Here is a 115,343-nt window from a genome sequence, read left to right as displayed (position 1 = left end):
CATCGATCCCGGCGCGAACTCCAGGCCCGGGTACGCCGTCATGTCGACGTCCTTGGCCACCTCGAAACGGTGAGGTTCGGCGCACGCGACCTCGGCCAGGTCCTGACGGTCGGTCTCGGGGTCGTCCGTCGGCGTCCACTGCAGGCACGTGCCGGGGTCTGCCGAACCGAACGACTTGGCCGAGACCGGCCCGCTCGTCGCGGGGCCTGCTTCGGAATGTGTCGAAATCTTTTCGGGCTGGCTGAAACCGTCGGAGACGAAGAGTGTGACGGCCGCCGCAGCAACCGCGCCGACGGCAACGAGCGCGAGTCCGCGACGCGCGACGTGCGCGGTCACTGTGCGCTGTTCGCGCTTGCTGGGCTCGCTGGGGGACATCGCCTCCATCATGCCCGAGTATCTTTTCGTTCTATGACGGGACCGACGGATGATGCCGATGCAATGGCCGAACTTGCGGGCAAGTTGTTCACGATGGCGCGGACGGGTGACACGGCTGCGCTGACGGAGTACCTGGATGCAGGTGTGCCGGTGGATCTGAACAACGAGTCCGGTGACACTCTCGTGATGCTCGCCGCCTACCACGGGCACGCGGCGACGGTCTCTGCCCTGGTTGCGAAGGGTGCTGATGTGAACAGGGCCAACGACAAAGGTCAGACCCCGCTCGCCGGTGCGGTCTTCAAAGGTGAGGACGATGTCGTGAAAGCACTCGTCGACGGAGGAGCCGACCCGCACGGTGGGCACCCGTCGGCCATCGACGCGGCACGCATGTTCGGACGCGAAGACTACCTGGGGTTGCTCGGCACGTAAGGTTTGTCTCCGTGATCGACCTCAAGTTCCTCCGCGAGAACCCCGACGTTGTCCGTGCCTCGCAGCGCACCCGAGGCGAAGACCCCGGTCTTGTCGACGTGCTGCTCGAGGCCGATTCCTCTCGTCGTGCCGCTGTGTTGGCCGGCGATCAGCTCCGCGCCGAGCAGAAGGCGCTCGGCAAGAGGGTCGGCAAGGCGTCTCCCGACGAGCGGCCTGCGCTACTGGCCGGTGCGTCCGAGCTCGCTGCGAGCGTCAAGGCTGCCGAGGTCGCACAGAACGAGGCCGACGCTGCACTCGACGCCGCACAGCGCGCGATCTCCAACATCGTTCAGGAGGGCGCACCCGCGGGCGGCGAGGACGACTTCGTGCTGCTGGAGACCGTCGGCGAGATTCCGACGTTCGACTTCGAGCCGAAGGATCACCTCGAGCTCGGCGAGTCGCTGAATCTGATCGACATGGAACGCGGCGCGAAGGTGTCGGGTTCGCGGTTCTACTTCATGACCGGGTACGGCGCGCTGCTCCAGCAGGGAATGCTGCAACTCGCTGCGCAGAAGGCCGTGAAGAACGGGTTCACGATGATGATCCCGCCTGTGCTCGTGCGACCGGAGATCATGGCGGGCACCGGGTTCCTCGGTGCACACGCCGACGAGATCTACCGGCTCGAAGCCGACGATCTCTACCTCGTCGGAACGTCGGAGGTTGCTCTCGCCGGATATCACTCGGGCGAGATCATCGATCTGTCCGACGGTCCCAAGCGCTACGCCGGCTGGTCGTCGTGCTTCCGCCGTGAAGCAGGGAGCTACGGCAAGGACACGCGCGGCATCATTCGTGTGCATCAGTTCGACAAGATCGAGATGTTCTCCTACATCAAGCCCGAGGACGCTGCGGCAGAGCACCAGAAGCTGCTCGAATTCGAACGCGAAATGCTTGCGGCAGTGGAACTTCCGTATCGCATCATCGACGTCGCAGGTGGAGATCTCGGATCCTCGGCTGCGCGAAAGTTCGACTGCGAGGCCTGGGTTCCGACGCAGAACGCTTACCGCGAGCTGACGTCGACGTCGAACTGCACAACCTTCCAGGCCCGACGCCTCGGCGTTCGCTACCGCGACGAGAACAACAAGCCGCAGATCGCCGCGACGCTCAACGGCACCCTCGCCACGACTCGATGGATCGTCGCCATCCTCGAGAACCATCAGCAGGCAGACGGCACCGTCCGGGTGCCCGAGGCCCTGGTCCCGTTCGTCGGGACGGATGTTCTGCGCTGACGCGCCCGTGCGTGCGTAATGACACTGGAAGGTAATTACGCACGCACGACCCTGGGTCAAGGCTCGTGAGCGCGTAGTTACGTCGGGCCGTAACTACGCACGCACGGGCGGAGCCGCTAAATCGTCGGCTTGACGTCGTCCGCCCAGGCGATGCGCTTGGGATCCCCGTGGCACTCGACGATGGCGGCGTGATCGCTGTCGAAGTAGTCCCACGCCCAGGTCAGGAATGCGTCGACCCGGCTGTGGGCGCCGCTGAGCAGAGCGGCGTGGACACCGAGCCACGCGGCGAAGGCCAGGGGCCCCTCGACCTGGTGGCGGTGTGCGCCGACCTCGGCGACAGCGGCGCCGCGGCCGATCATGGCCATGATGCCTTTGTCCTTGTAGACGAACGTCTTGCGGGGCTTGCCGGCGATGGTGAGCAGAATGTTGCGTGCGGTCCACCCACCAGCCTGTTGGGCGACGGAACCCAACTGGGGTAGCGCCTTTCCGTCGGCACCCGGGATGTTCGCGACGTCGCCGACGGCATAGACCGTGTCGTGCTTCGGAACGGTCAGGTCGGCAAGGACGTCGATCCTGCCGCCGCGTCCGGGGTCGACTCCTCCGGTGGATGCGATGGGTGACGCGGATTCGCCACCCGCCCAGATCACCGTCTTCGAGGCGATGCGAGAGCCGTCGCTCAGCAGAACACCGTCGGCGTCGACAGCTTTGACGCCGACACCGAGCCGAACCTTCGCACCGTGGTCGATGAGCTTGTCGTGGGCGTACTTGTGCGAGCGGTCGCTGTACGGGGCGAGAAGAGCGGGACCGTGATTGATCAGCCACGCCTCACCACGCCCTCCGGGATGATCCATCTTGCGCAGCGCAGTGAACAGTTCGGCAAATGCACCGGCGGTCTCGACGCCAGTGGGGCCGCCGCCGACGATGACGACGTCCAGGGGATCGTGTTCCCCGCCCAGGAGGTCGCTGACGTGGTGGCGCAGCGTCTCGGCGTCGGCGACGGAGTAGAGCGGGAAGGAGAATTCCTCGGCGCCCGGCGTTCCGAAAAAGTTCGCGGTCGCACCTGCTGCAAGAACGAGGTAGTCGCCGGAGATGCGTTCGCCGTCCGCCAGTAGGGAACGGTTGTCGAAATCGAGGTCGGTGATCTCGGCCTTCACCACTCGCACCGATTTCATGTTCTCGAATATCGACGCCAGGGGCCGTGCGATGTCCGCGGCGGGCAGTTGCGCCGTCGCAACCTGGTACAGAAGCGGCTGGAACTGGTGGTAATCGTTGCGGTCCACGAGCGTGACGTCGACGCCCTTCTTGCCCAGCTCGTGTGCGCATGCAATTCCAGCCAGGCCTGCACCGGCCACCACCACGTGTGTCATGGGTTCCACAGTAGTTCCGCCCGGACCGCCCGGGCGGGTTTACGCTCTGCGGATGGTGCGTCTGCGGTCGTGGCTGCTCGAGGACAACACCGACGAGCCTTCCCGCCATCTGGGTCCGTATCGCAAGCCGACCAAGACCGAACACACCCACCCATGGTGGAAGGTGATGTGTCTGACGGGGGTCGACTACTTCTCGACGCTCGGATATCAGCCAGGCATCGCCGCTCTTGCCGCGGGCACGTTGGCGCCGCTGGCAACCGTCGTACTGATTCTGTTGACGCTGTTCGGCGCACTTCCGGTGTATCGACGCGTCGCGAGGGAAAGTCCCACCGGTGAGGGCTCGATCGCGATGCTCGAGAAATTGCTGCCCAAGTGGGGCGGCAAGATACTGGTGTTGGTCCTTCTCGGATTCGCTGCGACGGATTTTCTCATCACCATGACGCTCTCGGCGGCTGACGCGTCGGCGCATGTCGTCCAAAATCCCTTCGCTCCAACCGGTCTGGACAGTGCACAGGTCATCATCACTCTCGTGTTGCTCGCTCTGCTCACGGCGGTCTTCCTCAAAGGGTTCACCGAGGCCATCGGCATAGCGGTCGTCCTCGTCGGCATTTTCTTGGCATTGAACCTCGTGGTGGTGTTCGCCGGGTTCTGGGAAATAGCGAAGCAACCCTCGCTCCTGTCGGACTGGCAGCACGCCATGACAGCCCAACACGGAAACCCACTGATGATGATCGCTGTCGCACTCATCGTGTTCCCCAAACTCGCGCTTGGGCTCTCCGGCTTCGAAACCGGCGTCGCCGTCATGCCACAGATCGACGGGGGAGACGACGAAGAGAAGGCACTTCCGAACCAGATCCGGGACGCGAAACGCCTGATCACCACCGCTGCCCTCATCATGAGCGGTTTCCTGCTGACGTCGAGCGTCATCACTACCGTCCTCATCCCGCAGGAGGAGTTCCAGAACGGCGGACAGGCGAACGGACGTGCGCTGTCGTATCTCGCGCACGAGTACCTCGGCGAGGTGTTCGGCACGGCGTACGACGTCAGTACCATCGCAATTCTGTGGTTCGCCGGGGCATCGGCGATGGCAGGCTTGCTGAACCTCGTGCCTCGCTACCTGCCGAAGTACGGCATGGCGCCGGAATGGGCTCGCGCGGTTCGACCTCTCGTACTTGTGTTTTCGGCGATCGCCGTCGCCGTGACCATCTACTTCGAGGCCAGCGTGGATGCCCAGAGTTCCGCGTATGCGACGGGTGTTCTCGTGCTCATCACCTCTGCCTCCGTCGCGGTGGCGATCTCCGCTGCCCGGCATGGCCAACGCATGCAGATGTGGTCGTTCTCGGTGATCGCCGTCATCTTCGTCTACACCACCGTCACCAACGTCTTCGAGCGTCCTGACGGTGTCAAGGTTGCGTCGTTCTTCATCCTCGTGATCCTGACGGTGTCGTTCTGGTCGAGGGTGACCCGGTCGTTCGAATTACGTTCCGATTCGGTCGAATTCGACGAGGAGGCGTTGGCGTTCATCACCGAGGCGGCGGCGGGCGGGAGCATTCAGCTCGTCTGCCACGACTCTCGGCACCTCGAACCCGAGGAATACGCTGCCAAGGAAGCGCAACAGCGCAAAGACAGTCGTATTCCGAGCGATGTGCCGATCTTGTTCCTGGAGGCCAACATCAAGGACGCATCCGACTTCTCGACGGATCTCGTCGTGCACGGCCGCCGACGAGGTGACTACCGCATTCTGTGGGTGGACGCGGTCGCTGTTCCGAACTCGATCGCCGCGGTTCTCTTGCACATTCGCGACACCACCGAGGTGAACCCGGACGTGTATTTCGAATGGTCCGAGGGCAACCCGATCGTGAATCTATTGCGCTTCTTGTTCATCGGTGCGGGCGAGGTCGCTCCGGTGACACGGGAGGTGTTGCGGCGGGCCGAACCGGACAGGGCGCGTAGGCCGAACGTGCATGTGGGGTAGCGCCTACATCCCCACAACGAAACCCACGACCAGCACACCTGTGCCGCCGATTTCGGCGACCGCAAGAGTCCACATGAACGCATGGGTGCCGTGCACCGGGTTCTCGAACTGGTTGTCCGTGTCCTTCAGAAACCCATGCACCATGTAACTGACGATGGCGGCGACGAAGAAGAACGTGACGACGAGTCCCGCGATCAGGTTCACGGCCGTCGGGAAGCCGGAGAACTCCGCGAGGGCAGCCAGTACAAGCGTCGCGAACGAATACATCAGTGCCGCACGGTGCGCAATGTCGACGTACGGATGCGCCAGAGCCGTAGCCGAGGTCGCCATCTGCTGAAATTTCCACACTCCGAGCGCAAGAGCCCACAGCAGAATCAGCCCGGACAGCAGAAGCAGAACCTTGGCGTCGAGACCCAGTGTCATCACGCACCTCCCCGCCGCCATCGTAGGGGGGCGCATGCTCTGTGCCCTTCGCGCCCGTGCGTGAATAGTGACCGCCGGGCGTCATTACGCACGCACGAGCGGCGAAGCCGCGTCAAGCACGGGCGGCGAAGCCGCGTGTGAGTCAGGCCACGTCGCCGATGCAATAGCCGTTCGCTGCGGGGGTGAGTGTGAACACTTGGTTCTGCTCGAACCCCGAGACGTTGGTGACGTCCGCATACACGGTCTTGTAGACGCCGTTGGTGAAGGCGACGTACACGCTGTCGGGGTTGTACGACGCCGACCCGGTGAGTCGACCGGGATTATTGGCCAGCGGCGGAACCGTCGGGACGCCGGTGCCCTGGGGATCCCAGATTGCCCGGTTGTCGCACACGAGCGGGTAGTCGCCTTCGAGATCGTCGGGGTTGACGGGTGCTCCGGTGAATCGGCCGAGATACCGCTCGACGGCGTAGGTTGCGTCGATGTCGGAGTACACCGGCTCGGTCCCGGTCGGGTAGACGCGGGGGCAGGCGTATCCCGACGCGATCTCGCTGCGCTTGACCGACACCGTCGACACCGGTCCGGTCCAGGTCACCGTGTACTGTCCGTCGACGCCCGGCTGCGCGGCGGCGTCGAGAACGGCGGCGACGTCGCCGTACTGCAGCGGAATCTCGGTCGGTGGGACTGTCCAGCACGTGGCTGCCACTGCCGGAACGCCACCCGACTCGAGGTCCGTCAGGAACGCCCGCAGCGCAGACGCCGCCGCAGGGTTGCCGGGGACGTCGCCGACGCTGGGACCGGGCGCAGGCGCGGCGGTAGTGCTTGTCGGGACCTCACTAGTCGGAAGCGCCGCCGCGGTCGTGCTCTGCGTGGTGCTCGTTGCCTTCGGATTATCCGTGGGGATGCCTTGTTGCCCGTCTCCCTCGCACCCGGTGAGCGCCAGGACTGCCCCCAGCAGCCCGACACCGGTGAAAGCGATTCTGCGAAGCGAACTCATGTTCAGATGACCTTCCCCACTACGTCTTCTCCCCGAGCGCCCTTTAACGACTACGCTAGCCGACTGTGGAACCCGTCTATCGATCTGTCATCGGCATCGCCCGTGTGGTGTTCGCGGCTCAAGGCCTGAATTTCGAGGTCGAGGGTGAGAGGAACATCCCTGCCAGCGGGGGCGCGGTCATCGCCGTCAACCACACTGGCTACCTGGACTTCACCTACGCGGGACTACCGCCGCGCACGGTGAAGCGATACATCCGCTTCATGGCGAAGAAGGAAGTGTTCGACAACAAGATTTCGGGGCCCATCATGCGGTCGCTGAAGCACATCCCGGTCGACCGCGGAGCCGGTGCCGAGTCGTACAAGGCGGCTGTCGAGGACTTGCGCAAGGGCGAGCTCGTCGGGGTCTACCCGGAGGCCACCATCAGCCGTAGCTTCGAGATCAAGGAATTCAAGTCGGGCGCAGCGCGCATGGCAATCGAAGCGGGTGTCCCTGTCATCCCCATGGTCATCTGGGGTGCACAGCGTGTGTGGACCAAGGGCTTCCCGAAGAGGTTGGGACGCACCAAGACTCCGATTCGAATCGCTGTGGGAGCCCCGATCGATCCTGTCGGCCCTCCGAACGAGCTGACCGACACGCTGCACTCCACCATGAAGGAGATGCTGCTGAAATTGCAGGACGGCTACCCACACGAGAAGGGCGCGTACTGGGTGCCCGCTCGGCTCGGTGGCAGCGCTCCGACGCTCGAAGAGGCCGACAAACTCGACTCCGCAGACGTAGCAGCGAGAACTGCGGCGCGCGAGGCGAAGAAGAACTCCTCTACGTAAAGCGCTTGCGTATGCGGCGACAATTCAACGGTGAACGAGAAGAAGCACCCCGGCATCGTCATCAGGTCCTATCGGATGAACGACGACGGCACCAGGACCGAAGTCCCCTTGCCGCCGGTTCCGTCGGGGCCGGTGCCGCCCCGGACCGGTGAGCACGTGCAGGGGACCGTCGAGGTGTGGCACGCAGAAGAAGGCTGGGGTGTGATCGCATCGGCGAAGACCCCTGGCGGCTGCTGGATCCACATCTCGGATGTCGTCGGCTCCGGGTTCAAGCAGTTGACCGTCGGGCAGAACGTCGACCTCGAGTTCGAGGACCTTGCCGCGAAATATCCTGGCGGCAACCAGGACGGGTACCGATACCGAGCGATCTCGGCCAAGGGGTTCTAGGTAACAGGGCTCTAGCTGGTCGACGCGTGCCACACCAAGGCAGCGGCGAGAGCTCCGATGCCGTTGAGCGACCAGTGCAGAGCGATCGGGGCGATCAGACTTCCGCTTCGACGTCGAAGCCAGGTGAACACCACACCCGCTGCCGCGGTAGCGATGACAGCGCCGACGATCCCGACGATCTGGCCGAACAGGCCTCCGCCGAGGAAGTTGCTGAAGCCGGTGTTGTTCGCCGTGAGTCCGAGCGACGACGCGATATGCCACAGACCGAACAGCAGCGACCCGGCCGCGAACACACCGCGTGCGCCGTAGATGCGCCCTAGAGTGCCGTGCAGAACGCCACGAAACGCGAGCTCCTCGGGTATGACGGTCTGCAGCGGAATGACGATCATCGACGCCACCAGCGCGGCCGAGATGGTCGCGTACCGGTCGGCCATGAAGAACGGCCGGGTGACCGGTAGCAGTGCGCCGATCGCGACAACGGTGACGACCAGGCCCACCGCGGCCAGCGCGTAGACCGAGCCGGTTTTCCATTGTTTCGGCGACAAGCCCAGTTCGGCCCAGCCGAGCCCGCGCCGACGCGTCAGGGCAACCAGAACGACGGCGGCGATCGGAACTGTCGCAATGCTGGCCCACACGGTCGTGAAATGCGCGATGAGGTTGGTGATCACCAGGACCGACACCACCACGGCGACATCGAGGTACGCATGGAAACCGCGCCGGCGCTCGGCCCTCGCGGCCTCCTTGGTCATGAGCATCCCGCCGACTATACGGGCGAAAACTGAGAGAGCGAGTGCAGATCGGATGGACGAAACAGTCGTTCACCGCATTCGTCGAGGTAGCGCTGATCTGTCGTGCGGGCACTGCCCAGCAGGTTCGTCACTAGTGTCGCCAAGCTGTTCATGGGTTTCTCCTCGCTCGTGGTCACTCCTGTAAGAGCACCGAGCGGGGCGATCGGTAACAACTTTTCAGGCCGGAATCCCGGGGGTCGCGGGCGACGACGTGGTGGTGGTCGTGGTCGGCCGATCCGGCGGGGAGGTCGTCTTCGTGGTCGTGGTCGTGGTCGTGGTCTCCGTGGTGACCACGGGTGTCGTCGTCTCCGGCAATTCCGTCGTGGGGACGACAGCAGTGGTCGTGATCGGCGCGGGTGTGACAATCGCCCGCGCCGGGGTGCGGATGGGGACCGGGGCGGTAGGCGTCGCTTCGACCTGGTTGGGCTCGGCCGTCGGCGGTGCGACGGGCGGCAACACCGCAGGCCGAGTGGTCGTGGGTGCGGTGGTCGGCGGCTCGTTCCCGATCTCGAACTGAGCCGGGACAGGCGGTGTGTTCGCCGCCGGTTCCAGCGCAAGGAACCCCGCGCCAGCGCCGATGACCAACAGCGCGCCCGCAGCCCCGGCCCACAGCACCTTTCGAGGCCGACGACCCGACGCCGGGAACCCGTCCCGATCGAGCGGTTCGATACGACTGCTCAATGCAACGAGTTCGACGCCTTCGCGGGCGTCGCCGAGGGTCAGATCCCGCAGCCACACAGGAGCGATTGCGAGCGGGAACAGGCCGAGCAGAACAGCGGCACGGAATTTCCGATCCTTGACGCCACTGCAGACCTCGCATCGATCCATGTGCCGACCGATGCGCTTGCGCCACAGCGGGGTGAACTCACCGTCCCAGGACGCCAACACCTCGTCGAGACCGGCGCACGAGTTGCCGCGTTCCTGGGCGACCAGCAGTACCGACAGTGATCGTTCGAGCTGCGTTCGTGCCCTCGACGTCAGGGTGCTCGCCTGATTCATGCTCACACCCAGGACCGCGGCGACCTGCGCATTGTCCAGATCATGGCGAATGCTCAGTTCGAGAACCTCACGGTCCTTCGGGCTCAGCCCGGCAGCAGCAGCGGCGACCAACGCTCGGACGTCGCGTTCTTCCACCGTCGTGTCGGTCGCGTCCGGCGCCTCGATCTCGAAGCTGTCGTCCAGCGGAACGCTGCGCTTCTGGACACGGAGATGACGGAGGCATTCGGACCGGACGATGGCGTACAACCACGGCCGAAAGCGATCGGGATCGCGGAGTTGCGTGATCCGCTGGGATGCGATGAGTACAGCGTCGTGCACCACGTCAGCGGCAGCGTCGGAGTCGCGCAACATCCCGCTCGCGTAGGTGTAGAGGTGCTGGGCGTAGCGGTCGTATGCCTCGCCGAGGGCGGAGAGATCGCCTGCGACCAGTGCGGCGACGATCAGGCCGTCTTCCGAACCGGAGCTGCCGCGTGCGTGCGAGCCCGCCATCTGTCCTCACCTCCGTCTTCGGCTGACGGCAGTCTAAGCGGCGGCGGAGAAAAAGTTGTTACAGATTCCGATCCCGGCGACTCCTACTTTCGAACGCGGCAATCGGCCGCCATCGAAAAGGACATACTTGAAATGAACCCCACCAAGAGCACGGTCGTCTGCTGTGGTTTCGCGTTGTTCCTCCTCGCAGGCTGTAGCTCCACCGCACAGGACTCGGCCGATGCGGCATCGTCATCGGTCGCCTCGGCCGCGAGCGTGGCGGCCTCGTCGGCGAATCAGGCGGCCGAGCAGGCAAGAACCGCGATCGAGGACGTGAACGAATCCGTCACACAGCTCCAGCCGGATCTGGGCGGGAACCTCGGGATCGACGTCGAGGTCGGCGACTGCATTCTCGCGTCGGGAACTCTCGACGACGCTGCCGCGATGCCTGCGCCGTGCGGCAGCGCCGCGTCGAACTACCGGGTGATCGGCAAGGCGCCGACCAACGCCGAATGCGTCTCCGACGCCGACAGTTACTACTACGAGGAGTTGATGATCGGCGGCGAACAGGGCGCGCTGTGCCTCGATGTGGACTGGGTCATCGGGGAGTGCATGGACATCAGCGGCGATGTGGCGCAGCGGGTTCCGTGCGACGGAGGTGTCGCCCCTCGCGAGAAGGCTATCGAGATCATCGAAGATACTGCCGACGCCGACTCCTGCCCCGAAGGGGGCTACGCGCACCCGGAGCGTCGGTTCACGGTGTGTACGGAAACGTTGACGAGCTGAGATTTCGCGATGGACGCTCCGCGCCAGTGGCACGAAAGAGTGCCCTCCACGGCACTTAACCGCACCACTGGGGCGGAGCGCTGGAATCGACTGCACGGAGCGCCCACTTCGATTGTCACAGCGCTAGGGCACAATGACCGGTGATGCCTGCTACCAGCCGTACCCAGCCCCGACTCGTCGCCAGTGATGTGGACGGCACCCTGCTCGACGAGCACGAGAGGGTCAGCGAACGCACGCGCCGCGCGGTTCTCGCCCTGGTGAACGACGGCACGCCGTTCGTTCTGTCCACCGGGCGCCCGCCGCGGTGGATCTCTCCGGTGGTCGAGGGTCTCGGGTTCGCGCCGATGTGCGTGTGCGCCAACGGTGCCGTCATCTACGACAGCGGCACCGACAAAATTCTCGACGCGAAAACGTTGACGAGCGACACGTTGCACTGGCTGGCCGACATCGCTTACCGAGCGCTACCGGGCTGCGGTCTGGCGGCCGAGCGAGTGGGAGCCAGCGCACACGATGCGGCGACCCCGCAGTTCGTCAGCTCGCCCGGCTACGAACATGCCTGGCTCAACCCGGACAACACCGAGGTGTCGCAGGACGAGGTCCTCGACGTGCCCGCCGTCAAACTGCTGATCCGGCTTTCCAGCGCATCGAGCGGCGACATGGTGGCTGCGTTGGCGCCGTTGATAGGCGACCGAGCGGATTTGACGTTCTCCACCGACAACGGCCTGATCGAACTGTCGGCGCCGGGGGTCACCAAGGCGTCGGGACTCGCGATCGTGGCGGAACGGTTGAACATCGCCGCTTCTGACATCGTCGCATTCGGAGACATGCCCAACGACGTCCCGATGTTGACGATGGCAGGGCTCGGCGTCGCGATGGGCAATGCACACCCCGCAGCCATAGCCGCAGCGAACGAAGTGACGACGTCCAACGCCGACGACGGAGTCGCGAGGGTTCTCGAACGCTGGTGGTGAAGGCCCGTCGAACACAAGAGAAAGCCCCGGACGCTTCCAAGCGTGCCGGGGCTTTCTGCAGTGGTGCTTACGGAACCGGAACCGGAGCGGCCTCGGGTGCCGGTACCGCCTCGGGTGCCGGTACCGCCTCGGGTGCCGGTGCAACATCGGGAGCCGGTGCAGACTCGATGGGTGCTGAGGCCGGGTTCTGCAGTTCCTGCTCGTAGGTGTCGTTGTAGGTCTTGATGACCGTCGTGACGATGCCGGTGAGCTCGTTGAAGATCAGCGAACCGTTCTCGAAATCGGTACGCAGACCTTCGGGGACGCGGTATTCGTCGGTGGTGGGTAGGCCGAGTTCGCCGTCTTCGCCGCCGAGTGCCAGGAACTGCTCGAAGATCTTGCCGATCACCGCAACTGCCTGTCCGGCAAGGGAAGTGAAGATCGAGCCGTTCGCGAACTGAGCGGCTTCGCCTCCACCCTTGACCTGAACGAGGCCACTGACGGGTGTACCGAGTGTTCCGGCTTCACCGCCGGTTGCCATCCACTTCTGGGCGACCGGGTTGGAGCTGGCCAGTCGAACGAGTTCGTCGACGAGTCCCGGAATGTTCTCTCCGAGAGTGCCGCTCGCATCCGAGGTGGGCACGGATGAATCCGTGGTGCTGTCGGTCGGTGTCGGTGCGGTTTCGACGCTGCCGCCGCCACCGAGGTTGGCCGCCGCGATGTCGCGGATCTCGTCCATCTTGGCGTAGGCGCCGTCACCCGGGCATGCGGTGTTACCGACGTCGCGGTGGGCGAAGATGACAGGTAGGTCGACGTCCTGTCCCTTGCCGACGAACGTGAAGTCGGTGCCCTCGGACGTCATGGTCGTCTCGCCGTGCGGATCGAGACCTGCTTTGCCCAAACGCCATCCGAGGAACTTGCCGACCGACTCGAGGGTGTCCTCCGACGGTGACTCGCTCGAGTAGTCGCCCATCATCGCGATGCCCATGGTGTTCTCGTTGAAGCCACCTGCGTGTGCACCTTGAACGGCCCGGTCCAATCCGCCTGCGCGGCCTTCGAAGATCTGGCCGTACTTGTCGACGAGAACGTTGTAGCCGACATCGCACCAGCCGAGCGTCTGCGCGTGGTACGCGTAGATCGCGCGAACGATCTCAGCCGACTCGCTCTTGGAGTACTCGTTGCTGCCTGCGGTGTGGTGAACCGTTGCGCCGCCGAGGAAATCGTCGTACGTCGGGGTCGCGCAGCGAATGGACTCGTCGGCACCCCACTGTGCGCGTGAGATGACCTTGGGTCCGGCGTCGCCCGCAACCGGAGTCGCGATGTCGGCGAGCGCAGAGTCGGCGGGGGAGCTACCGGGCTGGATCAGCACGGCGCTGATATCGGCCAAGGCGTCCGCAGCGGGTGTCTCCTGCTGGCGCAGCGGCTTCGAGACCGAGGCAGGCGTGTAACCGAGTTCCGGTGCGGGAGCGGCTGGCTCAGGGGCAGGGGCTACTTCGGGAACCACCGCGGGGGCGGGTGTTCCTGCACGCGGAGTCAGCAGCAGCTGAACGGCTTTGGTGGCGCCGACGAAGATGGGCTCGGTGCCCTTCTTGTCCGGCGACGGAGCAGCGTCGCTCGCACCGGTGTCGATGGGTTCCGTTGCGATCCACGGCCCCCAGGATCCGTCGTCGAGCTGACGGCGGACCTGTGCGACGGCACCGTCGAGCGCGGTCGAGGTGAGGGCGACCATGCTGAACGGATCGTCCTGCTTCAGTTCCTTGACGACGGCTCCGAGCGGTGCGCCCGGGTCGTCGCCGGCGGACGGTGCCGCTGGGACCGCGGGTGCCGCTACGTTGTTGCGCCCCAACTCGGGGACGGGCGCCTGGGCCGAGGGGCTCGTCGGAGAGGGAACCGTCACGCCAGGGATCTCGGGGATCTGGATGGGCGGGATGGTGATGTTGTCCGGAAGTGGCAGGTACTTCAGATCGGACAGGCGGAGGTCCGGCAACGGCAGACCCGTCAGTTCCGCGAGTGGAATGACGATGTCCGGTGCTGCGCTCAGCGCTGTTTCGACGATCTTGGTCGGCACTGTCACAGGGGTGGTCTCGTTGGCCGATCGAACATCGGTCGACGCGGAGTCGCCGGAGATGCTGTAGACCGCCACGGGACTCGCGACGGCCAGCAAGGCGACAGCGCCGAGAACGATCGACGGCTTCGTTCGACGGTGCAAGGCGGTACTCCCTGGTTGTAGGTGCGAGGCCGGCCGGTGAACTGCGTGGCCGCCCCGCGAAGCATCCTGCGACTGTTCGACGCGAATTGCTTCCGTGCAGAGCTATGTGTCGGTGAGTTGTGATGCTCTTGTTACTCGTGTGACTGTTGTGACAAAGTTTCTGTCACATGAGTAACACCAACCTCATCCGGCACAAGGCTAAACCTTAGCTTGAGAGTTAGCCAGGGCGAGGATTGACCGGCCCACGGCGCGTCGGGGGCGGGTTGGGAGTGGAGCGAAGCGGAATGACCCGGGGGTGGGAGTGGAGCGAAGCGGAATGACCCGGGGCGGGAGTAGGGCTGGTTCGGGCGTGTGTAACTAGGCTCGACTCTCGTGACTGTTCACTTCATCGGTGCGGGCCCAGGCGCGTCGGACCTTCTGACGGTGCGAGCCGTCAACCATCTACGCGCCAGCCTTGTCTGTGTTTACGCGGGTACCTACATCGACGACGCAGTTCTGGCCTACTGCCCCGAGGGCGCGCGGAAGGTCGACACCGCGAAGCTGGACCTCGATGCCATCACCGCAGAACTCGTCGACGCTCATCGGCGCGGCGAGGACGTCGCGCGGTTGTGCTCGGGTGACCCATCTCTCTACTCGGCCCTGGCCGAGCAGTCGGCGCGACTCGACGAGGCAGGTGTGCCGTGGGACGTCACGCCGGGAGTGCCGGCGTATGCCGCCGCGGCCGCCGAGTTGCGCGTCGAACTGACGGTTCCCGCCGTGGCCCAGTCGGTGGTCCTGACGCGCACCCAGGCCCGCTCCACCGCGATGCCCGACGCCGAGGCCCTGGGCAACTTCGCAGCCACCGGATCGACTTTGGTGCTGCATCTCGCCATCACTCGCATCCGAGTGCTTGCCGAGGAGCTGACGGGTCATTACGGAGCCTCGTGCCCGGCGGCGGTGGTGTTCCATGCCAGCAAACCCGATCAACTGGTCCTGACGGGCACCCTCGCCGATATTGCAGGCCAGGTAGAGGCAGCGGGTCTGAGGCAGGCTGCGGTCATCCTCGTCGGGCCCGCGGTCGGCCGTGCTTCCGGCGCTGAATCTCATCTGTACGACGCGAACCGGACTCGCTCGTGAGAATCCACCTCGTCGGTGTCGGGGGAGGGCATCCCGACCAGATCACCATCCAGGCCGTCGAGAAGCTCCGGGCCGTCGATGTGTTCCTTGTCGCCGACAAGGGCGATGGCGTCGGCGACCTTGCCCAGGCGCGCGAGGAGATTCTGCGCAGGCATGTGCCGGGCGACCCGACGGTGATCGCGGTGCCCGATCCGGCGCGCGACCGGGCGCCGAAGGACTACGGCACCGCTGTGTTGGACTGGCACGACGCGAGGGCGCGCGCCTACGAGAAGGTTCTGCTGAGCCTCGAGCCCGACACGACCGTCGGATTCCTGGTGTGGGGTGATCCGGCGCTCTACGACAGCACCATCCGCGTCGTGGAGCGTGTGCGGGATTTCGGCACCCTCGACGTCGACTTCGACGTCACACCCGGCATCAGCAGTGTGTCGATGCTCGCCGCGTCGCATCGGATCGTGCTCAATCGGATCGGCGGACCGATCGTGATCACGACGGGACGAGCACTTCTGGACGATGTCGCGGCCGGCGCCGACAACATCGTGGTGATGCTCGACGGCAATCTGACGTGCCGTGAGCTCGCCGGGACAGGATCCTGGAGCATCTATTGGGGCGCCAACCTGGGAACGGCCGATGAACAGTTGGTGTCGGGTCCGCTGGACGAGTGCATGGACGAGATCGAGCGGGTGCGCGCACAGCTCAAGGCCGCGCACGGCTGGGTGATGGATACATATGTCCTCCGGACCCGTGCGTGAGTAGTTCCGTCGGGCGGTAACTACGCACGCACGGGGGGCGAAGCCCCGTCGGTCGGATACCCTGGTTGCCCGTGACTGCTGTAAGCCCTGAGCCCACCTCTTCCGACGCCTCCTCGACCGGCCGATACGACCTCATCGTCGTCGGATCTGGGTTCTTCGGCCTGACCGTGGCGGAGCGTTCGGCGTCCCAGCTGGGTAAGCGCGTCCTCGTACTCGACCGCCGCCATCACCTGGGCGGTAACGCGTACTCCGAGGCCGAGCCGGAGACCGGCATCGAGATCCACAAGTACGGCGCCCACCTGTTCCATACGTCGAACAAGCGGGTCTGGGACTACGTCAACCAGTTCACCGACTTCACGAGCTACCAGCACCGCGTCTACGCGATGCACAAGGGCCAGTCGTACCAGTTCCCGATGGGGCTCGGCCTGATCTCGCAGTTCTTCGGTAAGTACTACTCGCCGGCCGAGGCACGCGCGCTGATCGAAGAGCAGTCGAGCGAGTTCGACTCCAAGGACGCGCAGAACCTCGAGGAGAAGGCGATCTCGCTGATCGGGCGCCCGCTCTACGAGGCGTTCATCCGCGATTACACCGCTAAGCAGTGGCAGACCGATCCGAAGAACCTGCCCGCGGGCAACATCACGCGGCTGCCGGTGCGGTACACCTTCGACAACCGATACTTCAACGACGACTACGAGGGACTGCCGGTCGACGGTTACACCGCGTGGCTCGAGAACATGGCATCGAGCGACCTCATCGAGGTTCGTCTGAACACCGACTGGTTCGACGTGCGCGACGAGCTCATCGCCGAAAGCCCGGACGCACCGATCGTCTACACCGGTCCGCTCGACGCCTACTTCGACTACTCCGATGGTGAACTCGGCTGGCGCACACTCGATTTCGAGACCGAGGTGCTGCAGACGGGTGACTTCCAGGGCACGCCGGTGATGAACTACAACGACGGCGACGTCGGCTACACCCGGATCCACGAGTTTCGTCACTTCCATCCCGAGCGTGAGTACCCGGCCGACAAGACGGTCATCATGCGTGAGTTCTCGCGCTTCGCCGAGAGCGGCGACGAGCCGTACTACCCGATCAACACCCCCGACGATCGGAAGAAGCTCGAGGCGTACCGCGACCGTGCGAAGGCCGAAACCGCCTCCAAGAACGTATTGTTCGGCGGGCGCCTGGGTACCTACCAGTACTTGGACATGCACATGGCCATTGCCAGCGCGTTGAACCTCTACGACAACACGCTCGCACCACATTTCGAGTCCGGCGCTTCGCTGGCGGGGGACAAATGACAGCCAAACATCTTCTCGACGACGGGGTGGCCGACGTGGCACCCGTGCTCGGAAAATCACTGCTGCAGCGCATTCTTCTTCCGCGCTCCGGCGAGCCGCTCGACGTGCGGACGCTGTACCTCGAAGAAGCGAAAACCAATGCCCGACGGGCACACTCGGTCTCACGTACGTCGGTTACCGTCGGCGCCGAGTCCGAGGTGTCGTTCTGCACGTACTTCAATGCGTTCCCGGCGAGCTACTGGCGCCGCTACAGCATTCTGAAGTCCGTGGTGCTGCGCGTCGAGGTGTCCGGACACTGCCGCATTGACGTCTACCGATCCAAGGCCGACGCGTCACGCATTCACGTCGAGGGTCGCGAAGTCGTGGACAGCGACGCGGCGCAGGAGTTCGAGATCGATCTGGGACCGTTCGAGGACGGTGGCTGGATCTGGTTCGACATCACCTCCGATTCAGAGGTGGTGCTGGAGAGCGCAGGCTGGTACGCGCCGATCGAGGCCCCTGGTGAGGCGACGGTGGCCGTCGGAATCCCGACGTTCAACCGCCCGACCGATGCCGTGAAAGCGCTTGTGGCCCTTGGCTCCGATCCGCTCGTACTCGACGTGATCAAGGCCGTCATCATGCCCGATCAGGGCACCCGGAAGGCCAAGGACGAGCCTGGATTCGAAGCGGCCGCAGCAGGCCTCGGCGGCAGGCTCGCGATCCACGATCAGGCCAACCTCGGTGGTTCCGGTGGGTACAGCCGCATCATGTACGAGGCGCTGAAGAACACCGACTGCCAGCACATTCTGTTCATGGACGACGACATCGAGATCGAACCGGATTCGATTCTTCGTGCGCTCGCCATGTCCCGTTTCGCGAAGGTCCCGACTCTTGTCGGCGGCCAGATGCTCAACCTGCAGGCGCGCAGCCACCTGCACGTCATGGGCGAAGTGATCAATCGCGCCAACTTCATGTGGACCGGCGCGCAGAACGTCGAGTACGACCACGACTTCTCCGAGTATCCGCTGCGCTCGTCCAAGCTGCTGCACCGACGCATCGACGTCGACTACAACGGTTGGTGGATGTGCATGATCCCGCGCGTCGTCGCCGAAGAACTCGGCCAGCCGTTGCCCCTGTTCATCAAGTGGGACGATTCCGAATACGGTTTGCGTGCAAAGGAAGCCGGCTACCCGACGGTCACCCTGCCCGGTGCTGCGATCTGGCATATGGCATGGAGCGACAAGGACGACGCCATCGACTGGCAGGCGTACTTCCACCTGCGCAACAGACTTGTGGTCGCCGCGTTGCACATGCCGGGCAACGGCCGCGGACTCGTGCTCGACACCGTCAAGGCAACCGTCAAACACCTTCTGTGCCTGGAGTATTCGACGGTCGCCATCCAGAACAAGGCGATTCGCGACTTCCTCGCAGGGCCCGAGCACATCCTCGAGATCCTGCCGACCTCGCTCGGTGAGGTGCACGCACTGCGCAAGACCTACCCCGATGCCGTCGTCGTCGGATCTTCGACGGAACTTCCTCTCGCCTCGGGTGAGGAAGTGGGAGCCGTCGGCGAGCCGGTGAACCCGCTGTCGAAGATCAAGCGTCTCGCGAAGGGTCTGATTCACAACGTCAAGCCCGCGCACGATCGCCACCACGAGCGCCCGCAGCTCAACGTTCCGACGCTCGACGCGCGCTGGTTCCTGCTGTCGCAGGTCGACGGCGTCACCGTCACCACCGCCGACGGCCGAGGCGTCGTATATCGGCAGCGCGACCGGGACAAGGCTGCAGCTCTGCTCAAGGAAGCACTTGCGCTCCGAGCCGAACTGTCGCGTCGATTCCCCGAACTCAAGGGTCGCTACCGCGACGCCGTCCCTCACCTCACCAGTAAGGAAACCTGGGAACGTGTCTTTCGTTACGAGGCGTAAGGGCCAGAGTCAGGCCGGAACCGAGGTACGCATCCTCGAGCAGGTTCAGTCGACTGTCGGTGCCGCGCCAGGCGCCATCTCTGTGGCCCGCGGGATGTCGCATTTCGGCGAGCACGCTCTCGGCTGGGTGGCGATCGCCGGTGTCGGAGCCGCACTCGATGCGCCCCGTCGTCGCCAGTGGGCCGGAGTGGCCGTCGGCGCGCTGGGTTCGCATGCAGCGTCGATCGTCATCAAGCGGGTGGTCCGCCGTCCTCGGCCGAACGACCCGTCGGTGAGGATCAACGTCTCGACCCCGAGCAAGCTGAGCTTCCCCTCCTCGCATGCCACCTCCACGACGGCAGCCGCCGTTCTGCTCGGTCGCCTCACAGGGCTACCCTTGCCTGCGGTCCTGGTACCTCCGATGCTGCTGTCGCGGCTTGTACTCGGTGTGCACTATCCGACCGACGTACTTGCAGGATCAGCGCTCGGCGCTTTGTCCGCAGCCGCTGTTCTGAAGTTCGAAGGAGACAAATGAGCGAGGAAGCCACCCCCGTAGGAGCACCACCGAAGAACCTGCTCGACGGTGTGATCAAGGCGCTTCGCCCACGTCAGTGGGTCAAGAACGTTCTCGTTCTCGCGGCTCCCCTCGCGGCCGGTTCGGTCACACAGGGCAACGTCCTGCTCTCGGTCGCGCTGGCATTCGTCGTGTTCTGCTTCGCCGCATCCGGCGTCTACCTGGTCAACGACGCGATGGACGTCGACGCCGACCGCGCGCATCCCACCAAGCGTTTCCGCCCGATCGCGGCGGGTGTTTTGCCGGTCAAGCTGGCCTACGCAATGGCTGTCGTCTGCCTGGGGCTGGCGATCGGACTGTCGTTCTTCGCGAACTGGAAGCTCGCGCTGGTCATCGGTGTCTACATTGCTATCCAGTTGGCGTACTGCTTCGGTCTGAAACACCAGGCTGTATTGGACATCTGCATCGTCTCGTCAGGGTTCCTGCTCCGCGCCATCGCGGGTGGCGTCGCGGCGTCGATCCCGCTGTCGCAGTGGTTCCTGTTGATCATGGCGTTCGGCTCGCTGTTCATGGCCGCGGGCAAGCGTTACGCCGAGCTCCAGCTGGCCGAGCGGACCGGTGCCAAGATCCGTAAGTCGCTCGAGAACTACACCACGACGTACCTTCGTTTCGTCTGGACGCTCTCCGCGACCGCCGTCGTGATTTGCTATGGCCTGTGGGCTTTCCAACAAGACGCCGAAACCGACTCGAACTGGTTCGCCATCTCGATGATTCCGTTCACGATCGCGATCCTGCGCTACGCAGTGGACGTCGACGGCGGAGAAGCCGGTGAGCCCGAAGAGATCGCCCTCGGCGACAGGGTGCTGCAGGTGCTCGCCCTCGTGTGGATCGGAGTAGTCGGTGTCGCTGTCTACGTCGCCGGCTGACACTCACCGACAGGCCTCGCGCGGAAGCCTGATCTCCAAGACGGTCTTCGGCGTCGGTGTCGTCGTCACGTCGTTGTTGTTCCTGGCCGGGGCGTGGGAACGACGCTGGATCGCCGACGACGGACTGATCGTCCTGCGCACCGTCCGCAATCTTCTCGCGGGCAACGGGCCGGTGTTCAACGCAGGCGAACGCGTCGAAACCAACACCAGCACCATCTGGACCTACCTCGTCTATGCAGGCAGCTGGCTCAGCGAGGCGCGTCTCGAATACGTCGTGCTCACCATCGCGCTCGTCCTCTCGACCGCTGCCATCGCCATCGCCATGTGGGGCACGTATGCGCTCCGCGCAGGTGAGCGGGTAGTGACCGCCGGGGGTAACTACCCACGCACAGGCGGCGCAGCCGCATTTTTACCGGCCGGGGTGTTGGTCTATATCGCGGTCCCGCCGGCCAGGGATTTCGCCACGTCCGGCCTCGAGACCTGCTTGGTGATCTTCTGGATCGCGACGCTGTGGCTGCTGATGGTCCGCTGGGCCACCAGGGATGTCCGGACTCCGGCTGTGCTGTTCCTGGCGTTCTGGGCTGGGCTCGGACCGCTCGTACGACCCGAGCTCGTCATCATGTCGGGTCTTGCCCTGCTGCTGATCTTTCTTGCGCCTCAGTCGTGGACGAGTCGATTCCTGGTGTTCGCCTTCGCGGGTGCCACTCCGGTGCTCTATCAGATTTGGCGCATGGGCTACTACGGCCTGCCGTACCCCAACACCGCGGTTTCCAAGGATGCGGGCGGCGCCAAGTGGTCGCAGGGGTTCGATTACCTGTGGAACCTGCTGGGCCCGTACATGCTGCTTCTTCCGCTCGTCCTGCTGCTGATCGCAGGAATCGCGACGACGCTCGGCCGCGCGCGGCCGACCCTGCCCCGGTCGGTCGGTGACGCGCAAAGGGCGCTTCGCACCCCGACGGCAGTCGTCGTGTTCGTCCTCGTCGGCGGCGTTCTGTCGCTGATCTACTCCATCCGCGTCGGCGGCGATTTCATGCACGGTCGAACGCTGCTCCCTGCGCTGTTCACGTTGCTTCTGCCCGTTGCCGTGCTGCCGTTGTCCCTCCCGACGAGACGATCCGACGCACGCGAGATCGCGGTGTTCGCCATCGGGGGTCTCGTGTGGGTGACGACGGTCGTGTGGGCCTTCTTCGCGGCGAACACCACCGGAATGCCCCAGGGCTCGATCGTCGGGCGTTCGGGAATCGTCGACGAGCGCGCGTTCTACTCGCTCAACACCGGTCACGCGCATCCGATCCTCGCGTCCGACTACCTGGACTATCCGCGGATGCGTCCGATGGTCGAGGCGATCGAGAACACTCCTGACGGCGGGCTGCTGTTGCCGAGTTCGCAGTTCACCTACTGGGATGTCGTTCCGCCGCCTCTACCGATCCCGCCCGGTGGTTTCGGTCACACCGTCTACTTCCTCAACCTCGGCATGACGAGCATGAACGTCGGCCTCGACGTGCGTGTCATCGACCAGATGGGTCTGGCGTACCCGCTGGCCTCGCATACCGAGCGGTTGGAGAACGGCCGAATCGGGCACGACAAGAACCTGTATCCCGACTGGGTGGTGGCCGATCTCGGTGTGGTCGGCGAGCATCCTTTCCTGCCGTGGTACATGGACGAGGACTGGGTCACCGAGGCGCGCGCGGCGCTGACGTGCGCAGACACCCAGGAGTTGCTTGCTTCTTACCGCGCGCCGCTGACGAAGGATCTGTTCGTCAGGAACATCAAGAGGTCGCTGTTCTACGCCGGATACCGGTTCGATCGAGTGCCCGAGTACGAGTTACAAAGGTGTGATCTCGAGCCCCCGATACTGAAGGGCGACAATTAGGAAAGAGTTGCACCGATATCGTTCTGTCGCCAAGATGGAATATCTCTTTTTTGTAACGGAAGTCGCCTTGCGGCCGATGTATGCGAAAGATGTGTGTGACTGCTCTGGCTTTCGAGGCCGGATTCATGCCGCGTAAACGGGTGTTCCGCAGGTTCTGCGGGTCACCGACAATGTCGAGAGGTCGAATGCATGCTGGGTAGAACGAACAAGGGTGCCGGGGGGCGCCTCCGCCGGATAGTCGTATCTCTGGTGATGGCTTTGGCACTACCGCTCGGTCTGGCAGCTGTGGGAACGACCGCGACGGCCAACGCCGCGTTCGATCCGGGCGCCCGGGATTTCTGGACCGATTCGAGCATGGGCCCGATCAAGAGCCGTGTCTGGCGAGCTGCGGACGGCAACACGAACCGCGTCGTCTACCTTCTCGACGGTCTCCGCGCCACCAGCGACATCTCGGGCTGGGAGCACGAGACGGACGCCGGCGCGTACCTGGCGTCGTGGAACATCAACGTCGTTCAGCCGGTCGGCGGACAGTCCAGCTTCTACTCGGACTGGTACGCACCGTCGAACTTCAACGGTCAGAAGTCCACGTACAAGTGGGAAACGTTCATCACCGAGAACCTGCGCTACAACCTGCAGAACCAGCTGGGCTTCAACCCGAACCGTAACGGCGTCGTAGGCATCTCCATGGGCGGCAGTGCTGCTCTGACGCTCGCTGCCTACCACCCCGATCAGTTCTCGTACGCCGGATCGCTTTCGGGATACCTGAACATCTCGGCGCCCGGCATGCGTGAAGCGATGCGTCTGGCACTCCTGGATTCGGGCCGCTACAACATCGACGCCATGTGGGGACCCCCGTGGGATCCGGCGTGGTTGCGCAACGACCCCTTCGTCTTCGCCCCGCGCCTGCGCGACAACGGCACACGCGTGTGGGTCTTCGCGGGTAGCGGCTTGCCCGGTGGGCTCGACCGTCCGCGCAGCTTCATCGACTACTACAACACCGCCAACGGCATGGGCCTGGAAGCGATCGCACTGGCCAACAGCCGTGCGTTCCAGATCCGCATGGCCAGCATCGGTGCGAACAATGTCACATACGCGTTCCCGGCCGTCGGAACCCATCAGTGGGGTTACTGGCAGGAGCAGGCGCACATCATGGCGCCGGACCTGAGCGCCAATATCGGCTGAGAAACCGGCCAACCCCCGCTTGTCACCCCTAATTTGTGAAAGATCACTGGTTTCACGGGGTGGTCAGCGGGGGTTTCGCAGGATAGTGTCACAGTCTGATATCGGTCGCTAAGCGGGCGTGAGATGTAGATCACGGTTTTGCTTACTGGTTGATCGGTGGAATAGCCTCATTTCTGCGCGCCCGCGGTCGAGTTACTCACTCGGCGGCGGGCGTCGTACAACTTCATACCCGTACTACGGCCCGACGGGGCCGAGCACAGCCCTGTTGGAATGCCGGGGGCCGCAGATCGCGGAGACCGCAGAAGACGAGAGAGAGCAAGATTTCATGCGATTTGCCGGCCTCATGAGCAAGCCGAGATTGTCCGGGCGGTGGCGTCAGCGACTCCTCGGCGTCGGCGCAGCAGCCCTCGTAATTCCCATCGCTGCAGGTGTGGTCGGATCCGCGGTAGCGGTGGCGGCCCCGAGCGCGATCGTGCACAAGGCTCCCTCCGGTGGACGCGAGGACCTGTGGGTTCCGTCCGAGATGGGCCCGATCAAGGTCCAGGTCCAGTGGGCTGCCCGCGGCGGCAACGCTGCTCTCTACCTGCTCGACGGCCTCCGTGCTCGCGACGACCGCAACGCGTGGACGTTCGAGACCAATGCGCAGGATCAGTTCGCCGGCGACAACGTCACGCTCGTCATGCCGGTCGGCGGACAGGCTAGCTTCTACAGCGACTGGTACGCCGCGTCGAACCTGAACGGCCAGGAAGTCACCTACAAGTGGGAGACATTCCTGACCCAGGATCTGCCCGCATTCCTCGAGGGCTACGGCGTCTCACGTTCCAACAACGCAGTGCTCGGCATCTCAATGGGCGGCAGCGCTGCCCTGACGCTCGCCGCGTACCACCGCGACCAGTTCAAGTTCGCCGGTTCGTTCTCCGGATACCTGAACATCTCGGCTCCCGGTATGCGTGAGGCCATCCGCGTCGCAATGCTGTCGCAGTCCTGGTTCAACGTCGACTCCATGTGGGGACCCCCGTGGAGCCCGGCATGGTTGCGCAACGACCCGTTCGTCTTCGCACCCGAACTGCGCGGACTGTCGCTGTACGTGTCCTCGGCATCCGGCCTGCCCGGTCAGTACGACAAGCCTCGTGCGCCGATCGACTTCTACAACACGGCCAACGGAATGGCTCTCGAGGCTCTGGCGCTTGCCAACAGCCGCGCATTCCAGGTTCGCTTGGCGACTCTCGGAATCCCCGCGACGTTCAGCTTCCCGAGCAACGGAACGCACAGCTGGGCATACTGGTCCGCTGAGCTGTTCAAGGCTCGCGGTCAGATCCTCGAAGCTCTGAACGCCTGATTTTCAGTTCCACCACAGATGCCGTCCTGCCAGTGCAGGGCGGCATCTGTGCGTTGAGCGACCGATGTCGAAGATTAACAATTGCACCATCCGTCACAGCGAGCCTCTGTCGATCCGGCAGCCTCTCCGTGTAGAAAGACATCTACGACAGGTCTGCGTTCAGTGCGGCTGGCCGCCGCCCGAACGCAGTAGAAGAAGGAGAGTCACCATCATGCGCACTGGGCCCCAACGGTTCGGCCGACGTTCCAAGGCTGGAGCGGTCGCCCGGCGTACGGTGACCGCAGCGGTTCTCACGGCAGCACTCGTCTCGCCGTTCTCAGCTGTAGGCATCGCTCAGGCAGCACCCGTGGCTGTCACCGCACCTGCTCAGACGCAGGCCCCTTCGGCGGCGACGGTGACAAGCGTCGATTGGCTCTCCGATCGCAGAGTTGCGTTGTGGATCGAGTCTCCGTCGATGGGCACCCCCATTCAGGTGCAGATGTTGCTGGCTCGTGACTGGAACATCAACCCGCAAGCCGTCTTCCCCTCTGTCTGGATGCTCGACGGACTCCGCGCGACGGATCTCGAAAACGGCTGGACGGCCGAGACCGACGCCGAGTCGTACTTCGCCGACAAGAACGTCAACGTAATCCTGCCCGTCGGAGGCCAGTCGAGCTTCTACTCCGACTGGGTCGACCAAGACAACGGCAAGAACTACCAGTGGGAGACGTTCCTGACGAAGGAACTGCCGCCCATCCTGGAAACAAGTTGGCGTACCAACCAGACCCGCGGCGTCGTCGGCTTGTCCATGGGCGGAACTGCCGCGATGTTCCTCGCCGCGCGAAACGAAGGCTTCTTCAAGTTCGCCGCGTCGTTGTCCGGCATGTTGACCACCACGACGCTCGGCATGCCGCAGGCAATTCAGTACGCGATGGCCGACGCGGGCGGATTCAACTCGAAGGCCATGTGGGGCGCTCCCACCAACGACCTGTGGGCTCAGCACGACCCGTACCTGCTCGCCGAGAAGCTGAAAGGGATCAGCCTCTACGTCTCGAGCGGCAACGGCGTGGCCGGACCCTACGATCCACCGTCGGGCATCCCTGGCGTCAGCTCCAACTACGCGGGTATGGGTCTCGAGATTCTCTCGCGCCTCACCTCGCAGACGTTCGCCACCAAGCTCAACAAGCTCGGCATCCCCGCGCAGGTGGTCTACCGACCGTCCGGCCTGCACACCTGGGAGTACTGGCAGTTCGAGCTCAAGCAGTTGTGGCCGCAGCTCGCAGGGGCGATCGGAGTCGAGGCCGACAAGCCGTCGTGCAGCGTGGCCGGAGCGATCGGCAACGCATCGGGCGCCAACTCCTGGCTCGGTGACTGCCTGACCGCCGAATACAACGTCGCTGGCGGACGAGCACAGGACTTCCGCTTCGGTCGCGTCTTCTTCTCGCCCGACACCGGGGCGCAGGTGGTCGCAGGCGCGATCGGTGGCAACTACCAGGGTTCGGGTGGGCCCGAAGGTCCGCTCGGCTTCCCGAAGACCGGCGAGTTCGGCACCCCTGACGGCCGTGGACGTGCCAACGCGTTCCAGAACGGAATGGTCTACTTCACGTCCCAGACCGGAGCGCACGCGGTTCGCGGAGCGATTCTCGACGAGTGGGCTCGCCAGGGCTACGAAGGTGGCCCGCTGGGATACCCGGTTCTCGACGAGGTGCCGACGCCGTCCAAGCCAGGAGCCGTGCAGGGCTTCGAGATCGGTGCGATGTACTTCAGCCCCGACCTGGGAACGCATTCGGTTCAGGGCCAGATCCTCGGCAAGTACGGCCAGCTCGGTTGGGAGAACGGTGCACTCGGCTTCCCGAAGACCAGCGAGCTGGGCCCGATCCGGGACGGTGGGCGGTTCAACGAGTTCGAGGGCGGCAACATCTACTGGAGCCCGCTGACCGGTGCCTGGTCCATCCGCAACGGTGAGATCTTCGAGGCGTGGAAGAGCGTCGGCTACGAAGGCGGTCGTCTCGGCTACATCACGAGCGATCAGTTCGACATGGATGGCGGCGGGATTCAGCAGAACTTCCAGTTCGGCATCATCACCGTCAAGGACGGCAAAGTCACCATCGCTCCCTGACGCTACTGCCAGAGGCCCTCGGACGGTTCCCCTCAGACTGTTCTCAGAGGGCCTCTGTACCGTCAGCCGTTGAACTCGACGCCGAAGGACTGGATTGATCATGCGAACATCCCTCGCCCGCACGCTGTCTCTCGCTGTACTCAGCGTCGCAGCCGGTGGCCTTCTGGTTGCCTGTGGCAGCGACGACTCGACGGCAACCGGATCGCCGTCGACCACATCGACCACCACATCCGCCGAGAGCACCACCTCCGCGGCCGAGGAGACCACCACGTCGAGCGCGGCTCCGACGACGAGCCCGGGTGACGCGGCAACTGCTCCTCCCGAGCAGCCGCAGCCCGTCCCGGAGGGATTCCCCGGCCCGACGGAGACGCCGATCGACGACCGAGGGCAGGCGTTCCTCGACGCGTTGGAGAAGGACGGCGTCACTGTGGCCGGCAACGGTGAGATCGCGCTGTCCACAGCGTCGTACATCTGCTCGGCGCAGTCCCAGGGCGTCTCGGCCGACGAGATCTCGACGTTTGTGACGGCCAATGTCGGGGTCGAATCGAGTGCATCCGGCACCCAGATGTCAGCAGAGCAAGCCGGTGAGACCGCGCAGATCTACATCACCGCGGCCCAGAACACCCTCTGCAAGGCCTGACGGTCCCCGCCATGGCCAATCGAACCAAGCGTAAGAAGCGACTGCTTCCGAAGTTGCTCGCGGTGGTGGTCCTTCTCGGGCTGATCATCGTCGCGCTGTGGTATTTCCTGGCGGGCAGACTGCCCACCGAGCCTGGATCACCGCTGCCCCAGCCGGGACCCGACGAGCCGCAGTCGCAGCCCGCCGATTGCGCAGACGTTGCCGTGATCGCGATCCCCGGTACATGGGAGTCGGCAACCGGTGACGACCCGTACAACCCGACGGCCAACCCGGCGTCGTTGATGCTCAACGTGACTCGGCCACTGCAGGAGCAGTTCGATCCAGCTCGGGCCAGTGTCTACACCGTCCCGTACGTGGCTCAGTTCTCCAATCCCATTGCGCTTCCCCCGGACGGCCAGCAGTCGTACAACAACAGTCGATCCGAAGGTGCCGCGGCGGCGAGGGCCGAACTGTCTCGCGTTGCGGATCGCTGCCCGCTGACGAGCTACATTCTTGCCGGCTTTTCCCAGGGTGCGGTCATCGCGGGCGACATCGCATCCGAGATCGGCGCGGGCAACGGGCCCGTCGCTGCCGACAAGGTGCTCGGGGTGACGCTGATCGCCGACGGTCGTCGCGACGGCACGTCCGGTGTCGACATCGGTCCTCCTGTCGACGGGGTGGGTGCCGAGGTCGCACTCGGGGGCCTCGATTTTCCCGGAATCACGATGACGGGACCGAGGCCGGGCGGATTCGGCGAGCTCGACGACAAGGTCAATCAGATCTGTGCCGCAGGCGACCTGATCTGTGCGGCGCCGTCAGAAGGCTTGTCGCTGCGGAACATTCCGCAAAGCATCGGCATCCTCGTCGGGGCTGCGGGTAATCCGGTCCACGCGTCGTACAACACGTTCGTCGTCGACGATGCAGGGACGACGTCGACCATGTGGACTGCGGGTTGGGCCGCAGGGCTCATCGAGTCCGCACCGGAGATTCCGCACTCTTAAGAGACACCGAGTTCTCACAAGGTCGGGTCGGGGCCTCTGGGGAATCGGCACAAAGGTGGTCTCGGGTAACCCCGCGAAGTGTATTCCCACGTCGAGAGCAGATAGAGTGGCGCCTTGGACCAGCGCGCCGTCGGCGTTCTCAGTCGTAGCCATACTTGCATCGAGGAGACCTATACATGTGTTCCGCCCAGGCCCCTGACCTGCCTGCCGAAGGGCACGTCGCGGCGCTGCGTAAGTTCCGCTTCGCCGCAGGCGGAGAGGGCAACGCGGAGGAAGGCGGGGCGCGGAAGTTCGTCAAGCTGGCCCAGCTGGCCGAGGAACTCGGGTACGACAGCTTCATGATTCCCGATCACCTGGGTAATCAGGTCGGGCCCATCGCTGCACTCGGCGCACTTGCCGTCGCCACGGACAAGATCCGACTCGGCACCGCGGTGCTCGCCAACGGCTTCCGTCATCCGGCAATCCTGGCGAAGGATGCTGCGACAATCGACGTTCTCTCGGGAGGGCGTCTCGAACTGGGTCTCGGCGCGGGCTGGATGCGCGATGAGTACGACAAGGCAGGAATCGAGTACGACCGTCCCGGCATCCGCATCGAAAAGCTCGAAGAGAGTCTCGAGATCCTCGATACGCTGCTTCGCGGCAAGGAATGCAACTTCCAGGGCAAGCACTTCACCATCACCGGTCTGAAGGGAAGCCCGCGCCCACGTCAGGGCCCGCGACCGCCGATCTGCGTCGGAGGCGGTGGACCTCGCATGCTCGCGCTTGCCGCCAAGTACGCGGACATCATTTCCGTCGTGCCGAGCACCACCAAAGAGGGAAAGCTTCAGCTGTCCGGAATGACCCTGGACAAGACGCTGGAGCGCGTCGAACTCATCCGCAAAGCTGCGGGCGATCGTTTCGACGACATCGAGCTCAACTGGGCCATCACCACCATCGTCGTCACCGACGACCGTGAGCAGATGGCCGAGATGGCACTGGCTGCACTCGACAACGGCTACCCGCCCAATGTCGACGTCGACGTGAAACTCAGTGTGGAGGACATTCTGACGTCTCCATACCTGGCATTCGGGACATACGAGGAGATTGCGGACCAGATCCGTAACGTTCGCGCGAAAACGACGATGTCCTATGTCGGGGTTTTCCCCACACAGATGGAGGCGTTCGCTCCCGTCATCGCCTTGTTGAAAGGCGAGTGACGGCGGACGTGTCGCCATTGTGTTTCTGCCGCGACGGTAGAGCATGGTGGTGGAGTGAGAAGCCAAATTCGATAGCTACAAAAACGTAATATTGACGCTGTTCGGCGCGAGAAGTGAGGCCGGGCCGCAGACCGTTCGGTCCGGAGCGCCAGCTTTGAAATGATCGGTCGCAGCGGATACCGTCGGAGGAGAAACGAACACAATGAGCCACACATTCGATGAGTACATCGATGAAAACGGCCACATCACCATCGCTGAAGGCAAAACGCTGGTGCGCCACGTCGAGGTGAACGTCGCAGAGAATGCGGACACGCTGGCGTACCGATTCATGGACTACTCGCGTGAGCGCGACGGCGAAGCCCACGAGCTGACATGGGCAGAGTTCGGAACCCGCCTCCGCGCGGTTGCCGCTCGCCTGCAGCAGGTCACCAAGCCAGGCGACCGGGTGGCGATCCTCGCCCCGCAGGGACTCGACTACGTCGTCGCGTTCTTCGGTGCCATCTATGCCGGCACCATCGCTGTTCCGCTGTTCGATCCCGACGAGCCGGGCCACACCGACCGTTTGCATGCCGTCCTCGGCGACTGCAAGCCGACGGCCATCCTCACCGCGACCAACTCCGCAGCAGGTGTTCGAGCTTTCTTCCGTGCCCTCCCGGCCAAGGAACGTCCGCGTGTCATCGCCGTCGACGCCATCCCCGACAGTGTCGGCGAGACCTGGGTCGAGCACGAAGCCAACCTGGACGACATTGCATACCTGCAGTACACGTCGGGTTCGACGCGCACCCCCGCCGGTGTAGAGATCACGCACCGCGCAGTCGGCGTCAACGCACTGCAGATGGTCGACAGCATGGAGATCACGCACGACTCCCGCGGCGTGACCTGGCTCCCGATGTTCCACGACATGGGTCTGCTGACGGTCATCCTGCCCGCGCTGGGCGGCAAGTACATCACCATCATGAGCCCGCGCGCATTCGTGCAGCGGCCGTGGCGCTGGATCAAGGAACTCGCCGCAGTGTCCGACGGTGCAGGCACCTTCGCCGCAGCGCCGAACTTCGCGTTCGAGCACGCAGCTCAGCGTGGTCTGCCCAAGAACGGCGAGAAGCTCGATCTCTCCAACGTCATCGGGTTGATCAACGGAAGCGAGCCGGTCACGACCACGTCGATGAAGAAGTTCAACGACGCGTTCGGCCCCTACGGTCTGCCCAAGTCGGCAATCAAACCGTCCTACGGCATGGCCGAGGCCACGTTGTTCGTCTCCACCACCAAGCACGTCGACGAGGCCAAGGTCGTCTACGTCGACCGGACCGAGCTGAACGCAGGCAGGTTCGTCGTCGTGGACAAGGACGCCGTCGGCGCGATCCCTCAGGTCTCGACCGGCACGGTCGCCCGTAGCCAGTGGGCGACGATCGTCGACTCCGAGTCGGCCACCGAGGCAGAAGACGATCACGTCGGTGAGATCTGGTTGCACGGAGAGAACATCGGCCAGGGTTACTGGGGCCGCGAGCTCGAGAGCACCGAAACGTTCCACAACAAGCTGGTCAGCCGCATTCCGTCGGGATCGCACGCCGAAGGTGCGCCGGAGGGCGGCAACTGGATGCGCACCGGCGACTTCGGGGTCTACCACGACGGCGAGCTCTACATCACCGGTCGCGTGAAGGACCTCGTGATCGTCGACGGCCGAAACCACTACCCGCAGGATCTCGAATTCTCGGCGCAGGAGTCGAGCAAGGCACTGCGTCCGGGTTTCGTGGCAGCATTCGCAGTTCCTCTCAATCAGCTCCCCGACGTCGTCTTCGAGTTCAGCGGATCCGGCTTGTCCAAGGATCCCGAGGACAGTGCAGAACAGCTGGTCATCGTCGCCGAACGCGCTCCGGGTGCGGGTAAAGCCGAGCCGCAGCCCATCGCCGACGACGTCCGCACCGCCATTTCGGCGCGTCACGGCGTAACGGTTCGCGACGTGCTTCTGGTCCCCGCCGGCTCCATCCCGCGTACGTCGAGCGGCAAGATCGCCCGTCGCGCATGCAAGGCCGCCTACATCGAGGGCACCCTGCGCGGCGGCTACCAGCAGCAGGCCTTCCCCGACGCGGAACTGCCCGACTGATTTCGTCGGCGTCCCGTTTCCTTCGACACGTAACTTGGTGAGTGATGGCTGAACAAGAGACAGACAAAATCCAGCGTGCCGATGGTGGGGACTTGACTGTCGCTCAGCTTCGCGAGTGGCTGCGAAACTGGGTGGCGGAGGCGACCAACCAGTCGCCTGCTCTCATCTCCGACGATCGGCCGATGGAAGAGTTCGGACTCTCCTCTCGCGATGCTGTCGCGCTCAGCGGTGAGATCGAGGAACTCGTCGGCGTGACGCTGACGGCTACCGTCGTTTACCAGCACCCGACGATTGCCTCGCTGGCAAAGATCATCATCGAGGGTGAACCGGAGGAGCCCGCGGGCACCGTCGACGACTCGTTCTATACCAAGGGCTTGGCGCCGGGGGAGTCGCACGATATCGCGATCGTCGGCGTCTCCACACGGTTCCCCGGTGCGGGAACGACTCCCGAAGAGATGTGGGCACTGCTCAGCGAGGGTCGCGACGGCATCACCGATCTGCCCGAGGGTCGCTGGGAGGAGTTCACCTCCGATCCCGCCATCAAGGCAGCGGTCGACGCCACGGTCACCAAGGGCGGCTACCTCGACGACGTCAAGACCTTCGACGCCGAATTCTTCGCGATGTCGCCCAACGAGGTCGTCAATGTCGATCCGCAGCAGCGATTGGCCCTCGAACTCACGTGGGAAGCGCTCGAGCACGCACGCATTCCGGCTAGCTCGGTCAAGGGATCGCAGGTCGGTGTCTTCATCGGCAGCTCGTCCAACGACTATCAGCTTCTTGCCGTCAGCGATCCCAACGCGCACCCGTACGCGCTGACCGGAACGTCGACGGCCATCGTCGCGAACCGCGTCTCGTACTTCTACGACTTCCGTGGCCCGTCGATTGCGGTGGACACCGCATGCTCGTCATCGCTGGTCGCAGTGCACCAGGCAGTTCGAAGCCTGCGCACCGGTGAATCCGACCTCGCCGTCGCCGGTGGGGTCAACATGCTGCTTGCACCGCCGATCACCGTCGGTTTCGGCCAGACCGGTGTACTCGCGCCCGACGGCAAGATCAAGGCGTTCTCTTCCGACGCCAACGGCATGATCCGTTCCGAGGGCGGCGGCCTCGTCGTGCTCAAACGCCTCGAAGACGCCAAGCGTGACGGCGACAACATTCTCGCTGTCGTCGCCGGATCTGCCGTCAACCAGGACGGTCGCTCCAACGGACTCCTAGCCCCGAGCCCGGACGCTCAGGCCGACGCGCTGCGATTCGCGTACCGCGACGCAGGTATCGCGCCGTCCGGAGTCGACTACATCGAGGCTCACGGCACCGGAACCATCCTCGGTGACCCCATCGAGGCAGATGCGCTCGGACGTGTCGTCGGACGTGGCCGCGACGCGGACAAGCCAGCTCTGCTCGGTTCCGCCAAGACCAACTTCGGCCACCTCGAATCGGCCGCTGGCGCAGCAGGTTTGATCAAGGTAGTTCTCGCGATGCAGGCGAACCGCCTGCCCGCGTCGCTCAACTACGTCGGGCCGAACCCGTACATCGACTTCGAGAAAGCGCACCTTCAGGTCATCCCGGAAGGCGCCGAGTGGCCGCGGTACACCGGCAAGGCAGTCGCGGGCATCTCCGGCTTCGGCTTCGGCGGAACCAACGCGCACGTGGTCGTTCGTGAGTACGTTGCCGACGAAGGTGTCGAGGGTTTCGATCCAGCGGCAGTTGATCCGGACGCTGCTCTGGTGGAGGGTGTTTCACCGCTATCGGAGATCGAGACCACGGATCCTGTTGCCGAGGCCGAAGAGATTCTCGCAGGAGCGGAGCCTGCGGAGCGACCAGGCTTGGAGCAGGAAGCTGCCGCGGCTGTGGAAACGGTTGTGCTTGCGGTGTCCGCTGCATTGCCGTCGCGACGCAAGCGAGCTGCATCCGATCTCGCCGACTGGCTCGAAACCGAAGAGGGCAGCACGACGCCTCTCGCCGACGTCGGTCGTGCGCTGGCCAAGCGCAATCACGGTCGTTCGCGCGCAGTGGTTCTCGCGACGACGCGCGCAGAAGCCATCACCGGGCTGCGTGCCATTGCTGCGGGCAAGCCGGGCCATGGCGTCTTCTCCGCCGACTCGCCTGCGTCCAATGGTGCGGTGTGGGTGTTCTCGGGCTTCGGTAGCCAGCACCGGAAGATGGCGTCGACTCTTTACCGCACCAACAAGATCTTCGCCGCGGCTGTTGACGAGGTCGACGAGCTGCTGATCGACGAGGCCGGATACTCCATCAAGGAGATCATCCTCGACGACTCGCAGACGTACGAGTTCGAGAACTCGCAGGTCGGAATCTTCGTCATCCAGGTCGCTTTGGCGGCAACGCTTCGCGCTCACGGCGCCGAGCCGGCAGCTGTCATCGGGCACTCGATGGGTGAGGTCGCCGCCGCGTACGTGGCCGGGGGACTCAACCTCGAAGACGCAGTTCGGATCATCTACGCTCGCTCGCGTCTGCTGGCCGAGGGCCAGGACGGGCTCGGTGCCGCATCGCAGGGTGCAATGGCATTGGTGGAGTACACCGCCGACGAAGTCACCGCACTGACCGATCAATTCCCGGACGTAGAGCCGTGTGTCTACGCGGCACCCACCCACACCACCGTCGGAGGCCCACGCGCGCAGGTCGAGGAACTCGTCAAGGTCGCCGAGGCCGCCGAGAAGATGGCGCGTCTGCTCGACGTGAAGGGTGCCGGCCACACATCCGCAGTCGATCCGCTGCTGGGCGAGCTCGCAGCCGAACTTGCGGGAATCGAGCCTGGCACATTGACGGCGGGCGTCTACTCCTCCGTCGACTTGGAAGCGCACTACCGCGTCGGACACGAGCCGATCCACGGCGTCGACTACTGGACCAAGGGCATGCGGCACCCGGTCAACTTCACCCAGGCCGTCAACGTCGCTGTGGGAGACGGCCATACGACGTTCGTCGAGCTTGCGCCGAACCCGGTCGCGCTGATGTCCGTGGCCGCGACGGCATGGGCCGCAGGTGTTGCAGATTCGACGCTGATTCCCACGTTGAAGCGCAAGGAAGACGAGTCCGAGACGTTCCTGGCCGCACTGGCCCAGCTCTACGTTCACGGTCACGCGCTCGATCTCACGACGTTGTTCGACGAGGGTGGCTACGCGTCGATTCCGCGAACGGCGTACCTGCGCAAGGAATTCTGGCTGAAGACGCGCGTCAACTCCAGCGGCAACGGCCGGATCCCCGGTTCCCGGGTAGCGTTGCCCGACGGTCGGCACGTGTGGGAGGTCCAGGCCTCGGCGGTGGATTCTCTCGATGCATTGGTGAGTTCGGCTGCAGCGCAGGTGTTCTCGGGCGTCGAACTCGGGGCGTCGGTGACGCACGCCGCTGTTCCGGCGGCAGGTTCGCTGGTGACGACGCTGACCTCGCACCTCGGGGGAGCGTCCGTTCAGGTTCACTCGCATGCCGGATCGTCGTTCACGTTGCTGCACGAGGCGATTGTCACCTCGGGTGAGGCGTTGCCGGAACCTGTTGTGGCACAGGTAGAGCCGCCGAGTCCTTTTGTGGAAGAGCTTCCCGAGGTCGTCGAAGATTTCGGTGACCGCTGGGATCCCAACGGAAACCAGAAGCTCGAAGACCGGTTGGCGATCATCGTCGCGGAGTCCATGGGTTACGCGCCCGAGGATCTTCCGCCGGAGATTCCCCTCATCGAACTCGGACTCGATTCGCTGAGCGCGGTGCGCATCAAGAACCGCGTCGAGTACGAATTCGACATTCCCACAGTGCAATTGCAGGCCGTCCGCGACGCCAACCTCCTCGAGGTCGAGAAGTACCTGCGTTACGCGTTGGAGAACCGCGAGGAGGTCGCGGCTCTCGCCGAGAAGCAGGCTGCGGAGAAGGAAGCCGAGAAGGCCGCCTCGGCTGGCGGCGAGGCTCGCTCCGATGCACTGGATGCAGCCGTCGCCTCTCCTGAAGTCACCACTCCCAGTGCCGAATACCAGCCGGCACCGGAAGCGGTCGCAGCTCCCTCTGTAACGGACGTGGGCAATCGTGAGGCATTCGCCGATGCAGCCGGCTCCGATGTGCCGCCGCGTGACGCGGCCGAGCGGCTGACCTTCGCGACCTGGGCCGTCGTGACGAAGGAGTCCGCGAAGGGCATCTTCAACACTCTGCCCATCCTCGACGACGAGACAGCGGAGAAGCTCGCTGCTCGCCTCACGGAGCGGGCAGGCGGCGAAGTCAGCTTCGACGATGTTCTGGACTCCGAGACCATCGAGCAGCTTGCCGAGAAGGTGCGCCCGCACCTCGAAGACGGCGAAATCGACGGTCTTGTGCGCAATTTGCGTCCGCGGCCCGAAGGGTCCACAGCGACGCCGATATTCGTCTTCCATCCCGCTGGCGGATCCACCGTCGCCTACGAGCCGCTTCTTCGTAAGCTGCCCGCGGGAACGCCGATGTACGGGCTGGAGCGCGTGGAAGGACCGATCGATGTGCGTGCGGCGGAGTACGTTCCGCTGATCCGCGAGATCCAGCCGGAGGGGCCCTATGTGTTCGCCGGTTGGTCGCTCGGCGGTGTGCTTGCCTACGCGGTAGCGCGTCAGTTCGAAGAGCTGGGCATCGAGGTCGCCTTCGTCGGTCTACTCGACACGGTCATGCCGGGCGAGCCGATCCCCGATACCAAGGACGAGGTGCGCAGGCGTTGGGAGCGTTACGCGGACTTCGCCAAGAAGACGTACAACGTCGACTACCCGATTCCGTACGACAAGCTCGTCGACGCCGATGACGATGGACAGATTCGGATCATCACCGACCTCGTCAAGCTCAGCGGAGCCAAGATTCCCGGCGGCATCATCGAGCACCAGCGCACGTCGTGGCTGGACAATCGGGCGATCCAGACCGCCCAGCTGAAGGAGTACGGCGGCCATGTGACGCTGTACATGGCGGACAAGTATCACGACGACGCTATTGCGCTCGAGCCCGCACACGGCACCCGCGAGCCGCACGGTGGTTGGGGTCCGGTTGTGAAGGATCTCGAGATCGTGCAAATCGGAGGCGACCATCTCGCTATCGTCGACGAGCCGTACATTGGACGTGTTGCGGCACATATGACGAAAAAGCTCGACGAGATCGAGTCGCTGAGAACCGGAGCGTAAATTTTGACTGGTACTACCGCCGAAAAGTTGGCCGACCTGCGGGCCAACCTCGAACTTGCCAGGGAACCGGCAGGTGAGATCGGCGTCGCCAAGCGCGCCAAGAAGGGCATTCCGAGCGCACGCCAACGCATCGACATGCTGCTCGATCCGGGTAGCTTCATCGAGATCGGTGCGTTGGTGAAAGCTCCCAACGATCCGACTGCGCTGTACTCGGACGGCGTGGTGACCGGCCACGGCACTGTGGACGGGCGTCCGGTCGCGGTGTTCTCGCATGATCAGACTGTCTTCGGCGGAACCGTCGGTGAGATGTTCGGTCGCAAGGTCGCAGGCCTGATGGATTTCGCGATCAAGGTCGGCTGCCCGGTCATCGGCATCAACGATTCCGGTGGTGCGCGTGTCCAGGACGCGGTGACGTCGCTCGCCTGGTACGCCGAGCTCGGACGCCGGCATGAGCCGCTGTCGGGGTTCTGTCCGCAGATTTCGGTGATTCTGGGTAAGTGCGCCGGCGGTGCTGTCTACGCACCGATCAACACCGACATCGTGGTCGCCACCGAAGAGGCGTACATGTTCGTCACCGGGCCGGACATCATCAAGTCCGTCACCGGAGAGGACGTCAGCCTCGACGAACTCGGCAGCGCACGCAAGCAGGCCGAGTACGGCAACGTGCACCACGTCGCAGTCGACGAGAAGGCAGCGTTCGACTGGGTTCGAAACTACTTGAGCTACATGCCGTCGAGCTGCCAGGAGGATCCTCCGGTAGTCAACCCGGGCCTTGAGCCCGAGATAACCGAGTCGGATCTGTTGCTGGACAAGGTCATGCCCGACGCCGACAACGCCGGTTACGACATGCACGAGATCATTCTGCGACTGTTCGACGACGGTGAATTCCTCGAACTGTCCACCGGCATTGCCCCCAACGTCATCACCGGGCTGACCCGTGTCGACGGCAAGTCCGTCGGGGTCGTCGCGAATCAGCCGATGTTCCTGTCGGGCGCACTCGACGCCGACAGCGCCGATAAGGCTGCTCGCTTCATCCGCATCTGCGACGCGTTCAACATTCCGTTGGTGTTCCTCGTCGACACTCCAGGCTTCCTCCCCGGCGTCGATCAGGAGAAGGTCGGCGTGATCAAGCGCGGTGGCCGATTCCTGTTCTCGTACATCGAGGCTTCGGTGCCCAAGGTCACCGTCGTCGTCCGCAAGGCTTACGGTGGCGGCTACGCGGTCATGGGTTGCAAGCAGCTCGGTGCAGACATCAACTTCGCCTGGCCCACAGCACGTATCGCCGTCATGGGCGCCGAAGGTGCCGTCAACATCATCGGCCGCAAGCAAATGGCAGCGGCGGGCGACAACGCCCCCGCGGTTCGTCAGCAACTCATCAACTTCTACAACGAGCACGTCGCAACCCCCTGGGTCGCCGCCGAGCGCGGATACATCGACGCGGTCATCGAGCCGTCGAGCACTCGCCTCGAACTCCGCAAGGCGCTGAAGTTGCTGAAGGACAAAGAGGTCTTCAAGAACCCTCGGAAGCATCACCTGTTTCCGATTTAGCAGGCCCTTAATCGCTTGAATGGTCCATTCATACGGTCAGATGGTGTGTGGGTGACATTCAAGCGGTGGGCGGTTGGTTCGGCGATCGCTTGAATGGTCCTTTCATACGGTCAGATGGCTTGTGGGTGACATTCAAGCGGACCCGAGATGCAAGTTCGGCCGCGGGCGAGCGAGCGCACGTTCGTATCCGGCCGTCAAGTCCGCTATCACGCCCGTCGGATCGTCACGGATCTGCGACGGTAGGTGCGAGATCATTATTGCTCCGGCCTTTTCCATGGCCGCTCTCTTTGCCATGGTCGCGGCGTGATCGGCGGGGCTCAGGTGGTGCGCCAACGAATCGATCTGCCATCCAAGCCCGACGACGTCGATCCACCCGTCGGGAATGCAGATAAGCTCCCCGTCAGGGTCGTATACGGGTACGTTGTGGACCATCTTCGGCAGATCCGTTGTTGCATAAAGCTTCTGGGCCTGAGCTTCTGCGACGGAGTGGGCGTCGTCGGCGAGATCGCGCAGAGCCAAGCGTGCGACGGCCCCGTACTGCCTCGGACCTTCTGCGAATTCGCGTACGAGTTCGTCGAGATCGACGGATCCGCGCTGAATCGCCTGGGCGAAGAGGTGGATGCACTTGCTGGTCGTGTGCATCGACCGCGCGGCGTCTGCGAGTGCGCGGGGCAAAGGTGCCACCCGCAACTGCCCCCTCGTTTGAGCTTCCGGCATACGCGTAGTCCGCTCGACGCGAACGAATGAGGTAGATGTTCGACGCAAGGTCGACGGAACAAGGATGTGCACGTCACTCCCGACCCGGTCGAAGCCGTGTCGATGGACTGCGGCGCCACCCGTCAGAACACTCTGCTCGCCTCCGTACAGAAGAGCCGCCGTCTGTTGCTGCAACGCGGACGGACTGCCGTTCTGGAGTAATACGATTCCCGGAAGTATTCGACGCCACTTGCCGTCGTCGGCGGTCCGGGCCGTGATGGATCCGTCCGAAACGCCGCACTGGCGCAATGCCTGACGAGTGATCACTCCGTTCACCGAGGCACCATCCAGTATCTCTCGCTCGGTTGCCCATGCACCACGTTTCATGAGGGCACAGTGCCATGCTCAGGACACACGGAGATCCGTCCGACCAGCGACAACCTCATGCCTGTGGATGAACGCGTGCGATGTGGACAAGTCCCGAAATGGTGGCGCCTCGCGTCGAGACGTGTCGGTGCCGAATGCTATCGGCTGAGTCGCCCACTGGGTGACTGCGCAACTCGGTGACTGGGTGACTGGGTACGCCCGACGATCCGACCGCCGACCGCCGACCGCCGACCGCCGACCGCTTGAATGTCACCTACACGCCATCTGTCCGTATGGATGGACCATTCAAGCGATCACCGAACCGACCGCTTGAATGTCACCTACACGCCATCTGTCCGTATGGATGGACCATTCAAGCGATCACCGAACCGACCGCCGACCGCCTGAATGTCACCTACACGCCATCTGTCCGTATGAATGGACCATTCAAGCGATCAGGCGTGCACGTCTCGGCTATCCAGAACTCTGCTCGACACGAGAACTGCAGCGACCGTGAGGATTGCGGACGAGGCCAAGACTGATACTGCTGATCCAGTGGTGAACGCGCCGCTGTCACCGAAGGTACCCGTCGCGAGTTGTGTTGCGCGCGAGGCCAACGCGTAGGGGAGGACGAAGATCGCTCCGCCCATTTCGGCAGTGAGCAAGAAGACCGATAGCCCAGCTCCCACGAGTGCGACGGCGATCGGTACCGCGAACGACCGGATCACCATCGACAATCCGGACTGCAGTGCAGCGAGCGGAATCGACGACGTGACGATCAGAGCACTCGCCGTCCACAACGGCCCAGGGAGGGTTCCGCTCAACCCGAACACCACCTTGCCCGTCACTATCACCGCAACGAGCATTACGACGTGCATCGACGCCGCGACTAATGCGACGACGGAGGTCTTCGCGACCACGATTCGCGCGGAGGGTACGGGCCCGCCCATCAACGCGTTCCAGTTGCCACTGCGGTGCTCGGCTTTCCACGCCAAAGACGCGAGAATTGCCACGCCGAGCGCAAGCGGGAAAAGACCGTAGAACACCACCGTCCGCAACCATAGTGTGTACCAGCCGTTCTGGAGCTCCTCGCCGGAGAGGACGGTGTTGAACGTTCCTACCCCGACGATCGATATCGGTAGGAGGAACACGACGAGCAGGCTTTGCGACCGCCTGAGTTTGATCATCTCTGCCGCAATCGAATTCATGCCAGGATCTCCTGTCGGTCGAATCGAGCGGTCGCGAGCGAGAACACTGCGGCTCCGACGACTCCCAGGGCGAGGATGCTCACGTACGACGGAGTCAGGGTGACTACATGCTCGCCCTGGTAATCGGCGGCCGACGCGAGCGAGTAGTAGCCCCAGGGGGTGAGGTGCGCGAGAAGAGACGGAAATCCGGACGCGCAGATCGCAACAACGGTGCCCAGTATGCCGAGTCCCATTGCGACGAGCTGATTGTCCACCCGCACCGAAACAACGAGGTGCACGGCGAGGACCACAAGGTTGGTGGTCACCACCGCTGCGGTGTATCCGAACCACAACCCAGCCGGGAATGGTTCCGCGATGCTGAGAAGGGCGCCCAGGATCACTGCAGCGATACTCGCCGCGACAGTGGAGAGGGCGACGACGAATCCACTCGACACGAGTTTCGCGCGAATCAGGAGGCCGGTCTCGATGCCGGTCGTCCGGTTGAGCAACCATCCGTTGCCCTGGTGCTCCATTTCGATTGTCCGGCTTGCAATCACCGCGATGAGGAGCGGCGAGACGATGGGGAATGCGAGTGAAAGGCTTGCCAGTGGGAGCGCCCAGGACACGGCCGTCGAGTCGCTCTCCACCGCAGTGGACATTGCGCCGACGAAAGTGAGGCCGAAGATTGCGGCGATCATCAGCGCTGCGATCAGCCCGATATGCAGACGGCGCAGCTTGGCAAACTCGTTGCGTACGACGTTCACAATTGGCCCCCGCTCGTCAGACTCATGAATATGTCTTCGAGTGACTGTTCGTCGCGTCGGACTCCGTAGACACCGACTCCGGCGCCGACGAGCTCTTCCACCACTCGGGCTGTACTTCGGTCGTCGAGTCCAGAGAGCCGCAGCGTCCCGTCCTCGGTATGCGTCGAAACCTTGTTGTTCAGTACAGAGTTGGCACGTTCTGAATCGATCGTGTCGATCAGAAGATCCGGCGTCGAAGCCGCGAACAGCTGATCGCGAGTGCCTTGGAAGATCAAGCGACCCTGGCTGAGAATGCCGAGGACGTTCGCCGTCTTGTCGATCTCACCGAGGAGGTGCGACGACACCATGACGGTCACACCGCGTTCGGCAAGATGCTTCAGCAGAGTTCGGATCTCCTCGATTCCAGCAGGATCCAGACCGTTGGTCGGTTCATCGAGTACGAGAAGTCGAGGTTCGCGCGCAAGTGCGATGGCGATTCCCAGGCGCTGCTTCATGCCCAGTGAATAGTTCTTGACCTTCTTGTTCAACTGGTCCTGGAGACGAACGGTCGACACTGCGCGCTGAATCTGATCGCCGCGGAGTCCGAGCGAACGTTGCACGATCCGAAGATTTTCTGCTCCGGTGAGGTGGCTGTACCCGGGAGGCGACTCGATCAGGGAACCGATATGCGCGAGCAATTCCCGTCGTGAGGAGGTGTCCATCGGACGGCCGAAGACTTCCACTGCACCGGACGTCGGTCGGACCAGAGAAAGCAGCATCTTCATCGTCGTCGATTTGCCCGACCCGTTGGGACCGAGGAAGCCGTAGACGCAGCCCTCCGGAATGGCAAGGTTCACGCCGTCGACGACGGTACGGCTGTCGTATCGCTTGACGAGGCTGTGGGTTCTGACGATGTCCATGGCCCCGACTTTTCCGCGGATCTACGGCAGAATCATCCGTCCAGAGAACCACTCGGATGTACTACTCGAGAATGACTCTGCGATCCCGACTGGCCGACCGCTTGAATGTCACCCACACGCCATCTGTCCGTATGAATGGACCATTCAAGCGATCACGGCCCGAGCGAGCCGACCGCTTGAATGTCACCCACACGCCATCTGTCCGTATGAATGGACCATTCAAGCGATCACGGGCACCTACTTGTCGAACACCCGCAGGTTCCCCGGCGTCCAGAAGCCGGATCTGGTGACCTCGGACGTTTCGATGGTCGCCGGTACTGCCTCGGGGTAGTACTGCTCGTACCGTTCGAGCGAGCCCCAGTCGCGGGCCCAGTCGAGGTTCAGGTACGTCGGAACCGTGACGGGCTTGGCGAGGAGTTCGCTCCACCCGAGGGGTCCGCCGTTGTCGCCGGCCTGCCAGGTGTCGGTGGAGCTGACAGCAAGCGGGCGGTCGGGGAGGATGCGGTATCCGGGTACTTCGGCGACGCCATACCGGTGGTCGAACGGTCGCTGGCACGGGAACTGCAGTCCGACAGCCCAGTCCAGCAGTACGGGCTGTTCGGTGCCGATCATGTCGTTCAGCTTCTCGAGCTGTGGGACGCGCGGGGGTGTGAACGCGAACCACTGGTCACCGGTGAGGTTGGGGTCGTTTGCGACTATGCGGACGGCATCGGCGTCGTCGGGCAGGTCCGCGATGGGGATGCGGAGGTTGCGCCACGACGGCGCAGGCCCGATGTCGCGAGGCAAGTACGTGCCCTTGACGTCGACGGTTCCGTTGGGCTGGCGTGTCCCGTACTCGACGAGGAGGGACTGGCCGTAGGTCAGCGCGCCGGTGTCGTCGTAGGACAGGATGCGACCGGCGGCGGAGACCACGATGAGTGGTGCGTCGTCGGATCGTTCGGGGAGCGAATACCAGCTCGATGTCGCCGACGCCGGTTCCTGGATACCGGGTTGGTAGGAACCGAGGACCGGGGTGGTGGCGGGGTCGAGCCCGAAGGGAAGGGCTGCGGTGGAACCGTTGACGCCTTGTGCGCCGATGCCGCCTCCGGTACCGGAACTCTGGCCTTCCTCGAAAGCGGGTCCGACGCTTTGCTGGTCCGTATTCCCTTGGCCTGGTTTGACTTCGACGGCGTCCGCGCTGAGGTCGGTGGGGATGCCGTTGGGAGTGAAGTTCGACGGGCTTTCGCCACCGAGCGGGCCGGTCTCGGGGTCGAACTCCGCCGGAATCGGGTTCAGGATTCCTGAGTTCGGATTCGACTCCACCAGAACGTCATTCGCAAGACCGCATGAGTTGCCGGTCAGCGACTGGATATTGGACCGAGCCAGCGAGTAGGCCGGATACTGCGAGACGGCGCCCTTGACGAGCGAGAGGATCTCGAACAGCACCATCAAGCCGGCGATGACGGTCAGCGGTGCGGCCGCAAATTTCTTTATCCGCCTGCCTCGTTCGGTACCAGCGCGAGGTTGCGGCGGCGCGTAGCCCTCACGCAGATACTGCCAGCCGGCCAATGCCAGAGCCGCGGCAAAGAGGATGAGGAAGACGGTGTTCGACTGATTGCCGCTCAAGGACACCGTCTTGTCGAACCACGGCACGCCGTAGCTCGAGACGTACCAGTAGCCGTTGATGCCCGAGAAGGCCAGTGCCAGAACGAACATCAGGCCGGCAAGGAATACCGTGCGATTGCGTCGCGATCGCAGTGCGCTGGCTGAAATCGCCACTGCTGTCAGCGCTGCCAAGCTGCCGGCGATACCCGCGTAAGACCCGAAGTGGTGAGTCCACTTGGTGGGGTTGAACATCATGAAGAAGATGGTTCCGAACACGACACCGATCAGACGCCACGCCGGTCCGTTCGAGATGCCGGGGACGCGCCTGCGGCGAAGCAGAATGAACAGCGTCGAGAACAGGCAGAGCAGCATCACGAGGAACGCGAAACGACGTGCGACGGAACCGTCGACAGTTTGGACGAAGAGGTAGTAGTAGCGCAGGAAGTCCTGGTACCACGCCTCGCTCGGCCCGATAGCGGTTCGAACACGTGTCGATTCGATGACCGTCGCAAAGGTCTGGTCGGCGAAGACAACGACCAGCACCAAGAATCCTGCGGCGGCGAGCGGTGCGAGAAGTGCGAGCGTTCCCACCTGGCGGTGGCGTCGTACGACGATGCGGGCCATCGGCCTCGCCCCGGCCAACAGCGCGGCCACACACATCAGACCCGTGGGAGCCGACGCAAGGGTGAAGGCACCGATCAGGAATGCCGACGCGGCGGGGAGGAGTCTGCCTGTCGCAATCGCTCGCTCGATCGAGCACCACGTCAGCAGCGCGCCGAGGGCGACGATGGGTTCCGGCCGCAACCCGTTGTTGTAGGGCAGCCAGAACGCGAGGAACACCAGACCGCCGGTCCACAGCGCCACGTTCGACTTGCGCACTGCGCGTCCGAGACGGGGGACGACCTCGCGGCTGATGACCATCCAGCACAGAACGCCTGCGATCAGCGCGGGCAGTCTCATCCATGGACTGGCAGTGGACACCTTGGCGAAGACGGCGAGTACGTCGTAATACCAGCCGAAGGGCGCTTCGGGGACTCCGAACCAGCGGAAGTAGTTGGCCATGTAGCCGGAGTGTTCGGCTGCTCGGGCCATTGTCAGGAGGTAGCCGTCGTCCGAGGTGTTCGCGCCGACGAAATGCCAGCCGATCAGAGCGCCGACGACCGTGATGTCGACCCCGGTGAATTTCCACCAGTGCGACGGGAAGAAGCGGCGGTGGCCGCGGCCGTCGATGCCGTCGAGACGCCCCAGCGCACCCATAGCGATGATGGTGCACACGACCGCCAGGATCATGGCGAGCAGCTTGAGGATGGTCGGGCTGGACGAGAAACGTGAGTCGACGTCGATCGTCGCGGACAGTCCGGCAGGGGCCGAGCCCTCGAGGTCGGTGAAGAGGCCGACGATCTGCGGCCGAAGGTCACCGTCGAGACGCCCGGCCCGCGGGTTGCCCTGCTCGTCGTTCAGTCCGACGAATTCGGCGGAGGTGTAGTCGATGTTCGAGGTGATCTCGATGGAGCTGCATCCCTGCACATCCACGCGCGGTGCGGAGGCAACGACGACGTTGCGGTCCAGAACGTCGACCGACGCTTCGCTGACGCGCACGAACAAGCTGTTCAGCGCGGCGCCCTCGCCCTGGGACGGCGCGGTCGCGAGGAGAAGTCCCCCTTGCGGAGGCAGCTGCGCCACGGCGCTGCAGGGGATCGTCGCCGAGAAGTCGATGGGTGCCTGTGAAACCAGCGGCGCGTCGATGTCCTGGATCGTCCCCGATTCGGGCCAGGAGATGGTCGACGTCGTCTGCACGACGGGCAGGAACGGCGTCAGGATCGCCAGGAAGGCGCCCAGAAGGCCGGTGATGATGGCGATCAAGCGTGTCGTACGCACCTGAGATCGCAGATCCACTGTGGAACCCTTCGGCGACGGAGCGGAGGGCACGGCGGATGAATCTGTCACGGCGTCGGGCACGGTTGTCGATGTTATGCGAGCGTGATCGAAACACCGCATTTGCATCGCCCGGAAACCGGGATGAAGCCCGTTTCATCCCGGTCGGTCTCCTCCGGCCTTTGCCCCTATCCCACCCTGATGGGGCCCTCCGTCTCCCATCCGCTGCGAGTAACCGTTCCGACGGTCAGCTCGGCGGGCGTCGCCGACGGATCGAGTGGGATGAATTTCTCGAGCGAACCCCAGTCGCGATCCAAGTCGTTGCGTAGGTAAGTCGGCAGGACCTCTGCCGACAGGACGAGCTGCTGCCACCCGAGGGGACCGCCGCCGAACGCATCCATCACCGGACTGTGTGCGGCTGCGCCACTGCGGTCCGGAAGGATTCGGTACTCGGGTAGTTCGGCGACGCCGTCCTTGTGGTCGAACGGACGCTGGCACGGGAAGCCGAGTGCGACGGTCCAGTCGAGCATCACCGGGACGTCGGGTCCGATGACGTCGACGAGTGGGGTCGTGCGTGGGATACGCGGCGGCGTCACCGCGAGCCACTGGTCGGGCGCGATGTCGGAATCCGTTGCGACCAGCCTGATGCGGTCGACTCCGCTGGGAATGTCGGCCAGCGGGACACGTAGGTTGCGCCACGACGGCTGAGGTCCGATATCGATCGGAGTGATCCGTCCCAGAACCTCGTCGCCAGCTGCGTACTCCACTTCGAGCGGCTCGCCCGACGCGACGATGCCGTCGGAGTCCACCGACCGGATACGGCCGGCTGCGCTGATGGCGAGGAAGTCTCCGTCAGGATCCGCTGGTAGTGAGAACCACTGGGTGGTGAGTGTGGCGGGTTCCGACGTGTCGGCGCCGTAGCTACCGAGGACAGGGGTGCGCGACGGGTCGAGCCCGAACGGGAGTGCGACCGAGCTTCCGTTGATGCCCGTCGCCTCTGTCGTGCCGCCTTCGGTGCCCGACGATCCAGCCGACGTCGGTGACTGCTGTTCGGAGTCCGACTCCTCGGTGGACCCGCGGGTGCTCTCCTGCGAGACGTCCTCGGCGTCGGCGGTGAGGTCGTTGGCAATACCGTCCGGCGCGAAGCCGACAGTGTCGGGCCCGGCGAGAGAATCCGCGACCGAGGAGTCGATCGGTGTCAGCATCGTGGCGTTCGGATCTTGCTCGACAAGGACGTCGTTCGCCTGCGAACACGTGTTTCCGGCCAGTGCGTTCAGGTTCGAGCGAGCCACCGAGTACGCGGGGTATTGCGCGACGGCGCCCTTGACGAACGACGCCAGCTCGAACAGCACGACGAACGCTGCCATGACCGTCAGGGCCGACACACCGAAGCGCGCAGATTTGACGGAGGTTCGGTACGGCGCGCGGAGATGCTGCCATCCGGCGTACAGCAGAGCGAGGACGGTGAGCCCGAGGAAGATCGTCGAGAAGCCCTTGCCGAGGATCATCGGAGGCTTGTCGAACCATGGAACCCCGTAGGCCGAGACGTACCACCAGCCGTTGGATCCGGTGAACGCGAGCGCGGTCAGGAACAGCACCGCTGCCGTGAAGAGTGTGCGGTTGCGGGCGTTGTCCCGCGTGGCCGACGCGACGGCGATCGCGGCAACGGCTGCCAGTGACGCGGCCAGGCCCACGTAGACGCCGAAGTGGTGTGTCCACTTGGTCGGGGTGAACATCATCAGGGCGAGGGCACCGATCACGATGCCGACGATGCGTCGCGACGGCCCGACCGCGACCCCGGGAATGCGGCCGCCCCGGCGCAGCATCACGACGATCGTGACGATCACACAGAGCAGCATCGCGAACACTGCGAAGCGGCGGGCAAGGGAACCGTCGGGAGTGATCTCCATGAGCGAATCCCACCGGGCTCGCTCGTTGAACCAGGCGACGTTGGGGCCGACAGCAGCGCGTGCGCGCGTCGCTTCCAACACCGTGGACAGAGTTTGATCAGCGAACACCGCGGCGACGATTACTACCCCCGACGCGAGGATGGGCAGCGTTACCGGAAGCCATCCGACAAGGCGAGCACGCGCGATGAGAACTCGGACGAGCGGTCTACCACCCGCGAGCAGCGCCGCTACGCAAATGAGACCGGTAGGCCCAGCAGCCAGTGAGAACGCCGCGATGAGCACCGCGATCGCAGCCGGGAGCAGCCGTCCCGTCGCGATGGCTCGTTCGATCGAGCACCAGGTAAGAAGTGCACCCAGCGCGATGACGGGCTCGGGGCGCAGACCGTTGTCGTAGGGGAGCCAGAACGCGAGGAACACCAACCCCGCAGTCCAGATCGCCACCTTGTCCGAACGCACCGCGCGTCCGAGACGGGGAATCACCTCGCGGCTGATCACCGCCCAACAGAGCAGACCGGCGATCAATGCAGGCAATCGCATCCACGGACTGGCCGTCGAGATCTTCGCGAATGCCGCGAGCATGTCGTAGTACGGCATCCCGAACGGTGCTTCGGGGACGCCGAACCAGCGGTAGTAGTTGGCCATGTAACCCGCGTGTTCGGACACGCGAGCCATGGTGAGGAGGTATCCGTCGTCGGATGTGTTGGCGCCGATGAAGTGCCACACGACCAGAACACCGACAACGACCCCGTCGACGACGGTGACGCGCAACCAATGGGACGGGAAGAACCGGCGTCCGCGCCTGCCGTCGAACATATCGAGGCGGTGCAGGGCGACGAGCGACATGATCGTGAAGATCACTGCAGCGGCCATCGCGAGTTTCTTGAGGATCGTCGGGGTCGACGAGAAACGAGAATCGATCTGGACGTCGACGCTCAGACCGGCGGGAGCAGATCCCTGCAGTTCGCTGAAGACGCCGACGGTCTGAGGGCGGAAGTCGCCGTCGATCGCACCTTCGACGTCGGTGCCGGGCGCCGACGCAGTGGTGCCGGTGTCCGTGGAGCTGATCTCCACCGAGGTGCAGGACGCCAACTCTGCGTTGCTCAATGACAGCAGGAGGCGTTCGCGCAGCACCGCCTGGAGGCCGCCGTCGGTACGGGTGACCACGAGGCCGACGCCCTGCGCGTCAGGGGCGCCGGGCGCGGTGGTGGACAGGATCAGAGTGTCCGGCGCCGCATCTGCGATCGCGGCGCACGGGATCGATGCGTTCAACGACAGAGGGGAGTACGAGATGAGCGGCGCTTCGACCGACGTCAGTGAGCCGTTCTGCGGCCAACTGATCGACGCCGAGTCCTGGGTGACCGGCAGCAGCGGCGTCAGGATGGCAGCAAGCACGGCGATCACGCCGGAAACGACGGCGACGACTCCTGCCGAGATGCGTGACGCGGGTTTTCCGGAAGACGGTTTCGGTGCGGTGGCTGCGGCGGTGGACACGCTTGTCGATGCTAGGGGATGCGGCTGTGGTGCGGCTTCGCCGCCCGTGCGCGAAAAAGCACCGCGGGACGTTACTACGCGCTCACGATCGATGACCTGCTCGTGCGTGGGTAGTTACGTCGGGCAGTCACTACCCACGCACAGGGGGACTAGCGCACATCCCAAATCCACACTCCGTCGTGATACTCGGCCCCGAAGCCGAGCAAGCGATCGACAGTGCTTCTCAACGCCACGGTGCTACGACCGGGTTGGAGGACGACGACGTCGGCGCCCCAGAATTCTAGGTCCGCTCGGGCGTCGGCTTGTTGCTGCTGGGTGATGTCGGGGACCGTGCCGGAATTGCGCACGGACCCGAGCAACAGCGCTGTCGGCCGGTCGACCGCGCCGTACTTGGCCTTCTTCTCCACCGTGTCACTCGGGCCGACGAAGTAGCCGCCCGCCAGAGGAAAGCCCATGCCCGCGTCGATCTGCCAGCCCAGCGGCCGCGCATCCTCCGGACGCGGCAACGGCACGGTGACGACGGATCCGTCGTCGACGTAGTTCTTCCACTCGCCGCTGGAGAAGAACTGCGGTGTCGGCGTCCGCTCGACGGTCTGCAGCGGCGTCGGAAGCAGCGGGACGAGCGCCAATGCCAGCGCGATCGACCAGGCCGCTGGAATCGGACGCAGACCGTTCTTGAAGGCCTTGTCGGTCGCCAGCACCAGGAGCAGGGCCAGGGCGGGTACCGCAGCGAGCGCGAACCGGGTCTCGAGTACGGACTCGACGAGTGGTTTGTCGGCGATCCATTCCCACGGAAGCTCGAATTCGGTGTCGCTCTTGCCGATGATCAGAACGGACCCGAGCGACACGACGCCGACGGCTACCGCTGTCGCCGCTGCAGCTCGCGCGCTTGCAACCCGCCACAACCACACCGCCGCGACGAGACCGAGCACGAGCAGCGGCCATCCGAAGTAGGCGTTTTCCTCCGTGGCGTTGATGCGCACGTTCTGGCCGGGCGTGAACACGCCGCCGATGGATTGCGTCGGAAACTGCGTGAGAGCTTTGGCGTCGTTCCCCATGGCTCCGTGCTCGAGGAACGAGTAGCTCTGCGGTCCGAAGAACTGCCAGTACAGCGGAAATGCGACGAGTACGAGCGCCAGGACGGCTGCGAGCGGAAGGCTCTTCCAAGAGTTCTTGACGGCTGGCCAGAGTCGCCGCGGCGCACCGATGTAGTAGACGACCGCGAATATCCCGAACGCGATGGCGAAGATGAGCAGCGGTTCCTCGCCGAGCATGATCTGCAGAGCGACCACGAGACCGAGTGCGACGGTCTTCCTGACGGTCGGGCCAGTGTTCGCGATGGAGACGACCAGAGCGACGATGACCGGAAGCAGGAACAGCACGACGAAGTTCGGGTGACCGTTGGCGTGCGAGATCATCCCTGGTGCGAAGCCGCACAGGGCACCTCCGAGAGCGGATGCTCCGCGCGAGGCTCCGACCGTGCGCGAGAAGAGCCAGTACCAGGCGTAGGCGGTGCCGGCGAGACCGAGTGTCAACGCGATTGCCCAGGTGACGGTTGGTCCGAACAACAGTGTGATCGGCGCAAGCGGAATCGAGAGGCCGAACATAGCGGTGTTCGCCATCAGGTTCACACCGAGCGGAAAGTTCTGCAGGTCGCTGAGTAACGGGTTCTCGAGATGGAACACCGAGTGTGCGGCGTCGGCGAAGAACCATTCCCACATGGCCTGGTCCTGGCCACTGTTGTAGAGGTAGCCGCTCCCGAGGTTCCGCCACTGCCCCTGTAGGACGAACAGGGCGACGAGGGTGAAGGCCGAGGCTGCCGATGCGTCGGCTCGGTTGACCGTGCGTACGCGTGTGGCGAGCGCCCCAATTTTCGACGATGGGGCCGTCCCCGGCTGTTCGAGAACAGTCTGGTCGGTGGTAATCATCGGGTTGAACGTTACGTGAACGTTATGTGATTTGCCTATGTGGTGCGCGTGACCAGGGCAAACGGACCGATATCGGTGACCTTGAACCTAGGATCCTCGAACAACGCCTCGTCGAAGGTGACGGTGTAGCGGCGTACGTTCGGATCGTTCGGGTAGACGTCCTCGGCCAATCTCAGGGTGTATCCGTCGGTACCGCGGCGGAACAAGAAGGCATCGGGTGCGGGCCACTCGCTGCTGTCGAGCGCTTCGACCAACTCGTCGGGGGTCTCGGCGGTCGTCCACTCTTCGATGGCCGCCGCGCGCCGGTCGAACTGTGCAAGCGGGTTTGCGTAGTGCGAGGTCAAACCCTGGAACCCGAAGTACGGGTAATAACTGAGAAACGACGTGTCAGCAGTGAGCACGATCGTCTCGTCGCGAGGTCTTCCGAGTTGCTCGGTGATCGCTCGGTCGACGTCGCCGTAGTAGGAGACAGCACTGGGTGGGCGCTTGTCGGCGCGTACCCCGTCCCCGTCGGTGTCCGAGTATGCGACGGTGATCTCCGTCTGCAGCACCTGCGGAATGTTCTGAGCGAACGCCAGTGCACCGACGGTGGCTACTACGACTGCCGCGATCTTGAACCTGGCGGGCTCGTTTATCGCCTGATAGATCGCTCGGCTGCCCTCGACGAACCCGAAAACCCCTGCAGCGCCCAATAATACGATCAACACCGCTTCGAGCCTGAAGCTCAGCAGGGTGGTGCCCGCAGCGGCAGCCGCCATGGACAGCAGGGTCCACAGATATACGGCGACGACGCCTATCCCGAGTGCCTGCGCTCGCCTCGACGTCGCTCCTCGCACCGCGAGCCACAGCGTGCCCACCATGCACAGCGCACCGAGCAGCGAGAACTCGAGCATCGGGAACGGCAGTTCGGCTCCCGATTCGGGCAGGTAATGCAGTGCAGTCCCCGACGTCGACGGGGTGCCTGCAAGCGCATCGATCAGGTAGGGAAACCAGACGGTTAGTGCGATGAGACCCGAGATCGCAGCAATAGCGACGAGCCTGAGTGCAATGGGAATCGCTGCGCGCCAAGTCTTTTCGCTGCGAACCGCAAGGAATACCGATACGACGGCCATGAGAGTGATCGCGAACGCTGCCATGCCCAGATAGAGGGTGTAGAACGTCGCAGCAAGTCCGAGGAACAGGCCGGTTCCGATGACCGCGCCCCAGCCCCAGGTTCCGACTCCGGACCGGTGGTCGGCCGGAGCCCCTGATCGCTCGGCGGCCGGAGCCCCTGATCGCTTGAATGGCCCATTCATACGATCAGATGGCTTCGATGGTCCATCGACGCGGTCGGCGGCCGGAGCCCCTGATCGCTCGAATGGTCTATTCATACGATCTGTCAGCGTGGAGGGACCATTCAAGCGAACGTGGGGCCGACTCAGCGCACCCCACGCGAGCAGGAATGCCGGCGCGATGAGCAGTGCGATGACGGCGCTGTAGGCCTCGGGGGACGCGTAGGCGACGACCAAAGCGGTGGTGACGGCGCTGACGGCAACGGCGAGGTCGGTACGAACCAACTGCTTCCAGAGTGTGAACGCCACGACGGCAGTGACGGCCAGGAACCCGATTGCGAAGGGCTTGAACACTTCCCAGCCGTCCATGCCGAGCAGGTTCCCGACGCGTCCGCCGATCCAGAACCACCCTGCTGGGTAGAACGGCGGGATATCCGCGTACGTCATGTCACGCAGTGCAGCCGAGTCGGTCAGGCGCGTCAGGTATTCGGTGCGGAACTCCTGGTCCACCGAAATACCGAACAGGTACAGCTTTGTCGCGGCCAACGGCATGCCGAGGGTGACTGTGACGAAGCCCGACAACCCTGCCCACGACAGTACTTTCGCGAGCCACTCGTACACGCCGCGTCGGTACAGGACGATGGCAACGGCAAGTGCCGCTGCGCAGACGACCTGGCCGAGTGACGTCAGCGCACGAGTGACGTTCGACGAGTTGAACGCCGGCCAGTCGACGAGCGAGAAGGCGTACAGGCCGACAGTCGCAACGATCGCGGCGACGAGTGCGGCTAGTACGCCATCGGCGGCCGTGCCGAGCGCCCGTTTCATCTAGATAGGGAGTTTGCGGAAGATCGGACGCGGGACGTGCCGCAGCGCGATCATCACGAAACGGAACGGGCCGGGAGCCCAGACCAGATCCTTGCCCTTCTGCGACGCGGCCACCGCCAGCTTGGCGATGTCTTCCTTGTCGACAGTCAGTGGGGCTTCCTTGACGTGCGCGCTGAACTTGGTGCGCACCATGCCGGGACGGATCACCGTGACGCGGGGGCCGAACTCGCGCAACGCTTCTCCGAGACCGAGGTAGAAGCCGTCGAGACCCGCCTTGGTGGATCCGTAGACGAAATTGCTGCGACGCACGCGTTCGCCTGCCACCGAGGACATGACGATGATGCGGCCGTAGGCCTGCGCCTTCATCTTCTGGCCCAGCAGAACGCCGACCGAGACGGAGGCGGTGTAGTTGATGTTCGCGGTCAGGACAGCTCGACGCTGGTCCTGCCACAGCTCTTCGGCGTCGAAGTCCACGGCGAACGCCACGATCGCGACGTCGACGTCACCCTTGGACCAGGCGTCGTCGATGACCTTTGCGTGCGAGGCGGTGTCGAGTGCGTCGAAATCGATGACGTCGACGGACTTCGCGCCCTTGGCGGTCAGCTGCGCGACGGCGCTGTCACGAAGGGGATCGTTCGGCAACGCGGCGAGGATGACGCGTGCCGGGGACTTCGACAGGTACTCCTCGGTGATGGCGAGACCGATCTCGCTCGTACCACCGAGAACGAGAATCGTCTGGGGGTTCCCGACGGCATCTATCGTCACAACAGTTCCAACCTTCTGGCCATATCGGAGGCGAAAACGCCTGTGGGGTCGACGGATCGGCGGACCTTGATCCACTCGTCGATCCGCGGGTACATCGAGTGGAAGGTCTCGGCAGTGGTGCGCGAGTCCTTCGCGGTGTACAGGCGTCCGCCGAATTCGAGGACGCGCTTGTCGAGCTCACGCACCATCTCGTTGAGGCCTGCCTTGATGGGGAAGTCCATCGCAACGTTCCAGCCGGCCATCGGAAAGCTCAGTGGCGCTTTGTTTCCGGGACCGAACAGCTTGAACACGTTGAGCGCAGAGTACTGCCCCGAACGCTGAATGAAGCGGATGATGTCCTTGAACTCTTCGAGAGCTTCGGTCGGAACCAGGAACTGGTACTGAAGGAAACCCTTGGGCCCGTAGCCGCGATTCCATTCACCGACGAGGTCGAGGGGGTGGTAGAACTGCGTCAGGTTCTGCACCTTGCCGGTGTAATTCCCGCCCATGCGGTAGTAGGCCTCGCCGATCATGCTCATCGAGAGCTTGTTCAGGCCACTGATCGGGAAGATGTCCGGCACGGTCAACAGCTGCGGGGCGTCGAACTTCAGCGGATCCTTCTGCAGTTTCGCAGGAAGCTCGTCGAACTTCGCCAGCGAGCCACGGGTAATGGTGGCCCGGCCGAGCTTGGGCGGGCCGCTCATGACGTCGAACCACGCGCTCGAGTACGTGTAGTTGTCCTCGGTGCCGTCCTGATGCGCCGCGACGGTCTCGTCGAGCGATTCGGTGCGGATGCCATCGTTGATGAAGTAGGCCGACTCGGTCGGCGTCATCTCGATGGTGGCCCGCAGAATGATGCCGGTCAGACCGTTGCCGCCGACCGTTGCCCAGAACAGCTTGGCATTCTTGCCCGACGGAGTCAGGTGCCGGATCTGGCCGTCGGCGGTGAGCAGTTCCATCGACCGGATGTGGTTGCCGAAGCTTCCGGCGCTGTGATGGTTCTTACCGTGGATGTCGCATCCGATAGCACCGCCGATGGTGACCTGACGCGTACCCGGCAGCACCGGAACCCACAGTCCGAACGGAAGAGCAGCCCGCATCAACTGGTCCAGGCTGACGCCGCCGTCCAGATCGACGATGCGTGTTCCCGCGTCGATGCTGTAGATGCGGTTGAGTGCCGTCATATCGATGACGAGGCCGCCGGAGTTCTGCGCGTTGTCTCCGTACGAGCGTCCCAGTCCGCGCGCGATGACTCCGCGCTGCAGGTAGGACGGCTTGCTGTCGTTCTGCTCGGCGACCTGCTTCACCGCGTTCGCAATGAGCTCGGGATCGGAGGTCGAGAGCACCTCACCCGTCGAAGGCGCGGTGCGCCCGAAACCGGAGATCGTGCGGGTCTGCGTGGGTAGCGGCGCAGTGTTCCGTGCCTGTGGTTCCAGGGGGAAGAGTGCGTCGTCGGCTGTCGTGGACATCGGTCTAGAGGGTACCCGCTCCCTACGACGGCTAGTCTCAGTGATCGTGTCCACCCCCTCGCACGACGACCGGCCGAACGACGACTGGTCAGCCGAAGACTCGGAGTTGCAGCACCACGTCCCGTTGCCCGTCGAATTGCCACTGACGGAGAACATCGCCGACGAGGCCATGGACCTGAAGACGCAGATCATCCGCTTCTTGGCGACGGGTGTGCTGTCTGCCATCGTCGACCAGGGCGTGAACCTGCTCCTGCACTTCGTCTTCGGTGTGGGTGTGACGTTGGCCAAGGCTATCGGCTTCGTCCTGGGAACCACGACGGCCTACCTCATCAACCGTCGCTGGACGTTCAATGCCGCACCTTCCAGGGCCCGCTTCTTTGCCGTCGTCGCTTTGTATGCCGTGACCTTTGCTGTCCAGGTCGGTATCTACACGTGGCTCTACCAGGCCTTTCCTGACGGTTTCTGGTTCGCCAACCTTTCCTTCGTCGTCGCTCAGGGCACCGCGACGGTCATCAACTTCGTCGTCCAGCGCGCGGTGATCTTCAAAATTCGCTGACGCACGGGTTCCAGTCGTTCGCACGGGTTACAACCAGTGCGAGTGCCTGGAACCTGCGCGGTTGTTGGTCCGAGCTCGCCCGATGGTGACCGAATGAGCCGTTCGGTCACCCGTTCAGCCCTGGTACCTCGGCAAATATCCGGCGTCGATGGCCTCGGCGAGTGAGGGAGCGGCCTTGTCCTTGTCGGAGAGTTGGTACTCCAACGCTGACCCGTCGCGGGCGAGGGTGGGCCAGTCGATTGCCAGGTCCGGATCCAACGGGTTCAAATCGCGGTCCAGCGACGGGGTGTACTCGATCGAGCACAGATACATCACCGTCGAACCGTCCTCCAACGACAAAATCGCATGCCCGAGCCCTGCCGGCAGAAACACCGCACGCCGGTCGACGTCGTCGATGAGCACACTGTCCCACTGCCCGAACGTCGGCGACCCCACCCGCAGATCGACGATCACATCCACGAACGCACCCTTGACGCAGGTGACGTATTTCGCCTGACCCGGCGGGGTATCGGTGAAATGGATACCGCGGAGCACTCCAGCAGCGGAGACCGAACAGTTCGCCTGCGCAAGCTCCAACGGCGCACCCACCGCACCTTCGAACGCGGACGATTTGAACCATTCGAAGAACACACCACGATCGTCACCGAACTGGCGTGGGGTGTACTCGAACGCACCGGAGATCTTCAGTTCACGAAAACTCATGTCACTTCCCCTCGCCACGAGATCGAGCAGGTACTGCCCGTACCCGGATTTGACGAGTTTCTCCGCACGCACCCGCAGTTCGTCGTCGCTGATGAACCCGCGTCGCCACGACACCTCCTCGGGCGCGCCGATCTTCAATCCCTGACGCTGTTCGATGGTGCGCACGTAGTTCGAGGCATCGAGCAGCGAATCGAACGTGCCCGTATCGAGCCACGCCGTGCCACGCGGGAGCACTTCGACCGCCAGGCGGCCTGCCTCGAGGTAGTGCCGGTTGACGTCGGTGATCTCGTACTCCCCACGCGCCGACGGCTGCAGGTCGCGGGCGATGGCCAGGACGTCGTTGTCGTAGAAATACAAGCCCGGGACGGAGAAGTTGGACTTGGGGACCGCTGGTTTCTCCTCCAAGGAGATGGCCTTGCCGGCAGCGTCGAATTCGATGACACCGTACGCGGTGGGGTCTTTGACCTCGTACGCGAAGACGGCGCCGCCGTCGATGTCGCCGAACCGGCCGAGTTGTGAACCCAGTCCTGGGCCGTAGAAAATGTTGTCGCCCAGTACCAGCGCTGCGCTGTCGGTGCCGACATGGTCGGCGCCGAGGACGAAGGCTTGGGCGAGACCGTTCGGCTCGTGCTGGACCTTGTAGGTCAGGTCGATGCCGAACTGGGAGCCGTCGCCGAGCAGGCGCTGGAACTGCTCGAGGTCCTGCGGGGTGGTGATGACGAGGATGTCGCGGATGTTCGCCAGGATCAGCGTCGAGAGTGGGTAGTAGATCATCGGTTTGTCGTAGACCGGCACGAGCTGCTTGCTGATGCCCTGGGTGATCGGATGAAGACGCGAGCCGGTTCCGCCCGCCAGAATGATTCCCCGCATACCGGGGAGTCTCCCAGATCCTGCTGGTGGGCGCGCGTTCACTGCCACGGGATGCGGTACGGCTCGTCGTCCGAGGGAAGCGGCCAGTGGCGCGGCCAGATGACCATCGGATCTGCGCGCATGTCCGATACCTCGGGCGGAAGCGGTTGCGCGTCGACCTCGATTCGGTCCCAGCTGCTGTCTCCCGTCGCTACCGATATGGCAAACGACCGAAGCTCCGGCGACGCGTACTTCGAACCGGCCAGTCGTCGGAGGAGTTCGACGGTGACGGTGGTCTTTTCGCGCGGCGCCCCGATGACTGTGTTTTCCGCACGACGCCTCGATGCTTCCAGTCGTGCGATTGCGTCCAGGGCGCGGCTGTGCGCGGGAGTGTCTTTCGGGTCGATCACGCGTCCTCCCAAGGTTTCGTTCCCTCGCCGACGGTGAAACGCCTCTCCGGCGTCTCCAACAACGGGACGATGTTCGCGGTCTTCGCAGTGTCGACGCCGACCTTCCCCATGTCGAGATAGTTGTTGAACGGTGCGAGATAGCGGTCGACGGTACGGCCGACCTGGCCTTCTGGATCGGCAATGGCATCGAGAAATTGGCCGAACAGATCGATGACCTCTTCGATCTGCCGAACCAGATCCATCGTGAGGTCCCTTGTCTTCCAGATGATTTCGACAATGGTCGCCGCCTGCCACGCAGTCCCGAGAACGGGGACCTTCTTGAGTACAACCTTCATAGCTGATCGACCGGATCCAAGATCGACTTCTGCTTCGAGCATCTCGGCAAGCTTGCGGACGACGGTTTGCACGCCCAGTTTGATCTTCTCTGCTATCGCCTCCGCGAGGGCATGAATTGTCCGTCCGCACGGGCCTTCCCAGAACATTGCTGCACTCTGCCGACGGGAGTACTCCTCGAAGGACTGCGCCGCCAGGCCATCCCAATGCGGCGCGACACGACCGACGCCGTATTCCAGTGATTCTGCCGCTGCCTCCATTGCGCTTCCGGCGATGTCGAATGCCTCTCCAAGACGGCGAATTTCGTTCCAGTTGCCGCTCAGTGGAGCAACGACCTCAGTCAACGGACTCCAATCTGTCAACTCGAAGATCGTCGTATCCACCTCACCGAGCCACCCCGCTGCTTCGTCGATGGCCTCGCAGATGTCGTCGATCGCGGGATTCGGCGGTGGATAGTCGATTCCCGATGGCGATCCGTAGTCGACGGTGTCGACGTACTCCCCGACGTTGCCGATCGCTGCCTGACTGGACGACCCGGGTTTCGCCAACGGCATAGGCAGTAGGTCGGTGTGAGCGTTCAGAGCGTCGTAGTTCCTCTTCTCCAGATCGTCGTACAACCAGGCAGCCTTCTTCAGCTCGTCGCCGATGTAACTGCAGTTCGAAGCCAGGTGCATGTGACGAGATCGCGTGTATTCCTGGTACGAAGCGATGAACGGCGCGAGCCGTTGCAGAATTTGGCCCGGGATGGTGTCACTGAGCCCGGCATGGTCGCCGATGTAGCGATGAATTGCCAGTGTTTCCTGACCGATCCGATCTACGAGTTGTCCCAAGCCTGCGATTTCGACAGAGTCCGCTCTCAGCAGTTCGTCGCCCACGTCATTCTCCTGGTGTGTGATCGCTGGGTCGGATAGTCGAAATGATCGAATCAGCTAGTGAGTGGTCAAGTGCGCCCTCGATGTTCTGGTCCAGTTCGACCATGAAGACGGCAACGGCCGCGGTGGCATATCCAGCTGTTGCAACGACATCGAATATGGCCTGCGTCGGATCGCAGTCATGTCGGCGATGAATGTTGTCTGCGCGGACTGTGTAGCGAACCGCAGGCTTGTCGTCGATCGAGAATTCGATCGGTGGCGAGTAGGTGAGTGCCGGTGTCGAAGCCCCCTGCGAATCACCGAAGATGATTTCGGCCCCGCGAGCCGCCTCCAGCGCGGCGGTGTGAATGTCGACCCCGTTTCGTCCGGTCATCCCGGTGTCTGCAAGCGTCGAGCCGTCTGTTTCGGGGCAGTGGCCGTAGCCGTAGTCCCCAATGGCGCCGTATGTCACGGACTTGTCGCCTGTCGTCCAGCGGACAACTCCTGTCGAGGAATTGCGCCAGTCTGCCGGAACGTCGTACGTCAATCCGAACTTCGTCGCAATGGGTTGGGGCTGTCCGTCGGGGACCTCGATTTTCGGCGGAGGCCGTTCCATGGACGGAAAGCCCGACGGCAAGGTTGGTGGCGTGGTCGCAACAGCGGTGTCAGAAGCGGCAGGCGGCACCGCCACCGCCGGCACTCCCTCGTACCGCTCCGGCACCGTGGGTGCGATTTTCGGTATTCCCCACAGCACGAAGTTGAATACGATCAAGCTGGCTGCGAGCAACAACAGTCTTTTTCCGAGCCCCATCCGACACTCCCCCCGAAGTCGCCGGAACGGTAACACGGTCGCCCGACACGATCGGCCCGAAAGTGGGCGCACCGGTATGGTCATCGTCATGAAACTGCTCGTGACCGGGGGTGCCGGGTTCATCGGCGCGAACTTCGTCCATCTGACTGTCGCCCAGCGCCCCGACGTCGAGGTCACGGTGCTGGACAAGCTGACCTACGCCGGAAACCGGGCGTCTCTCGGGAGCGTCGAAGACAAGATCGAGTTCGTCGAAGGCGACGTCGCCGACAAAGACGTTGTCGAATCACTCGTCGCACAGTCGGATCTCGTCGTCCACTTCGCCGCCGAATCGCACAACGACAACTCACTGGCCGACCCGTGGCCGTTCCTGCACACCAATGTCGTCGGCACGACGACTCTGTTGCAGGCAGTCCGCCAGCACGACGTGCGCTACCACCACATCTCCACCGACGAGGTCTACGGCGACCTGGAGCTCGACGATCCAGCCAGGTTCACCGAGAACACTCCGTACAACCCGTCGAGCCCGTATTCCTCCACGAAGGCGTCGAGCGACCTGCTGGTCCGAGCGTGGGCACGCAGCTTCGGTGTCCGGGCGACGATCTCCAACTGCTCCAACAACTACGGCCCCTTCCAGCACGTGGAGAAGTTCATCCCACGCCAGATCACCAACATCCTCTCCGGTCTGCGTCCCAAGCTGTACGGCGAAGGCAAGAACGTTCGCGACTGGATCCACGTCGACGACCACAACAGCGCCGTCTGGACCATCATCGACAAAGGTGTTCTCGGCGAGACCTACCTCATCGGCGCCGATGGTGAGAAGAACAACCTTGAGGTCCTCGAAACGATCCTCGAGGAGACCGGGCAGACTGCTGACGCATTCGATTTCGTCACCGATCGCCCCGGACACGACCTCCGCTATGCCATCGACTCCACAAAACTGCGCACCGAACTCGGGTGGACGCCGACGTATCAGGACTTCAGCAGCGGACTGAAAGCAACCATCGACTGGTACCGAGAGAACGAGCAGTGGTGGCGACCGCAAAAGGATGCCACCGAAAGTGGTTACGCGCGAACGGAATCGGTCGTCGAAGTGTGATGAAGCAGCCGGTCGAGAACGGCGCGACCGAGAGCGATTCGACCGCCCGAGTCTCGGGACGGATCGCTGTGCATGTGCTGTGGATCGTCGCGCTCAGCGCCACGCTGGTACTGGGCGTCGAACGGTTCGGATTCAATCCCACCGACCAAGGGTTCGTGCTGGCCCAGAGCTGGCGAATCCTGAACGGTGAGATCCCGCATCTCGACGTCATTTCTGCGCGGCCCTTGGGTTCCGCGTATCTCCACACGCTGGATGTCTTGCTTCCTGGGCCGATGTATCTGGTGTCGGTCGCCATCGCGACCCTGCAGATGGTCGTCATGACCGTTGTCCTTGCTGCGTGGATCGCCGATCGGCCTGTGACGCAGTGGACTGCAGCGCGGACGATGCTCGTTGCGGCGGCCGCGCTCGTCAACATCCATTTGTTTCCGCTCAACCCCTGGCACACCATCGACGGACTGTTCCTTGTCGTATGTGGTTGGTGGGCATTGGATCTCGGTTTGCGCACCGATCGCACCGTCGTGTACCGCTTCGGTCTTCTTCTTCTCGGGTTCGCCTCGATTACGAAACAGTCGTTCGTTCCTGCGGTGATCGTGGGCCTTGTCGTCCTGTGCGTCCATCCCGCCGTCCGCAATGGTGTGCGCCCGGTTCGTCTGGCGATCGACATCGGAGTTCTTGCTGCATTTCCTCTGGTCTATCTCGCAGGGGTATCTGCCGCAGGCGGATTCGGCGACATGTATTCCCAATTGACCGGCGGCGTCGCCGCGACCGGTCGTCGCTTGATCGAGCCGGGAGTCTCGACGTCCGTCGTCGCCGTAGTGGCGGTGTTCGCAGTGGTGACCATCGCGATTGCGCTTGTGCCCAGTGCTCTTCGGCGGAGTTGGGCTTCGCGGATACTTCTGTGCGCTGCAGCGGCTCTGCTGGTTCTGGTAGTGGCGGAGGGCCGACTGGAGCGGGCAGGGACCTGGGGTGTTGTCCTGTTCTGGATGCTCGCCTGCAGCGTCGTCGTCGACGCCGTCGTACGCAGATCCATGCCGTGGCGCACCATGGGCTTGTTGCTGCTGGCGTGGATGGCCAGTTTGTCCTGGGGCTACGATTCGCCGACCTTGCTCGGCGGCAGCATGGCATTGGCAACCGTCGAACTGGTGTCGAGACACACGACGAGCCCGGAAGGCACTTGGTTTCGACGAGCTGCCGCGCCCTGTTCCGCGCTTGTCGTCTTGGTCAGTGCTGCAGGATTTCTCGTCGTAGAACAGGCGCGTAGCCCTTACCGCGATCGCCCTCGGAGTGAACTGGTCGCTGGACTGGGTGCCGCAATTCCCGAGATGCGTGGGATCGAATCGACGCCGAGCACCCTTGCCTACCTCGACCAGATGCGTACGTGCGTGCAGGACTACCCGGCCGACAATGTCGCTGTTCTGCCCGACAATTCGTTCGTCTATCCCGTTCTGAAAGCTCGCAATCCGTTCCCGATGGATTGGCTGCTGCCGCTCGAATTGATAGCCGACTCACGCGAGCGAATTGCTGAGGAATCCGATCGACTCCAGCAGAACGGCTCGTATCTCGTGCTGTTCGCGACGGTGACGCCGGAGCAGTTGGCAGAGGCACAACCTGTGCCTGATGCCGTGCCGACAACGGCGCCGATAGCGGACCCGACCGGTGTGCTGAACGATATTCGTTCTCGACTACGAGGTCAGGCAGTTGCGTGCGGCAGTTTCGTCGGCGTGTGGGCGCCTGCTGCAGTCACATCTTGACCGGATGCGCTACCCGTGAGTGCTCGTGGACGAGGGCATTGCGCAGAACGCGCGAACCCGACAACGCTGCAACGACACCGGCGAGGACCTCGCACAGGGTGAACACGAGCCGTGATGCGAGGGCAAGACCGAGCGCCACGCCCGCGTCCATGAAGGGAGACAGTGCCGCGACGATCACTGCTTCACGGACACCGATTCCGGAGGGCACGACGACGACGAGTACGCCCGCACACATTCCGAGCGCGAGCGCACCGACGCATTGGACCAGGCCGCCGAAGTGAAAACCGGCAGTGCTCGACGCCAGGATCCACAGGTGAATTCCGTACAGAACCCAGCTCGCCCCGCACCAACCCAGCGCCAAGCCGATCTTGCGCACGGTAAGGGGAGCATTCAGCGGTGGGCGACGCAGTATCTTCAGCGCGAGGTTCACCAAATGCGTCAGAACCGGGGGATATGCGCACACCAGTGCTATCGGCACCAGAACGATGACCGCGACGGCCGCAACCGTACTGACCTGAAACAGCGCAGGTAGTCCCAGAAGCCCGACGACGAGTGCCGACGTGGTGCTGAGGCCGACCGTCACGAGCACGGCCGTGAAACCGGCTGCGCGCGACACGCCCGCTCGGCGGACCAGCTCGGTCTGAAGGACGAATGCCCAGACACTCCCCGGCAAGTATTTTCCCAGCTGGCCGACCAGGTAGCAGCGGGCGGCGTCGAACGCCGGGATCGGCTGTTCCAACGCGCCGAGGGCATGTTGCCAGGCCCTCACGGCAGCGCCCATGCCGAGGAAGACGAACACCGACGACAAGATGAGTGTCCACCAACTCAGTCGGTCGATCGTCTCGCGTACCTCGGACCATTGCGATTTCACCGCGAAGACGATCGCGACCACGATGGCCAGAGTGACGAGAACCCTCGCGACGGCGCCCAACAGAGCACGGCCACTGCGTCGGGGAACTACATCACCGGGTGCCGGCCCAGGTGTGGGGCTTACCGGGTCACCCTCCCGCGAAGACGTCATGATCCTCCGACGATAGCAACAGGCGAGCTCGTGGCCCGCCAGACGCGTAGGACTAGTGCAACAACGGTTTGGTCACCAGCGCCGACCACCAGGTGTACGCGTCGGCGGTATCGGTACTCAATCGGTCGAGCTGGGGCAGCGTCCCGCTCGAGTACGCAGCGGTCACGAGGGAAATGTCGGCTTCGGAGTATCCCTTCCGAGACATCCCCACCGAGTTGGCGCCGTGCATCACGGCGGGATTGCCGACGACGGTGGCAAAGGGCGGAATGTCTTTGGTTGCGATGCCGCCCATACCGACCATCGCGCCCGAGCCCATGACTCGCCGCTGATGGATCGTGCTGTTCATGCCCATGTTGCAGCCGTCGCCGAGAGTCACGTGGCCACCGAACGTGACGGCAGGCGCGGCAACTGTGTGATGCCCCAGTTGGCAGTCGTGGCCGACGGAAATTCGATTCATGATGAACGAGTCAGCGCCGATCGTCGTGGTCCGCTCGCTGCCCTTGTGCACGGCTGTGAGCTCGCGGATCGTCGTACGCGGTCCGATTTCGACTCCGAATCCGTCGCTGACATCGGCATACGAGGAGAAATGGGGATGTCCGTTGATCTCTGGAGGAGCTCCGAGGACGGTGTGCGCACCGATCCAGCAGTCGTCGCCGATGTCGAGTGGGCCGGTGAGCACCGCATAGGGCCCGACCGTGACGCGGTCTCCGATTCGGACGCCGTCTCCGACCACCGCCGTCGAGTGAATTCGACAATCGTTGCCCACGGAACTCGCTGACACCAGGACGGTCCTTCCGGTCGATCGGATGCCCTCGCAGGGGCAATCGAAGCAAAATCAAAACAGTACTCGTGGGCCACGCCGGGGGTCAGTGAGCCGCGCGTTCGATAGTGTCCACGTGTGATCTTCCGAATCGGCCGCTGCTCGGTCGCGAATGTCGTATTCCAAGGGGACCCGAAGTGATTTCTATTTCCAGCATCTCGTTCGGCGAGGATGTCGAGCGTGAGGTGCTCGACACTCTGCGGTCGGGAATCGTTGCTCAGGGTCCCAAGGTCAAGCGTTTGGAGGACGGCTTCGCCGAGTTGGTCGGCGCGCGTCATGCGGTGGCTGTCAACAACGGCACCACTGCGCTCGTCGCGGCGTTGCAGGTTCACGATCTCGGTCCCGGCGACGAGGTACTCACCACTCCCTTCACGTTCGTGGCGACGCTCAACGCAATCCTGGAATCGGGAGCGACCGCCCGATTCGCCGATATCGACGAGTCGGACTTCAACGTCAGTGCCGACGCGGCGGCCGAGAGAATCAACGATCGAACCAAAGTGCTCATGCCTGTTCACCTCTACGGCCAAGCCGCAGACCTGGGTGCACTGATGCCGGTCGCGAGTCGGCACGGCCTCGCGGTGGTGGAGGATGCGGCTCAGGCGCACGGCGCGACGTTCGACGGTAAAGGAGTGGGAACGTTCGGTACCGGGTGCTTCTCCTTCTACGCAACCAAGAACCTGACCACGGCCGAAGGTGGAATGATCACCACGGACGACGATGCGGTCGCCGACCGTCTGCGAGTTCTTCGTAACCAGGGGATGCGTGCGCGGTACGTCTACGAGGTCGTGGGCCACAACTACCGCATGACCGACCTACAGGCGAGTCTCGCTCTGCCGCAACTGAATACCTATCTGCAGCAAGTGGAACAACGTCGTAGGAACGCAGATCTGCTGCTGACCGGGCTGAAGGACGTCGCCGGATTGACTCTCCCGAGCCAACTTCCGGGGCGCGGTCATGTGTGGCACCAGTTCACGGTTCTCGTCGACGACGACGCGCCCGTCGACCGTGATGAACTCGCCGAACGACTGTCGCAGAACGACATCGGCAGCGGCGTCTACTACCCGAAGACGGTGTACGACTACGACTGCTACCGCGACCATCCCAGAGTGATGATCGAGGACACTCCGGTGGCGACGTCGGTGGCTGCCCGCTGCCTCAGCATTCCGGTGCACGCACGCCTGTCCGCATCCGACATCGACCAGATCGTCGACACGGTTCGAAACATCATGGGGGCTTGACCGATGTCAGCTACTTCCGGCCCGCGCATAGCCCTCGTCGGGTCCGGCCAGATGGGATCGTTGCACGCACGTGTCATTGCCCAGTCGGCGGCGTGCGAACTTGCACTCCTCGTCGAGCCACGCGCTGAGCAAGGTCGTGCTGTTGCAGAGCGATTCGGGACGGCATGGGCGGCGGACTTCGACGATTTGAAGGACATCGATGCCGTCGTCGTCGCGGCTGCCACGCCTGCCCACTACGACATCGCCGGTCGAGTGCTGGATCTCGGTAAGCCGGTGTTGGTCGAGAAGCCTCTGGCTGCGACGTACGAGCAGAGCGTCGATCTTGTCGACCGCGCATCCCGTACGGGTGTTCCGTTGATGTGTGGGTTGCTGGAGCGATACAACCCGGCGGTCCGAACGGCGCGCGAGTTCGCGGGTGACGTGTGGCAGGTCAACGGAATTCGGCACTCGCCGTTCGTATCTCGCATCGCGACGGGTGTGGCGACGGATCTGTTGATTCACGACGTCGATCTTGCGATCGGTTTCGTCGGTGCCGAGCCGGTTCGAGTTCGCGGCGAGTTCGGATACTTCAACTCGGCTTCGCGAGCGAACGAGGCGGAGGACTGTGCGGATGCTGTTCTACGATTCGATTCCGGTGCGGTCGCGACGATCTCGGCGAGCCGGGTCAGTCAGCGCAAGATTCGGCAGTTGTCGCTGCTCGAAGCAGATCGCCTGATCGAGATCGACCTGCTGCGTCGTGACATCACGATCTATCGTCACATCGCCGACGATATGCCCGCAGACCGCGACGGGTACCAGCAGCAGACGGTCATCGAAATCCCGACCATCCGTTACAGCGAGGAGCCGCTCTCGGCGCAGCTGAACCAGTTCCTGTCTCTGATAGCAGGCACCGGCGATGTCGACTCCGAACGCCGGCGGATACTGCCGTCGCACCGCGCGGTTCACGAGGCAACACTGTCGGCTCGGTCCTGAACTACTTGCGAGAGAACTTCTTTCGTCGTCGATCGACGGCGGTGGCCACACCGGTCAAGAGTGCCACGAGCGCTGCGAGTCCGAAGGCTGCGATGGACAACCGCTGACGCGGGGGTGCGAAGCTGATCGTCAGTTCGTGGTCGCCGGGCGGCACGTTCACCCGCAGGAGGCCGTGCCAACCGGAATCGGCCTGTGTGGCAGTGCCGTCGATCGTTGCGCTGTAGCCCGGCCATGCGAGGCGCGCGAACGTGATCTCACCGCCGTCACCCGACACGTCGACGGTCTCCGACCGAGGGCCGATCTCACCGTCGGATACCGCGACGCCGGGGGTGACGAACGAAACCGTGCCGGGAAGAGTGCTCGGCGTGGTTCGCGTCAGGACCGTGCGCACGTCGTCACGATCGCTCACTTGCCATCCCTGCGGTGCGGGCGCGCTGGCGGCGGCCGGCACAAGCGCATGTTGGACCACGAGCGTGTCGACCCGCAGGTAGTCGACCAGCGGAACGGGGATGTCTTCGGTAACCGGTTGCCACAGGGAGTCGTACAGCTCCGGGCATACTCCGCCTCGGTAGTCCATGCACAGCGCGTTCTGGAACTCGGTGAAACCGATGCCGGTGTAGGAGTTGATGCTCGAATCCACTGTAGACGCGAAGATTTCGTTCCCGAAGAGTATGCGTCCGTCCGTCACGTCGGACGCCTCGGTGTACTCCAGCTCTGCCAGTTGCAGAACGGTGCCCGGGTACTCCTCGGCACGCTCGGACAACCGGGTGGTGCTCGACGGGTCTTGGCGGGAATCGTCGTCGACGTCGTGGCCGAGGGAGACCACCTGAAGAATCATCACGGCGACGGTGCCGATCGTCAGTCCTGTCACGAGCCCCGCCATGTTCCACCGGCGCCACGCCATGAACGACACGGTGCCGGCAAGGAGCACGACGAGAACGGCGAGTGCATGCCGCCCGGCCAGGGCCGGAGACGACGAGAATGCCATGTAGAACCCGAAGGCGACGGTCGCGGCCGAGATGAGGAGGCGGCGTCGTACATGGTCTTTGGCCAACCCGAGGGACATCACGAGCGTGAGCGCGACGAACGCTCCGAGATACAGATACTCGATCAGCCGAATGGGCCACCGGAACATTCCGACGTTCGACGGGCCGAAGGTCAGTAGGAAGAACACCCCGGTCACGACGGCGAGACTGACGAGGCGGGTGCCGTACCGTCGACGAAATGCGTTGGAAGCGAATATCTCTCGTACCCGGCCCCAGCGTAGAAACGGAAGAAGCGGGAGTACGAACCAAGCCAGGTAGATCGAGGGAAGGATCTCGATGGGCCCGTCGAACGTCATGATGACCGGCAAATAAGTCGGACTGCTCGATCCCGCCAGGGCACCCAGTTGCGGTTGTAGAAACGTGTCGTTGCTGATGCCGCTGTTGCCGGCTCGTGTCGTCACATCGACGCTGAGAAACAGTGGAAGGTAGGTGACGAGCGCGGCTGTGCCCGCGCATGCCCCCGTCACGATCAACACGGCCAGGCGACGGAATGCTCGGCCGATTAGGAGTTCGAGACCCAGGCCCGCGAGGACGATCACGGCTCCCAACGCTGCGTACGGATTACCCATGCTGATCGTGAGCGCACCGATGAGAAACGTGACAAACGGATTGGTACGGCCCTTGGACAGCTTGAGCGCCGACCACCAGAACAGAGTCACCCACGCCACGGCCATCATTCCGGACGGCCATCCGCCTGCTTCGTAGAAGAGCGTGAACCCGCCGAAGGGCAGGGTGAGTCCGGCCAGGAGTGCAGGACCGCGATGAGCCCCGTACTCCCTGCTCAGGAGGTACGTTGCAACGCCGAACAGCGCGAGGAACTCCACCATGACTACGAACGCGGCCGTCGAGAGGTTCTCGAAGTACGACGTCAGAACGTAGTTTGAGAGGTTGACCGGGTTGTAGAGGCCGTACGCGGCTTCACCTGCGTAGTTTCCGCCGGTCCACGCGTCGGGATTCATTGCGAGCCATTGACCGGATCGCAGTTCGGATCCGATTCGATGCCACGAGGGTACGAAGGATTCGAGCATGTCGCCCGAGTAGTAGAACCGGTTGTTCACCAGCCGGGGGACGGTCGCGACGGCCGCGACCGTCAGGGCCAGCACGATCGCAATCGTCCACTCGGGTAGACGCTCCACGCGCGTTCTGCCCAGAGGGCGCGTCCTCACAGGTGTTGCCACGGGGCACGAGCCTACGAGATGGACGAACGCCCGAGGGATACGATGCCCTACAGAGAACGCTGGGAAGGCGAGTGCATTCGAGATGTCAGGTACCACCGGAACGATCGATTTGTCCGTCGTCATACCCGCACACAACTCCAGCGCCGTCATCGAGAACACCGCCGAACGCCTCGTGGACCGGCTGGCGGGCAGCCGCGCCGAGATCATCGTCGTAGAGAACGGTTCGACCGACGACACGTTCGAGCTGTGCACGGCCATCGCGCGGCGCTGGGCGGGCAACGATGTGTCGTTCACGGTTCTGCAGAGCGACAAGGGTCTGGGCAACGCGCTTCGGGTGGGTACTGAAGCGAGCCGAGGCGCGCACGTGCTGCTCACCGCCGACGACTTGCCGTTCGGCTTCGACGATCTCGACGGAGCGAACAAGCTCGCGTCGAAGAACGGCGGGACGCTGCCGACGGTGGTGATCGGGTCGAAGGCTCATCGTCAGTCCTCGGTCGAGCGCGGCGCGCTGCGGGGCGTGCTCACGTGGGGATTCGCGTCTCTCCGAAGAGCAGTACTTGGGATGCGCACCGGTGATCCGCAAGGGACCGTTCTGGTCGACGGCGACCTGATCAGAGACCTGGCTGCCGACCTCGTCGAGCCCGGATTCCTCTTCACCACCGAGCTCGTCTATCTCGTCGAGCAGCGGGACATCCGGCCGCAGGAAGTGCCGGTACGGCTCAGTGACGATCACGCAAGCCACGGGACGCGCATATCGAGGGCCGATGTCGTGTCCATGGGACTCGGACTGTTTCGCATCCGCAAACGACATCAGGGCGCCACTCGTCGCGTCGCCGAGCCGACACGGGTCCAGGGCCGACGCGCGGTGTGACCGGAGTGAGCCGGCGGTGTTGTTACTCTGCGAACTGTGTCGACTCCGCGTCGACACGTCCGTTTCGCCCTCGGAAATGCGGAAAGTTGTAGGAGCACTATGAACAAGCCTGCGTCGGTTGCGCCAGTGGACGGCAGCACCGCTGCTGTCCGTAGCGCCCTGACCGAGCACGAGAGTTCTGCGCGTCTCGTGGTGCAACGGGGGCTCTTCGCTGGTCCTACTGCGCTGGTCAAGGACGACTTGTACGCGACGATAGCCAAGGGACGGGCGCATCGCGAGCGGTTCTCGGTTCACCTCGAAAAGGGTGCGACAATCGACACCGACACCTACTTCGGACGCTTTGCGGCCAGCTACTACCAGCGCTGGACCACCGTGACCGAAGTTCGGTTGCAGTTCGGCCACGAGAGCGAAGGCAAGACATCGGTGCTTCTGCGAGCATCCGATTCGGCGGGCAACGCGCGCACCTTGAGCACCGTCGTTCTGGACGGGACAGGATCGGCTTCGTTGACCGCGACGCTCGACACGTTCGTCGACGGCGGTGCGCTGTGGGCCGAGTTCACAGCTGTCGACGGGTCGCTGACCGTCCGCGATCTCGAATGGACCGTGCCGGCGCCGCCGGTCATCCGACCTGCCGCCATCGCCATCTGCACCTTCAACCGGGCAGACGATTGCGCTGCAACCGTCGCGGCCATCGCTGGTGACGACGGCATGGTGGCCGGTATCGACGCGGTGTACGTGGTCGACCAGGGAACCGACCATGTGTCGGACCGCGCACTCTTCACCGAGGTTGCCGATCGCCTCGGCGACAAGTTGGTCTACATCAGACAACCGAACCTGGGCGGTGCCGGCGGGTTCACCCGCGGCATGTACGAGGTCTCGGCCATCAACGAGCACGCGAATCTGATCTTGATGGACGACGACATCCTGTGCGAGCCCGAGTCCGTGCTCCGAATGAATGCGTTCGCCAACGTCACCGTCGAACCGACTCTTGTCGGTGCACAGATGCTGTATCTGATGAATCCCGAGCACCTACACGTCAGTGCCGAGGAAGCCGACCTGACCAAGCTCAAGGCCGGCCGGTGGTCTGCCGGGTCCAAGCACGACTCCGACCTCACGAAGAAGAAGAAGCAACAGAACAAGCGGGTCGACGCCGGATACAACGCGTGGTGGTCCTGCTTGATCCCGGCGGAGGTGGTCGCGCAGATCGGACTGCCGCTGCCGATGTTCTTCCAGTGGGACGACATCGAGTACGGCATTCGCGCGCGTGCCAACGGGTTCGTCACCGTCACCCTTCCCAACGCCGGCGTGTGGCACGCCGACTTCCATTGGAAGGATCGCGACGACTGGGCCAAATACTTCAGTATCCGCAACTCGCTGATCGTGGCTGCGCTGCACAGTGACTTCGACCCCAAGCCGTTGAGCAAGCTCCTGGCCCGTGAGATTTCGCAGTATCTGGTGTCGATGCAGTACGGATTGGCGTACACCATGATTCGCGGGATCGAAGACTTCCTCGAGGGGCCGGAGATCCTCGAGGACGGCGGAATGGCAGTGCTGAAGTCCATCAGAAGCGAACGTGCAAGGTTCCCCGAAACGATCAAGCATCCCGCGTCGGACATGCCGGGTATCAGGTCCTCCGAACTGGTGACGCGTCATGCCGGGTTCGAGCCGAAGAAGGACCGCATCGACCTCGTTCTCGGCAAACGTGCTGCCTTCCAGTGGCTCGGTCGCACCATCCCCGGAATCGCCAGCATCCCGGCGGCAGAGGCGCACTGGTGGCACGTGTCGCTCTTCGATCACGCTGTCGTCACCGATGCGTCGCAGTCCGGCGTCAGGATCCGCAAGCGCGACAAGGACACCGCAGCGGAACTGACGGCCCGATCGGCGAAGCTGCTCAAGCGATTCAGGCAGCAGGCGCCCGAGGTGCAAGCGCAGTTCCGAGCAGCAGTTCCTCAGTTGACGAGCCGGGAGAACTGGGCTCGTCTCTACAGCTAGGCGCCTTCGCCGCCAGTGGCACGGTTAAGTGCCCTGACGGGCGCTTAACCGTGCCACTGCGCGATCAGCTCTACAGCGTCGGCGCCTTACGAATCCGGACCACGACCTGCTCGTTGTCCGCGGTGTACCCGAGGTAGTCGAACTCCGTCCCGGTGCGACCGACGAACTCGGTCCACGCTCGGTACTCGTGGTTGCGCCAGCCGGGGAAGTTGAAGTACTCGTCGAACACGATCACCGTACCGACGGCCAGACGGTCTGCGACGAGATCGAGTACCGTCACCGTCGACGAGTACAGGTCGGCGTCGAGGTGCAGGAATGCGAGCGTCTCCTTGTGACTCTTCAGAAACTCCGGTAGCGACTCCTCGAACATCCCTGGCACGATCTCCGCACCGGGGACCTTGGGCAGACTCTCCTGCTCGAACAAACCTTTCGGGAAGCCCGTTCGCCACGTTTCGGGCAGACCAGAGAACACGTCGAATCCGGCGACGACGGTGACATCGGGCTTCGACGCCGACTCCTCCGCGATGATCTCGAGCGTGGTGCCGCTGGCGACTCCGAACTCCAGTGCCATCCCTGCAACGGAGATCTCGCCGAGCGCGAACCGCAGCGTCGCGTGCGGGCGCAGGAACGTCGGTGCCTTCGGCATGACCTCCTCGGCGAATTCTGCGCTCTGCGCCGCGGCTTCCACGTCGGATGCGTACGGAATGTCGCGCCGCATGCGCATTTCGAGGCCGCGGATGAAGGCGTGCAGGTCGTCGATCTCGCGTCGTTGTCGTTCGAGGATTTCGAGCAGTTTCGCTTGCTGGTCACCGGTCTGCTCGGCCAACTGAGCCGTTTGCTTGTCCAGAACCTCACCGATTGCGCGCTGCAACTTCTCGCGCGCCGAGTGCCGAATCCGATCCGTCAGCTTCCGCGGTTCCGTCATGCGCACACGGTAGCCGAGGACGGTGGGGCGCGTCCTAACTGGTCTGCGGGGTTACCGCCGGAAATGCTCCCGACGGCCGAGCTTGCGGAGACGAAGCCATTCGGCCAAGCCCTTGGGATTGTGAGTGGTCACAAGGAAGAACCAGCCGAAGCGAATCCACTCCTGCGGTAAAAGCTTTCGCATTCCTGGCTGCGACATCAGGTATCCGCGGTTGCGGTAAGTGAAGTACCGCTTGGTCGGGTCGTCGGGATACTGCGTGTGCATGCGGCCCCCGAGGATCGGCTTGAACTCCTCGGCGCCGTTCGGGTGCACGTAGGCGGCCGTCAGGCAGGTGCCGAATTTCAGACCGGATCGCTGCAATCGACGGTGCACTTCCACTTCGTCGCCGCGCACGAAGAGCCGCAGATCCGGAACGCCCACAGCGTCGATCGTCGACGCCTTGAACAGGGCGCCGTTGAACAACGACGCAATTCCTTCGAGTAGGTCGTCGTCGGGATTCCGAGGATCGATCAGCTCGGATCGCAGCCTCCGCCATTCGACGCCCCGCCGCAGTGGGAATGCGAGCCGGTCCGGATCCTCGATGTCGCAGACGACGGGGGACACCTCGTCGAGGCCGTGTTTGAGGGCGCACGCATACAAGGTCGCCAACACCTCGGGACCCTCGGGACGACCGTCGTCGTCGGCGAGAAAAACCCAGTCCGCACCGAGCGAGAGTGCGTAGAGGATGCCGAGAGCGAAACCGCCTGCGCCGCCCAGGTTGTGATGTGACCCAAGGTAAGTCGTCGGGATGTCAGCGGACTCGACGAGCGCGCGGACCTCGTCCTCGTGAGCATTGTCGACGACGACCAGGTGGTCCAGCGGGCGTGATTGATGCGTGATGACGTCGAGTGACTGGGCAAGGAGTTCACGACGCTTGTGCGTCACGATGACCCCGATTATCTTCTCAGCCATTTCGATCATCCCTGGGTCGTTCCGCAGGCTCCACTCCCGCTTCGTCGCGCTCTAACTCTTTGAGGATCGTCGCCACGTGGTCGCCGGCGTCGTCACCCTCGTATGCCCGCACCACGTCCTCGATGCCGCCTTCCTGACGGATCTGGCCGTGGTCGATCCACATCGCGCGATCGCACAGCTGCGCGAGGAACTCGTTGGAGTGGCTGGCGAAGACCAGGATTCCGGACCGCTGCACCAGCGCCTGCAGGCGAATGCGCGCCTTCTTCATGAATTCCGCGTCGACGGCACCGATGCCCTCGTCGAGCAGCAGGATCTCGGGATCGATGCTGGTGACGACGCCCATCGCGACGCGCACGCGCATACCCGTCGAATACGTCCGGAGGGGCATGTCGAGGTAGTCGCCGAGTTCGGTGAAGTCGGCGATCTCGTCCATCTTCGCGAGCATCTGCTTGCGTGTCTGGCCCAGGAACAGGCCGCGGATGATGATGTTCTCGTAACCCGAGATCTCGGGGTCCATTCCGACGCCCAGGTCGAACACCGGCGCGACGCGTCCGCGGACGGAGGCAGTTCCACGCGTTGGCTCGTAGATGCCGGACAGCAGGCGTAGGAGTGTCGACTTGCCCGCGCCGTTGTGCCCGACGAGGCCGATACGGTCGCCCTCCTTGAGATTCATCGTGATGTTCTTGAGGGCCTCGACGACGACGACGTCGGAGCTGTTCCGGTCGATGGCGCCGCCGGCTTTGCCGAGGAAAGCCTTCTTCAAGGAGCGCGTCTTGGCGTCGAAGATCGGGAAGTCGACGCAGGCGTCGAGGGTGGTGATGCCGACTGACATGAGATGAGCCCCTAAACCCAGTAGGGCACGCGTGCCCGGTACTTCTTGAGCGCGACGATTGTCAGCGCCCATCCGACGACCGTGCAGCCGATGACGATGTACCAGTGGTAGAGCTGTTGCGGTTCACCGATCATCGGTGCGCGCACGATGTCGAGGTAGTGGAAGAGCGGGTTGATCTCGACGAGCCGTGCCCGCTTGGCAGCCTCGCCGCCCTGGTTGATCAGGCCCTGAGTGGTCCACACGATCGGTGTCATGAAGAACAGCAACGTCACCATCGACTGCAGAATCGGTGCGATGTCGCGGTAGCGGGTGGCGACGATGCCGAACAGCAACGCGACCCATACGGCGTTGACCACCAGTAGTGCGAACGCGGGGATCGCGGCAAGATCCGTCCATCCGAACGACGGCCGGAAGATCGCGATGATGACGACGTAGACGATCAGGTTGTGTCCGAACAGCAGCACTTGGCGCCACACCAGCCGATATACGTGCACCGACAGCGCGGAGGGCAACTGCTTGATCAGTCCCTCGTTGGCGACGAACACGTCCCCGCCCTCGAGGATCGCGGCGTTGATGAAGTTCCAGATGATGAGGCCGACCGCGACGTGCGGCAGAAACTCCGTGAGGTTCACGTCCAGCAGAACCGAATACAGCAGACCCATGGCCGTGGCTTGCACAGCGGTGGCGATGGTGATCCAGAACGGGCCGATGACCGAGCGTCGGTACCGCTGCTTGATGTCCTGCCAGCCGAGATGCAACCACAGCTCGCGCTGCCGGAAACCGGTCGTCAGGTCACCGAATGCGCGCTTGTAGGTCTGCGAGTCGGAAACGGGAACGGTCACACGCTCTCCTGCTTCGTTCTCGGGATTCTTTGCTGGGGCGGACACGACGGTCGACCTTACCCGCACACCTCCGACCTCTACAGGTACTGCCCGGTGCCGCTACCGCCGGTGTGGCCCGCACCACCGGGATTGATGGAGACGCCGGGAGGCAACGCGCCCTGGCGCATCTGTTCGAGCTGGGCCCGCGCAGCCATCTGCTGTGCGAACAAAGCCGTCTGAATTCCGTGGAACACGCCTTCGAGCCACCCGACCAGCTGAGCCTGCGCGATACGCAGCTCTGCGTCCGACGGAATCGTGTCGTCGCCGAACGGGAGTGCAAGACGTTCGAGCTCTTCGCGGAGCTCGGGGGCGAGCCCCTGTTCGAGTTCACGGATCGAGGACTGATGGATGTTCTTCAGGCGCGTCCTGCTTGCGTCGTCGAGCGGTGCCGCGCGAACTTCCTCCAGCAACTGCTTGATCATCGTGCCGATACGCATGACCTTTGCCGGTTGCTCGACCATGTCCGAAAGAGGAGTTTCGCTTGTTTCGGCGGCCTCGGAACCTGCTGCACGAGCTGCCGCGGCGGTTGCTTCCTCACGGCTCAGTGCGAGAGGCTGTCCATTCGGGCCGATCACGACGACGTGGTCACCTGCTTCGGGGTTCGACTGCGAGTCCGTCATACCGCCATCCTTGCGCGTCCGGCGGAATTGCGCGACGAGCGGGGCCGTTTATTCTGGTCTGTGGGCTGAGTGCGGAGGGAAGTCAAGCGTGCGAGTGAGCAGGGCGGTCGAGACAAATAAGGGATGTGGAACACACGCTCACGAAATCGACGCTTAGAGTGTCCGGCATGGGGTATGACGTCGCGCGGGTCAGAGGGTCGATTCCCTCGTTGGGCGACGGCTGGATCCATCTCGATCCGCAGAACGGGATGCAGATCCCCGATCGTGTGTCGACCGCAGTGTCGACAGCGTTTCGCGGAAGTGCGCCAACTCACACGTCAGGCCATATGTCCTCGCGTCGAAGTGCGGGCCTCCTCGATGCAGCCCGGCAAGCCATCGCGGACCTGGTAGGAGGCGATCCCGCCGGCGTGGTTCTCGGTCCCGACCGGGCGACGCTACTCGCGTGGTTGGCCGAGTCCATGTCGTCACGGCTGGGGCTTGGTACGGGCCTCGTGCTCTCGCGGCTCGACGAGGAGGCCAACGTCGCGCCGTGGCTTCGCATCGCCAACCGCTACGGCGCACAGGTGCGGTGGGCCGAAGTCGAGATCGACACGTGCGAACTACCCAGCTGGCAGTTCGAAGAGCTCATCACCAGTACGACGCGCCTCGTCGCGATGACGGCTGCATCCCCGATCGTCGGCTCCGCTCCCAATGTTCGGGTTGCGGCGGACCGCGTGCACGCAGTCGGGGGCCTCATCGTCGTCGACGCCGCGGGTGCTGCTCCATACGCGCACGTCGACATCGAGGAACTGGGTGCGGACATCGTGGCCGTCCAGTCCTCGGCGTGGGGCGGTCCGCAGGTGGGTGCGCTCGTATTCCGCGATCCAGCTCTGCTCGATCGGATCCCGTCGATGTCGCTCAATCCGCTGGCGAAGGGGACCGAGCGGCTCGAGGTTGCGGGCCATCAGTACGCGTTGCTCGCGGGGGTCGTGGCCTCGGTCGACTACTTGGCCAATCTCGACGACGCTGCCACCGGCACGCGGCGTGAGCGCCTTCAGCTCTCGATCGGTTCGCTGCAGGACTACCACGACCGATTGTTCGACTACCTCCTGCGCTCGCTGGGCAAGCTCGATCACGTCATGGTTCTCGGCGACGCCCCGAGCCGGATCCCGACCCTGAGCTTCACCGTCGCGGACACCTCGGCCGAGAAGGTCGCCGAACATCTCGCGCAGAACCGAATCGGGACGGTCAGCGGAATCCACAGCGGCAGCAGGCTTCTCGACGCATTGGGCGTCAACGACGAGGGCGGCGCCGTCACCATCGGACTTGCCCCGTACACCACTCGGCACGAGATCGATCAGCTCGTCAAGAGCCTCGCCAAGCTCGCCTAGTGGCACGAATAAGTGCTCTGTGGGGCACTTATCCATGCCACTAGGAAATCCGCAGAATCACCTTCCCGATGGCATCGGCGTCCAGTAGTCGATGTGCTTCTGCCGCTTCGGTGATCGGCAGCTCGGCGTGAATGATCGGGGCGACGACGCCCTCCTCGATCATCGGCCATAGTCGCTTCGTCATGTCCGCGACGATGTCGGCCTTGCTCGACGGACCGGTTTCGGGTCGGCCGCGCAGACCGGCGGCGTGGATGGTGCCGCGCTTGCCGAGAAGTGCGCCGAAGTTCAGTTCACCCTTCACCCCGCCCTGCATCCCGATGGTGATGAGTGTGCCGTCCATCGCAAGCGCGTTCACATTGCGTTCCAGGTACTTTGCGCCCATGTTGTCGAGAATCAGATCAGCGCCATCGGGGAGTTCCTCTACGAAATCCTGTTCCTTGTAGTTGATCAGGATGTCGGCGCCGAGGGACGCGCAGAAGTCGAGCTTGGCTGTGGACCCTGCCGTGACTGCGACGGTGGCGCCCATAGCTTTGGCGACTTGAATTGCGTGCGTGCCGATTCCGCTGCCGCCTCCGTGCAGCAGAACGGTGTGGCCCGAACGAAGGCCGCCGTACATCACCAGGTTCGACCACACCGTCGACGCCACTTCTGGAAGAGCAGCTGCCGCATGGAGATCCAATCCGCGAGGCACCGGAAACAGCTGGGTCGACGGCACGGCGACCTGCTCCGCGTAGCCGCCCCCGGCCAGAAGTGCGCATACCCGGTCGCCGACCCTCCAGCCGTGTACCCCGTCGCCCAGCTCCGAGATGATGCCCGAACATTCGAGACCCAAGGTCTCGCTGGCCCCTGGCGGCGGGGGATAGAACCCCTGACGCTGCATCAGGTCGGCTCGGTTGACTCCGGCTGCAGCGACGTCGACGATCACCTGGCCCTGCGCGGGACGCAGATCGGGTACCTCCGTCCACTGCATCACCTCGGGCGGTCCGAACTCGGTCAGCGTGATTGCGTGCATGCATCGAGCGTATGCGCCTTCGGCGCCCGTGCGCGCGTAGTTACGTCCGAGTGTCACTACCCACGCACGAAGACCAACCTGCTCGTGCGCGCGTAGTTACGTCCCTGTGTCATTACGCGCGCACGGGCGCAAAGCGCCTACACATCCCAGAGGTTGATTCCGAAGTCCCCGGCGTGCTCGTCGATCTGCGCGAGCTCGTCGGCGCTGAATTCCAGATTCTGCAAGGCGCCGATGTTGTTCTCCAGCTGACGAACGCTCGACGCCCCGATCAGCACCGACGTGACCCGAGGGTCGCGCAGGGCCCAGCTCAGCGCCAACTGGGCCAGCGACTGCCCGCGCGCCGAGGCAATGTTGTTCAGCGCGCGAAGGTGGCCGACATGCTCGTCGGTGAACCAATCGGGGTTCAGGGATTTGCCCTGCGTCGCGCGGGAGCCGTCGGGAATGCCGTCCAGGTATTTGTCGGTCAGCATTCCCTGGGCGAGGGGTGAGAACGCGATCGCACCGGCGCCTACCTTCTCGAGTGTGTCCAGGAGTCCCTCTTCGATCCAACGGTTGACCATCGAATAGCTGGGTTGGTGAATCAGCAGTGGGACGCCGGCAGCCTTCAGGAGGTCGGCCATTTTCGCCGTATTGCCGGGCGTGTAAGAGCTGATTCCGACGTGCAGAGCCTTGCCTTGCTGAACCGCGCTGATCAGTGCACCCGCGGTCTCCTCGAGAGGGGTGTCGTGATCTGGCCGGTGGCTGTAGAAGATGTCGACGTAGTTCAGGCCCATGCGGTCCAGCGACTGATCGAGCGACGACAGCAGGTACTTCCGCGTCCCACCGAAGCCGTACGGACCAGGCCACATGTCCCAGCCCGCCTTGCTCGAGATGATCAGTTCGTCGCGGTATCCGGCGAAGTCCTCGCGGAGTATGCGCCCGAAGTTCTTCTCGGCGCTCCCGTAGGGCGGACCGTAGTTGTTGGCGAGGTCGAAGTGAGTGATTCCCAGGTCGAAAGCACGCCGCAGCACCTCGCGCTGGGTAGCGAGCGGTACATCGTCGCCGAAGTTGTGCCACAGGCCGAGCGAGATGGCGGGCAATTGAAGTCCGCTCGTACCGACGCGTCGGTAGACCATCGACTCGTAGCGATCGCCAGCTGCAACGTACGGGGGATCAATATGTGGTTCGCGCATGCACGCAAGCCTATTGAAGACCCCCGAAATCGGACACCGAACGGGAGCGGAGCCCGCGGAGTGACCTCCAAGAACGGTGTGAGCTACTCATCGGTAGCAACCTTGCCTAATATGGTCGGGTGACGGCCGAAAGATCCTTTGGTCCAGGGGGGGACCCGCAGTGGCTCGATACTGCGGAAATGAGAGCGTGGCGCGCCTATGTCGACGGCGGCCAACGATTGATGGGGGTACTCAACAAGGATCTGCAGGATGCGCACAATCTGACGATGGCCGAATATCGAATCCTGGTGATGCTGTCGGAATCGTCCGACGGATCGCTGCGGATGAGCGATCTCGCCGACGGCGTCCTGTCGTCTCGCAGTCGCCTGACGCACCAGATTCGGCGGATGGAATCCGACGGAATGGTAGAGCGAAATACCTGCGTCGACGACGGTAGGGGCGTCCTCGCCGTTATCACGACCGAGGGCAAGCGCAGGTTGGAGGAGGCAGCGCCGACCCACGTGAGTAGTGTGCGTGCGCATCTTGTCGACCTCTTGACGGAGCGTGAACTATCGACTCTCGGGGACATCTTCGAGAAGGTCGACGCTGCGATGGGGAGCACGATCGACAAGGGGTGATTGGCTCCTGAGCGCGGCGAGCGTTTAGGATCGTCTTCGTCAGTAGACGATGGAAGCGTGGCAGAGCGGCCCAATGCACTCGCCTTGAAAGCGAGAGACGTGTAAAAGCGTCCGGGGGTTCAAATCCCTCCGCTTCCGCAGAATGTTCGTTGTTCGAATCCGGTCCGCCCGCAAGGGTGGGCCGGTTCCGTTTGTCCGGTCGAAGCTCAGTAGGGCCGCACTCGGATGCACTCTTGGTTCAGCATCGACGAGCGGGTGGTCGCTGCGGATTCTGCGTGCCGGGGAGTTCGACGAATCCGCGCGAAGGGCGGATCGGTTTGCCCTGTGCCATCATCTGCCTCATGTTGTACGAACATCGAGGTGCAAGTCCGTCTGTATCCGAGAATGCATGGGTGGCCCCAACTGCTGTGCTGATTGGTGATGTGATCGTCGGTGCTGGTTCCCGGGTTCTGCACGGGGCCGTTCTCACCGCAGAAGACGGACAGGTCAGCATCGGCAAGGATGTCGTCGTGATGGAGAACGCCGTGATCAAAGGCCGCGCAGGCCATTCCGTTACTATTGGTGACAGCGTCCTGATCGGCCCACACGCTCATGTCAATGGCACCAGCGTCGGGCGCGAGTCGTTCATCGCGACCGGTGCGTCGACGTTTCCGGGTTCAGTGGTCGAGGCGGGGTGTGAACTGCGGATAAATGCCGTCTTGCAGGTCAATTCGCGGCTCGCCGCTGGATCGGTCGTGCCAATTTCTTGGGTCGCGGTCGGTGACCCCGCGCAACTCTTCTCACCGGACCGGCATGACGACATCTGGGCAATTCAAAAGACGCTGAATTTCACTGGAACGGTATACGGCACTGCGACCGGTGTGGGGATGGATGGGATCATGGAGAAGCAGTCGCGGTTTTACGGGACACACGTTGCCGACGTCGAAATTCCTGACGGACCGACCGCATCTTAGTCTCGCGGATGCCTGTTGCCAGTGGATGCCGTGTCTTGCGATTGCCGATCTCTGGTTTGCTGGCTCGACGAATGTCCAATTCATGCAGGCACTTCGGTCCGGCGCTGTACGAGCAATGCAGGGACCATCACCGCTACCGCGACAGCTGCCATCGCCGCCCCGATCCATAGTGGCGCGCGGAGCCCGAAGGCCGCGGTGCCTATGCCGCCCAGCGCGGATCCGATCACGATGCCAAGGGTGATCATCGACGTGTGCACGGTATTGACCAGTGCACCGGTCCCTCCGACCCGCTGCACCCTGGTGACCATCGCTGGATTCATGGTGACGCCCACGAACCCGATCCCGAGCATCGCGGGCACAGCAATCCACGCGGATTGTGCACCAGAAGCGAACAGGGCGAGAAACATCGCAGCCATGGCGGTGCCGGCCACGAGCACGATCATCGTGTGACTGATCGCAAGTCTGCCGACCACGGCGTTCCCTGCAACGGTGGTGACGCCGTAGGCGACCAACAGCAGCGGTACGACGCCGAGGTCGATGCCGGTTTCGGTGTTCAGGATCGGTGTGAAGTACGAGAAGCCAGCGAAGGTGGCGCCGATGATCAGTGTCGATGTCGCCAGCACAAGCCAGAGGTGCGGGCTTCGCAACGCGAGTGCTTCGTTTCGTAGATTCGGGGCGTCAGCGGTCGGTGCGAGGTCGGGCATTGTGGCGGCAGTGGCTCCTGCGGCGGCGAGAGTGAGTGCCCCGATCGCGACAAACGCTGCGCGCCAACCGAAGTGTCCACCGGTCCAGGTTGCCATCGGCAGTCCGAGAGTCGTTCCCAACGCGAGCCCTTGCAGTACTGCGGCAGTAGCACGGCCGCGTAGCTCGGGCGAAACAGCGTTTCCGGCCGCGGTGACGGCTATGCCGAAGAACGCGCCCGACGCCGCCCCGGTGACGATGCGGGCGAGCAGCAGGATCGAGTACGAAGGTGTCAGTGCTGCAACGATATTGCCGACGAAGAACACTGCGAACAACGCCAACAGTGCACGCCTATGGGAGAAGCGTAGTAGAGCGCTCGCCAGCAGTGGTCCTCCGATCGCCATCGACAACGCGAACACACTCACGAGGTAGCCGATCTGTTCGACCCCGGTTCCGAGCGAGTGGGCGAGCTGCGGCATCAGGCCACTGACCGTGAATTCGCTTGTGACCATGGCGAATATCCCAGCGGCGAGCACGTGAACGACCTTGGGCATCGGTTCACCTTTCTAATGTATTTAAGAGTCCAAAACTAGGCCAAATCGACACCCCAACGACTGAACCGCGATTAGGCGAAGAGCGACCTGATGCCGTCGTGTCCGACGCGTCGGAGAAGTTCTGGACTCGCGCCTGCCTGCGAGCTCACTCGAATGCCGGAGATGACGGTGACGATCAGCCAGGCCACATCCTCGGCCGACACCGAATCGTCGATCGACCTGTCGATGTGTCCTTCCTGAATCGCGCCGACGAGTGAATCCAGGCGAGCGCGCAGGTCGCGGTCGAGAGTTTCGGCAATTCGTGGATCGCGGTGTCGATGGTCGGGCGTCATCAAGGTGTTGACGGTCATGCAGCCCGCGGCGTGCGCGGCGTGGGCCTCCTCGTCGACAACGGCGTCGATGAGCATTCGAATGCGGTGTGCAGCAGTGGTATTGGATGCCTGCAACATTGCCTCCTGGCGCGCGCGCGTCACAGAGGTGTAATGCTCCAGTGCTCGTACAAACAGTTCATCCTTGGACACGAACGTGTTGTACAGGCTGCTACGGCCCAATCCCGATGCACTGCAGAGCTGTTCGGTAGACGTGTCCGCGAACCCGTTGACTCGGAACAGCTTCGCTGACGCAGCAAGAACTGCATCCTCGTCGAACTGCCGTGGTCTGGCCATGGATGTGACCATAGCAGATTAATGGAATCGAGAGTACAAAACTACAGTTCGAGAGTTCTCGAGCTGGTGAAACGGCGTGCCAGCCCCGAGATCGGGTCGTCGAACTCGAGTTCCGAAGCCAGCAGCCGAAGCGGGGAGGTGAAGTCGTCGACCGCCCGGTTCGTCGGGTGCGGATAGAGGTCGTCGCCGATGATCGGAAGCCCAAGGGAATTCATGTGCAGGCGGAGCTGGTGGGTTCGCCCTGTAGTCGGGCTCAGGCGGTAGCGGCCCAGGCCATTTCGGCTTTCGACCAGTTCCACGAGCGTCTCGGCGTTCGGCTCACCGTCGACCTCGCGTGCGGCAAAGTCGTACTTGTCCTTGATGATTCGGCTCACGATGGTGCGGGGGAACTCCAGCTCGGGATTCACGCCCGCAACCGCGTCGTACACCTTGCGCACTTTGCGATCCTGGAACAGGGTTTGGTAGGCGCCCCGCGCCCGAGGGTCGACGACGAACAACACGAGGCCAGCGGTTACGCGGTCCAGGCGATGCGCGGGAACGAGGTCCGGCAAGTCGAGCTCCAGACGCAACTTCACCAGTGCGGTCTGCAGAATGTGACCACCCCGCGGAATGGTCGGCAGAAAATGGGGTTTGTCGACCACGAGCAGAGTGTCGTCGCGGTAGACGATCGGAATGTCGAACGGAACCTCCGTCTCGGCGGGGAGATCGCGGTGGAACCACACGGCCTCGCCTCGCACGTACGGGGCGTCGATGTCGAGCGGACCGTGCATGTCGACGATCTCGCGGGAACTGAACATCTCGTCGATCCTCGACGGCGCGATCCTGGGCTCGGTGTCGACCAGGAACTCCCTGATGGTCGCCCACGAACCGTCCTCGGGCATACGAATCCGAGCCGGATCCAGTCCATGCCTCTTCGGCAACGGGGGTTGCTGCCGTCGTCTCACGTGCCGAGCCTATCCGCCGGCTAAATTTGTACTTATGCAGGTGAGAAGCAGCGTTTCACCTGCATAAGTACAACTTCAATGGTTACTCGCAGCCCACGCCGTCGTTGTCGCGGTCCAGGTGCGGTCCGAATCCGTAGTCACCGCGGCGAACTGGCGCAGCACCTGCGTCACGCGCCTCGGTGCAGTTCTTGTACTGGAACGCACTCGGTGCGGGGCGGGCGCAGCCAGCCTGGGGCTGGTGCTGGGGCGGCGGTGCAGGGGCAACGAAGGCTGGAGGCGGGGGAGGCAGGATCGGGCAGAACTGGGACGATCCGGAGTTGCAGAGGAAGTCCGTGATCGGGTCGGCGGTTGCGACGGCAGGCATGGTGGCCATGGCGGCTGCGAGGACGAATCCTCCGAGGCCGGCGCGAACCAGGGTCTTGCGGATCATGTGGTGCTCCTGAAAAAGAGGGGGTAGTGGTCTGATCTTGAGCCGAGGTTGTTGAACAGTCAATCGAAGTCATTTGCGTGAATGAACAGGTTTGGAACCTCAGCGCCGGGCGTATACGAACGTATGAGCGAAAACGAGCAGGTCAACCAGAATCCGGAGAAGGATCCCGAGAATTGGGTCACCGGAGACGAGCCCATCACCGGTCCTCAGGAGAGCTATCTCAACACCTTGGCCCAGGAAGCCGGCGAGGAAGTTCCCAGCGACCTCACCAAGGCACAGGCGTCGGAGATGATCGACAAGTTGCAGGGAGAGACCGGTCGCGGATAACCATCCGCAACGGGTGACGACGGGTCCGGGCGTCGAGTTCCACAATCGCTTCATGGCGCCCGTACTCGACCGACAGCCCCCACGGCTGGGCGACTGAGTGCTCAGAAAAGAGGCGTGGGGCTTCGTAATCGGTTCGGTGCTGTTTGCTCTTGCGGCGGTTCCGGGATATGCCAGGTGGGTCGGCGTCGATGCCGACAATCTCACTTACTTCATCGGCTCCATGTTCTTCACTGGCGCCGGTTACGCAGCGCTGCGATTGAGTGGCCGCCCTGCACCGAACCAGGAATCGGACAAAGTTGAGATCTACGACTGGTGGGCGGCTGCGGTCCAGTTCGTAGGAACGCTGTGTTTCAACGTGAGCACGGGGATTGCGATGGTCAGCGGGTTGACCTCCGTCGAGGCCGATAAGTGGATCTGGCGGCCCGACGTCTTCGGTTCCGCAGCGTTCCTCGTCGCAAGCGCACTCGCCGTTGTGGCAACGACCGAAACCGACAAATTGTGGGATCCCCGCGCACGTGACTGGCGAAGTACGTGGACGAACATGGTCGGCTCGATTGCATTCGCAGTATCGGCGGTCGGAGCCTTCGTGCACCCCGCGACCGGGCAACTCGCGAACGCCGCGCTGGCCAATCTGGGGACTTTCGTCGGCGCGTTGTGTTTCTTGATTGCGGCCCTGCTCATGCAGCCTTTGGGACGCGTCATAAACAATCGTCAGTAGTTTTGTACGGGCCGCTTTACGTCTACTGTGAGCGGAGGCACAGCTCACGGCGGGCCTACCTACTCGTGGGTTAGGTTGGAACGTAAGTTGTTCGTGTTGCGTCGTGAAGCGACGCGACGGGGGAGGATGGATCTGTAATGCACCGTCGTGTTCTGGCAGCGCTGGGAACCAGCATTGCGCTGTCGATCGTGGGAACAGGTGTGGTGTCTGCTCAGCCGCTCCCCGGTACCGGCAGCTCCGCTGGCGCCGATGCGCCGCCGTTTGCGCAAGCGTCTCCGTCCAAGATCGCGCGGATCGATCATGTCGACATGCTCACGGATCGCCGTGCTGCTGTCTTCGTCGATTCGCCTGCGATGAACAAGATCGTTCAGGTGCAGATTCTGCTACCGGCCGCGCAGGCCGTGTCGAGGCCGACGCTGTACATGCTGGACGGTGTCAGTGCGGGCAAGGAATCGGACTACCTCGAGAGCACCTGGACGCAGAAGACCGACATCGTCGACTTCTTCTCCGACAAGAACGTCAATGTGGTTCTGCCCGTTGGTGGTTCGAGCAGCTACTACACAGACTGGAACGTCCCCGACCCGATACTCGGCGTCAACATGTGGGAGACGTTTCTGACCTCCGAGCTGCCACCGCTGATCGACGCCAGGTTCTCCGGCAACGGCACGAACGCCATTTCCGGTGTGTCGATGGGTGCTCAGGCCGCAATGGATCTGATCACTCGCCATCCGGATCTGTACACGGGCGTCGCGGGACTGAGTGGCTGCTACGACAATTCGCAACCGAACCTCAAGGACGCTGTGCGCGCTACCGTCGCCATGAACGGTGGCAACGCTACCAACATGTGGGGCGAGAACGCCGACCCTCGGTGGGTTGCGCATGATCCGTCGCGCAACGCAGAAGCTCTCCGGGGCAAGGACGTATATGTCTCTGTCGGAACCGGATTGCCCGGACCGTACGAGCTCGGCCCCGGTGGGTCAGGTCTGCAGGACGCAGCCCAAGGTGGACCGCTCGAAGCAGCTGCGCTCTACTGCACCACCCTGTTCGACACCAAGCTTCGCTCGCTCGACATCGACGCCACGTTCATCTACCGGCCCTACGGCATCCACCAGTGGCCGTACTGGCAGGACGATCTGCGGGAGTCCTGGCCGACCCTGCAGCGTGCGCTGAACCTCTAGACGCCAGCGGCAGTAACGGCGTACTTCAAAAACGCGTCGTTCTCGTGCGGGTCACCGATGGTGATCCGCACGCCGTCGTTTCCGTACGCGCGCAGCAGGACTCCGGCTTCGGCTGCGCCCTCTGCGTAAGCGCCGGATTGATCGCCGAGCGGCAAGAATACGAAGTTCGAGTCGGAATGCGCTACGTCGTAACCCAATTCGATCAAGGTGTCACGCACCCGTTCGCGTTCGGCGACGAGAGCGTCGGTACGCGCAAGCAGTTCGTCCTTCGCGTGCAAGGATGCCAAGGCAGCCTGCTGGGCAACGGAGTTCACGGCGAACGCGATGCGCACTTTTCCGAGGGCTGTGATGATCGACGGATCGCCGACGGCATATCCCACCCGCAGCCCGGCGAGTCCGTACGCCTTTGAGAACGTTCGTAGGACCACGACGTTACGACGCCCACGCGCCAGCTCCACGCCGTCGGTGTACTCGCCCTCCGGGTTTTCGCGGGCGTATTCGAAGTAGGCCTCGTCGAGGACCACGAGCACGTTCTCGGGGACTGCGTCGAGGAACTTCTCGAGCGCGGACCGGCGAACGACGGTTCCGCTTGGATTGTTGGGGTTGCATACGAACACGACGCGGGTGCGGTCGGTGATGGCTGCGAGCATCGCGTCGAGGTCGTGAACGTGGTTCTCGTCGAGAGGCACCTCGACAGGCGTCGCACCGGCGACGCGCGCGATGATCGGGTAGGCCTCGAACGAGCGCCATGCGAACAGGACCTCGTCGCCGGGGCTGCAGGTAATCTGCACGACCTCCTGGCACAGTGCCACCGAACCGTTACCCGCCGCGACGTTCTCGGGTGCGACCTTCAACTGTGACGCGATTTCGGCGACGAGTTCGGTAGCGCCGATGTCGGGGTAACGGTTGACGCTCCCCACGGCTTCGGCGATCTTCTCGCGAACGCTCGGCAACGGTCCCTGGGTGGTTTCGTTGCTGGCCAGCTTGATCGCTCCGGGAAAGTTTCGACCGGGGATGTAGGCGGGGATGGCGTCGAGATCGGTGCGGATGCGAGCAGTCACGGATCACATTATGCGCTCGGGCTACATGTGGGATTTCTGTGCGTCCTCCGGTATCGATGCGGGGGGAGCTCTCGAGCACTATTTTGGAAGGCATGTCGGGAATCTTCACGGACGTAGCTGTGCTCCGAATCGACGTCGACCCGGGTGTGGTCGAGGACGACACCGAGCAACCGCCTGCTGTGCAGCAGAAGGTACCGCTCACCGCGGTCTCGCCCGAGGGCAACGTGCGGGGCGGAATCGTCGTGCTGCACGAGTCGCGTGAAATACCGGCGTCGTTGCTGGCCTTGCTGCGTGCGTTGGCGCAGGAGGGGTGGCTGGCGGTCGCGCCCGATCTGTTTCATCGCGACGCCGATACCGATGGTGACGAGGTGTTCGGCGACAACCTATTCGCCGACTTCGACGCCACCTTCGATTGGCTCACGTCCCGAGGCGTGTTACCGGACTGCGTCGGGGTCGTCGGGTTCGACGACGCCGGGACCGCCGCGCTGATCGTCGCCACCAACCGTCCCATCGGGGCCGCCGTCAGCGTCGCCGCCGCCGGGATTCTCGAGCCGTTGAACGACGATGCCGTCGCGCTGATCGAGGCCGCGCCGTCTCTGCAGGCGCCTTGGTTGGGTCTGTACGGCGAAGACGACCCTCGGACCCCACCCGAGCACATCGAAGGGCTCCGCGAGGCAGCCACGCGGGCGTCCGTCGCGACGAACGTCGTCAGCTACAGCGGGCTGAGTCACCGAGCCGATGCGCCGCCCGTGCCCGGTAGCGCGGAAGACAACGACCCGGCGTCCGCGGCACTCGTCGAGGCGCAAACGAGGATCTTCGACTGGTTCGATTCGTTCCTCAGGTGAACGGCTGGTTGACCAGGCGTTTTGCGTTGATGGCGTCCGTGTGGGTAATCTCTTTCCTCGGCGGTCCGAGAGGGCCGGCAGCCTAGGAGGCGTGCCAGAGCGGCCGAATGGGAGTCACTGCTAATGACTTGACCCTTCACCGGGTCCGGAGGTTCAAATCCTCTCGCCTCCGCCACGGTCGGTAGAGTTTTACCGGCCAGCTAGACCAACTGAATACACGCGCCCGTAGCTCAACGGATAGAGCACTTGACTACGGATCAAGAGGTTAGGGGTTCGAATCCCTTCGGGCGCACAGAAGATAGCCCCTGAGCTGCGGGTTTGCGCGCTTAGGGGCTATTTTTAGTTCACTTCAACATTGTGGTCAACACAACCGCGTCTGTGGAATCGGAAAGTGTCGAATGTTTCAGACATCCTTGGTCGGACGGATCGCTCGTCGTAGACGTCGCAGAACGATTCGGTGTCAGTCGTCAAACTGTCACAGCGTGGCGCAAGCGGTACGAGGCCACGGGACTGGACGGTCTCGTCGACGCGTCGAGACGACCACACTTGAGTCCGGCACGAATCGATCCGAACGTCGAAGCGCTCATCTGCGAGATACGTCGCCATCGTCGTCGGTGGGTGGACGCCCTATCGTCTACGAACTCACTCTCGAGATTGGCAACAGAGCGCCGTCCCGATCAACGGTCTACCGAGCACTTTCGCGCAACGGTTTCATCAATCCACAAGAGCAATTGGCGCGTCCCCAGTAAACGGGCCATCTTGTTTAGGGTCTTGTTACCCATGAGTTGGGCGGGTAGGACGGGAAAACACGGCTGGACGGAAACGGCCCTCTACCGAGGACATCGTGCGCAAGCTGCGCCGTGCCGATTAACATACTGCTGCAGGCAAAGCGAAGGAGGAGATCGCGGCGGAGCTCGAAGCATCGGCGGCGACCTTGTACAACTTGCGACGCCAGTACGGCTGGATGGACACCGACGCGGCGAAGGCACTGGCCTGCAAAGCAGTTGGGCTTGCTCGCTCCACCTACTCACGAACACCGATCGCCGAGACACCCGCCGACCCTGATGCGGCACTGAAGCGACGCTGCGCACGTATACAGGCTTGCATCCACTGCATGGCTTCCGTCGCCACTGGGCGCACCTGAGGCGCGACAAGGGCATGACGGTGAACCCAAAGAAGGTGAATCGACTCCGGAAGGAGGAGCGCCTGCAAGTCCGGATCTCTCTCTCCCCCGGGCAAACGCGCCGGTGTCAGCTCGTGCCCGCTGATCGAAGCCGATGCACTGAGGGTGTTGTGGGCTATGGATTTTCAGCTCGACTCGACCGTCGAGGGGAAGGCAATTGAGATTGCATCGATGATCGACAAACACCCCCGGGAGTCACTGCTGAACACCGTCGAGCGATCGATCACCGCACAGCGGTTAACCGACGAGCTCGACAACACGTTCGCGCTGTGGGGTGGTCCGCCGTAGGTGTTGCGGATGGACAATGGTCCCGAGTTTATTTCACATGTGCTGCAACAGTTCTGCCGTGGCCGTATCGGCATTTCATACATCCCGCCGGGTACGCCGTGGAACAACGGCCACATCGAGTCCTCTAACAACCGCCTACGGAAGGAGTGCCTGAACCGCAACCACTAGACGAGCCTGCTCGAAGCCCGCGTGGTGATCGAGGACTTCAATTCGCAAGACCCGGCGTTGGTTGCAACCTCCGGTGCGCGATGTAAGCGCCAGGCGATCCTCGTTCAGGCGTTTTCGCTGCGGGTTGTGTTGCGTCGTGGCAGCATCGCTGCGTAGGTCGGGACGCCCGCACACCCTTGGAGCCTGCCATGCTTAAGACCGTCACCGCTGTATTTGCGGCAGTAGCAATACTCACGTGCTTCGCTACTGCCGCTGTATCCAACGCCGCACCAGGTGACGTCAGATACGTGCCATCTACTGCCGGTGACACGATCACGAGCACCTTCACCAATAGGTCCGCGCAACCAATTCGTTGTTTCTTCAGCATCTATGCTCGCCCGTATGTAGATGGCGGCGACAACGGGGACTACGGGGTGTTGGGAGGGGGATTTACCGGGGTTATGACTGCGGGCACCGTCGCTGCAAGAACAGTGGACGACATACCTGACGGCGATGTGTGGATCGAGTGGTCTTGCGTCACGGAAGTCAGAGAAGAGCCGATCCTTGAAATGTGGGGTACTCCTGCGTCATTAGGAGGAGACGCAACTGTCCCTACAGTGACATTGACCGTGGATTCGACACGCGTACCGGACCCGGTCTGCTCAGGCTCCGCGTGTCTTCCTACCGGGTCGTTTGGGCTATAACCCCCTTGCTCGCAGCCAGCGGTGGAACAGTGCCGCGGACATCTCTGCAGGCGTCGTTATTGCCGGCATCAAGCACTTGTCACTCACTTAGCGCGCCGCCAAGATGACGACGTCGACGGCCGACTTCGACGTCTACGGCCTAAACCACGTGCTGCAAACCGTGCAACTGACGTGTAAGGATTCGGGACATGTTTGACACAACGTCACCAGGACATAGCTGACAGTCCACCAGAGAAGGTGATCTTGATGCGATGCCGTCACCTCATTTACCTGAGTCCGATGCCGCCATCACCGCCCGCGTCGCTGTCGAGGTGCGATTACGTCCCGTCATCGAGGTCCGCGACGGTGCACCTATCGTCGATGTCGCCGAACGACTAGGCGTTTGCCGGCAAACGGTTGCAGCGTGGCGCACACGGTACGAGAGCTCGGGCCTCGACGGCCTAGTCGACATCTCACGACGACCCCATTGGAGCCCGAACCGCATCACGCCCGCGGTCGAAGCGTCCATCTTTGAGATGCGGCGGCAACACCGCCGGTGGGGAGCATGCCGCATCGCGCACGAACTGCGTACCGAGCTCGGCGAGAGCGCCCCGTCCCGCACAACCGTCCACCGAGCCCTCACCCGAAACGGACTGATCAATCCTTAAGAGCAGCAACACAAACGGATCTACAAGCGGTGGGAACGCGAAGCGCCGATGCACCTGTGGCAACTCGGCTTGGTGGGCGGGATCTTCCTGGTCGGCGGCCGCGAATGCAAGATCCTCACCGGGATCGACGACCACTCCCGATTCATCGTCGTCGCCGCAGTGCTCGAGAAGCATTCCGGTGTAGTCGTCTGCGCAGCGTTCGTCGCCGTGATGCAGAGATGGGGCGTTCCCTTCGAAGTCCTCACCGACAACGGTAAACAGTTCACCGGCAAATTCGCCCGCCCGCTGCCTGTCGAGGTGCTCTTCGAACGCACCTGCCGCGAGCACGGTATCAGCGCGCGCCTGACGAAACGACGATCACCGACGACCACGGGCAAGATCGAACGATTCCACCGAACGCTACGACGCGAGCTGCTCGACGAAGTAGGGCCCTTCGCCAGCATCGAGGCAGCCCAGCTCGCCCTCGACGAATGGGTGCACAGCTACAACACCGAGCGCCCCCATCAGTCCCTGGACATGGCCACACCGGTGACGCTGTTGTGCACCCGAGAGGACGCGGCACCACCCCGCCCCTGCCACTACGTTCCCTGCGGCTGAGGAATCGACTGCTGTTGAACAGGATTCAGGTTATATATCGCCAAGTGAGGGTCACGAGATCGAACTGCGCATACCGCCGTCGGGGGTCGTCGACCTGGTCGGTGCACAGCAAGTCTGGATCGGGAAGGGTTTCGCAGGACGCACAGTGACCCTGTGGGCCGACCTCACCACCGTCCACGCGGTCGTCGATGGCGAGGTCGTCACCACCGCAGTGTCCCGGCTGACGACCGCGGACCTCGACCGGTTGACGATGCGAGGCGCACGGACCGAATAGCCGGCACCGGCCCTGCCCGCAGTCGACCCGAGCCCCTCGACGGGCGCCGTGGTAGCGATCGAAGTCGACCGAACCGCCACCGCGACGGACTGGTCACACTGCTCGGTCATCATCTTGCACTCGGACCGGTCACCGCCGGAACCCGCGTCACGCTCAGAATCGAAGGTGGTCTGATCCACGCAGTTGCCGGCAACCACGTGATCAAGACCCTGCCGAATCCATTGAACAGCAAAGACAACGGCCGACTCACCCGTGTGCGCCAAGCAACCACACAGCTGCAACCACCACCACCGTCAGGCCCCCAACGCGTGCACCGGCGCGTCCCGACGGACGGTGTCGTCATGGTCGCCGGGCAGCGACATCGTGTCGGACGCACACATGCAGGAACCATCGTCACCGTGGTCGTCGAAGGTCACCACTTCCGGGTCCTCGACGGCACCGCCGAACTCTCACTCCACACCCGGACTATAACGAAACCCATCCGAAACTTTAACGCTCACCGCCCTCGGGAGCGTTAACCATGTCGCGGTGACGTTGTGTCACAGGTGTCCCGAGACCACACACGTCATCCGTGAAGAAGTGCCGACGCAGTTGGCTGGCAACCCTGCATATCAAAACTGGTCGTATTGCTTTGCGCTCCGCTGCTGGCACAGGCGCACCGCCGTCAGGATCCCCTCACGGCGCCGCGGCTTGACGTAAGACCGCCCTAATCGGCCGATGCGGCCGACGACTTCACACAACCGACTCAGACGGCGGGACTCGCGCGGGCTTCCGGACAGCCACGGTGATTCGTCTCGCGCTCAGTCCGCCAAATCAAGACCGACCGTTAACGACCGAGCTAGCACGGATTAGTTCACTTGCGGTCGGGGTTTGTACAACATGGGGGAGGAGCCGGTTCGCGATCGCTCCATTCGACTTGGGTCGTGTTGGGAGTAGGCCGACGACAGCACCGACAGACGAGGGGCCACGGAGCGAGGTGAGCGGAGTGTCGGTTACCCACGCTTCGCGCTTTGGAGTACTTCGTACGAAGTCGAGCGACGATCCGCCAGCAGGTTGTTGATCTGTGAGCGGATCGACGCTCGCGAACCTCAATTTGGCTTGGTAGATCGATATCAATCATGAGGTCTTGATAAACCGTGACACTCCTCGGGCACTGTCTGCTCTGAGGTCAGTGTGATCCTAGTCAGAGACGCCACTTTTATGGACATCGCGCTTTCTGATGAGTGCCGCGGCGATGGACGCGGAGACAAGCGCAAACAGAGCACAGACGAGGGCTGCGCTCTCGATAGATTCAACGAGGGGCGTTAAAGAACTGTCTGTTCCACAGGAGCTGTAAAGGTCCCCACCCCGAGGTCGCAGCCTCAGTGAGTCGGGTGCACTCTTTCGACAGAAGCATCGGGATTCGAATCGCTGATCCTGGCGCCAACTTGCTCGTGAAAGAAAGCACCAATCGCGGCAATCCCGATCGCTTGGCCAACCTGTTGGAAGGTCTCATCGATCGCCGACGTCGATCCTGCAGCCTCTGGCCGATCAAGGCGGGGCCCACCGCGAACAGAATGGCACCACCCATGCCCAGGACAAACCGGGCGCCAACGAGCATTGGGGTGCTGACTGCGAGCCAGCATGCCACCGACGCACTGCCAAAAACGAGCAGACCCAGAATGAAGACCAGTCGTCGACCCCGCCGGTCGGCCAGGGTCTCACCAGCCAGCAGGAAGGCGGCGAGCCCGAGCGCATAGCCATCGAGCACCCACTGTAAGTCCGCAAATGAAGTGTCTAAGTCCCCACGAGTATCAGCAAGCGCGCCGTTCACGACCGTGAGGTCGGGAAGAAGCAGGAAGGTCGAGACCGCGACGGCAGTCAGGGTCCATGCCGGACGTACGCCCTGCACGACAGAGTGGTTGGTGTCAAACACAGATCCACACTCTTTCATTGACTACCGTGAGATCTCAATCCCCAATCGTAGGAACTAAGCAAACTTTGATGAGCTCAGGGAGAAAGGACGAGGACGTTTACGGAGACACCGCACCCGCTACGGGGAGCCTGGCCCGCCTCTCCAAATTGATGTCGGTCGCGTCCCGGGGTCAATTAGTTCAAAACACAACCACGTCGAAAGAATGGTTCAAAACGCAACCACGTCGAGAGAATGGTTCAAAACGCAACCACGTCACGACATCTCTACCCGGCCATTAGGGAGGCAAACGCGCCGTCACCTCTAATGCTGGTCGATCAAATGAATCTGCCGACAGTTCAGATGGACTAGGTCGGGAAGAAGCACGCTGGCTTCAGTTCGAAAACCCGCTGGTGAGGACAACATTCAGCGCCAACGACCGAACCGGGTCACGCGACCCCGGTAAGCACCTAGCCAAATCGTTAAACATAAAATCATTGCAAGACCCGTCGGTCTCATTTACGATAGCTTCATGCTGGCTAACCTCGATAGGTGGGATCCTTTTAGCGGGGCTGAACCCACCAGCCGCGGTTCGACGGCCGAACGCCAAGTGTTTATTGAAAATGCAAGGAACCTCAATACGGAGGTGCGCGAATCTGTCAGTCGTGCAATCCGATCTGTGTTGCCGCGGCCCTTCACAAGAATGGCTGAGGCTGCCTTCACGTGGATGTCGGGCTGTCCGCATGAAGGACAACAGCCTCTATATCGGCGAACCAAGGTGTTGTGCACCATCGAAGCCTTCGTCGGCTTTGCCCTCGCGGTGGCATTGGGTTATGCGTTCGTAGAGTGGGGACTCTGGTACCTGCTACCGATCTCATGGATTCTCGTGGTCGGACGAATGTGGGCACTGTTCAACATCTTTCACCATGCCACTCACAAGACTCTTTTCGAATCCGAACGACTTAACCGAACATTAGCTTTCGCATCATCGCTGGTAATGTTTGCATCGTCGCTTGACTCATACCGAGACGAGCACATTCGCAGCCACCACACCCGGGCCATGTGCACTTACCAAGACCAAGAAGCGCCCTTCATGCCCCTAGGTTTCCGGCCGGGCTTGACCAGCCACTACTACCGATGGCGACTCATATGGCTGATCGCAACGCCCTGGACTTACCTCCAGTACACGCGATACAGGCTGTGGGATTGGCAGCGTTCCGAACCGATCGCCCGTCAACTGGCAGTCTGGACCTTCGCGGTTGCCTTGATCGCATTGGCAGCGCTCACAGGGGCACTCCTCGACTTCGCGCTCGCCTACGTTGTTCCAGTGTTTCTGATCTTCAACGTCACCGGCCTCCTCGGAAGCTTCAGTGAGCACCACTGGGGAACACTCCTCAATGAGGCGCCGCGCCGAAGACTTGTATTACTACAACAAAGTCGATTTCTGCTGGACGAGGCACCCTCACTCGACAATGGCCGAATCCGAAATACGCGTTCCGTCGCCATCTGGTTTCTTCGCGCCGCTTTTTACCACCTCCTGGTTCGAATAGCAGTTCTTCCCGGTGACTCAATCAACCACGACCATCACCACCGGCACCCCAGGACCGAGAACTGGCCCGAAAGTACGTACGAGCGGTTCGAGCACCTAATGCACGGCTGCAAGGGCTTCGAAGAGTATCCACACACGCACGCGTGGTCACTCGGAGAAGCCATCAGCCGGGTCTTTGCCCGAATGGAAGCCGCACCTTACGACGTAACGCAGCCCGAACCAACGGGTGAAGAGAGGATCTTCCGAACGATCTATTGCATGACCTTCAAACGCTCGTTGGTCATCACAGCAAGCTGACACCACCGCGAACATGGACACATCCGACCCGATCGTGTCCAGCGACATTGATAGCTCGGGGGAAAAACATGGCTCGAACGCTAGTAAAGCTTGTGCAACAAGGCGTATGGGACATGCCACTAGAGTCCATGCCCCTCGCAATCGGCTACATCAAAGCGGCAATGGACGCACACCCGGTACTCGGCGACGCATGCGATACCGAAATCGTGAACCTTCGCGGAGGAATGACGATTGGGGACACCATAGCTGAGGTGTTTCGAGACGGGATCCCCGATGTACTCGCCATCTCCGTATTCGGGTGGAGCTTCCGTTCTGCGCTACTGCTTTCGGAAACCTTCAAGCAGCTTAATAGTTCAGGGCTGGTCGTACTGGGAGGAACGCACGTTGCCAATCAGGCTAAGCGCGTGTTCCGGCTGAGCGACGACATCGATGTGATTGCGAACGGTGAGGGTGAACTCGTCTTCCCTGAACTGCTCGAGGCATGGATCGAGAACAAGTTTCCCCTACCATCCGGCGAAGCTATCCGTGGTATTTCGTACAGACTTCCAGACGGGGGTATCAAGACCACACCGGAAAGGCCTCGAATTGAGGACCTGGGATCGATTGTGTCTCCATTCCTGAGCGGCGCCATCCCGATGACGCATGCAAACGGCAAGTTTAGGTATGACGTCGCACTAATGGAGACAAACCGAGGTTGCCCCTATCACTGCGCCTTCTGCTATTGGGGCGGCGCGATCGGCCAGAAGATGCGCCGGTTTCCGCGGGAACGGCTGCTTGAGGAACTTGAAATGTTCGCCTTCTACGAAGTTCACTCGGTAGTCCTTTGCGACTCAAACTTCGGCATGCAACCGCAGGATGAGGAATTTCTGGAAGACGTTGTACGGCTCAAGGAACGAACCGGCTACCCGAGAGCGATCGAGTCCTCCTGGGCGAAGAACAAATCTGCGACCTTCTACAGAATCGTCACCAAGATGCGCGAGGCGGGACTGCACAGTTCCTTCACTATCGCTCTGCAGACGCTCGATGCCTCTGCGCTCGAGGAAATGAATCGACGCAACATGAAGTTGAATGACTGGAAGGCGCTCGCAGAGTGGCTTTCATCCGAAGGTCTCGAATGTTACGCAGAGCTGCTGTGGGGCGCCCCAGGGGACACGACTGAGACGTTCCTGCGCGGATACGACGAACTATCCCTGCACGTGCCGCGGATTGCGACTTACCCGCTGATGCTCCTACCCAACACCGATTACAGCGCCCGACGTGAGCAACTGGGCTTCGTCACCTCACGCGGCGACGCTGACGACTTCGAATACGTGCTGGCATCCAAAACGATGACCCTCCAGGAAAACCTAGAGATGCAAGGATTTCTGCTATGGGCACGTTCCGTCGCGGAGAACTCATTCTTCCGGTACATCTGGCGACCCGCACTTGCATACGCCGGACTCACACAGTCGCAGATCCTTTTCAGCCTCGCGGAATGGTTCGATGCCAGCGACGAGGAGGCCTCAACTCCGCTGAAGTCTCCGCGCACAATCGTAGAACCCGCAGCGGTCAACGCGGCGGTTCGGGCTCTGTTCCTAGACAAGCGCGTACGCGAAATGCTCGAAACATGGTGGCAAACCAAAATCACCCCGCTAGCGAAGGCCGAGAAGCAGTGGATTCTAAATGAGGTGTTCCGTTTTGACATGCTCACACTTCCCATCCTGAATGACGAACGGGCATCTCTACCCAACCCACCGGCGCCCGAGGATGAGTCATACCGACGCGACGAGAAACTGAAGGTCGATGTTCCCAATGTCGTTAGGGCGTTGCGCAACAACGACGAGGTACGTACCGAGTACCTGAGGCCGGCGGCGTATAGTCTTCGATGGCGTCTAGGAATCGAAAAGTACGTAGACAATCACGAAGAGGCGCTTTTGCACGTCGCTCAGCTGGAGAAGATCTGACCCATGGACACCGGGACAATAGACGCGGAACCTCAAGGACACAGCGAACAACTTCTCTCCACAGTGCGAGAATTAGAGTCACTATTTCACCATCCCACTGACTCCACCACTGCCGACCAGGTGTCGAACTTGCTCGACGAGCACTTCATTCGAGTTACACCCTCGGGCGATGTTCAAGACAAGTCGCAGGCGCTTGCGGTGTTCCTGGAGCGTTGGGCCGAGAAAGTCAACTGCCCGTGGCACTTACAAGACGAGCGCTTGCGGCGGCTGTCAGAGGCGATTTACCTATACTCCTACTCGCTGCACATGGCCGGGCGCGTGACAAGACGCTCAACTATCTGGTCCGTCACGGGCGACGTCATGAAGGCACTCCATCATCAAGGGACCCTCGCGGCTCACGATGTGGACCATTCACTCGCCAGCGCGGCTAAACCTGCGTCACGCGCCGATGGAGCATCGAGGTGATACCAATCAACCACACTGCGGCTTCGCGAGGCGGCAAAGCCCTCGGCCTTGATTCGTGCGTGAAGGTAGGACTCAACGTACCCCCGTATGTAGTAGTTACTTCGGACTATTTCTCAGAACATATTGACGCAGCCCAAGTCCGCCCCCTCTTGGCACAGTTGGACCGCGAACTCCGCAAGGAGCCCGCCCCCCCTCTCGATTACCTAGCCCCTCTCTGCCAAGAGATACGCCACCGCATCACATCCGCCGATGCTCCACGACGGCTCCGCGCAACCTTGGGCGACGCTCGGGGCGAATTAGGTCCCGGTGCCATGGCGATTCGAAGCTCGATGGTAGGAGAGGACTCGGCGCAGAAGTCCTACGCCGGCCAACTCGAGTCCTTCCTCAACGTTCTAGGTCTGGACGAATGCGTGCGCTGCGTGCTCGCCTGCTGGGCCTCTGCATTCCAGCCGCACACCGTGCTTTACATGCACTCGGCCGGAGCACGTGTCGAGGACACCTCGGTGGCAGTTGTTGTGCAGCAGATGATCGACGCGACCAAATCCGGTGTTGCCTTCTCGGCTGACCCCGTGTCGGGCGTACGGGAGACCGTTGTTGTGTCAGCCGCATGGGGCCTCGGCGAAGGTGTCGTATCAGGTGGGGTAGACGCGGACGAGTACCGATTTACGCGCGACGGCCAGCCCAGGGGACAGACCCTCACGCACCAAGAAGCGATGGTCGTCAGCGATCTAGATGGAGGAACCAAACTTAGCGCAGTACCAAAAGAACAAGCCGACTCGGCTGTCCTATCGGCGGACGACGGTGCACGGATCTGTGCCATTACTGTGCGAGCGGAGAAGTGGTTTGGCGTCCCAGTCGACGTCGAATGGACTATCGCCGAGGGGGTACTCTACGTTCTACAAGCCCGTCCCATCACGGGGTTACCTCCTGCTCCGCCAGTTCGGCAATCGTTATCACACAGGTCATTTGATAACTCAAACATCCAAGAGAGTTTCAATGGTTACACCTCGCCACTTACCTTCTCCTTCGCCTCACTCGCCTACGAGCGCGTCTTTACAGACTTCGCTCAGGCTGTGGGCGTAGCACCCGGGGAACTGGCAACCTTCAAACCGTACGCCCGAAACATGCTTGGCTACTTGAACGGACGCGTCTACTACAACCTCCAAAGCTGGTACGCCATGCTAGGACTCCTTCCTGGTTACGAAACGAACAAAGAGGAAACCGAGCGTGTGATGTGGCACCTCGAAGAGCCAGCCGACGAATCAGAATCACGCGCAGCAAGTCAAGGGCTCCTACGCCGCGCACGCCTCTTCAAAGTCGGAGTGCGGATCGCCGCGAATTTCGCCACCCTTGACTTGAGTGTCGCGCGTTTTGTCAGAAATTTCGACCGCGTCTACACCCAGATCGACCGTCCCGCTTTAGCAACACAATCCATCGACGAGCTCAACAAGGCCATCAGTATCGTCCACCGGGAGATGATGGACAGCTGGCAAGTGCCGAACGTCAATGACCTCCGGGTAATGATGACATGCGGCGCAATTCGACGTATCACCGCCGAACTCGACGGAGACACCGCCGACTCGGTCTTCGCGGACCTGATGTCAAACATCGAGGGCATCGAGTCCATCCAGCCGACACTGTTGCTGGCAGAGATCGCCGACTGTATCGGTCGGGACGGGGCATTGCGAACGTTGGTGCTGGACACCGAACAATCCACTGTGGACGTGTACGAGCGACTCACCGCGTCCGACAGTAGTGTCGCTCAGCGACTACAAGACTATGTAAGTCGATACGGGGATCGGTCCGCAGGCGAACTCAAACTTGAGACACAGACTATCCGCGATCAACCCCACACCCTAGTGCCGTTGCTGCGCAACTTGGTTGCACACAGCGACATCGTGGCCGAACGACTCACCAACCGGCCAGCAACTGCTTTTCGAAAGGCCCGACGCGATACCGCAGCCCGGCTAGGGCCACTTCGACGCATCTACTTCCGCGCGATTGTGTCATGGGCAAGAAAATCCGTAGCGGACAGGGAAAAGCTGCGACTACTTCGGACCTACGCATTCGGTGCCACCCGGGATATTTACCGAGCATATGGCATGCGCTTACACGAGCTGGGTGCCCTGGATTCACCCGAGGACATTTACATGCTCACCGTCGACGAGATCGACGCGTACGTATCGGGCCGTGCGGTCTCCTCGGATCTCGACTCGCTCGTAGCGACGCGACGTCTCGAACACAAGTCATACCTGGATGTCGACATGGCCAACCGCATCGACGTGGAAGGATTGCCTTATCAGCAGGTAGGTGCCGTCGTCAGTTCTCCGGAGAACCACACGGCCGAGAAGATGAAGGGACTCGGGTGTGCGCCCGGAGTGGTGCGCGCCAAAGTTGTTGTAGTCGAAAGTCCGACAGACGCTGTAGCGGTAGCTGGAAAAATCATCTGCGCAATGAGGACCGATCCCGGGTGGGCGCCCCTTTTCCCGACCGCTGCTGGTCTGATCGTTGAGCGAGGTTCGAGTCTTTCCCATTCCGCAGTCGTCGCCCGAGAGATTGGTCTTCCTACGGTTGTTGGAGTTCCGGGTGTGACTCGCTGGTTGTGTACCGGAGACGAAGTCCTACTCGACGGGGAACGGGGGACCATCGAACGATTGCCCAGAGACCCGGCAAACGAAGGCGGCGACGCAGCATGAACTCACCCACGCCGAGTCACGATCGCCGTGAGCAGATCGCTGATTTGCTGGCCCGGGTAGGTCACATATCGAAGGGTCAGATCGAGGACGCCACCCGTTTGACCGCTGATGCCGGGCTCGACTCGGTCGACCTGATTGAGCTAACGAACGCCTTAGAGACAACATTCGCGATCGAGTTGACCGAGGCGGACACGGCCGACATCACTACCGTGCACGACGTGGTGACCATGGTGGCGACGGCTATGGAGCGGAGCCGAGCGAGGTGACAGAAGAGCCCACCTGTCCAACCGTCACTCAGTGGTTGACGGCTCCCGTGCGCGAAGCAAAATACAGCTTCTCGCCGGATGGCACCTCGTGGCAAAAGACCTCACACAAGGATTTGGCGGAACAGGCGAACGGGGCGGCCAGCTACTTCACCCTGAACGGCGTCCGCCCCGGCGACCGTGTCGGGTTGATCGTCGAAGCAGGCCCAAACTTCATCGCAGCCTTCTTTGGCGCAATCCTTATCGGCGCCATCCCGGCACCGATCGCAACACCCCCGCCGTTCGGGAGCTCGAACAACTATCTTCTCTACCTCCGCAATCTCATTCACGTGGGCCAGCTCGACATCATCGTTTGCGGCGAAACCGCAAGAAGCACTGCCGACCTGGCGACAGACGCCCTCACAGCGCGTGTTCTGCCGGTTCAAGGGTCTTTCGACAAGACCGCCCCCGTTGAACCACACGGGTTCGCTAACGACGATCTGTGCCTCATCCAGTTCAGCTCCGGCTCGTCCGGAACAAACAGAGCTGTGCACATCTCGCACCAGAATCTGGCGGTGAATACTCAGGCAATCGCACACTGGCTCGAACTTGGGCGAGGCGACTCTTGGGCCACTTGGCTTCCGCATTATCACGATATGGGCCTCATCGGGGGTATCTTGACTCCACTCGTTAGCTCTATCGACATCATGGCCATGGCCCCCCAAACCTTCATCAAGAACCCGGCGGGGTGGCTTTCCTGCTTTGGCGAGTACGAAGCGACCGTCACTGCATGCCCAAACTTCGCCTTGGACTTCATACTTCGGCGAGTGAACTCCAACATGGTGCTTGGACACGATTACAGTCGTTGGAAGTCTTTGGTGTGCGGCGCCGAGCGAGTAGATCATCAAACTATGACAAAATTCGCTAATCGCTTTGGCGTTCAGGGGTTTAACATTCACACCTGCACGCCCGCCTACGGACTTGCAGAATCAACACTCGCTGTTACCGGGAAGAAGCTGAAGTCGGCCCCTCGAAGCATCACAGTCCGCGCAAGCTCTCTATCGCCAGGCTCGCAGGTACACCTTGGTCCTGCTGGAGCGGACGAAGTTCGAGCCATCGTTTCCTGCGGCCAACCTGTCGATCCCAACTCATGCGTGTGGATCGAACATGACGGTCACTCGGTACCCGAAGGTGTGGTTGGTGAGGTCCACGTCAAAGCGGCATCGGTCGCTGTCGGATACTCCTCCACCAGCCGAGAATCCACAAACCGCTTCGAGGGAGGAAAGGTCAACACCGGCGATGCAGGTTTCTTGCTTCAAGGTGAGCTTTTTGTAGTCGGCCGGTTCGGCGACTCCGTGAAAGTGCGCGGGCGCACATTCTTCTCGGAGGACGTGGACGCAGTCCTGTTCAGGCTCACAGGTGTTGACAGCCACAATCTCGTCAGCATCTTGGGAGATACCCCAAGCGGTCCTGCAATCCTGGTTGTCACTGAAGTACGCGAAGTATCGATCCTTACCGACATTCGGAACCAGCTCACCACGCACTTCGCCGGACTGACCATCCAGGTCGCCGCCGTCGATAAAGGTTCGATTATGAGGACCACCAGCGGAAAGCCGCGGCGAAGGGCGATGTGGGACGCATATGCGACGGACACAACGGACGGCAACAGCCCACCATCGACGAGCCTCGTTGAGGCAGCCGAGACATAACGGGTCTTTCCAAGACCCACACTCACCCATGGGCGCCCGTCACTTGCTATGAGAGGAAACCTGACCCTGTGCAACTTAACGAACTTGTTCCGGCAGCTGTTGTGTTCGACTGCGATGGACTACTGATGGATACCGAGCCGTGCTGGACCGTTGCAGAGACGGAATTGTTTGCCCGGCGAGGTCTCCCATTCGGTGACCAACAGAAGGCTCTGCTCATCGGACGATCGCTCGGGGACGCGTGCGCCGGACTGGCGGAAATATTCGAAGATGGCCAATCGCCCGCAGCCCTTGAATCCGAACTTATGGGATTGGTTTGGGAGGCAGTCAATACCGGCGCACAGGCCATGGACGGCGCCCATGACCTGGTGGCAGCCGTCGCGCGTAAAGTTCCCGTAGCGGTGGCGAGCAACTCACCTCGTGAACTGCTTGACTGCGCTCTCAAGCGCGGAGGCTTGAGCGATGCATTTGCCGTTAGTATTGCCGCCAACGAGGTCACCACCCCCAAGCCGGCACCCGAAATGTATCTGACGGCTTGCCGCCTCCTCAATGAGTCGCCGCAACGGAGCGCGTGCTTCGAAGACTCCGGGACCGGCGTTCGCTCAGCCAAAGCTGCGGGCGTCTTCTGCATCGGCGTGCCAAGCCTTCCGTCGGTTACTCTCGACGCAGATGTCGTATTTAGCTCCCTGCGAGAAGCAGCAATCACCGAATGGATCGAAGGATGGTAAACGACGGCTGGCTACCCCCAACGGAACGGTCAGAACACAAAGCATCTAGTGGTCACAAACGGGATCTAGTTGAGGACGGTGACATCCTCATCCACGCTCACGGCGTGGGTTCGATCGACTTCAGTTCAATGAAACCACCAGACCTACGACTGCTAGAAGACCATGCCGGTAGGGACAATTTCCGAATAGTACCCACCATCTTTTTGCGGCGGAGCTACATCGACGAATTCGACGCAGTCCTCAACGAGTACAAGCGAGGAAAGAATGCGGGCGAATATCAGCACATTCTCGGCTTTGCCGTTGAGGGTCCGCTCTTGGGGCGATCTGGCGGCGTGCCAGTATCGGGATGCTGGAACCCCACCGCGGAGGAGTGGTTTCGTCTCGCAGACATGGGACACCGGGGATTGGTATACATGGTGATTGGCCCCGACGCAGTCGACATCGATGATGAGCTAGATGAAAGAGTGTCGTTTCGTGACGTCATCAGGGCCTTCTACTGGGCAAACGTCAAGCTGGCGCTCGGACATTTCCAACATACAGACCCGCACCTGTCCGCCCAGAGAACCAATAAGGTAATCGAGTTCATTCAAACCGAATTCGGCCCCTCACCAGATATTCTGTTGACAGACCACCTTTTCAACGACATGCCAAGAAACTTTCGCCACGCGTGGCGAGGAGAGGTAGAAAAATCTGCACGGAACTCAGAAGTTACCGAGTTCCTCACCCGCCCGTGGACCGACGAATCGCTTGTACAGATATTAGGACCCGTACCTGCCCTGCTAGTCAGCGCAGCCCGAAGCGGGCTTCTGACGCCTGTAATCAACTTCGATGGCGAGCACGTTGATCTCGCGATCTGCAAAAGAGTCGTGGAATTCCTGGGCACCAACCGTCTCATCGCAATCAGTGATCACACTGACCTAGATGAGATGGCAGGGGAGAAGCTACATTACAAAGGTAGTAGTACGCTGCGCTACCGCAGTGACGGAGTCGTCGCTGCCGGCTCTGCTGGTCTTCCCGCGCAACGACAGTCAATGGCGTCGATCGGTTTGTCGGAATCGGAGATGAAGTCCCTTCTCTGTACAGTTCCCGCCCGGGTCCTCGGCCATCAGATCTCCGGCGCCGACCGTCTGGGCAAAGTCGACATCGCGAACGGACAGCGCCGATGAAAGTCTTGATTACTGGAGTAACCGGAATGATTGGAGCTGAAGTAGCGTCACGACTCCTGAACTCTGGTCACTCGGTAATCGGCCTCCTACACCGAGAACCGGGCGTTGTTCGGGCCGACAACAGCGTCGTCCCTTCAACCCCGTGGTGCGTAGACAGAGCGCCTCTCGGCTGTGTTGAAACTGTCAAGGGAGACGTAACGGCACCCGCCCTGGGGATCGCTGCTGAAACTTACCGTCACTTATCCGAGACAACAGATTTAGTCGTGCACACCGCAGCACTCACTGAATTTGGTCGCCCAAACAAGCTTTACACAGACATAAACATCAACGGCACTGCAAACGTTGTCGACTTTGTGCGCAGCCCCATCAGCCGAGAAATTCCGCTGCTACACGTCAGTACTGCGTATGTCTGTGGCGAGAGAACCGGTGTCATAAAAGAGACCGAACTAGACCACGGTCAGACGTTCGGCAACTCTTACGAAAAGTCAAAATGCGAAGCCGAGATTCTTGTTTCAGAGAAGTGCAAAAACGCAGTGATTATTCGACCAAGCATTGTGGTAGGCCGCGAGCGCACCGGAGTCACCCGAGATTTCAAGCATATCTTTCCAGTACTAAAGGTTATGACCAAGGGCCGGCTGATGACCATACCTGGAGAGTACGGCGCCTTGCTAGACCTGGTGCCGGTGGACTATGTCGCTGATATCGTCGCCGCAGTCGCCACCAATCACGCGCAAGTGGCCGGCAGCGTCTTCCATGCCATCGGGGGTAGCGCGATCTCCTTTCGCGGCCTCAGCGATGTGCTCGCGGAGTACCCGCCCTTCTACATGCCGCGCTTCGTTCCGAAGGCGAATTTCGATCGTAGTTCGCTTGAACGCACTGAGGCACGCTACTACGACAATGTGATCAGCTTGTACACAACCTACTTCAACAGGCGTGTCGTTTTTGACGATTCAAATGTCCGACGACAGCTGCCGTCACAACGGATCGCTCCTCGCGGCGAAATCCTGCTTCGGCTCTTGCTCGACTACTCACTTGCTGTCGGATACCTCGGCCCGGACTCGCCCGATATCGCCCCAAGACAGTCTGCAACTAGTCACCCTGAGGTGGTCGGGTAATGAAATCCATCTCTGCACACTACGCGCGTCTGCTAGACGAGGCGTTGCAAGCACTAGATGCGCAACCCGGCTACGGCGTCGTACTCGAGGGTTCTATCGCCGAAGGATTCGGCAACAGCACTTCAGATGTTGACTTTCTTCTCATCGAGCCCGGTGAAAGAACGACTCCCCTGATACCAACGATCATTTTTCGCGACGGCCGGCGAGTCGAAGTTCGAGTACGGTCAGTGCACCAGATCGCACTTGAGATCAACCACGTCCTGTCTGGAATCTCGAACGACTCGTCATCTCTCGACGGCGTTACGTTCGATCAACTCGATAGAGTCCAACGCCTCTGCCGGTCGGTCGTCTACCGACGAAGTGTTGGAACGGACCACCTGAAGTCCCTAGTTCCGCCCGCCGCCATCGACAATGCGTCTAAGACTTGGTTCGCACAGCTTGTCAACCAGTCCGTTCGGTGCGGGTTGGCGATGGAAGCCATCGAAGAGTGGCAAGAAGCGGTTCAGTGGTATCGCACAGCCGTCGAGCAAGGCGCGAAGGCGTGGCTGTGCTCACAGGGTGAAAGTTATCTAAGCGTGAAATGGACATCGTTGCAGTTCGCACGACTGCCATCGGCTCATGACCGCTTCGAGCGGTTTCGCGATTTATTGATCACCCCGCGCGGGACGAACGAGGACATGCGTAGCTATGCCATCCGCGCGAAGATCCTTTTAAGCGACTTCGGCTTCGACTTGTCCGATCTTGAGCCGCGCTCGGTGTTCTTTACTCGAAAGCCCGACACGACGACGTGGCAAATCGGAGACCGGGTACACATCGTGCGGAATCGCGAAGAAGTCTATGTATTGAGCTCAGCGGCAAGAACAGTTTGGCGCTCAATCGACTTCAACCGATGCGCAGCTGATCAGCTAGCTGACTTGCGCAGCGTTGTAGCCCGGCCGGGCCAGTGCTTCTCAGAGTTTCACCGCCTGGGGTTCCTGGGCTTGCGGTGGTCAAACGGGGAAGAAGTCAACGGACGTTCCCAGTCATCGTCCGCACCGTCCACCTCGCTACCGGTCATCTCAATCAGAGGAGCCGAGGTAGGAGACGCGACGGAGGACGTTAGGCTTGTTCCCCTTGCGCCGGCGCAATTCGCCGGCGCCGGAATTGCGTTGGTCTGGGCCAACGCGGAGATTGAGAACTCCCGCGAGGACGCGATTGGCGCCCTCGATGCTGAACAATGGGGAACATTTCAATCTGCTACTCGAAGAATGGTCCGCAAAGCGGCAATGGTCGCACTCACCGCAAACGGGCTCGTCCCAAGAAGTTCGAACAGTAATGGACTCGGTGGCTCCAGCTGGCAGCGTCGTGAGGCAGACGAGGAAGCATGCGCTCGCATGACGAGAATCCCCGGTCTTCCTGGTCAACTCGTACAGACTGCACTTGCACTCGAAGCAGGTTCTCCCATCGCAGGGAGGGAGGACGCCGAATCGGCGCTCAAGGACGTCGATCAATTCGTCCATAGCGTACGAGATGTGACCGGCGGATCGCTGTTCCCTTCGTCGTTCGTATCGCCAGCGGAATGGCGCGAAACATTGGAACTTAGTTACGACTGGGTCAGGATGGCAGCCTTCCTAGACTCCGCGTTTCCGCTGGATGAAGCTCGAGATCTCGTTGCGGTAAGCCACGGTTAACTCCGTTGCTCCGACTGCGCCCGCGTAGTGTGACTAGCGATCACCAGAGATTCGCTGAGTTTGGGCGCCGCCAGCACTTGCCGGGGCTGCCCCTGGGCGGAGTTGATGCGCCCAACCATGAAACGCTAGAGGGCCACATCGGTTGTCGCCGCCGCCCGTGTGAGGCGGTTCTCCCCGCGCCACGAATGGAGCAACCGGTGCAGTGAGGGCGTCATCGTTCTAACTTTTCGATCCATCGGTACGCCAAACTGGTTCAAGTAAGACTCGCGACTATATGCCTCGGTGTTCCAGCCCGCGTCACGCATCACCCTGGTGTGATGCTCCAAGTACGGGTCTGCACACTCCATCAGGATCGTGCAGTTCTCCGCCAGCAACCCGTCAGGGGCTTCAATGATTTCACGTAGAAACCACGAGGGGTCATTGACCGGGGCGTAACTGAAATGTGCTATCCCAGAACGTTTCGTCGCTTCGGATACAGGATCGCCATCGATGAGATACGGAGGATTCGCGGCGACGACATCGACACCGGCAACGGGTAGACGGCTGAAGGGCTCAAATATGGCTTCAGTGTCATACGCCTGGTACAACCGCAACCGGCTCGGTGTATCAAGCAACGTGCTCGCGTTAATCTGGGTCAGCCGTAACGCCGCGCCTTGCAGTTCGCTGCAATGAGCTTCCGCAGTCGGCACCGACGCCAGCGCCGAGACCGTAATATTACCCACTCCCACACCAACTTCGAGCAAGCGCGGTCTGGGTTGGGTTGTACCGCCAAGGGCGTGCGCGGTCGCCAGCGCGAGTAGTTCACTCGCGGGGTGCGGAATAACGACGCCAGTCTCTGTCGCGTATTCACTACCAAGAAACAGCTCTGTGCCGACCAGGTATGCGAGGGGAACTCCACGTTTGCGATAAGCGACAAGAGTGTCCAGGCTGCGGCTAGGGTTTGCGGATTCGGCTGCTGCGAGCAACAGGTTGGCTTCCCGTTCCCAATCAGCAACTTCACCACCCCTTAGTGGAATATCGCTGAGGGCAAGTTGGTCCGCAAGGGTCTTCACTTCGGAGGCGCCCTGGGTGCTCGATTTCATACTAAAAATATACCTGAATGATACTGTGCAATAAGGAAACAGTTCCTACGCAGCGCTCCAATGCTCCAACACCACTCTGTGTGTCTGCTGCGCGACTTGACTCTTCCAGGGGGGTGACGAGGCGGAGTTGATGAAGTACAGTGATCTGGATAGTCAGGCGCTACACAGCATTACGCTTAGGGGAGGGCTACCTTGCTGACGGTCGAGGATGTATTTGATGCCGTAGAGGGTCTCGGCGGTGCTCGATGGGGCAACATGGAAGCCGTGCTCAGCGATGGCAAGGACTTGTTAGACGAAATCTCGTCCAAGCCCGAACTGCTATCGAAACTGATCGGGTGTGCGCGTGAAGACGTCAACGCGCGGTCTAACTTTGAGCGTCATCGGTTACTTGACAAGTTGCACCTGTTTGAGTCACCCACTAACGGTGTTCGGCTCCGGTTGCACATCAGCACCAACGAACACAAAGATCGACCACATGACCATCGATTCTCCTTTGTCTCAAAGATTCTGACTGGCGGGTATATGCACACCCGGCACGAACTTGAGGTCGACGACTGGGGCCTGATCGACGACACCGTACAGAACGACACCGAGGCGGTGCCGCTCAATGCACGTGTTATCCCAACATTCCAGACGTACCAGGCTCCTGGCTCCCTCTACTCGCTACACCATAGTGAGATACATACCACATTCACTCGACCGCAGTCGGTTTCGCTCTTTCTGCGTGGACCCGCGGAGAAACAGCGATCGATCATCACCGAACGAGAGACCAGTAAGGCGTGGTGGAGGTATGGAAAGACGGAGGAGCCACAGGCGCGCCGCCAAAAGGTGTCAATGGATGAACGGTATCTTGACGAATTGCTGAGCAACATCCGATCGATCGGGGTAATCAAATGACCTCTACGGCAGCCGCCGCAATCGATATCGGCAGGCGAATGGCTGCCTTGCCAACCATTGAGTGGACAACGATTGAGACAGCGTATCCCGCTGTATCGAAGGCTCTCGACATGTTGTCCGCTGACAAGGAACTCTTGACGGCACTGGTCCACCACTCTTGGCAATCTGATCACCTCCGCGCAAAGTGCGAGATTCATTCACTGGACGACAAGATCGTCTTGTGGGACGAGCCAGAGCGTGGTTACCGCGTACGGCTACGGCTTGCGCACACACAACAGTACGAGCGTGTACACAACCACCGCTTCTCTTTCGGCGCGAAGATTCTGCACGGACAGTATGAGCAAAATCTGTACCGGTCCAACCACGAGCTGAACGAGAACGCCAAGCCCGAAGACTTTAGGGTGGTTAGTTCTCGAATCGAACCTGCGGGCTCAGTGCTTTGCATCGACCACAATCAGCTTCACACGACTCTGACTCCGCCAGACACGATCTCACTGATGATTCAGTCACCCGCGAAGAAACGCAAAGCGTTCATTATGCGCCTGTCAGACGGCAACGTGTGGTGGAGATTGGGAGAAGTAGACGAAACCTCTGAACGTCGACAAGAGGTTCTGATGGACCAAACAACTTACGACAATTGGGTGCAGAAGCTGGTCGGCTTGGGCCTCATCCATCCGCACTAATGACTATCCAGTCATGAAAATCCAACTGAAGCAGCATGCACAGCAGGACGTAGTCACCTCCCAACGACTTCGCGCGCTCAATACGCACTCGCCAACCCTGGTTGTCCTGGTTCACGGGGGCTTCTGGCGAGCGGAGAAAACACCCGAGTCGATGGCATGGTTGGTCGAACACCTTGCTGTTCTCGGCATCGAAGCTGTCGCAGTCGGTTATCGGACGGTCGAGACAAGCGCGACGATCAGCGAAATGGTCCACGACGTTCTTATCGCTTGCAGCCATGGAAAACAGACCGATCGTCGGCACAAACACATCGTCTTCGTCGGACACAGTGTCGGTGGGTACTTGGCTCTCCGATCGGCGACCGAGTTCAACAGGACTTTCGGGCGGAGTTCCGCCAGCGCCGTAGCGGTTGCTCCCTTCACACTGTTCAATCGACCCGAGTACCTCGCCCTGGGCGACAACGCTGCCAGCGCCCTAGTCCAGAACTCGATTAACTCTCCAACGGACGCGGACATCGCGCGCGTGCTCACCCTGAATCAGATTCCCGAGAAAACCGTCGTCGTGCACGGCACAGATGACTCGACCATTCCCTGTTATATGTCGATAGAGTTCACCTTCACGCAGCATACTGTTCGTCCAGATCTACACCTCGTAAAGCACGCAAGACACATGGACTTCGTCAAGCCTGGACGCCATGCAAGTACTTACTTGCTCGAACTCATTCAACGCATCGCCTTCGAACGGACAGCACTGACGTGAACGTCATTACATTCACATCTGCTACCGGAAACAATTTGAGCACAGCCGAGCAGGTGATGCGCGAAACTACGGGTAGAGGCGTCGCACTGAATTTCTCCGATGCACCCGATTGCGGAGCGGTGGCTCGAGCCCGTAGCCTCGGAATACCATCGCTGATCTGCGACGCGAGATACATTCAGCAAGTCGGTACCGGGCGCATTACCGCACAGCAGGAATACCATGACGACGTTAGAGATTATCTCCACCGCTGGGAGAGCTGGAATGGGAAGATCGATCTCATTGTACTTGCCTATCACAGGATTATCCGGGGCAGTCTGCTCAGCGAGTACGCGGGCCGCATGATAAACCAACATCCCGGGGACCTCAGACGCAAACTTGGCGACGGCACGAGGCAACTTGTCGGCATGTCCGCAGTGAAACTGGCCCACGACCAGGGCATCGACCACACTCGTACATCAACGTTTCTTGTCAACAGTGGCATTGATCAAGGACCATTACTCGCGGTCGGACCTGCGGTGAGTTTTGCCACGAGACCCCGTGAATTGCTGGAACCTGAATATTTGAAACAGCATGAAAATCGACAAAAGAAAGAATCCGACAAACCCGCTCTAGAATGGGTATTGCGTTCGTTCCTATCTGGCGAATTGTCGTTTCATGGTTACGATGTCGACAACTATCAGCCCTACCTCAATGGGGCCCCCATGCACGATCCCCACGTTATCGAAGAGGCTTCCAGCAAGTGACCGACGACAACGACTCACTTATGACCATTGATCACGTGTACTCTGCTCCAAACCCACACGTGGTCTCTTCCGAGGGTATATACCTATGGGACCGAGACGGTCGCCGATACCTCGACGGTGAGGCATGCAATGGGGGCAGTCTTCTCGGCTATGATCACTCGATCATCGATGCGGCGGCCCGTAATCTAGCGAAGCTGCCAGCCGCGCCATCGTTCGTGGAAACAGATGTTCGCATGCGACTCGGACGCCGACTTAGAAAAATCTTTGAGCCCGCTGGCACCCAGTCGGGAAGGGTTATTTTTGATACCAGTGGCGCCTCCGCGATCGAGACGGCAGTCAAACTGGCCGGAAACTATTTAGGCGACCATCAAGTGTTCGTTTTAGCCGGCGCCTACCACGGTAGATCGATGTACACCTCGGCGCTCAGTAGCAGCTTCCGTTACCGGCAGACATCCTCCATCTCAAGCTATCCAGTGGTCCGCCTTCCGACAGTATCCTCCGACGCCGGCGCGGAATCCGTGGCGCATAGCACTTCAATTGCCGTCCAACTGATCAGTGCTGAGCTCTGGGGCGGAACCCATTCGCCTGGGTATCGAGGACGCAGAATCCGACCAATCCTAATTGTTGAAGCTTTTCAGAATGTCGGAGGCGGCAATCTGTTGTCGTATAATTACCTCAGGGCGATTTGCAAACAAGTTCAAGATGCCGGTGGTCTGGTTATCGCGGACGAGACGTTCACGGGGATATACAGGACCGGTCCTCTGTGGTCTTATATGCCAGCCGAAATTTTTCCCGACATCGTCGTCGGATGCAAAGCGTTGTCAAACTCCATGGCACCGTTCTCTTGTATTTGGGCAGCAAATCATGTATCACATCCAGAAACAGCTCAGCCTGGCTTGCAGTCAGCCACTTTCGCTTCGTGCGCTCTGACCCTCGGTATCGTCCACGCAGTACTGGATAAGATCGACGAAATAGGCCTAAAAGGCTTAGGCGAGAAAGCAATGCACCTGCAACAAAAGTTCGCTACTATTGGGCAGCAGCTGAAGGCCGAATGTCCGACAATAATACGTAGCCATTCGGCCATAGGCGCGATCCTCAAGCTGCAGCTGAACGGCCCACAGGCTCATAGAGTCCGGCATAAACTACTGACAGCAGAAAACGACAGGTTGCTGGTCAGTTCAACCGGCCTGGCACCCGACACAATCCTGGTCCACCCGTCCCTGTTGGTTTCGGACCACGAGATTGACGCAATGTACGGCCTGCTCCGAGTGGCTCTAAGAAACGACGAATTATGATCGCCAACGATCGTATCCTGCAGATGCTAAGTAAAGATGTCGATCCGCAAAAGTGGGAAGTTATCCGCGGTGACATTCATATACGCGAACTTGTCGATCAGTTCAGCCGGTCGGAACTCGAACTCGACCATTCCCGCAAATACACAATACTGGCCATCAAGCCCTGCGGCGTGCTCGCCCGCAAGGCATCGGCAACATTGTCATGGCTTCTTAAACAAGGTTTCGATGTCGTAGCGTTTGACACCGCGAGGATTACCGCGGAAAAGAGTCGACTTCTGTGGCACTGGCAACTGCACAAAGCAACAAGGTACCGCCTATGGGTCATGGACAACATTCTCAACTCAACGGAGACTATAATTCTAGTGCTGAGGCATCAATCCTCGACTTCTGCCTCAGCATTACTTAGCGAAAACAAGGGACCCGCTGACGCCTCGCGTCAACGCCCTGGGCAGCTACGACACATGCTGAAGCCCGAGGCATACCTACTCAACTTCGTACACACCGCCGACGATCCTATCGATATGTACCGAGACTTGTACATCCTCAAGGGAATCGAGTATGCAACATCGATGGCGCGGGCAATAGAGAAAGATGCCATGGCGGCACTCGATCCGGGTGTGGTCAGGCGAAAGATTCTAGACGTCGAATTTCGCTCGCTACATCATGATCTGTCGTTACCCTCCGCACTCGAGGGCCTGTCGAAGGCAAGCCAGAGCAGATCGACTCTCGACGAGAACCAGGCTCGTGCTCTGATCCTCGCGTCGTTCTCGCGCCTCACGGAGAGAAGCGCGAGCAATTTGATCGCAGACGCACCTGTACACATGGCTGTTGCGGCCGCCCACTTGTTCGAAATGTCGATCCCCGGCGCAAGTGACCCGTTTGCGAGCCGCAGTGGCACCAAGTAGACCTCTACTCCACGCGCACAGGTACGAGCGAACTTCACCGGCGAGTCAACCAATCGGAGGTTGCGGCCGCTACCCGTCAGGGATCCTGACGTCATCGACGGTGCGCCACAGGCCGTTGGGTTTGGTGAGCTCGGTCTCGCCGGTGCGGTTTTGAAGAAGGACGTGGCAGGTCCCCGATTGTCCGACCACTGCGTTCTAGAGCCGCGATTGTCTGAGTGCAGTCGATCTCGCATCCGTCCACCAGATGGTGGTTGTGGGTGTTTTAGGCAGCGTATCGGCCGGCGGCATGCAATCGAGCGATGAGTGTCGGTGCCGATGATTGCGGTCGTCCCTTGAAGACCCGACCACCAACTTCGCTTCGAGCGGGCTCGTCCGATGATTTCGATTTCTGTAATCATTCCGCAAACGGTTGTTGAACGATTCGATGGGATCGTCGTTCTACGGTGTACCCGGCGGGATGTAGGCGATATCGACCCGGTCGGGGCAGAACTGTGGCAGCACAATAGATATGAACTCGGGTTCGCTGTCCATCCGCAGCACGAGTGGCGAACCACCCCCATATTGGGAACGCTTTGTCCGGTTCGTCGGTCAACCGCTTGGCTGTGATCGATCGCTCGACG

Annotated in this window: 95 protein-coding genes, 3 tRNA genes and 2 pseudogenes (1 of these 100 cut by a window edge); 60 read left to right on the top strand and 40 right to left on the bottom strand. The window is 62.2% G+C overall.

The genetic code is table 11. From position 1 onward, the window contains the following. Window positions 1-375 carry the beginning of a septum formation family protein gene (locus D8W71_RS02680; protein ID WP_121118438.1) on the bottom strand. The gene continues 696 nt to the left of window position 1, outside the view, so 375 of the gene's 1,071 nt are visible here — the first part of the coding sequence; the start codon lies at window positions 373-375; the stop codon falls past the left edge of the window. Between the two features lie 33 nt (window positions 376-408). Here D8W71_RS02680 and D8W71_RS02675 point away from each other — a divergent pair, with 33 nt between their 5' ends. After that, the gene (locus D8W71_RS02675) at window positions 409-804 is read left to right on the top strand and encodes an ankyrin repeat domain-containing protein (protein ID WP_121110782.1); all 396 of its coding nucleotides are present in this window, start codon (window positions 409-411) and stop codon (window positions 802-804) included. An 11-nt stretch (window positions 805-815) separates the two neighbouring features. Next, window positions 816-2,069, top strand: a complete 1,254-nt coding sequence (gene serS / locus D8W71_RS02670) for a serine--tRNA ligase (protein ID WP_121110780.1) — start codon at window positions 816-818, stop codon at window positions 2,067-2,069. Between the two features lie 116 nt (window positions 2,070-2,185). Here the strand turns inward: serS and D8W71_RS02665 are convergent, their stop codons facing one another. Next, complete coding sequence (locus D8W71_RS02665) at window positions 2,186-3,436, bottom strand: NAD(P)/FAD-dependent oxidoreductase (protein ID WP_121110778.1); 1,251 nt, start codon at window positions 3,434-3,436, stop codon at window positions 2,186-2,188. A 52-nt stretch (window positions 3,437-3,488) separates the two neighbouring features. Here D8W71_RS02665 and D8W71_RS02660 point away from each other — a divergent pair, with 52 nt between their 5' ends. After that, the gene (locus D8W71_RS02660; protein ID WP_121110776.1) at window positions 3,489-5,411 is read left to right on the top strand and encodes an amino acid transporter; all 1,923 of its coding nucleotides are present in this window, start codon (window positions 3,489-3,491) and stop codon (window positions 5,409-5,411) included. 3 nt (window positions 5,412-5,414) lie between these two features. On the opposite strand, the gene D8W71_RS02655 is transcribed toward D8W71_RS02660, so the two are convergent. Continuing rightward, on the bottom strand, window positions 5,415-5,834 hold the full coding sequence (locus D8W71_RS02655) for a hypothetical protein (RefSeq protein ID WP_121110774.1): 420 nt from the start codon (window positions 5,832-5,834) through the stop codon (window positions 5,415-5,417). Between the two features lie 142 nt (window positions 5,835-5,976). Then, window positions 5,977-6,828 carry a hypothetical protein gene (locus tag D8W71_RS02650; RefSeq protein WP_121110772.1) on the bottom strand — a complete coding sequence of 284 codons (852 nt, stop codon included), beginning with the start codon at window positions 6,826-6,828 and terminating at the stop codon, window positions 5,977-5,979. A 65-nt stretch (window positions 6,829-6,893) separates the two neighbouring features. Here D8W71_RS02650 and D8W71_RS02645 point away from each other — a divergent pair, with 65 nt between their 5' ends. Both D8W71_RS02645 and D8W71_RS02640 read left to right on the top strand, forming a co-directional pair. Further along, window positions 6,894-7,652 (top strand): lysophospholipid acyltransferase family protein, encoded by a 759-nt coding sequence (locus tag D8W71_RS02645; RefSeq protein WP_121110770.1) that lies wholly within the window; start codon window positions 6,894-6,896, stop codon window positions 7,650-7,652. A 30-nt stretch (window positions 7,653-7,682) separates the two neighbouring features. Further along, a complete protein-coding gene (locus D8W71_RS02640) occupies window positions 7,683-8,039 on the top strand; it encodes a cold shock domain-containing protein (protein WP_236077678.1) in 357 nt (118 codons plus the stop codon). An 11-nt stretch (window positions 8,040-8,050) separates the two neighbouring features. Here the strand turns inward: D8W71_RS02640 and D8W71_RS02635 are convergent, their stop codons facing one another. Together D8W71_RS02635 and D8W71_RS27810 are read right to left on the bottom strand one after the other, a co-directional pair. Beyond that, entirely contained in the window at window positions 8,051-8,794 is a 744-nt protein-coding gene (locus tag D8W71_RS02635) for a CPBP family intramembrane glutamic endopeptidase (protein WP_121110768.1), read from the bottom strand. Window positions 8,795-9,004: 210 nt separating this feature from the next. After that, on the bottom strand, window positions 9,005-10,315 hold the full coding sequence (locus D8W71_RS27810) for an RNA polymerase sigma factor (RefSeq protein ID WP_236077677.1): 1,311 nt from the start codon (window positions 10,313-10,315) through the stop codon (window positions 9,005-9,007). 132 nt (window positions 10,316-10,447) lie between these two features. Between D8W71_RS27810 and lppU the strand changes: the two genes are divergently transcribed. Together lppU and D8W71_RS02615 are read left to right on the top strand one after the other, a co-directional pair. Next, window positions 10,448-11,080, top strand: coding sequence for an LppU family putative lipoprotein (gene lppU, locus D8W71_RS02620; protein WP_121110766.1), 633 nt, complete (start codon window positions 10,448-10,450; stop codon window positions 11,078-11,080). Window positions 11,081-11,223: 143 nt separating this feature from the next. Then, a complete protein-coding gene (locus D8W71_RS02615) occupies window positions 11,224-12,051 on the top strand; it encodes an HAD family hydrolase (protein ID WP_121110764.1) in 828 nt (275 codons plus the stop codon). 67 nt (window positions 12,052-12,118) lie between these two features. Here D8W71_RS02615 and D8W71_RS02610 read toward each other — a convergent pair whose 3' ends face one another. Beyond that, a complete protein-coding gene (locus D8W71_RS02610; RefSeq protein ID WP_121110762.1) occupies window positions 12,119-14,239 on the bottom strand; it encodes an N-acetylmuramoyl-L-alanine amidase in 2,121 nt (706 codons plus the stop codon). Between the two features lie 372 nt (window positions 14,240-14,611). On the opposite strand from D8W71_RS02610, the gene D8W71_RS02605 reads away from it, so the two are divergent. The 16 genes from D8W71_RS02605 to D8W71_RS02530 all read left to right on the top strand — a co-directional run bounded on the left by D8W71_RS02605 (window position 14,612) and on the right by D8W71_RS02530 (window position 38,811). Beyond that, the gene (locus D8W71_RS02605; protein WP_121110760.1) at window positions 14,612-15,355 is read left to right on the top strand and encodes a cobalt-precorrin-4/precorrin-4 C(11)-methyltransferase; all 744 of its coding nucleotides are present in this window, start codon (window positions 14,612-14,614) and stop codon (window positions 15,353-15,355) included. Then, window positions 15,352-16,104, top strand: coding sequence for a precorrin-6A synthase (deacetylating) (gene cobF / locus D8W71_RS02600; protein WP_121110758.1), 753 nt, complete (start codon window positions 15,352-15,354; stop codon window positions 16,102-16,104). The genes D8W71_RS02605 and cobF overlap by 4 nt, the downstream gene beginning before the upstream one ends. A 71-nt stretch (window positions 16,105-16,175) precedes the next feature. Then, on the top strand, window positions 16,176-17,405 hold the full coding sequence (glf, locus tag D8W71_RS02595; RefSeq protein WP_121110756.1) for a UDP-galactopyranose mutase: 1,230 nt from the start codon (window positions 16,176-16,178) through the stop codon (window positions 17,403-17,405). Beyond that, complete coding sequence (locus D8W71_RS02590) at window positions 17,402-19,309, top strand: glycosyltransferase (RefSeq protein ID WP_121110754.1); 1,908 nt, start codon at window positions 17,402-17,404, stop codon at window positions 19,307-19,309. The genes glf and D8W71_RS02590 overlap by 4 nt, the downstream gene beginning before the upstream one ends. Beyond that, window positions 19,287-19,823: a phosphatase PAP2 family protein gene (locus tag D8W71_RS02585; RefSeq protein ID WP_121110752.1), complete on the top strand. Its 537-nt coding sequence runs from the start codon at window positions 19,287-19,289 to the stop codon at window positions 19,821-19,823. Before D8W71_RS02590 ends, D8W71_RS02585 begins: the two co-directional genes overlap by 23 nt. Then, window positions 19,820-20,728: a decaprenyl-phosphate phosphoribosyltransferase gene (locus tag D8W71_RS02580; protein ID WP_121110750.1), complete on the top strand. Its 909-nt coding sequence runs from the start codon at window positions 19,820-19,822 to the stop codon at window positions 20,726-20,728. Before D8W71_RS02585 ends, D8W71_RS02580 begins: the two co-directional genes overlap by 4 nt. Next, complete coding sequence (zomB, locus tag D8W71_RS02575) at window positions 20,703-22,601, top strand: flagellar motor control protein ZomB (RefSeq protein WP_121110748.1); 1,899 nt, start codon at window positions 20,703-20,705, stop codon at window positions 22,599-22,601. Before D8W71_RS02580 ends, zomB begins: the two co-directional genes overlap by 26 nt. 189 nt (window positions 22,602-22,790) lie before the next feature. Further along, window positions 22,791-23,783 (top strand): alpha/beta hydrolase, encoded by a 993-nt coding sequence (locus tag D8W71_RS02570; RefSeq protein ID WP_268959857.1) that lies wholly within the window; start codon window positions 22,791-22,793, stop codon window positions 23,781-23,783. Between the two features lie 325 nt (window positions 23,784-24,108). Continuing rightward, entirely contained in the window at window positions 24,109-25,122 is a 1,014-nt protein-coding gene (locus D8W71_RS02565; RefSeq protein ID WP_201265231.1) for an alpha/beta hydrolase, read from the top strand. Between the two features lie 211 nt (window positions 25,123-25,333). Continuing rightward, window positions 25,334-27,220, top strand: coding sequence for an alpha/beta hydrolase-fold protein (locus D8W71_RS02560; protein WP_201265230.1), 1,887 nt, complete (start codon window positions 25,334-25,336; stop codon window positions 27,218-27,220). Window positions 27,221-27,320: 100 nt separating this feature from the next. After that, window positions 27,321-27,860, top strand: coding sequence for a DUF732 domain-containing protein (locus tag D8W71_RS02555; RefSeq protein ID WP_121110742.1), 540 nt, complete (start codon window positions 27,321-27,323; stop codon window positions 27,858-27,860). Window positions 27,861-27,871: 11 nt separating this feature from the next. Beyond that, complete coding sequence (locus D8W71_RS02550; protein ID WP_121110740.1) at window positions 27,872-28,840, top strand: cutinase family protein; 969 nt, start codon at window positions 27,872-27,874, stop codon at window positions 28,838-28,840. Window positions 28,841-29,016: 176 nt separating this feature from the next. Continuing rightward, complete coding sequence (locus tag D8W71_RS02545) at window positions 29,017-30,036, top strand: LLM class F420-dependent oxidoreductase (RefSeq protein ID WP_121110738.1); 1,020 nt, start codon at window positions 29,017-29,019, stop codon at window positions 30,034-30,036. Window positions 30,037-30,238: 202 nt separating this feature from the next. Further along, entirely contained in the window at window positions 30,239-32,137 is a 1,899-nt protein-coding gene (fadD32, locus tag D8W71_RS02540) for a long-chain-fatty-acid--AMP ligase FadD32 (RefSeq protein WP_121110736.1), read from the top strand. A gap of 44 nt (window positions 32,138-32,181) precedes the next feature. Further along, window positions 32,182-37,263, top strand: coding sequence for a polyketide synthase Pks13 (gene pks13, locus D8W71_RS02535; RefSeq protein ID WP_121110734.1), 5,082 nt, complete (start codon window positions 32,182-32,184; stop codon window positions 37,261-37,263). 3 nt (window positions 37,264-37,266) lie between these two features. Beyond that, complete coding sequence (locus tag D8W71_RS02530) at window positions 37,267-38,811, top strand: acyl-CoA carboxylase subunit beta (protein ID WP_121110732.1); 1,545 nt, start codon at window positions 37,267-37,269, stop codon at window positions 38,809-38,811. Window positions 38,812-38,943: 132 nt separating this feature from the next. Here the strand turns inward: D8W71_RS02530 and D8W71_RS02525 are convergent, their stop codons facing one another. From D8W71_RS02525 to D8W71_RS02480, 10 genes are all read right to left on the bottom strand, one after another. Continuing rightward, window positions 38,944-39,894 (bottom strand): hypothetical protein, encoded by a 951-nt coding sequence (locus tag D8W71_RS02525; protein ID WP_121110730.1) that lies wholly within the window; start codon window positions 39,892-39,894, stop codon window positions 38,944-38,946. Between the two features lie 434 nt (window positions 39,895-40,328). Continuing rightward, window positions 40,329-41,081, bottom strand: coding sequence for an ABC transporter permease (locus tag D8W71_RS02520; protein WP_121110728.1), 753 nt, complete (start codon window positions 41,079-41,081; stop codon window positions 40,329-40,331). After that, complete coding sequence (locus tag D8W71_RS02515; RefSeq protein ID WP_121110726.1) at window positions 41,078-41,824, bottom strand: ABC transporter permease; 747 nt, start codon at window positions 41,822-41,824, stop codon at window positions 41,078-41,080. Before D8W71_RS02515 ends, D8W71_RS02520 begins: the two co-directional genes overlap by 4 nt. Next, window positions 41,821-42,723: an ABC transporter ATP-binding protein gene (locus D8W71_RS02510; protein ID WP_121110724.1), complete on the bottom strand. Its 903-nt coding sequence runs from the start codon at window positions 42,721-42,723 to the stop codon at window positions 41,821-41,823. Before D8W71_RS02510 ends, D8W71_RS02515 begins: the two co-directional genes overlap by 4 nt. Before the next feature lie 237 nt (window positions 42,724-42,960). Beyond that, window positions 42,961-46,266 (bottom strand): arabinosyltransferase domain-containing protein, encoded by a 3,306-nt coding sequence (locus D8W71_RS02505; RefSeq protein WP_121110722.1) that lies wholly within the window; start codon window positions 46,264-46,266, stop codon window positions 42,961-42,963. A 104-nt stretch (window positions 46,267-46,370) separates the two neighbouring features. Further along, window positions 46,371-49,583: an arabinosyltransferase domain-containing protein gene (locus D8W71_RS02500; protein ID WP_121110720.1), complete on the bottom strand. Its 3,213-nt coding sequence runs from the start codon at window positions 49,581-49,583 to the stop codon at window positions 46,371-46,373. Between the two features lie 149 nt (window positions 49,584-49,732). Next, window positions 49,733-51,511, bottom strand: coding sequence for a glycosyl transferase (locus tag D8W71_RS02495; protein WP_121110718.1), 1,779 nt, complete (start codon window positions 51,509-51,511; stop codon window positions 49,733-49,735). A 35-nt stretch (window positions 51,512-51,546) separates the two neighbouring features. Further along, window positions 51,547-53,607, bottom strand: a complete 2,061-nt coding sequence (locus D8W71_RS02490; protein WP_121110716.1) for a galactan 5-O-arabinofuranosyltransferase — start codon at window positions 53,605-53,607, stop codon at window positions 51,547-51,549. Then, window positions 53,608-54,372 carry a decaprenylphospho-beta-D-erythro-pentofuranosid-2-ulose 2-reductase gene (locus D8W71_RS02485; protein WP_121110714.1) on the bottom strand — a complete coding sequence of 255 codons (765 nt, stop codon included), beginning with the start codon at window positions 54,370-54,372 and terminating at the stop codon, window positions 53,608-53,610. After that, window positions 54,369-55,820, bottom strand: coding sequence for an FAD-binding oxidoreductase (locus D8W71_RS02480; protein WP_121110712.1), 1,452 nt, complete (start codon window positions 55,818-55,820; stop codon window positions 54,369-54,371). The genes D8W71_RS02485 and D8W71_RS02480 overlap by 4 nt, the downstream gene beginning before the upstream one ends. A 46-nt stretch (window positions 55,821-55,866) precedes the next feature. Between D8W71_RS02480 and D8W71_RS02475 the strand changes: the two genes are divergently transcribed. Further along, window positions 55,867-56,376 (top strand): GtrA family protein, encoded by a 510-nt coding sequence (locus D8W71_RS02475; RefSeq protein ID WP_442972009.1) that lies wholly within the window; start codon window positions 55,867-55,869, stop codon window positions 56,374-56,376. Window positions 56,377-56,490: 114 nt separating this feature from the next. On the opposite strand, the gene D8W71_RS27805 is transcribed toward D8W71_RS02475, so the two are convergent. The 5 genes and pseudogenes from D8W71_RS27805 to D8W71_RS27795 form a co-directional block, all read right to left on the bottom strand. Next, window positions 56,491-57,078 (bottom strand): dTDP-4-dehydrorhamnose 3,5-epimerase family protein, encoded by a 588-nt coding sequence (locus D8W71_RS27805; RefSeq protein WP_236077888.1) that lies wholly within the window; start codon window positions 57,076-57,078, stop codon window positions 56,491-56,493. Next, window positions 57,079-57,948 (bottom strand): annotated as a pseudogene (gene rfbA, locus D8W71_RS27800) (glucose-1-phosphate thymidylyltransferase RfbA); the annotation flags it as partial. A 38-nt stretch (window positions 57,949-57,986) separates the two neighbouring features. Continuing rightward, window positions 57,987-58,337, bottom strand: a complete 351-nt coding sequence (locus D8W71_RS02465) for a hypothetical protein (RefSeq protein WP_236077676.1) — start codon at window positions 58,335-58,337, stop codon at window positions 57,987-57,989. Beyond that, window positions 58,334-59,545: a hypothetical protein gene (locus tag D8W71_RS02460; RefSeq protein ID WP_236077675.1), complete on the bottom strand. Its 1,212-nt coding sequence runs from the start codon at window positions 59,543-59,545 to the stop codon at window positions 58,334-58,336. Before D8W71_RS02460 ends, D8W71_RS02465 begins: the two co-directional genes overlap by 4 nt. Before the next feature lies 1 nt (window position 59,546). Continuing rightward, the gene (locus D8W71_RS27795; RefSeq protein WP_236077674.1) at window positions 59,547-60,332 is read right to left on the bottom strand and encodes a hypothetical protein; all 786 of its coding nucleotides are present in this window, start codon (window positions 60,330-60,332) and stop codon (window positions 59,547-59,549) included. An 88-nt stretch (window positions 60,333-60,420) separates the two neighbouring features. Here D8W71_RS27795 and rfbB point away from each other — a divergent pair, with 88 nt between their 5' ends. Together rfbB and D8W71_RS02445 are read left to right on the top strand one after the other, a co-directional pair. Next, complete coding sequence (rfbB, locus tag D8W71_RS02450; RefSeq protein ID WP_121118426.1) at window positions 60,421-61,428, top strand: dTDP-glucose 4,6-dehydratase; 1,008 nt, start codon at window positions 60,421-60,423, stop codon at window positions 61,426-61,428. Then, window positions 61,428-63,179 (top strand): hypothetical protein, encoded by a 1,752-nt coding sequence (locus tag D8W71_RS02445; protein WP_121110706.1) that lies wholly within the window; start codon window positions 61,428-61,430, stop codon window positions 63,177-63,179. The genes rfbB and D8W71_RS02445 overlap by 1 nt, the downstream gene beginning before the upstream one ends. On the opposite strand, the gene D8W71_RS02440 is transcribed toward D8W71_RS02445, so the two are convergent. Next, window positions 63,169-64,200 carry a lysylphosphatidylglycerol synthase transmembrane domain-containing protein gene (locus D8W71_RS02440; RefSeq protein WP_121110704.1) on the bottom strand — a complete coding sequence of 344 codons (1,032 nt, stop codon included), beginning with the start codon at window positions 64,198-64,200 and terminating at the stop codon, window positions 63,169-63,171. The two genes, D8W71_RS02445 and D8W71_RS02440, sit on opposite strands and share 11 nt — an antisense overlap. A gap of 52 nt (window positions 64,201-64,252) precedes the next feature. Further along, window positions 64,253-64,981, bottom strand: coding sequence for a DapH/DapD/GlmU-related protein (locus tag D8W71_RS02435; protein WP_121110702.1), 729 nt, complete (start codon window positions 64,979-64,981; stop codon window positions 64,253-64,255). Between the two features lie 176 nt (window positions 64,982-65,157). Here D8W71_RS02435 and D8W71_RS02430 point away from each other — a divergent pair, with 176 nt between their 5' ends. After that, window positions 65,158-66,258 carry a DegT/DnrJ/EryC1/StrS family aminotransferase gene (locus D8W71_RS02430; protein ID WP_121110700.1) on the top strand — a complete coding sequence of 367 codons (1,101 nt, stop codon included), beginning with the start codon at window positions 65,158-65,160 and terminating at the stop codon, window positions 66,256-66,258. Window positions 66,259-66,261: 3 nt separating this feature from the next. After that, a complete protein-coding gene (locus tag D8W71_RS02425) occupies window positions 66,262-67,230 on the top strand; it encodes a Gfo/Idh/MocA family protein (RefSeq protein WP_121110698.1) in 969 nt (322 codons plus the stop codon). 1 nt (window position 67,231) lies between these two features. Here D8W71_RS02425 and D8W71_RS02420 read toward each other — a convergent pair whose 3' ends face one another. Further along, a complete protein-coding gene (locus D8W71_RS02420; protein WP_236077673.1) occupies window positions 67,232-69,454 on the bottom strand; it encodes a YfhO family protein in 2,223 nt (740 codons plus the stop codon). 82 nt (window positions 69,455-69,536) lie between these two features. Between D8W71_RS02420 and D8W71_RS02415 the strand changes: the two genes are divergently transcribed. Continuing rightward, complete coding sequence (locus D8W71_RS02415) at window positions 69,537-70,325, top strand: glycosyltransferase (protein WP_121110696.1); 789 nt, start codon at window positions 69,537-69,539, stop codon at window positions 70,323-70,325. Between the two features lie 99 nt (window positions 70,326-70,424). Next, window positions 70,425-72,317: a glycosyltransferase gene (locus tag D8W71_RS02410; RefSeq protein WP_121110694.1), complete on the top strand. Its 1,893-nt coding sequence runs from the start codon at window positions 70,425-70,427 to the stop codon at window positions 72,315-72,317. Window positions 72,318-72,387: 70 nt separating this feature from the next. On the opposite strand, the gene D8W71_RS02405 is transcribed toward D8W71_RS02410, so the two are convergent. From D8W71_RS02405 to D8W71_RS02385, 5 genes are read right to left on the bottom strand one after another with little or no spacing between them, the layout of a single operon-like run. Further along, window positions 72,388-73,242 (bottom strand): TylF/MycF/NovP-related O-methyltransferase, encoded by an 855-nt coding sequence (locus D8W71_RS02405; RefSeq protein ID WP_121110692.1) that lies wholly within the window; start codon window positions 73,240-73,242, stop codon window positions 72,388-72,390. A 51-nt stretch (window positions 73,243-73,293) separates the two neighbouring features. Next, a complete protein-coding gene (gene glfT1, locus D8W71_RS02400) occupies window positions 73,294-74,202 on the bottom strand; it encodes a galactofuranosyltransferase GlfT1 (protein WP_328588812.1) in 909 nt (302 codons plus the stop codon). Next, window positions 74,186-75,025 (bottom strand): galactan export ABC transporter ATP-binding subunit Wzt/RfbE, encoded by an 840-nt coding sequence (gene wzt, locus D8W71_RS02395; RefSeq protein WP_121110690.1) that lies wholly within the window; start codon window positions 75,023-75,025, stop codon window positions 74,186-74,188. Before wzt ends, glfT1 begins: the two co-directional genes overlap by 17 nt. A gap of 11 nt (window positions 75,026-75,036) precedes the next feature. Beyond that, window positions 75,037-75,912 carry a galactan export ABC transporter permease subunit Wzm/RfbD gene (wzm, locus tag D8W71_RS02390; RefSeq protein WP_121110688.1) on the bottom strand — a complete coding sequence of 292 codons (876 nt, stop codon included), beginning with the start codon at window positions 75,910-75,912 and terminating at the stop codon, window positions 75,037-75,039. A gap of 32 nt (window positions 75,913-75,944) precedes the next feature. After that, the gene (locus tag D8W71_RS02385) at window positions 75,945-76,526 is read right to left on the bottom strand and encodes a bacterial proteasome activator family protein (protein WP_121110686.1); all 582 of its coding nucleotides are present in this window, start codon (window positions 76,524-76,526) and stop codon (window positions 75,945-75,947) included. Window positions 76,527-76,693: 167 nt separating this feature from the next. On the opposite strand from D8W71_RS02385, the gene D8W71_RS02380 reads away from it, so the two are divergent. Next, complete coding sequence (locus D8W71_RS02380; RefSeq protein WP_121110684.1) at window positions 76,694-77,896, top strand: cysteine desulfurase-like protein; 1,203 nt, start codon at window positions 76,694-76,696, stop codon at window positions 77,894-77,896. A 40-nt stretch (window positions 77,897-77,936) separates the two neighbouring features. Here the strand turns inward: D8W71_RS02380 and D8W71_RS02375 are convergent, their stop codons facing one another. Both D8W71_RS02375 and mgrA read right to left on the bottom strand, forming a co-directional pair. Continuing rightward, entirely contained in the window at window positions 77,937-78,908 is a 972-nt protein-coding gene (locus tag D8W71_RS02375) for an NAD(P)H-quinone oxidoreductase (RefSeq protein ID WP_121110682.1), read from the bottom strand. A gap of 137 nt (window positions 78,909-79,045) precedes the next feature. Beyond that, window positions 79,046-80,080, bottom strand: a complete 1,035-nt coding sequence (mgrA, locus tag D8W71_RS02370) for an L-glyceraldehyde 3-phosphate reductase (RefSeq protein ID WP_121110680.1) — start codon at window positions 80,078-80,080, stop codon at window positions 79,046-79,048. 119 nt (window positions 80,081-80,199) lie between these two features. On the opposite strand from mgrA, the gene D8W71_RS02365 reads away from it, so the two are divergent. From D8W71_RS02365 to D8W71_RS02355, 3 genes are all read left to right on the top strand, one after another. After that, on the top strand, window positions 80,200-80,697 hold the full coding sequence (locus tag D8W71_RS02365) for a MarR family winged helix-turn-helix transcriptional regulator (RefSeq protein ID WP_442972008.1): 498 nt from the start codon (window positions 80,200-80,202) through the stop codon (window positions 80,695-80,697). 51 nt (window positions 80,698-80,748) lie between these two features. Beyond that, window positions 80,749-80,835 (top strand) — tRNA-Ser (locus tag D8W71_RS02360). Between the two features lie 254 nt (window positions 80,836-81,089). Next, window positions 81,090-81,650, top strand: coding sequence for a gamma carbonic anhydrase family protein (locus tag D8W71_RS02355; protein ID WP_236077672.1), 561 nt, complete (start codon window positions 81,090-81,092; stop codon window positions 81,648-81,650). An 80-nt stretch (window positions 81,651-81,730) separates the two neighbouring features. Here the strand turns inward: D8W71_RS02355 and D8W71_RS02350 are convergent, their stop codons facing one another. The 4 genes from D8W71_RS02350 to D8W71_RS02335 form a co-directional block, all read right to left on the bottom strand. Then, the gene (locus D8W71_RS02350; protein ID WP_121110678.1) at window positions 81,731-82,885 is read right to left on the bottom strand and encodes an MFS transporter; all 1,155 of its coding nucleotides are present in this window, start codon (window positions 82,883-82,885) and stop codon (window positions 81,731-81,733) included. Window positions 82,886-82,956: 71 nt separating this feature from the next. Beyond that, a complete protein-coding gene (locus D8W71_RS02345) occupies window positions 82,957-83,550 on the bottom strand; it encodes a TetR/AcrR family transcriptional regulator (protein WP_121118416.1) in 594 nt (197 codons plus the stop codon). A 41-nt stretch (window positions 83,551-83,591) separates the two neighbouring features. Beyond that, window positions 83,592-84,494: a pseudouridine synthase gene (locus D8W71_RS02340; RefSeq protein ID WP_236077671.1), complete on the bottom strand. Its 903-nt coding sequence runs from the start codon at window positions 84,492-84,494 to the stop codon at window positions 83,592-83,594. An 82-nt stretch (window positions 84,495-84,576) separates the two neighbouring features. Further along, window positions 84,577-84,924, bottom strand: a complete 348-nt coding sequence (locus D8W71_RS02335) for an excalibur calcium-binding domain-containing protein (RefSeq protein ID WP_121110674.1) — start codon at window positions 84,922-84,924, stop codon at window positions 84,577-84,579. 123 nt (window positions 84,925-85,047) lie between these two features. On the opposite strand from D8W71_RS02335, the gene D8W71_RS02330 reads away from it, so the two are divergent. The 3 genes from D8W71_RS02330 to D8W71_RS02320 all read left to right on the top strand — a co-directional run bounded on the left by D8W71_RS02330 (window position 85,048) and on the right by D8W71_RS02320 (window position 87,147). Further along, on the top strand, window positions 85,048-85,251 hold the full coding sequence (locus D8W71_RS02330; protein WP_121118414.1) for a DUF3072 domain-containing protein: 204 nt from the start codon (window positions 85,048-85,050) through the stop codon (window positions 85,249-85,251). Between the two features lie 97 nt (window positions 85,252-85,348). Continuing rightward, window positions 85,349-85,969 (top strand): YrhK family protein, encoded by a 621-nt coding sequence (locus D8W71_RS02325; protein ID WP_121110672.1) that lies wholly within the window; start codon window positions 85,349-85,351, stop codon window positions 85,967-85,969. Between the two features lie 137 nt (window positions 85,970-86,106). Continuing rightward, window positions 86,107-87,147 (top strand): alpha/beta hydrolase, encoded by a 1,041-nt coding sequence (locus D8W71_RS02320; RefSeq protein WP_121110670.1) that lies wholly within the window; start codon window positions 86,107-86,109, stop codon window positions 87,145-87,147. Here D8W71_RS02320 and hisC read toward each other — a convergent pair. Continuing rightward, complete coding sequence (hisC, locus tag D8W71_RS02315) at window positions 87,144-88,208, bottom strand: histidinol-phosphate transaminase (RefSeq protein WP_121110668.1); 1,065 nt, start codon at window positions 88,206-88,208, stop codon at window positions 87,144-87,146. The two genes, D8W71_RS02320 and hisC, sit on opposite strands and share 4 nt — an antisense overlap. Window positions 88,209-88,300: 92 nt before the next feature. Here hisC and D8W71_RS02310 point away from each other — a divergent pair, with 92 nt between their 5' ends. From D8W71_RS02310 to D8W71_RS28340, 8 genes and pseudogenes are all read left to right on the top strand, one after another. Continuing rightward, window positions 88,301-89,053, top strand: coding sequence for a dienelactone hydrolase family protein (locus D8W71_RS02310; protein ID WP_121110666.1), 753 nt, complete (start codon window positions 88,301-88,303; stop codon window positions 89,051-89,053). Window positions 89,054-89,138: 85 nt separating this feature from the next. Further along, window positions 89,139-89,228 (top strand) — tRNA-Ser (locus D8W71_RS02305). A 44-nt stretch (window positions 89,229-89,272) separates the two neighbouring features. Further along, window positions 89,273-89,345 (top strand) — tRNA-Arg (locus D8W71_RS02300). Window positions 89,346-89,410: 65 nt separating this feature from the next. Then, the gene (locus D8W71_RS02295) at window positions 89,411-90,118 is read left to right on the top strand and encodes a helix-turn-helix domain-containing protein (RefSeq protein WP_161965393.1); all 708 of its coding nucleotides are present in this window, start codon (window positions 89,411-89,413) and stop codon (window positions 90,116-90,118) included. A 36-nt stretch (window positions 90,119-90,154) separates the two neighbouring features. Beyond that, entirely contained in the window at window positions 90,155-90,397 is a 243-nt protein-coding gene (locus D8W71_RS28350) for an IS3 family transposase (RefSeq protein ID WP_161965392.1), read from the top strand. Beyond that, the gene (locus D8W71_RS27505; RefSeq protein WP_153275295.1) at window positions 90,354-90,524 is read left to right on the top strand and encodes a hypothetical protein; all 171 of its coding nucleotides are present in this window, start codon (window positions 90,354-90,356) and stop codon (window positions 90,522-90,524) included. Before D8W71_RS28350 ends, D8W71_RS27505 begins: the two co-directional genes overlap by 44 nt. A 9-nt stretch (window positions 90,525-90,533) precedes the next feature. Further along, window positions 90,534-90,692 carry an integrase core domain-containing protein gene (locus tag D8W71_RS28345; protein WP_153275294.1) on the top strand — a complete coding sequence of 53 codons (159 nt, stop codon included), beginning with the start codon at window positions 90,534-90,536 and terminating at the stop codon, window positions 90,690-90,692. A gap of 934 nt (window positions 90,693-91,626) precedes the next feature. Continuing rightward, window positions 91,627-93,411 (top strand): annotated as a pseudogene (locus tag D8W71_RS28340) (IS481 family transposase). Between the two features lie 773 nt (window positions 93,412-94,184). Here the strand turns inward: D8W71_RS28340 and D8W71_RS02260 are convergent. Then, a complete protein-coding gene (locus D8W71_RS02260) occupies window positions 94,185-94,808 on the bottom strand; it encodes an MFS transporter (RefSeq protein ID WP_236077670.1) in 624 nt (207 codons plus the stop codon). A gap of 508 nt (window positions 94,809-95,316) precedes the next feature. Between D8W71_RS02260 and D8W71_RS02255 the strand changes: the two genes are divergently transcribed. The 9 genes from D8W71_RS02255 (at window position 95,317) to D8W71_RS02210 (ending at window position 108,361) form a co-directional block, all read left to right on the top strand. Continuing rightward, complete coding sequence (locus D8W71_RS02255) at window positions 95,317-96,630, top strand: fatty acid desaturase (protein WP_121110648.1); 1,314 nt, start codon at window positions 95,317-95,319, stop codon at window positions 96,628-96,630. A gap of 68 nt (window positions 96,631-96,698) precedes the next feature. Continuing rightward, window positions 96,699-98,573, top strand: a complete 1,875-nt coding sequence (locus D8W71_RS02250) for a KedN5 family methylcobalamin-dependent radical SAM C-methyltransferase (protein WP_153275293.1) — start codon at window positions 96,699-96,701, stop codon at window positions 98,571-98,573. Between the two features lie 461 nt (window positions 98,574-99,034). Then, window positions 99,035-101,734 carry a PEP/pyruvate-binding domain-containing protein gene (locus tag D8W71_RS02240; RefSeq protein ID WP_121110644.1) on the top strand — a complete coding sequence of 900 codons (2,700 nt, stop codon included), beginning with the start codon at window positions 99,035-99,037 and terminating at the stop codon, window positions 101,732-101,734. Then, the gene (locus tag D8W71_RS02235; RefSeq protein ID WP_121110642.1) at window positions 101,731-102,000 is read left to right on the top strand and encodes an acyl carrier protein; all 270 of its coding nucleotides are present in this window, start codon (window positions 101,731-101,733) and stop codon (window positions 101,998-102,000) included. Before D8W71_RS02240 ends, D8W71_RS02235 begins: the two co-directional genes overlap by 4 nt. Beyond that, complete coding sequence (locus D8W71_RS02230; protein WP_161965391.1) at window positions 101,997-103,685, top strand: AMP-binding protein; 1,689 nt, start codon at window positions 101,997-101,999, stop codon at window positions 103,683-103,685. The genes D8W71_RS02235 and D8W71_RS02230 overlap by 4 nt, the downstream gene beginning before the upstream one ends. A 68-nt stretch (window positions 103,686-103,753) precedes the next feature. Further along, window positions 103,754-104,410, top strand: a complete 657-nt coding sequence (locus D8W71_RS02225) for an HAD family hydrolase (protein ID WP_328588811.1) — start codon at window positions 103,754-103,756, stop codon at window positions 104,408-104,410. A 104-nt stretch (window positions 104,411-104,514) separates the two neighbouring features. Then, entirely contained in the window at window positions 104,515-105,576 is a 1,062-nt protein-coding gene (locus D8W71_RS02220; RefSeq protein ID WP_153275291.1) for a hypothetical protein, read from the top strand. Then, window positions 105,573-106,691 carry an SDR family oxidoreductase gene (locus D8W71_RS02215; RefSeq protein ID WP_121110635.1) on the top strand — a complete coding sequence of 373 codons (1,119 nt, stop codon included), beginning with the start codon at window positions 105,573-105,575 and terminating at the stop codon, window positions 106,689-106,691. Before D8W71_RS02220 ends, D8W71_RS02215 begins: the two co-directional genes overlap by 4 nt. After that, a complete protein-coding gene (locus D8W71_RS02210; protein WP_121110633.1) occupies window positions 106,691-108,361 on the top strand; it encodes a hypothetical protein in 1,671 nt (556 codons plus the stop codon). The genes D8W71_RS02215 and D8W71_RS02210 overlap by 1 nt, the downstream gene beginning before the upstream one ends. A gap of 125 nt (window positions 108,362-108,486) precedes the next feature. Here D8W71_RS02210 and D8W71_RS02205 read toward each other — a convergent pair whose 3' ends face one another. Then, window positions 108,487-109,443, bottom strand: coding sequence for a hypothetical protein (locus D8W71_RS02205; RefSeq protein WP_153275290.1), 957 nt, complete (start codon window positions 109,441-109,443; stop codon window positions 108,487-108,489). A gap of 192 nt (window positions 109,444-109,635) precedes the next feature. On the opposite strand from D8W71_RS02205, the gene D8W71_RS02200 reads away from it, so the two are divergent. From D8W71_RS02200 to D8W71_RS02175, 6 genes are read left to right on the top strand one after another with little or no spacing between them, the layout of a single operon-like run. Next, window positions 109,636-110,340 (top strand): hypothetical protein, encoded by a 705-nt coding sequence (locus D8W71_RS02200; RefSeq protein ID WP_153275289.1) that lies wholly within the window; start codon window positions 109,636-109,638, stop codon window positions 110,338-110,340. Then, a complete protein-coding gene (locus tag D8W71_RS02195; RefSeq protein WP_121110627.1) occupies window positions 110,337-111,023 on the top strand; it encodes a hypothetical protein in 687 nt (228 codons plus the stop codon). Before D8W71_RS02200 ends, D8W71_RS02195 begins: the two co-directional genes overlap by 4 nt. Window positions 111,024-111,036: 13 nt before the next feature. Beyond that, window positions 111,037-111,780: an alpha/beta hydrolase family protein gene (locus tag D8W71_RS02190; RefSeq protein WP_121110625.1), complete on the top strand. Its 744-nt coding sequence runs from the start codon at window positions 111,037-111,039 to the stop codon at window positions 111,778-111,780. Next, on the top strand, window positions 111,777-112,523 hold the full coding sequence (locus D8W71_RS02185) for a formyltransferase family protein (protein WP_161965390.1): 747 nt from the start codon (window positions 111,777-111,779) through the stop codon (window positions 112,521-112,523). Before D8W71_RS02190 ends, D8W71_RS02185 begins: the two co-directional genes overlap by 4 nt. Continuing rightward, window positions 112,520-113,818, top strand: a complete 1,299-nt coding sequence (locus tag D8W71_RS02180; protein ID WP_161965389.1) for an aminotransferase class III-fold pyridoxal phosphate-dependent enzyme — start codon at window positions 112,520-112,522, stop codon at window positions 113,816-113,818. The genes D8W71_RS02185 and D8W71_RS02180 overlap by 4 nt, the downstream gene beginning before the upstream one ends. After that, on the top strand, window positions 113,815-114,723 hold the full coding sequence (locus tag D8W71_RS02175) for a nucleoside-diphosphate kinase (RefSeq protein WP_121110619.1): 909 nt from the start codon (window positions 113,815-113,817) through the stop codon (window positions 114,721-114,723). Before D8W71_RS02180 ends, D8W71_RS02175 begins: the two co-directional genes overlap by 4 nt. Window positions 114,724-114,918: 195 nt before the next feature. On the opposite strand, the gene D8W71_RS28335 is transcribed toward D8W71_RS02175, so the two are convergent. Next, window positions 114,919-115,149: an integrase core domain-containing protein gene (locus D8W71_RS28335; protein ID WP_121110617.1), complete on the bottom strand. Its 231-nt coding sequence runs from the start codon at window positions 115,147-115,149 to the stop codon at window positions 114,919-114,921. Between the last annotated feature and the right edge of the window lie 194 nt (window positions 115,150-115,343).

It is taken from the genome of Rhodococcus sp. P1Y (assembly GCF_003641205.1).
Classification (GTDB): domain Bacteria; phylum Actinomycetota; class Actinomycetes; order Mycobacteriales; family Mycobacteriaceae; genus Rhodococcoides.
This window is presented reverse-complemented; position numbering and strand designations above follow the sequence as displayed.

Coding starts and splice junctions, on each gene's coding strand:
- D8W71_RS02205 (WP_153275290.1), bottom strand. CDS start 109,443: ATGAAATCGAGCACCCAGGGCGCCTCCGAAGTGAAGACCCTTGCGGAC.
- D8W71_RS02555 (WP_121110742.1), top strand. CDS start 27,321: ATGCGAACATCCCTCGCCCGCACGCTGTCTCTCGCTGTACTCAGCGTC.
- D8W71_RS02560 (WP_201265230.1), top strand. CDS start 25,334: ATGCGCACTGGGCCCCAACGGTTCGGCCGACGTTCCAAGGCTGGAGCG.
- D8W71_RS02215 (WP_121110635.1), top strand. CDS start 105,573: ATGAAAGTCTTGATTACTGGAGTAACCGGAATGATTGGAGCTGAAGTA.
- D8W71_RS02440 (WP_121110704.1), bottom strand. CDS start 64,200: ATGACGTCTTCGCGGGAGGGTGACCCGGTAAGCCCCACACCTGGGCCG.
- lppU (WP_121110766.1), top strand. CDS start 10,448: ATGAACCCCACCAAGAGCACGGTCGTCTGCTGTGGTTTCGCGTTGTTC.
- D8W71_RS02580 (WP_121110750.1), top strand. CDS start 19,820: ATGAGCGAGGAAGCCACCCCCGTAGGAGCACCACCGAAGAACCTGCTC.
- D8W71_RS02615 (WP_121110764.1), top strand. CDS start 11,224: ATGCCTGCTACCAGCCGTACCCAGCCCCGACTCGTCGCCAGTGATGTG.
- D8W71_RS02235 (WP_121110642.1), top strand. CDS start 101,731: ATGAACTCACCCACGCCGAGTCACGATCGCCGTGAGCAGATCGCTGAT.
- D8W71_RS02190 (WP_121110625.1), top strand. CDS start 111,037: ATGAAAATCCAACTGAAGCAGCATGCACAGCAGGACGTAGTCACCTCC.
- D8W71_RS02480 (WP_121110712.1), bottom strand. CDS start 55,820: ATGTCCACGACAGCCGACGACGCACTCTTCCCCCTGGAACCACAGGCA.
- D8W71_RS02415 (WP_121110696.1), top strand. CDS start 69,537: ATGTCAGGTACCACCGGAACGATCGATTTGTCCGTCGTCATACCCGCA.
- D8W71_RS27505 (WP_153275295.1), top strand. CDS start 90,354: ATGGATTTTCAGCTCGACTCGACCGTCGAGGGGAAGGCAATTGAGATT.
- D8W71_RS02565 (WP_201265231.1), top strand. CDS start 24,109: ATGCGATTTGCCGGCCTCATGAGCAAGCCGAGATTGTCCGGGCGGTGG.
- D8W71_RS02250 (WP_153275293.1), top strand. CDS start 96,699: ATGGCTCGAACGCTAGTAAAGCTTGTGCAACAAGGCGTATGGGACATG.
- D8W71_RS02410 (WP_121110694.1), top strand. CDS start 70,425: ATGAACAAGCCTGCGTCGGTTGCGCCAGTGGACGGCAGCACCGCTGCT.
- rfbB (WP_121118426.1), top strand. CDS start 60,421: ATGAAACTGCTCGTGACCGGGGGTGCCGGGTTCATCGGCGCGAACTTC.
- pks13 (WP_121110734.1), top strand. CDS start 32,182: ATGGCTGAACAAGAGACAGACAAAATCCAGCGTGCCGATGGTGGGGAC.
- D8W71_RS02520 (WP_121110728.1), bottom strand. CDS start 41,081: ATGAATTCGATTGCGGCAGAGATGATCAAACTCAGGCGGTCGCAAAGC.
- D8W71_RS02510 (WP_121110724.1), bottom strand. CDS start 42,723: ATGGACATCGTCAGAACCCACAGCCTCGTCAAGCGATACGACAGCCGT.
- D8W71_RS02385 (WP_121110686.1), bottom strand. CDS start 76,526: ATGACGGACTCGCAGTCGAACCCCGAAGCAGGTGACCACGTCGTCGTG.
- D8W71_RS02635 (WP_121110768.1), bottom strand. CDS start 8,794: ATGCTCATGACCAAGGAGGCCGCGAGGGCCGAGCGCCGGCGCGGTTTC.
- D8W71_RS02675 (WP_121110782.1), top strand. CDS start 409: ATGACGGGACCGACGGATGATGCCGATGCAATGGCCGAACTTGCGGGC.
- D8W71_RS02655 (WP_121110774.1), bottom strand. CDS start 5,834: ATGACACTGGGTCTCGACGCCAAGGTTCTGCTTCTGCTGTCCGGGCTG.
- D8W71_RS02550 (WP_121110740.1), top strand. CDS start 27,872: ATGGCCAATCGAACCAAGCGTAAGAAGCGACTGCTTCCGAAGTTGCTC.
- D8W71_RS02445 (WP_121110706.1), top strand. CDS start 61,428: ATGAAGCAGCCGGTCGAGAACGGCGCGACCGAGAGCGATTCGACCGCC.
- D8W71_RS02320 (WP_121110670.1), top strand. CDS start 86,107: ATGCACCGTCGTGTTCTGGCAGCGCTGGGAACCAGCATTGCGCTGTCG.
- D8W71_RS02335 (WP_121110674.1), bottom strand. CDS start 84,924: ATGATCCGCAAGACCCTGGTTCGCGCCGGCCTCGGAGGATTCGTCCTC.
- D8W71_RS02545 (WP_121110738.1), top strand. CDS start 29,017: ATGTGTTCCGCCCAGGCCCCTGACCTGCCTGCCGAAGGGCACGTCGCG.
- D8W71_RS02590 (WP_121110754.1), top strand. CDS start 17,402: ATGACAGCCAAACATCTTCTCGACGACGGGGTGGCCGACGTGGCACCC.
- fadD32 (WP_121110736.1), top strand. CDS start 30,239: ATGAGCCACACATTCGATGAGTACATCGATGAAAACGGCCACATCACC.
- D8W71_RS02490 (WP_121110716.1), bottom strand. CDS start 53,607: ATGAAACGGGCGCTCGGCACGGCCGCCGATGGCGTACTAGCCGCACTC.
- D8W71_RS02570 (WP_268959857.1), top strand. CDS start 22,791: ATGCTGGGTAGAACGAACAAGGGTGCCGGGGGGCGCCTCCGCCGGATA.
- D8W71_RS28345 (WP_153275294.1), top strand. CDS start 90,534: ATGGACAATGGTCCCGAGTTTATTTCACATGTGCTGCAACAGTTCTGC.
- D8W71_RS02310 (WP_121110666.1), top strand. CDS start 88,301: ATGTCGGGAATCTTCACGGACGTAGCTGTGCTCCGAATCGACGTCGAC.
- D8W71_RS02380 (WP_121110684.1), top strand. CDS start 76,694: ATGGGGTATGACGTCGCGCGGGTCAGAGGGTCGATTCCCTCGTTGGGC.
- D8W71_RS02195 (WP_121110627.1), top strand. CDS start 110,337: ATGACCTCTACGGCAGCCGCCGCAATCGATATCGGCAGGCGAATGGCT.
- D8W71_RS02330 (WP_121118414.1), top strand. CDS start 85,048: ATGAGCGAAAACGAGCAGGTCAACCAGAATCCGGAGAAGGATCCCGAG.
- D8W71_RS02525 (WP_121110730.1), bottom strand. CDS start 39,894: ATGAAACGTGGTGCATGGGCAACCGAGCGAGAGATACTGGATGGTGCC.
- D8W71_RS27810 (WP_236077677.1), bottom strand. CDS start 10,315: ATGGCGGGCTCGCACGCACGCGGCAGCTCCGGTTCGGAAGACGGCCTG.
- D8W71_RS02425 (WP_121110698.1), top strand. CDS start 66,262: ATGTCAGCTACTTCCGGCCCGCGCATAGCCCTCGTCGGGTCCGGCCAG.
- D8W71_RS02650 (WP_121110772.1), bottom strand. CDS start 6,828: ATGAGTTCGCTTCGCAGAATCGCTTTCACCGGTGTCGGGCTGCTGGGG.
- D8W71_RS27795 (WP_236077674.1), bottom strand. CDS start 60,332: ATGGGGCTCGGAAAAAGACTGTTGTTGCTCGCAGCCAGCTTGATCGTA.
- wzt (WP_121110690.1), bottom strand. CDS start 75,025: ATGTCAGTCGGCATCACCACCCTCGACGCCTGCGTCGACTTCCCGATC.
- D8W71_RS02350 (WP_121110678.1), bottom strand. CDS start 82,885: ATGCCCAAGGTCGTTCACGTGCTCGCCGCTGGGATATTCGCCATGGTC.
- D8W71_RS02495 (WP_121110718.1), bottom strand. CDS start 51,511: ATGATTACCACCGACCAGACTGTTCTCGAACAGCCGGGGACGGCCCCA.
- D8W71_RS02665 (WP_121110778.1), bottom strand. CDS start 3,436: ATGACACACGTGGTGGTGGCCGGTGCAGGCCTGGCTGGAATTGCATGC.
- D8W71_RS27805 (WP_236077888.1), bottom strand. CDS start 57,078: ATGAGTTTTCGTGAACTGAAGATCTCCGGTGCGTTCGAGTACACCCCA.
- D8W71_RS02405 (WP_121110692.1), bottom strand. CDS start 73,242: ATGACGGAACCGCGGAAGCTGACGGATCGGATTCGGCACTCGGCGCGC.
- D8W71_RS02660 (WP_121110776.1), top strand. CDS start 3,489: ATGGTGCGTCTGCGGTCGTGGCTGCTCGAGGACAACACCGACGAGCCT.
- D8W71_RS02345 (WP_121118416.1), bottom strand. CDS start 83,550: ATGGCCAGACCACGGCAGTTCGACGAGGATGCAGTTCTTGCTGCGTCA.
- D8W71_RS02210 (WP_121110633.1), top strand. CDS start 106,691: ATGAAATCCATCTCTGCACACTACGCGCGTCTGCTAGACGAGGCGTTG.
- mgrA (WP_121110680.1), bottom strand. CDS start 80,080: ATGCGCGAACCACATATTGATCCCCCGTACGTTGCAGCTGGCGATCGC.
- D8W71_RS02375 (WP_121110682.1), bottom strand. CDS start 78,908: ATGCACGCAATCACGCTGACCGAGTTCGGACCGCCCGAGGTGATGCAG.
- D8W71_RS02175 (WP_121110619.1), top strand. CDS start 113,815: ATGATCGCCAACGATCGTATCCTGCAGATGCTAAGTAAAGATGTCGAT.
- glfT1 (WP_328588812.1), bottom strand. CDS start 74,202: ATGATCGAAATGGCTGAGAAGATAATCGGGGTCATCGTGACGCACAAG.
- D8W71_RS02255 (WP_121110648.1), top strand. CDS start 95,317: ATGCTGGCTAACCTCGATAGGTGGGATCCTTTTAGCGGGGCTGAACCC.